The organism is Spiroplasma endosymbiont of Andrena trimmerana (assembly GCF_964019575.1).
GTDB lineage: Bacteria > Bacillota_I > Bacilli_A > Mycoplasmatales > VBWQ01 > Spiroplasma_E.
In genome coordinates this window covers 1,211,101-1,326,443 of record NZ_OZ026455.1, presented here as the reverse complement: position 1 = coordinate 1,326,443, position 115,343 = coordinate 1,211,101, and the positions used below count along the sequence as shown (strand labels likewise).

At 23.3% G+C, this 115,343-nt stretch carries 137 protein-coding genes and 2 pseudogenes (1 of these 139 running past the window's edge); 51 read left to right on the top strand and 88 right to left on the bottom strand.

Annotation, left to right across the window (positions count from 1 at the left end; translation table 4 throughout):
- The 5 genes in view from AACL03_RS07870 to AACL03_RS07850 are tightly spaced (at most 14 nt apart) and all read left to right on the top strand, a layout consistent with a single transcriptional unit that may run on beyond the window.
- Positions 1-517, top strand: partial view of a hypothetical protein gene (locus AACL03_RS07870; protein ID WP_339040001.1) — the final stretch only. It extends 1,343 nt beyond the left edge of the window; only the last 517 of its 1,860 coding nucleotides appear in the window; its start codon lies beyond the left edge, outside the window; its stop codon occupies positions 515-517.
- 4 nt (positions 518-521) lie between these two features.
- Entirely contained in the window at positions 522-644 is a 123-nt protein-coding gene (locus AACL03_RS07865) for a hypothetical protein (RefSeq protein WP_338957828.1), read from the top strand.
- Positions 645-658: 14 nt separating this feature from the next.
- Positions 659-1,249 (top strand): hypothetical protein, encoded by a 591-nt coding sequence (locus AACL03_RS07860; RefSeq protein WP_339040000.1) that lies wholly within the window; start codon positions 659-661, stop codon positions 1,247-1,249.
- 5 nt (positions 1,250-1,254) lie between these two features.
- Complete coding sequence (locus AACL03_RS07855; RefSeq protein WP_339039999.1) at positions 1,255-1,890, top strand: hypothetical protein; 636 nt, start codon at positions 1,255-1,257, stop codon at positions 1,888-1,890.
- A complete protein-coding gene (locus AACL03_RS07850) occupies positions 1,841-3,865 on the top strand; it encodes a hypothetical protein (protein ID WP_339039998.1) in 2,025 nt (674 codons plus the stop codon). The genes AACL03_RS07855 and AACL03_RS07850 overlap by 50 nt, the downstream gene beginning before the upstream one ends.
- 23 nt (positions 3,866-3,888) lie before the next feature.
- On the opposite strand, the gene AACL03_RS07845 is transcribed toward AACL03_RS07850, so the two are convergent.
- From AACL03_RS07845 to AACL03_RS07830, 4 genes are all read right to left on the bottom strand, one after another.
- Positions 3,889-4,128: a hypothetical protein gene (locus AACL03_RS07845; RefSeq protein WP_338980902.1), complete on the bottom strand. Its 240-nt coding sequence runs from the start codon at positions 4,126-4,128 to the stop codon at positions 3,889-3,891.
- A gap of 107 nt (positions 4,129-4,235) precedes the next feature.
- Positions 4,236-4,442 (bottom strand): hypothetical protein, encoded by a 207-nt coding sequence (locus AACL03_RS07840; protein WP_339039622.1) that lies wholly within the window; start codon positions 4,440-4,442, stop codon positions 4,236-4,238.
- Between the two features lie 15 nt (positions 4,443-4,457).
- Positions 4,458-4,805, bottom strand: a complete 348-nt coding sequence (locus AACL03_RS07835; RefSeq protein WP_338980898.1) for a hypothetical protein — start codon at positions 4,803-4,805, stop codon at positions 4,458-4,460.
- Between the two features lie 150 nt (positions 4,806-4,955).
- Positions 4,956-6,662 (bottom strand): hypothetical protein, encoded by a 1,707-nt coding sequence (locus AACL03_RS07830; RefSeq protein WP_339039997.1) that lies wholly within the window; start codon positions 6,660-6,662, stop codon positions 4,956-4,958.
- A 73-nt stretch (positions 6,663-6,735) separates the two neighbouring features.
- On the opposite strand from AACL03_RS07830, the gene AACL03_RS07825 reads away from it, so the two are divergent.
- The 3 genes from AACL03_RS07825 to AACL03_RS07815 all read left to right on the top strand — a co-directional run bounded on the left by AACL03_RS07825 (position 6,736) and on the right by AACL03_RS07815 (position 9,509).
- A complete protein-coding gene (locus AACL03_RS07825) occupies positions 6,736-7,896 on the top strand; it encodes an Mbov_0401 family ICE element transposase-like protein (RefSeq protein WP_339039996.1) in 1,161 nt (386 codons plus the stop codon).
- A gap of 228 nt (positions 7,897-8,124) precedes the next feature.
- Positions 8,125-8,985, top strand: coding sequence for a hypothetical protein (locus AACL03_RS07820; RefSeq protein ID WP_339038780.1), 861 nt, complete (start codon positions 8,125-8,127; stop codon positions 8,983-8,985).
- 32 nt (positions 8,986-9,017) lie between these two features.
- Positions 9,018-9,509 carry a hypothetical protein gene (locus AACL03_RS07815; RefSeq protein ID WP_338980346.1) on the top strand — a complete coding sequence of 164 codons (492 nt, stop codon included), beginning with the start codon at positions 9,018-9,020 and terminating at the stop codon, positions 9,507-9,509.
- Positions 9,510-9,650: 141 nt separating this feature from the next.
- Here the strand turns inward: AACL03_RS07815 and AACL03_RS10040 are convergent.
- From AACL03_RS10040 to AACL03_RS07795, 3 genes and pseudogenes are all read right to left on the bottom strand, one after another.
- A pseudogene (locus AACL03_RS10040) lies at positions 9,651-10,896 on the bottom strand (ISNCY family transposase).
- Between the two features lie 681 nt (positions 10,897-11,577).
- Positions 11,578-11,829 carry a hypothetical protein gene (locus AACL03_RS07800; protein WP_338957180.1) on the bottom strand — a complete coding sequence of 84 codons (252 nt, stop codon included), beginning with the start codon at positions 11,827-11,829 and terminating at the stop codon, positions 11,578-11,580.
- Positions 11,830-12,004: 175 nt separating this feature from the next.
- Complete coding sequence (locus AACL03_RS07795; protein WP_338957182.1) at positions 12,005-12,607, bottom strand: hypothetical protein; 603 nt, start codon at positions 12,605-12,607, stop codon at positions 12,005-12,007.
- Between the two features lie 359 nt (positions 12,608-12,966).
- Here AACL03_RS07795 and AACL03_RS07790 point away from each other — a divergent pair, with 359 nt between their 5' ends.
- From AACL03_RS07790 to AACL03_RS07775, 4 genes are all read left to right on the top strand, one after another.
- A complete protein-coding gene (locus AACL03_RS07790) occupies positions 12,967-14,511 on the top strand; it encodes a hypothetical protein (RefSeq protein ID WP_339039995.1) in 1,545 nt (514 codons plus the stop codon).
- Positions 14,512-14,641: 130 nt separating this feature from the next.
- Positions 14,642-15,592: an IS30 family transposase gene (locus AACL03_RS07785; RefSeq protein WP_339038813.1), complete on the top strand. Its 951-nt coding sequence runs from the start codon at positions 14,642-14,644 to the stop codon at positions 15,590-15,592.
- 282 nt (positions 15,593-15,874) lie between these two features.
- Entirely contained in the window at positions 15,875-16,663 is a 789-nt protein-coding gene (locus tag AACL03_RS07780) for a hypothetical protein (RefSeq protein ID WP_339039994.1), read from the top strand.
- A 26-nt stretch (positions 16,664-16,689) separates the two neighbouring features.
- Positions 16,690-18,051 (top strand): Sapep family Mn(2+)-dependent dipeptidase, encoded by a 1,362-nt coding sequence (locus AACL03_RS07775; RefSeq protein WP_338957188.1) that lies wholly within the window; start codon positions 16,690-16,692, stop codon positions 18,049-18,051.
- A gap of 53 nt (positions 18,052-18,104) precedes the next feature.
- Here AACL03_RS07775 and AACL03_RS07770 read toward each other — a convergent pair whose 3' ends face one another.
- Positions 18,105-18,362: a hypothetical protein gene (locus AACL03_RS07770; protein ID WP_339039993.1), complete on the bottom strand. Its 258-nt coding sequence runs from the start codon at positions 18,360-18,362 to the stop codon at positions 18,105-18,107.
- Positions 18,328-19,128, bottom strand: coding sequence for a hypothetical protein (locus tag AACL03_RS07765; RefSeq protein WP_338957192.1), 801 nt, complete (start codon positions 19,126-19,128; stop codon positions 18,328-18,330). The genes AACL03_RS07770 and AACL03_RS07765 overlap by 35 nt, the downstream gene beginning before the upstream one ends.
- A gap of 238 nt (positions 19,129-19,366) precedes the next feature.
- On the opposite strand from AACL03_RS07765, the gene mnmA reads away from it, so the two are divergent.
- Both mnmA and AACL03_RS07755 read left to right on the top strand, forming a co-directional pair.
- On the top strand, positions 19,367-20,482 hold the full coding sequence (mnmA, locus tag AACL03_RS07760; protein WP_338957195.1) for a tRNA 2-thiouridine(34) synthase MnmA: 1,116 nt from the start codon (positions 19,367-19,369) through the stop codon (positions 20,480-20,482).
- Between the two features lie 298 nt (positions 20,483-20,780).
- Positions 20,781-21,053 carry a hypothetical protein gene (locus AACL03_RS07755; protein ID WP_339039992.1) on the top strand — a complete coding sequence of 91 codons (273 nt, stop codon included), beginning with the start codon at positions 20,781-20,783 and terminating at the stop codon, positions 21,051-21,053.
- 245 nt (positions 21,054-21,298) lie between these two features.
- Here AACL03_RS07755 and AACL03_RS07750 read toward each other — a convergent pair whose 3' ends face one another.
- From AACL03_RS07750 to AACL03_RS07735, 4 genes are all read right to left on the bottom strand, one after another.
- Complete coding sequence (locus tag AACL03_RS07750) at positions 21,299-21,763, bottom strand: hypothetical protein (RefSeq protein ID WP_338979743.1); 465 nt, start codon at positions 21,761-21,763, stop codon at positions 21,299-21,301.
- A 186-nt stretch (positions 21,764-21,949) separates the two neighbouring features.
- Positions 21,950-22,828, bottom strand: coding sequence for a hypothetical protein (locus tag AACL03_RS07745; RefSeq protein ID WP_339039991.1), 879 nt, complete (start codon positions 22,826-22,828; stop codon positions 21,950-21,952).
- Between the two features lie 234 nt (positions 22,829-23,062).
- Positions 23,063-23,896, bottom strand: coding sequence for a hypothetical protein (locus tag AACL03_RS07740; protein ID WP_339039990.1), 834 nt, complete (start codon positions 23,894-23,896; stop codon positions 23,063-23,065).
- Between the two features lie 256 nt (positions 23,897-24,152).
- A complete protein-coding gene (locus AACL03_RS07735) occupies positions 24,153-25,913 on the bottom strand; it encodes an APC family permease (protein WP_339039989.1) in 1,761 nt (586 codons plus the stop codon).
- Between the two features lie 342 nt (positions 25,914-26,255).
- On the opposite strand from AACL03_RS07735, the gene AACL03_RS07730 reads away from it, so the two are divergent.
- Positions 26,256-27,749, top strand: a complete 1,494-nt coding sequence (locus tag AACL03_RS07730; RefSeq protein WP_339039988.1) for a YfcC family protein — start codon at positions 26,256-26,258, stop codon at positions 27,747-27,749.
- 127 nt (positions 27,750-27,876) lie between these two features.
- On the opposite strand, the gene AACL03_RS07725 is transcribed toward AACL03_RS07730, so the two are convergent.
- The gene (locus tag AACL03_RS07725) at positions 27,877-28,287 is read right to left on the bottom strand and encodes a hypothetical protein (protein ID WP_339039987.1); all 411 of its coding nucleotides are present in this window, start codon (positions 28,285-28,287) and stop codon (positions 27,877-27,879) included.
- A gap of 405 nt (positions 28,288-28,692) precedes the next feature.
- On the opposite strand from AACL03_RS07725, the gene AACL03_RS07720 reads away from it, so the two are divergent.
- Complete coding sequence (locus AACL03_RS07720; protein ID WP_338957213.1) at positions 28,693-29,625, top strand: hypothetical protein; 933 nt, start codon at positions 28,693-28,695, stop codon at positions 29,623-29,625.
- Positions 29,626-29,742: 117 nt separating this feature from the next.
- Here AACL03_RS07720 and AACL03_RS07715 read toward each other — a convergent pair whose 3' ends face one another.
- Both AACL03_RS07715 and AACL03_RS07710 read right to left on the bottom strand, forming a co-directional pair.
- Positions 29,743-30,285, bottom strand: a complete 543-nt coding sequence (locus AACL03_RS07715; protein WP_339039986.1) for a hypothetical protein — start codon at positions 30,283-30,285, stop codon at positions 29,743-29,745.
- Positions 30,218-30,547 (bottom strand): hypothetical protein, encoded by a 330-nt coding sequence (locus tag AACL03_RS07710; protein WP_339039985.1) that lies wholly within the window; start codon positions 30,545-30,547, stop codon positions 30,218-30,220. Before AACL03_RS07710 ends, AACL03_RS07715 begins: the two co-directional genes overlap by 68 nt.
- 326 nt (positions 30,548-30,873) lie before the next feature.
- Between AACL03_RS07710 and AACL03_RS07705 the strand changes: the two genes are divergently transcribed.
- Both AACL03_RS07705 and AACL03_RS07700 read left to right on the top strand, forming a co-directional pair.
- Positions 30,874-31,824, top strand: coding sequence for an IS30 family transposase (locus tag AACL03_RS07705; protein ID WP_339038665.1), 951 nt, complete (start codon positions 30,874-30,876; stop codon positions 31,822-31,824).
- Positions 31,825-31,950: 126 nt separating this feature from the next.
- A complete protein-coding gene (locus AACL03_RS07700; RefSeq protein WP_338957219.1) occupies positions 31,951-32,526 on the top strand; it encodes a hypothetical protein in 576 nt (191 codons plus the stop codon).
- Here AACL03_RS07700 and AACL03_RS07695 read toward each other — a convergent pair.
- The 7 genes from AACL03_RS07695 to AACL03_RS07665 all read right to left on the bottom strand — a co-directional run bounded on the left by AACL03_RS07695 (position 32,519) and on the right by AACL03_RS07665 (position 37,530).
- Positions 32,519-33,136, bottom strand: coding sequence for a ribonuclease HII (locus tag AACL03_RS07695; RefSeq protein ID WP_339039984.1), 618 nt, complete (start codon positions 33,134-33,136; stop codon positions 32,519-32,521). The genes AACL03_RS07700 and AACL03_RS07695 overlap by 8 nt on opposite strands.
- Positions 33,126-34,028: a ribosome biogenesis GTPase YlqF gene (ylqF, locus tag AACL03_RS07690; protein WP_252319417.1), complete on the bottom strand. Its 903-nt coding sequence runs from the start codon at positions 34,026-34,028 to the stop codon at positions 33,126-33,128. The genes AACL03_RS07695 and ylqF overlap by 11 nt, the downstream gene beginning before the upstream one ends.
- 85 nt (positions 34,029-34,113) lie before the next feature.
- Complete coding sequence (rplS, locus tag AACL03_RS07685; RefSeq protein ID WP_252319419.1) at positions 34,114-34,479, bottom strand: 50S ribosomal protein L19; 366 nt, start codon at positions 34,477-34,479, stop codon at positions 34,114-34,116.
- Positions 34,480-34,482: 3 nt separating this feature from the next.
- A complete protein-coding gene (gene trmD, locus AACL03_RS07680; RefSeq protein WP_339039983.1) occupies positions 34,483-35,244 on the bottom strand; it encodes a tRNA (guanosine(37)-N1)-methyltransferase TrmD in 762 nt (253 codons plus the stop codon).
- On the bottom strand, positions 35,237-35,752 hold the full coding sequence (gene rimM, locus AACL03_RS07675) for a ribosome maturation factor RimM (RefSeq protein WP_339039982.1): 516 nt from the start codon (positions 35,750-35,752) through the stop codon (positions 35,237-35,239). The genes trmD and rimM overlap by 8 nt, the downstream gene beginning before the upstream one ends.
- Positions 35,753-36,022: 270 nt before the next feature.
- On the bottom strand, positions 36,023-36,397 hold the full coding sequence (gene rpsP, locus AACL03_RS07670) for a 30S ribosomal protein S16 (protein WP_308699597.1): 375 nt from the start codon (positions 36,395-36,397) through the stop codon (positions 36,023-36,025).
- Between the two features lie 260 nt (positions 36,398-36,657).
- Positions 36,658-37,530, bottom strand: coding sequence for a hypothetical protein (locus tag AACL03_RS07665; protein WP_339039981.1), 873 nt, complete (start codon positions 37,528-37,530; stop codon positions 36,658-36,660).
- A gap of 1,102 nt (positions 37,531-38,632) precedes the next feature.
- Between AACL03_RS07665 and AACL03_RS07660 the strand changes: the two genes are divergently transcribed.
- Together AACL03_RS07660 and AACL03_RS07655 are read left to right on the top strand one after the other, a co-directional pair.
- A complete protein-coding gene (locus tag AACL03_RS07660; RefSeq protein WP_252320580.1) occupies positions 38,633-39,610 on the top strand; it encodes a hypothetical protein in 978 nt (325 codons plus the stop codon).
- A 181-nt stretch (positions 39,611-39,791) separates the two neighbouring features.
- A complete protein-coding gene (locus AACL03_RS07655; RefSeq protein WP_252320582.1) occupies positions 39,792-40,136 on the top strand; it encodes a hypothetical protein in 345 nt (114 codons plus the stop codon).
- Between the two features lie 66 nt (positions 40,137-40,202).
- Here the strand turns inward: AACL03_RS07655 and lpdA are convergent, their stop codons facing one another.
- From lpdA to rpsB, 26 genes are all read right to left on the bottom strand, one after another.
- Positions 40,203-41,699: a dihydrolipoyl dehydrogenase gene (gene lpdA / locus AACL03_RS07650; RefSeq protein ID WP_338957249.1), complete on the bottom strand. Its 1,497-nt coding sequence runs from the start codon at positions 41,697-41,699 to the stop codon at positions 40,203-40,205.
- A 16-nt stretch (positions 41,700-41,715) separates the two neighbouring features.
- Positions 41,716-43,017, bottom strand: a complete 1,302-nt coding sequence (locus AACL03_RS07645; protein WP_339039980.1) for a dihydrolipoamide acetyltransferase family protein — start codon at positions 43,015-43,017, stop codon at positions 41,716-41,718.
- A gap of 30 nt (positions 43,018-43,047) precedes the next feature.
- The gene (locus AACL03_RS07640) at positions 43,048-44,088 is read right to left on the bottom strand and encodes an alpha-ketoacid dehydrogenase subunit beta (RefSeq protein ID WP_286642632.1); all 1,041 of its coding nucleotides are present in this window, start codon (positions 44,086-44,088) and stop codon (positions 43,048-43,050) included.
- Positions 44,089-44,090: 2 nt separating this feature from the next.
- Entirely contained in the window at positions 44,091-45,248 is a 1,158-nt protein-coding gene (locus tag AACL03_RS07635; RefSeq protein WP_252320590.1) for a thiamine pyrophosphate-dependent enzyme, read from the bottom strand.
- A 363-nt stretch (positions 45,249-45,611) separates the two neighbouring features.
- On the bottom strand, positions 45,612-46,052 hold the full coding sequence (msrB, locus tag AACL03_RS07630; protein WP_338957257.1) for a peptide-methionine (R)-S-oxide reductase MsrB: 441 nt from the start codon (positions 46,050-46,052) through the stop codon (positions 45,612-45,614).
- A 29-nt stretch (positions 46,053-46,081) separates the two neighbouring features.
- Entirely contained in the window at positions 46,082-47,278 is a 1,197-nt protein-coding gene (locus AACL03_RS07625) for an NADH-dependent flavin oxidoreductase (RefSeq protein ID WP_339039979.1), read from the bottom strand.
- A gap of 1 nt (position 47,279) precedes the next feature.
- Positions 47,280-48,317, bottom strand: coding sequence for a lipoate--protein ligase (locus tag AACL03_RS07620; RefSeq protein ID WP_339039978.1), 1,038 nt, complete (start codon positions 48,315-48,317; stop codon positions 47,280-47,282).
- An 81-nt stretch (positions 48,318-48,398) separates the two neighbouring features.
- Positions 48,399-48,689, bottom strand: coding sequence for a hypothetical protein (locus AACL03_RS07615; RefSeq protein ID WP_339039977.1), 291 nt, complete (start codon positions 48,687-48,689; stop codon positions 48,399-48,401).
- Positions 48,690-48,762: 73 nt separating this feature from the next.
- Complete coding sequence (locus AACL03_RS07610; RefSeq protein WP_339039976.1) at positions 48,763-49,824, bottom strand: alpha/beta hydrolase; 1,062 nt, start codon at positions 49,822-49,824, stop codon at positions 48,763-48,765.
- A gap of 257 nt (positions 49,825-50,081) precedes the next feature.
- Positions 50,082-50,930: a hypothetical protein gene (locus AACL03_RS07605; protein WP_339039975.1), complete on the bottom strand. Its 849-nt coding sequence runs from the start codon at positions 50,928-50,930 to the stop codon at positions 50,082-50,084.
- Between the two features lie 113 nt (positions 50,931-51,043).
- Positions 51,044-52,339 carry a hypothetical protein gene (locus AACL03_RS07600; RefSeq protein WP_339039974.1) on the bottom strand — a complete coding sequence of 432 codons (1,296 nt, stop codon included), beginning with the start codon at positions 52,337-52,339 and terminating at the stop codon, positions 51,044-51,046.
- A 14-nt stretch (positions 52,340-52,353) separates the two neighbouring features.
- Positions 52,354-53,628 carry an endo-beta-N-acetylglucosaminidase gene (locus AACL03_RS07595; RefSeq protein WP_339039973.1) on the bottom strand — a complete coding sequence of 425 codons (1,275 nt, stop codon included), beginning with the start codon at positions 53,626-53,628 and terminating at the stop codon, positions 52,354-52,356.
- Positions 53,629-53,634: 6 nt separating this feature from the next.
- Positions 53,635-54,513 (bottom strand): hypothetical protein, encoded by an 879-nt coding sequence (locus AACL03_RS07590; protein ID WP_339039972.1) that lies wholly within the window; start codon positions 54,511-54,513, stop codon positions 53,635-53,637.
- Positions 54,494-55,198, bottom strand: coding sequence for an ATP-binding cassette domain-containing protein (locus tag AACL03_RS07585; RefSeq protein WP_338974972.1), 705 nt, complete (start codon positions 55,196-55,198; stop codon positions 54,494-54,496). The genes AACL03_RS07590 and AACL03_RS07585 overlap by 20 nt, the downstream gene beginning before the upstream one ends.
- Positions 55,199-55,200: 2 nt before the next feature.
- Positions 55,201-55,929 (bottom strand): hypothetical protein, encoded by a 729-nt coding sequence (locus AACL03_RS07580; RefSeq protein ID WP_338957280.1) that lies wholly within the window; start codon positions 55,927-55,929, stop codon positions 55,201-55,203.
- Between the two features lie 88 nt (positions 55,930-56,017).
- Positions 56,018-57,010 (bottom strand): lipoate--protein ligase, encoded by a 993-nt coding sequence (locus AACL03_RS07575; RefSeq protein WP_339039971.1) that lies wholly within the window; start codon positions 57,008-57,010, stop codon positions 56,018-56,020.
- A 7-nt stretch (positions 57,011-57,017) separates the two neighbouring features.
- The gene (locus tag AACL03_RS07570; RefSeq protein ID WP_338957284.1) at positions 57,018-58,154 is read right to left on the bottom strand and encodes an alpha/beta hydrolase; all 1,137 of its coding nucleotides are present in this window, start codon (positions 58,152-58,154) and stop codon (positions 57,018-57,020) included.
- A 39-nt stretch (positions 58,155-58,193) separates the two neighbouring features.
- The gene (locus AACL03_RS07565; protein WP_339039970.1) at positions 58,194-59,696 is read right to left on the bottom strand and encodes an FAD-dependent oxidoreductase; all 1,503 of its coding nucleotides are present in this window, start codon (positions 59,694-59,696) and stop codon (positions 58,194-58,196) included.
- Positions 59,697-59,832: 136 nt separating this feature from the next.
- Positions 59,833-59,970 carry a hypothetical protein gene (locus tag AACL03_RS07560; RefSeq protein ID WP_252319741.1) on the bottom strand — a complete coding sequence of 46 codons (138 nt, stop codon included), beginning with the start codon at positions 59,968-59,970 and terminating at the stop codon, positions 59,833-59,835.
- A 310-nt stretch (positions 59,971-60,280) separates the two neighbouring features.
- Positions 60,281-61,231 (bottom strand): IS30 family transposase, encoded by a 951-nt coding sequence (locus tag AACL03_RS07555; RefSeq protein ID WP_339038665.1) that lies wholly within the window; start codon positions 61,229-61,231, stop codon positions 60,281-60,283.
- A gap of 109 nt (positions 61,232-61,340) precedes the next feature.
- Positions 61,341-62,594: an acetate kinase gene (locus tag AACL03_RS07550; RefSeq protein WP_252319743.1), complete on the bottom strand. Its 1,254-nt coding sequence runs from the start codon at positions 62,592-62,594 to the stop codon at positions 61,341-61,343.
- Positions 62,595-62,612: 18 nt separating this feature from the next.
- Entirely contained in the window at positions 62,613-63,605 is a 993-nt protein-coding gene (pta, locus tag AACL03_RS07545) for a phosphate acetyltransferase (protein WP_338957344.1), read from the bottom strand.
- Positions 63,606-63,628: 23 nt separating this feature from the next.
- Complete coding sequence (gene pyrH, locus AACL03_RS07540) at positions 63,629-64,357, bottom strand: UMP kinase (RefSeq protein ID WP_338957346.1); 729 nt, start codon at positions 64,355-64,357, stop codon at positions 63,629-63,631.
- Between the two features lie 63 nt (positions 64,358-64,420).
- Positions 64,421-65,002 carry a hypothetical protein gene (locus AACL03_RS07535; RefSeq protein ID WP_252319747.1) on the bottom strand — a complete coding sequence of 194 codons (582 nt, stop codon included), beginning with the start codon at positions 65,000-65,002 and terminating at the stop codon, positions 64,421-64,423.
- 20 nt (positions 65,003-65,022) lie between these two features.
- Positions 65,023-65,901 (bottom strand): translation elongation factor Ts, encoded by an 879-nt coding sequence (tsf, locus tag AACL03_RS07530; protein ID WP_338957349.1) that lies wholly within the window; start codon positions 65,899-65,901, stop codon positions 65,023-65,025.
- A 15-nt stretch (positions 65,902-65,916) separates the two neighbouring features.
- Positions 65,917-66,693: a 30S ribosomal protein S2 gene (gene rpsB / locus AACL03_RS07525; RefSeq protein ID WP_339039969.1), complete on the bottom strand. Its 777-nt coding sequence runs from the start codon at positions 66,691-66,693 to the stop codon at positions 65,917-65,919.
- A 404-nt stretch (positions 66,694-67,097) separates the two neighbouring features.
- On the opposite strand from rpsB, the gene AACL03_RS07520 reads away from it, so the two are divergent.
- A complete protein-coding gene (locus AACL03_RS07520; protein WP_339039968.1) occupies positions 67,098-67,586 on the top strand; it encodes a hypothetical protein in 489 nt (162 codons plus the stop codon).
- Between the two features lie 71 nt (positions 67,587-67,657).
- On the opposite strand, the gene AACL03_RS07515 is transcribed toward AACL03_RS07520, so the two are convergent.
- The 18 genes from AACL03_RS07515 to AACL03_RS07430 all read right to left on the bottom strand — a co-directional run bounded on the left by AACL03_RS07515 (position 67,658) and on the right by AACL03_RS07430 (position 81,563).
- Positions 67,658-68,344, bottom strand: coding sequence for a hypothetical protein (locus AACL03_RS07515; protein WP_339039967.1), 687 nt, complete (start codon positions 68,342-68,344; stop codon positions 67,658-67,660).
- A gap of 260 nt (positions 68,345-68,604) precedes the next feature.
- A complete protein-coding gene (locus AACL03_RS07510; RefSeq protein WP_252319773.1) occupies positions 68,605-69,204 on the bottom strand; it encodes a LemA family protein in 600 nt (199 codons plus the stop codon).
- Positions 69,205-69,347: 143 nt separating this feature from the next.
- Entirely contained in the window at positions 69,348-69,680 is a 333-nt protein-coding gene (locus tag AACL03_RS07505) for a JAB domain-containing protein (protein ID WP_339039966.1), read from the bottom strand.
- Complete coding sequence (locus AACL03_RS07500; protein ID WP_339038665.1) at positions 69,681-70,631, bottom strand: IS30 family transposase; 951 nt, start codon at positions 70,629-70,631, stop codon at positions 69,681-69,683.
- 72 nt (positions 70,632-70,703) lie between these two features.
- Complete coding sequence (locus AACL03_RS07495) at positions 70,704-71,120, bottom strand: UPF0758 domain-containing protein (protein WP_339039965.1); 417 nt, start codon at positions 71,118-71,120, stop codon at positions 70,704-70,706.
- Positions 71,121-71,183: 63 nt separating this feature from the next.
- Positions 71,184-71,390, bottom strand: coding sequence for a hypothetical protein (locus AACL03_RS07490; protein WP_339039964.1), 207 nt, complete (start codon positions 71,388-71,390; stop codon positions 71,184-71,186).
- Between the two features lie 67 nt (positions 71,391-71,457).
- Positions 71,458-72,234, bottom strand: coding sequence for a Nif3-like dinuclear metal center hexameric protein (locus AACL03_RS07485; RefSeq protein ID WP_339039963.1), 777 nt, complete (start codon positions 72,232-72,234; stop codon positions 71,458-71,460).
- Positions 72,235-72,242: 8 nt separating this feature from the next.
- The gene (locus tag AACL03_RS07480; RefSeq protein WP_338957374.1) at positions 72,243-73,595 is read right to left on the bottom strand and encodes a sigma-70 family RNA polymerase sigma factor; all 1,353 of its coding nucleotides are present in this window, start codon (positions 73,593-73,595) and stop codon (positions 72,243-72,245) included.
- 32 nt (positions 73,596-73,627) lie between these two features.
- Positions 73,628-75,403: a DNA primase gene (gene dnaG / locus AACL03_RS07475; protein ID WP_338979798.1), complete on the bottom strand. Its 1,776-nt coding sequence runs from the start codon at positions 75,401-75,403 to the stop codon at positions 73,628-73,630.
- A 16-nt stretch (positions 75,404-75,419) separates the two neighbouring features.
- Positions 75,420-76,835: a glycine--tRNA ligase gene (locus tag AACL03_RS07470; RefSeq protein ID WP_338974931.1), complete on the bottom strand. Its 1,416-nt coding sequence runs from the start codon at positions 76,833-76,835 to the stop codon at positions 75,420-75,422.
- A gap of 164 nt (positions 76,836-76,999) precedes the next feature.
- Entirely contained in the window at positions 77,000-77,341 is a 342-nt protein-coding gene (locus AACL03_RS07465; RefSeq protein ID WP_339039962.1) for a DNA repair protein RecO C-terminal domain-containing protein, read from the bottom strand.
- A gap of 16 nt (positions 77,342-77,357) precedes the next feature.
- Positions 77,358-77,696 (bottom strand): hypothetical protein, encoded by a 339-nt coding sequence (locus AACL03_RS07460; RefSeq protein ID WP_339039961.1) that lies wholly within the window; start codon positions 77,694-77,696, stop codon positions 77,358-77,360.
- 3 nt (positions 77,697-77,699) lie between these two features.
- Positions 77,700-78,596: a GTPase Era gene (gene era, locus AACL03_RS07455; RefSeq protein WP_339039960.1), complete on the bottom strand. Its 897-nt coding sequence runs from the start codon at positions 78,594-78,596 to the stop codon at positions 77,700-77,702.
- 3 nt (positions 78,597-78,599) lie between these two features.
- Complete coding sequence (gene cdd, locus AACL03_RS07450) at positions 78,600-79,034, bottom strand: cytidine deaminase (RefSeq protein ID WP_338957389.1); 435 nt, start codon at positions 79,032-79,034, stop codon at positions 78,600-78,602.
- 11 nt (positions 79,035-79,045) lie between these two features.
- A complete protein-coding gene (gene ybeY, locus AACL03_RS07445; protein ID WP_174480613.1) occupies positions 79,046-79,516 on the bottom strand; it encodes an rRNA maturation RNase YbeY in 471 nt (156 codons plus the stop codon).
- Between the two features lie 46 nt (positions 79,517-79,562).
- Positions 79,563-79,967 carry a hypothetical protein gene (locus AACL03_RS07440; protein WP_338957396.1) on the bottom strand — a complete coding sequence of 135 codons (405 nt, stop codon included), beginning with the start codon at positions 79,965-79,967 and terminating at the stop codon, positions 79,563-79,565.
- The gene (locus AACL03_RS07435) at positions 79,967-80,689 is read right to left on the bottom strand and encodes an ATP-binding cassette domain-containing protein (RefSeq protein WP_339039959.1); all 723 of its coding nucleotides are present in this window, start codon (positions 80,687-80,689) and stop codon (positions 79,967-79,969) included. Before AACL03_RS07435 ends, AACL03_RS07440 begins: the two co-directional genes overlap by 1 nt.
- Positions 80,613-81,563 (bottom strand): hypothetical protein, encoded by a 951-nt coding sequence (locus tag AACL03_RS07430; protein ID WP_339039958.1) that lies wholly within the window; start codon positions 81,561-81,563, stop codon positions 80,613-80,615. The genes AACL03_RS07435 and AACL03_RS07430 overlap by 77 nt, the downstream gene beginning before the upstream one ends.
- 120 nt (positions 81,564-81,683) lie before the next feature.
- On the opposite strand from AACL03_RS07430, the gene AACL03_RS07425 reads away from it, so the two are divergent.
- Positions 81,684-82,634 carry an IS30 family transposase gene (locus AACL03_RS07425; RefSeq protein ID WP_339038665.1) on the top strand — a complete coding sequence of 317 codons (951 nt, stop codon included), beginning with the start codon at positions 81,684-81,686 and terminating at the stop codon, positions 82,632-82,634.
- 12 nt (positions 82,635-82,646) lie between these two features.
- Here AACL03_RS07425 and AACL03_RS07420 read toward each other — a convergent pair whose 3' ends face one another.
- On the bottom strand, positions 82,647-83,090 hold the full coding sequence (locus AACL03_RS07420; RefSeq protein ID WP_339039957.1) for a cysteine peptidase family C39 domain-containing protein: 444 nt from the start codon (positions 83,088-83,090) through the stop codon (positions 82,647-82,649).
- 54 nt (positions 83,091-83,144) lie between these two features.
- Positions 83,145-83,360: a hypothetical protein gene (locus tag AACL03_RS07415; protein WP_174480618.1), complete on the bottom strand. Its 216-nt coding sequence runs from the start codon at positions 83,358-83,360 to the stop codon at positions 83,145-83,147.
- A 330-nt stretch (positions 83,361-83,690) separates the two neighbouring features.
- On the opposite strand from AACL03_RS07415, the gene AACL03_RS07410 reads away from it, so the two are divergent.
- Positions 83,691-84,641, top strand: a complete 951-nt coding sequence (locus tag AACL03_RS07410) for an IS30 family transposase (RefSeq protein WP_339039956.1) — start codon at positions 83,691-83,693, stop codon at positions 84,639-84,641.
- Positions 84,642-84,660: 19 nt separating this feature from the next.
- On the opposite strand, the gene AACL03_RS07405 is transcribed toward AACL03_RS07410, so the two are convergent.
- Positions 84,661-85,713 carry a MupG family TIM beta-alpha barrel fold protein gene (locus AACL03_RS07405; RefSeq protein WP_339039955.1) on the bottom strand — a complete coding sequence of 351 codons (1,053 nt, stop codon included), beginning with the start codon at positions 85,711-85,713 and terminating at the stop codon, positions 84,661-84,663.
- Positions 85,714-86,344: 631 nt separating this feature from the next.
- On the opposite strand from AACL03_RS07405, the gene AACL03_RS07400 reads away from it, so the two are divergent.
- From AACL03_RS07400 to AACL03_RS07285, 24 genes are all read left to right on the top strand, one after another.
- The gene (locus AACL03_RS07400) at positions 86,345-86,476 is read left to right on the top strand and encodes a hypothetical protein (RefSeq protein WP_338956793.1); all 132 of its coding nucleotides are present in this window, start codon (positions 86,345-86,347) and stop codon (positions 86,474-86,476) included.
- 12 nt (positions 86,477-86,488) lie between these two features.
- Positions 86,489-87,007 carry a hypothetical protein gene (locus AACL03_RS07395; RefSeq protein WP_338956794.1) on the top strand — a complete coding sequence of 173 codons (519 nt, stop codon included), beginning with the start codon at positions 86,489-86,491 and terminating at the stop codon, positions 87,005-87,007.
- A 134-nt stretch (positions 87,008-87,141) separates the two neighbouring features.
- Positions 87,142-87,345, top strand: a complete 204-nt coding sequence (locus tag AACL03_RS07390) for a hypothetical protein (protein WP_339039954.1) — start codon at positions 87,142-87,144, stop codon at positions 87,343-87,345.
- Positions 87,346-87,353: 8 nt separating this feature from the next.
- Positions 87,354-87,830: a hypothetical protein gene (locus AACL03_RS07385; RefSeq protein ID WP_339039953.1), complete on the top strand. Its 477-nt coding sequence runs from the start codon at positions 87,354-87,356 to the stop codon at positions 87,828-87,830.
- Positions 87,820-88,113: a hypothetical protein gene (locus tag AACL03_RS07380; protein WP_338956800.1), complete on the top strand. Its 294-nt coding sequence runs from the start codon at positions 87,820-87,822 to the stop codon at positions 88,111-88,113. Before AACL03_RS07385 ends, AACL03_RS07380 begins: the two co-directional genes overlap by 11 nt.
- Positions 88,114-88,116: 3 nt before the next feature.
- Positions 88,117-88,278 carry a hypothetical protein gene (locus tag AACL03_RS07375; RefSeq protein WP_338958885.1) on the top strand — a complete coding sequence of 54 codons (162 nt, stop codon included), beginning with the start codon at positions 88,117-88,119 and terminating at the stop codon, positions 88,276-88,278.
- A complete protein-coding gene (locus AACL03_RS07370; protein WP_338956806.1) occupies positions 88,278-88,433 on the top strand; it encodes a hypothetical protein in 156 nt (51 codons plus the stop codon). Before AACL03_RS07375 ends, AACL03_RS07370 begins: the two co-directional genes overlap by 1 nt.
- Positions 88,434-88,577: 144 nt before the next feature.
- On the top strand, positions 88,578-88,712 hold the full coding sequence (locus AACL03_RS07365) for a hypothetical protein (RefSeq protein WP_338956809.1): 135 nt from the start codon (positions 88,578-88,580) through the stop codon (positions 88,710-88,712).
- The gene (locus tag AACL03_RS07360) at positions 88,712-88,924 is read left to right on the top strand and encodes a hypothetical protein (RefSeq protein WP_339039952.1); all 213 of its coding nucleotides are present in this window, start codon (positions 88,712-88,714) and stop codon (positions 88,922-88,924) included. Before AACL03_RS07365 ends, AACL03_RS07360 begins: the two co-directional genes overlap by 1 nt.
- 34 nt (positions 88,925-88,958) lie before the next feature.
- Positions 88,959-89,786, top strand: a complete 828-nt coding sequence (locus AACL03_RS07355) for a hypothetical protein (protein WP_339039951.1) — start codon at positions 88,959-88,961, stop codon at positions 89,784-89,786.
- 16 nt (positions 89,787-89,802) lie between these two features.
- Positions 89,803-89,961, top strand: coding sequence for a hypothetical protein (locus tag AACL03_RS07350; protein ID WP_338957615.1), 159 nt, complete (start codon positions 89,803-89,805; stop codon positions 89,959-89,961).
- A 40-nt stretch (positions 89,962-90,001) separates the two neighbouring features.
- Positions 90,002-90,190: a hypothetical protein gene (locus tag AACL03_RS07345; RefSeq protein ID WP_174481134.1), complete on the top strand. Its 189-nt coding sequence runs from the start codon at positions 90,002-90,004 to the stop codon at positions 90,188-90,190.
- 1 nt (position 90,191) lies between these two features.
- Complete coding sequence (locus AACL03_RS07340) at positions 90,192-90,377, top strand: hypothetical protein (RefSeq protein ID WP_174480219.1); 186 nt, start codon at positions 90,192-90,194, stop codon at positions 90,375-90,377.
- A 17-nt stretch (positions 90,378-90,394) separates the two neighbouring features.
- Positions 90,395-90,769, top strand: coding sequence for a hypothetical protein (locus AACL03_RS07335; protein WP_338958511.1), 375 nt, complete (start codon positions 90,395-90,397; stop codon positions 90,767-90,769).
- An 18-nt stretch (positions 90,770-90,787) separates the two neighbouring features.
- Positions 90,788-91,972, top strand: coding sequence for a hypothetical protein (locus tag AACL03_RS07330; RefSeq protein WP_339039950.1), 1,185 nt, complete (start codon positions 90,788-90,790; stop codon positions 91,970-91,972).
- Positions 91,973-91,986: 14 nt separating this feature from the next.
- Complete coding sequence (locus AACL03_RS07325; RefSeq protein WP_339039949.1) at positions 91,987-92,112, top strand: hypothetical protein; 126 nt, start codon at positions 91,987-91,989, stop codon at positions 92,110-92,112.
- Between the two features lie 147 nt (positions 92,113-92,259).
- Complete coding sequence (locus AACL03_RS07320; RefSeq protein WP_339039948.1) at positions 92,260-92,436, top strand: hypothetical protein; 177 nt, start codon at positions 92,260-92,262, stop codon at positions 92,434-92,436.
- Between the two features lie 58 nt (positions 92,437-92,494).
- Positions 92,495-93,706, top strand: a complete 1,212-nt coding sequence (locus AACL03_RS07315; protein WP_339039947.1) for a hypothetical protein — start codon at positions 92,495-92,497, stop codon at positions 93,704-93,706.
- Positions 93,707-93,709: 3 nt separating this feature from the next.
- Positions 93,710-95,407: a hypothetical protein gene (locus tag AACL03_RS07310; protein WP_339039946.1), complete on the top strand. Its 1,698-nt coding sequence runs from the start codon at positions 93,710-93,712 to the stop codon at positions 95,405-95,407.
- A 4-nt stretch (positions 95,408-95,411) separates the two neighbouring features.
- Positions 95,412-95,534, top strand: coding sequence for a hypothetical protein (locus AACL03_RS07305; RefSeq protein WP_255495924.1), 123 nt, complete (start codon positions 95,412-95,414; stop codon positions 95,532-95,534).
- Positions 95,535-96,054: 520 nt separating this feature from the next.
- The gene (locus tag AACL03_RS07300) at positions 96,055-96,795 is read left to right on the top strand and encodes a hypothetical protein (protein WP_339039945.1); all 741 of its coding nucleotides are present in this window, start codon (positions 96,055-96,057) and stop codon (positions 96,793-96,795) included.
- Positions 96,746-97,486 carry a hypothetical protein gene (locus tag AACL03_RS07295; protein ID WP_339039944.1) on the top strand — a complete coding sequence of 247 codons (741 nt, stop codon included), beginning with the start codon at positions 96,746-96,748 and terminating at the stop codon, positions 97,484-97,486. The genes AACL03_RS07300 and AACL03_RS07295 overlap by 50 nt, the downstream gene beginning before the upstream one ends.
- Positions 97,487-97,514: 28 nt before the next feature.
- Positions 97,515-97,742, top strand: a complete 228-nt coding sequence (locus AACL03_RS07290) for a hypothetical protein (protein ID WP_339039943.1) — start codon at positions 97,515-97,517, stop codon at positions 97,740-97,742.
- An 11-nt stretch (positions 97,743-97,753) separates the two neighbouring features.
- Positions 97,754-98,779: a hypothetical protein gene (locus AACL03_RS07285; protein WP_339039942.1), complete on the top strand. Its 1,026-nt coding sequence runs from the start codon at positions 97,754-97,756 to the stop codon at positions 98,777-98,779.
- 95 nt (positions 98,780-98,874) lie between these two features.
- Here the strand turns inward: AACL03_RS07285 and AACL03_RS07280 are convergent, their stop codons facing one another.
- From AACL03_RS07280 to AACL03_RS07270, 3 genes are read right to left on the bottom strand one after another with little or no spacing between them, the layout of a single operon-like run.
- The gene (locus AACL03_RS07280) at positions 98,875-99,060 is read right to left on the bottom strand and encodes a hypothetical protein (RefSeq protein WP_338957606.1); all 186 of its coding nucleotides are present in this window, start codon (positions 99,058-99,060) and stop codon (positions 98,875-98,877) included.
- A gap of 1 nt (position 99,061) precedes the next feature.
- On the bottom strand, positions 99,062-99,406 hold the full coding sequence (locus AACL03_RS07275) for a hypothetical protein (protein WP_338957603.1): 345 nt from the start codon (positions 99,404-99,406) through the stop codon (positions 99,062-99,064).
- Positions 99,407-99,412: 6 nt separating this feature from the next.
- Positions 99,413-99,721, bottom strand: a complete 309-nt coding sequence (locus AACL03_RS07270) for a hypothetical protein (RefSeq protein ID WP_338957601.1) — start codon at positions 99,719-99,721, stop codon at positions 99,413-99,415.
- Between the two features lie 158 nt (positions 99,722-99,879).
- Here AACL03_RS07270 and AACL03_RS10035 point away from each other — a divergent pair.
- Positions 99,880-101,125: pseudogene (locus AACL03_RS10035) on the top strand (ISNCY family transposase).
- A 141-nt stretch (positions 101,126-101,266) separates the two neighbouring features.
- Here the strand turns inward: AACL03_RS10035 and AACL03_RS07255 are convergent.
- A complete protein-coding gene (locus tag AACL03_RS07255; RefSeq protein ID WP_338980346.1) occupies positions 101,267-101,758 on the bottom strand; it encodes a hypothetical protein in 492 nt (163 codons plus the stop codon).
- Positions 101,759-101,790: 32 nt separating this feature from the next.
- Positions 101,791-102,651, bottom strand: coding sequence for a hypothetical protein (locus tag AACL03_RS07250; RefSeq protein ID WP_339038780.1), 861 nt, complete (start codon positions 102,649-102,651; stop codon positions 101,791-101,793).
- A gap of 368 nt (positions 102,652-103,019) precedes the next feature.
- On the opposite strand from AACL03_RS07250, the gene AACL03_RS07245 reads away from it, so the two are divergent.
- Positions 103,020-104,147: an Mbov_0401 family ICE element transposase-like protein gene (locus AACL03_RS07245; protein ID WP_339039941.1), complete on the top strand. Its 1,128-nt coding sequence runs from the start codon at positions 103,020-103,022 to the stop codon at positions 104,145-104,147.
- A gap of 185 nt (positions 104,148-104,332) precedes the next feature.
- Here the strand turns inward: AACL03_RS07245 and AACL03_RS07240 are convergent, their stop codons facing one another.
- Positions 104,333-104,500, bottom strand: a complete 168-nt coding sequence (locus AACL03_RS07240) for a hypothetical protein (protein ID WP_339039940.1) — start codon at positions 104,498-104,500, stop codon at positions 104,333-104,335.
- 343 nt (positions 104,501-104,843) lie between these two features.
- On the opposite strand from AACL03_RS07240, the gene AACL03_RS07235 reads away from it, so the two are divergent.
- A complete protein-coding gene (locus tag AACL03_RS07235; protein ID WP_338957406.1) occupies positions 104,844-105,287 on the top strand; it encodes a hypothetical protein in 444 nt (147 codons plus the stop codon).
- Between the two features lie 471 nt (positions 105,288-105,758).
- Here the strand turns inward: AACL03_RS07235 and AACL03_RS07230 are convergent, their stop codons facing one another.
- From AACL03_RS07230 to AACL03_RS07175, 12 genes are all read right to left on the bottom strand, one after another.
- Positions 105,759-106,709 carry an IS30 family transposase gene (locus AACL03_RS07230; protein ID WP_339038665.1) on the bottom strand — a complete coding sequence of 317 codons (951 nt, stop codon included), beginning with the start codon at positions 106,707-106,709 and terminating at the stop codon, positions 105,759-105,761.
- 141 nt (positions 106,710-106,850) lie between these two features.
- A complete protein-coding gene (locus AACL03_RS07225; RefSeq protein ID WP_339039939.1) occupies positions 106,851-107,273 on the bottom strand; it encodes a hypothetical protein in 423 nt (140 codons plus the stop codon).
- 171 nt (positions 107,274-107,444) lie between these two features.
- Positions 107,445-107,753, bottom strand: a complete 309-nt coding sequence (locus AACL03_RS07220) for a hypothetical protein (RefSeq protein ID WP_338979679.1) — start codon at positions 107,751-107,753, stop codon at positions 107,445-107,447.
- 171 nt (positions 107,754-107,924) lie between these two features.
- A complete protein-coding gene (locus AACL03_RS07215; protein WP_338979681.1) occupies positions 107,925-108,587 on the bottom strand; it encodes a thiamine diphosphokinase in 663 nt (220 codons plus the stop codon).
- Entirely contained in the window at positions 108,577-109,263 is a 687-nt protein-coding gene (locus tag AACL03_RS07210; RefSeq protein WP_252319571.1) for a ribulose-phosphate 3-epimerase, read from the bottom strand. The genes AACL03_RS07215 and AACL03_RS07210 overlap by 11 nt, the downstream gene beginning before the upstream one ends.
- 13 nt (positions 109,264-109,276) lie before the next feature.
- Positions 109,277-110,158, bottom strand: a complete 882-nt coding sequence (rsgA, locus tag AACL03_RS07205; RefSeq protein ID WP_338979685.1) for a ribosome small subunit-dependent GTPase A — start codon at positions 110,156-110,158, stop codon at positions 109,277-109,279.
- Between the two features lie 12 nt (positions 110,159-110,170).
- A complete protein-coding gene (locus AACL03_RS07200; RefSeq protein WP_174481523.1) occupies positions 110,171-111,142 on the bottom strand; it encodes a serine/threonine-protein kinase in 972 nt (323 codons plus the stop codon).
- Between the two features lie 84 nt (positions 111,143-111,226).
- Complete coding sequence (locus tag AACL03_RS07195) at positions 111,227-111,976, bottom strand: protein phosphatase 2C domain-containing protein (RefSeq protein WP_252319575.1); 750 nt, start codon at positions 111,974-111,976, stop codon at positions 111,227-111,229.
- Positions 111,977-111,987: 11 nt separating this feature from the next.
- Positions 111,988-112,764 carry an RsmB/NOP family class I SAM-dependent RNA methyltransferase gene (locus AACL03_RS07190; protein WP_339039938.1) on the bottom strand — a complete coding sequence of 259 codons (777 nt, stop codon included), beginning with the start codon at positions 112,762-112,764 and terminating at the stop codon, positions 111,988-111,990.
- Positions 112,765-113,064: 300 nt separating this feature from the next.
- The gene (locus AACL03_RS07185; protein ID WP_339039937.1) at positions 113,065-113,271 is read right to left on the bottom strand and encodes a hypothetical protein; all 207 of its coding nucleotides are present in this window, start codon (positions 113,269-113,271) and stop codon (positions 113,065-113,067) included.
- A 154-nt stretch (positions 113,272-113,425) separates the two neighbouring features.
- Entirely contained in the window at positions 113,426-113,794 is a 369-nt protein-coding gene (locus AACL03_RS07180; RefSeq protein ID WP_174481526.1) for a SemiSWEET family sugar transporter, read from the bottom strand.
- A 5-nt stretch (positions 113,795-113,799) separates the two neighbouring features.
- Complete coding sequence (locus AACL03_RS07175) at positions 113,800-114,147, bottom strand: SemiSWEET family sugar transporter (RefSeq protein WP_174481527.1); 348 nt, start codon at positions 114,145-114,147, stop codon at positions 113,800-113,802.
- 643 nt (positions 114,148-114,790) lie between these two features.
- On the opposite strand from AACL03_RS07175, the gene AACL03_RS07170 reads away from it, so the two are divergent.
- The gene (locus AACL03_RS07170; protein ID WP_338957432.1) at positions 114,791-115,033 is read left to right on the top strand and encodes a hypothetical protein; all 243 of its coding nucleotides are present in this window, start codon (positions 114,791-114,793) and stop codon (positions 115,031-115,033) included.
- Positions 115,034-115,343 lie beyond the last annotated feature (310 nt).

Here is a 115,343-nt window from a genome sequence, read left to right as displayed (position 1 = left end):
TGAAATATTAAAAACATTTGATAAATATTGAACTGGTGAAAAAACAAATCAACAAATTAATGATGTTGAACAAAATTTAACTACTGTATTAACAAAATTAATTAATGATAATAATTTAAAAATTAATGAAAATTTTAAATTATTTAATGAAAGATTAACAATAGATGAAGATAAAATTGCACATTTACCAAGTAATCAACAATGAAAAGATGTAGCAATATCACAAGATAGAGAAACAATTGTTTATGAATTAAAAACAAATACACATTATAGAATATTTTATGATGTTAATAATAAAAGAAGTACTGGATTAATTGGTAAATATCCTTGTTTAATAAGTGAATTTTATTGAATTTATACTGATGGAAGTAGTTTTAATGATTTATGAATTAATTTACCACATTGAAAAGATACTACTCTTTCACATTTAATAATAATAATTAATCAACATAAAATATCATGAAAAAATAATTCAAATGACGGTAATTTTTGGAAATTACAAGAGTTACAGGAATAAAATTATGATTTGAAAAATTATAAAAATTATTTTAAGTTTAATTGGAGTTTTATTATCTTCTGCTGTTGCTGGTTTAATTATATTTATTATTGTAAAAATTGTATTAAAAATTAATCAAATATTTTAGAAAGGAGAAAAAATATGAAACCTTTTTGACCAAGAAAAGATAAAACAAATAATAGTAATAATGAAGAAAAATCTAAATTAATTTTTTTAGAAGATAAAACCACACATTCTTCAATTTTAAGTTATTTTGGTTTTAATGATTTTAATCATGAAACTTATTTTACTGATTTTGTTGCAGAAAATAATGCTAATTTATATAATGCTCCATTAGATATTAATAATGAAACTATTAAACAATATTTAATTCAACAAGAATTTTATAGAAAAAATTGAAATTCTATATTTAAGTTAAGCAAGTTAGGAATCAGTGGTTATTTAATTTTTATTGCTAATGATGATTTATACTTTCAAGTTGTTGATATACAACAAAGAATTTATGATATTACTGGTAAATTAATTCAATGTACTATTTTTTATGATAATTATCAAAAAAATGCACAAACAGTAAGATTATTTGAAATTTATAAATTAAATAATGAACAAGTAACAATTAATCGTGCAATTTATAGTATTAGTGATAATAAAAAACAATTTCCATTACCTTTTAAAGAATATAGTAATAATCCTAATTTAGAACAAGAACAAACATTAATTATATTCCAATAGCAATTATGAGAAATAAAGCAAATGAGTTAGCAGATTGTGATAAAGTAATGGATAAAATTAAAGCATTAGATGTTATTTATGAACAAATTGTTTTAGATAGTATTTTAAACTCACCAAAATTTATTTTTGACCAAACTTATGGTAATGCTAAATCTACAATGGATAATGCTATAAGAACATTAGTTACTAAAAACTATATTTGAAAAACTACTGGTGATAATAATGAAAAAAGCGAAAATATTAATATGACAAGTAGTAATTTTAAAGGTAAAAATTTAACTGATATATACGATTGAAATGTTAATGAAATATTTAAACGTTGTGGAATTCATATACCAAGTCAAAAGAAATCTGCACAACAATCAGTACCTGAAAGCACAGCAGTAAATATTTCAACCATTAATTATATTGAACAAAAATTATGACAATTTAATATTGATATGCTTAAATTTATTCAAATATTAGTAAGTGTAGATAAAGATTTATTAAATAGTAAAACATTTAATATTGATGATGACCAAGAAATTAATAATTTAACTGTTAAATTAAGATTATTTAACCCCGAAAATAACCAATTAATAGGAGATAACAATGGAAAACAACAACAAACCACAAACGAAGTTTCCACAGAAACAAACTAAACTTAATCAAGCAGAAGTAGAAAACGATTATTTAATTGATAATATTCCTTATGATTTTACAAATATGATGGGTGCTACTAGTGACCCAGATATTAATAGAGCATACGATGAATTTAAAAAAAGAACAATTTATATTTATGAAATTGAACGTTTATTTAAAAATAATGAAAATAATAGTTTAAGATTTTCAGCAAATACTATTAAAATAGGTTTTATTGATATTGATAAAGTATTAAAAACTACTGCTGTTGAAACATCAGACTTTACTATGCAGTTAAATCAAAGAGCAAGTACTAATATTAATGATAATACAATCGAATATAGTATGACTGATATTAAAAATTTAATTTTTCAAGAAATAAATTTATTAAATCAATTTAAGTTATATGCAGTATCTATTAATGAACCATTAACTGAAAATAATATTGATAATTTATATATCATTAATAACTATTCACAACCTTATCAAAATCCAAAAACAAGAAGTACTAAAAGTATAACTATTATTAAAATTAAAGATTTTAAAACAAGAGATGGTTATCCAATCATTATTAAATTACAAAAACCATTAGATAAAAATACCAAAGTAATTGGTTTAAAAATTAAAGCACCTAGAAGCATGATTTTTGGCAATATAAAGGTACTTGGTGAAGTTGACAATATGGAAGTATACCCGAATTTATTTGTTAAAGATAAGATAGCATTTCCGCTGTTATCAATGCCTATTGAAACTCAACCAAAAGTTAGAATATTACAACAATGATTTAGTGAACAAATATTACCTTGAAATTTAGCAAAACAATTTATTGGACAAGAAAAATCAGTTTTAGATTTAATTGCTATTGGTGGTGGAACTGAAACAAGAAAAGAAATTATTAATAATGCAAGAGTTACATATACCAAATTAGGTTATAAAGTTAATAATAGTCCACAAGAATGACCCTTAAGTGAAGAAAAAGAATTAAAAGATAATGAAGTATGACATTTACCTTGATTAACTGCTGATTTTGTTTTAAATATTGCTACAACTAATAAATTTCATGATATTGAAATTGAAATAAACGATAAACCACCAATTGATAGTTTACAAAAAGTATTATTAGATATGCTAACTTATACATATACTTACAATAGAAACTTTGATGGTGTATCATTTGACCCAAAAAATGTAGATTGAGATATTGCTAAACTTCGTGCTAAATTTGAAAATCAAAAACCAACTGATGTTATTACTAATTTATTTAAACAATGAGAATTAGATTATCCAAATTATATAAATTTTCCACAAGTTAAGACATTTAAAAAAGTAGTTGTTATGTTATCTAAATATATTTATTCAACGCTATCTATTAATAAAGGTTTAAATGATGATTATAAATTATTATTGCCTTATTATTTTGAATTAAAATCAAATCCTATACATTCTACATCTGATAAAGTTTGAGAATTTAAAAATGTAAAAGTTGTATTAAAATCTGCATATTTTGATTTTATAGATATCAATAATATTAAATTAAAAAATATTGATATTAGTCAAAATCAATTATTTAAACTAGATGACAATCAATTTAACTGATTATCTATTACAAATGAATTAGAAAGTAATAATATACCATCATTAATTCCTGCTGATTGAACATTGGGTAATGGTGAATATGGAAAATACTTTACAAGAGCAATTATTTTTACTAATAAAATTGAAAATGCTTTAAATTTATATGGTTCAAATAAATCACAATTATTTTCAAAATTAGAATTTTATAAAGAAATTTCACAAATTGATAATAATAGTGAATTTGAATTACAAATCGAAAATCCGATTTATAACTTAAACCGGATTGAAATAAGTGGCATATTTGGTTCTGGAAATTATGAATTAACTTTAATAACAAATAAACAAAATATAAAATTAACTAATATAAATTTATTTGATAAATATATCGAAAACACTTCTTATATCAATATTGAAATATAATTTAAATTATATATAAAATATTTCTAATTAATCAAATCATTATTATCAAATTCTTTATTTTTAATTATTTTAATTACATCTTTATAGACAGCAATTGTCACTTCAGCACGTGCCATCATTTGCATTGTATTAAAAATAAAGTTTTCATCAGGATTTTTTTTACATTCTTCTTTTTCAAGTTCTGTTTCTAAAAATTTAAAAAATTTACTATTGTTTCTAATTTTTTCTTGTATTTTTTTAATTAAAAATTTTTCATCAATCATAGTTCAAAATCCTTAAAATTTATTTTACTTATCAAAATATCCATCAGGATAAATACCATTTCATTTTATATCGTCTTGTTTTGATGGTTTAATTCCAAAATACAATTTTATTTTATGATAATTACTAACTTTTTCTGCTCAAATAGGAGCCCCCCCCAGTGAGCTTCATAATCATAATCTAAATAATAAGATAATTCGCTTGTTTTGCTATTAGACTTTGCACCAAGTATTAAACCAGTTGTAGCGATAATTAATGTTAAAGTAACCAATACTAATGTTATTCTACCTAAATTTATTTTTATTCATGTTTTCATTTTTTATTTTCCTTTCTATAATAATATTTCTGGTTTTATTTTTTGACCTTTATTAATATTAGTGAGTTTACTTTTTTCTATTTTTTTATCATAATTATTTATCCCTTTTTTGAAAAAAGGTTTTATATTTTTAGTTTTAAATTTTAATAATAATTCTTTATTTTTTGATATTTTTTCATTAAAATGTTCTATTATATTATTTTGTAATTTTATTTTAGAATTTATTTCTTTATTTCAATCATAAAAATCAATACTTCATATTTTTTTATTTTCTAAAGAAGAAATTTTTACATAACAATTTTCTACATTTTCTTTAAAATCTTTAATAGATTGTTCTACTTTTTGTTTTTCAAATTCACTCATATTAAAATACTCCTTATTTCTTAATTTTACTTTTAAATTGTACTGATTTTTCATTATTTTTACAAGTATACTTTAAAACAAAAAATAACGCCTAAATTAAAGAAGTTTATTTCATGAGACCTAGACTATTAATTATATTGTACTTGTTTGTTATATAGCAAATGTGAAGATACTTTTTTTCACAGTAGCATTATTTTTACCACGAATGACATTTTTATATGGATATAGTGCATAAAATAATGCATCGTAAGGGTCTTGATACATATTTTTGTCAGGAATGTTAGTTTTTGTTTCATCATAACGTAATTCTTCTAAACATTGAGTAGTTTTTGGCAAATCATCTTTATTTGCATAAAAGTTTCCATAACTCATAATATTTCTCATTCATACTACTCTATTAGTTAATCCTGCTTCTTGATTTAAATTTGAAGCATGTTTAATAGCAGTTTGTGTTATTAAAATAGTATTATATTCATCGATTAATTTTTGATTTAATCAATCTATTGCTGTTCGTGCTTTATCATCATAAAAATAAATTGCTTGTTCAAAATTTTCAAAATTATCCATTAATCCTAAAATTTCATTAACATAAGCATTAATTTTTTCATTTTCATTGATAAAATCATTTGCAGTAACTACTAATTCACAAATAATATAAGCATCATAATAACCAGTATTATTATATTCTTTAAAACCAATGACCATAAATACAGTATGGTCTTTATGTCCAGTTGCTCAATCAACACCAACAGAATAAAAATCAAATTTATACATATCTTTTTCTTTATTATAAAATTGTTTTAAATCATATGGTTGTCAATATTTTACTGTTTTTTGAAATGGAAAAATTGTTGCATCACTATCTAAAAATTCAAAACCATAAAAAACAGTATTAAATTCATCAGGATTACTTTTTTTCATTTCTAATAATTTTCTTTTTTGAATATCAATTAACTTATCTCAAAATGGTTGAATAGTAAATCTTAAAACAAATAAACCTAAACCACTAAACATATCTTTATTTTCATAATAAACTTTACCAACTTTTTTAAGATTTCCCATGACTTCATCATTTAATGGTAAAAATGGCGTACAGTATTTTAAATAAAATGGATGATATTTATCATAAGGATTACATGTAAAAGTCATAAAAAAGTATTTATAAAAATAACGAGTAATCTTTTGTCCAAAAGTAGGACTATATATATTTTTATCAATAAATGTTCAACTTCACTCTTTAATTGGTTTTTTTGAAACTTTAATTCTGTTACTTCTAAACATAGATATTTCTAATCTCTCATAGCGATATGTTAATTCTTTATCAGTAAGTGTTTCTTTTTCTTCTGCCATGATTATTTCATCTGTTCTTGAACCTAAAAAACTTGACCCACCTGCTTCTTTTCCAAAAAATTTATTACCATTAGCATAACCAATAAAATCAATTTGTTGATTATTTGGAAATATAATACATCCCCCATCCTTAGTAATTTTTCATTTAATGCCATGTGGATTATTAGGTAATAAATTAATATTATATGTATCTAGTAAAACTTGACAAACATTCATTAAAGCACCAATTGTAGTTTCATTATGAGTATTTTCATAGCGTCTTACTTCTTGGACACTACTATCACTAAAATTACAACATATAAATAAATCAAATGCTAAACAGTTTCAAGTTTTTCTTGTTCCTCGTGCTGTTGGTACAAAACGATAAAAACAATTAGTTGTAAAAAATTCTGCTCATTCATCACCAACAAATTTTTTAAAAATATCTCAACTAAAACCATAATTATTATCACTAAAATTAAGATTATATTTTTTATTTAATTGTGCATAACTACTAATAAAAGCCATATTTACTCCTTATTTTTAAAAAAAATTAAAATTAAATTATTAACAAACAAAAATTTAGAAAGGAACATTAAAAATGTTTATATTACCATTTCCCAATCATTTTGATTGAGACAAACACGATTTTATTCAAGATGAATTAAGTTTAAAACAAACAGAAGAACTATTTGCAAAAATAGATGATTATTTATGAAGTATATGTGATAAATCTGAATATAAATCATATAGATTTAGAAAAAGAAAATTAAAAGCAAAAAAAGGTTTATTAACTTATAAACGACGTATTTGTACACATTATAACAAAAAAACACAAAAAATTGAATACGTATCTTTATTAGAGAATTATCTTGGTGTTAAAAAATATAGCAAACTTGCACCAAATGTTATTAAACAAATTTTAAAATATTTTGCTGATGATAAAAAATATCGTGATGTTTGCGATACTTTTATTGAAGACTTAATAAGTACTAGTACAGTTTGTAGAACATATCAAAAATTTGAATTACCAAAAGTTAATATTCCTAAAATTGTATTACAACCAAATCAAACATTATATATTAATATTGATGATGGACATCGAAAATTTAAATTTAATGAAAAACACAATACTAAAAATTGTAAAAAATGTTCTATGAGATTAATAGTATTTTGTACTGGTAAAAAGAAAAATGGAAAATTAATTAATAAAAGAGCTGCATGTCAAATAAGAGTATCAAAAACAGAAATTGGTGCTGAAAAAACTGCAAAATTAAATGAAAAATATGGTAATTTATTTTTTGAAAACTTTGATCAAGCAAATTTAATAGTTTGTGGTGATAGTGCTAAATGAATTAGAAAAACTGCTACAATTTTAAATGCTAAATTTATTTTAGATAAATTTCATGCTTTTCATGTTTTATTTCTTGGTATAATGGCAGGAAGAAGAAAAAATCAAATTGCTAAATTACACTATCAAAATGCAATAAATTTATTTGAAAAAGGTCAATATTATGAATTAATTGATTTTTTACAATCATTAACTTTACAATATAAAAAATTAAAAGTTGGTTATTTTATTAATGCAAAAGATGGTGTATTAAACCAAGCATTAGTTGAAAATATTGGTTGCTTTACTGAAACTAATATTAAACAAATTTTAAAGAAAATGATTGGTGATAGAACCTATAACATTGATATGTATACAAAAATGGTTAATTTTAAATGCTATCAAATAAATACTGCCATCCAGTTATTATAAATTAAAATTAAAGATTTTAAAAAACCAAAAATAAAATAAAACTTATTAAAAAAATTTTAATAAGAATTTTTGAGTTATAAAAGTAAGTATTATTGTGTCAATATCGAGTGAAAATTTCCCAAAAATATTTATCAAAAAAAATAAAAAAGAAGTAAAATTTAACAAATAAAAGTTGCTTTGTTTTGAAAGTAAATATTTTTATATTTACTTTCAAAGGAGAACAAAATTATGAAATATTTTAGTCCAAGTTATTGATTTAAATTGTGAGTATTAACTGCTCCACTTTTAAATAATAAAATACAAGGTATTAATGGTAAGTCAATTGATAATTCAAATATTAAAAATTGAGTTAGAAAAAATACGACTAGTTTAGATTTAGTAAATCAACAATTAAATTTTGCAAGTAATAATCAAACAGATTTTATTATTAACAACCCAACAACAAATAGCAAAATAAATATGAATAAACATCGTCATGAAAAACACAGAAATCGATTAAAAAGAACATTAAATGGTAAAAACGAAATAAGGGGTAGTTGAGGTAAAGTAACTTGTTCATTTACACCAAAAACTTTTGAAGGAATAATAGCTGATTATCATTATTGAAAAGATAATCCTGCATGAGAACTTGGCGAAAAATTTAAAGAGGATATGATGCAACGATATAATTCTAATGATATTTCAATTACTGCAATTTTTCCATGAACATGAAAAGAAATACAACAAGTAGGTAAAACAATTTGAGATAATTTTTCAAAAATTGAAAAAGTATATACAGATAGTTCTAGAAAAGAACGTATAGAAATTGTACTTTATGAAAAACCATTTAATTGATTTGATTTTGAATCAGTAAGAATAATAACAGAAGATGAGAAATATTATCCAAATAATCGTCTTGATAATTTAGAAAATGATTTTCCAGATTGAAATAAAGATATAAAAATTAATTTAGGAAAAATTAATCATAACGTTGATAACGAAATTAAAAGTGCCATAAAGAAAAAATATCATAATTTTAAATTATCAGAAGTTTATTTATTGGATAAATCTAATTACTCACACTTTATTGGCTATTTTGAAAAAAAATAATTGTTGGTACTTTTAGTCCCTATTCTTATGGTTTGACAAAACCAACTTTTACCTATGTAACACAAGATAAATTTAATGAAATTTCAAATATTATAGCAAATGATTCAAAAGTTAAACAATGATTTGCACATATAAATGAATGAAATTCTACTTTACCACAAGCAATCAATAATTCTAAAACATTTAATCCTCAAGCATTATATAATTGAAAAAGACAAGAAAAAGAAATAATAAAAGGTTATATAAGAGATTGAAGTTATATTTCAACTTTAATTGAACATGAATTAAAGTTAGATGAATTAAACAAAAATATTCAAGGAATCAAAGCAGATTTTGAAACTTTAAAAAAACAAGTTAATGAACTTGACAACAGACTTCTAAATCTAGAAAATAAATCAAATTTAAATTGTGAAAACACATTAACTATTGTTAATGGTGCTTTAAATACTATTCCCATAATTGGTAATGTTGTTGGTGGTATTACAACAATGGCTTCTGGTGCTTGTGCTATTGGTGGTGTATAATTTTATTTTTTTATATCTTTAAAATCAATTTTAAGCCATCAAATTTGCTGCTCGACAAACGATTTAAAATTTTATATAGTTAAGTATTCACAAAAATAATCTTTTATAAAAAGAATTTTATCTAATTTTAATTTGGTATTATTAGTATCCATATCTTCAAGGATGGTTTTTATTTGGTATATAAACCTTTTTAGTTTTTATCAACTCTTCTTTGATAATTGGTTTTGGTGCTATTTCTTTTAATTCATATATTTGATGATTATAACTAAGATATAACTCATTAATAAACGATTTAAGTACAATTACATCAGTTCTAGGTTGTATGTATTGAACTTTGCTATTTTTATAAGGAAAATACTTTTTACCATAATATGTTATAGTTGAACCACTATCCGTTTTTCTTTTAGAAAATCTTGAAAGATAAATATTTATTTCTTCTTGGTTTGGAGCTTTAATCATAGCAGATTTATTATTATCAATAGGTAAGGCAAATTGCTTATTAAAAATACTTATATATATTTTAAGAAATTGATTAGCTTCTTCTAAATTTTTAATTTTATTAAGTCTAAGTTCACTAATTAAGCGACTTTGAAGTGTTCCAAATAAGCGTTCGATTCTACCCTTAGCTTGTGGAATGGAAGTTCTAATAATTTCAACACCTAAATCATTACAAGACTTTTGGAATTGAGTATAAGTATCATTTTCCGTGTTTATTTTGCCAGCATCGATTTGTTTTTTTATATCCAAAAACTGTTCTATTATCAGTATAAAATGTTTTTGGTATGCCATATTTAGTTAAAATTTGATAAAAAACATTATAATAACCATCTAATGTTTCTTGATGATCAAATCATAGTCCGACAATATTTCCTGTAGCATCATCAATTGCAGCATGTAAAAAAGCTTTTGGTTTATCCTTACCAAATCAATGATGATTACTTGCATCCATTTGAATTAATTCACCAAAATTTGTTCTTCGGTTTCTTGTAGGATGCAAGTTATTTTTCTTATTTTTATGTCTTTTTGGTGAAGTAATTTTTTCTTTAATTAATATAGTATAAAGTGTACTATATGAAATTTTAATTTTTTCTTCATTGTTTAATTTCTCATGGAAATGTTGAAAATTAAAATTATAATATTTGGTTTTATATAAATTTATAATCTTAATTTTGATTTCAAAATTTGTTGTTTTATTAGAAATTTTATTTCGGGATTTATGAATAAAACCAACTTTACCTTCTCTATTGAAAATTTGAATTAATTGGTTAATTCTTCTAATAGTTAGGTTAAGTTTATTCTTAGCTTGATGTTTAGATAATTTATTAATAATAATGTCATTTATAATATTAAACTTATATTTTTCTTTCATAGTCATGCTTCTTTCCATATTTATCACCAAGTATATTTAACTTTACTTTTGGGAAATTTTTGCTCGATAACTAATAGGAAATTATCACTAAATAATGACACAAAGTAAGTATTATTGTTGACTAATATTTTTCAAGTGTTAAGATTAACATACAATTGCATATTGAAGTCAAAATTATTCTCGTCTAACTTTATAATTTTCAGACAAATTTAAATCTTATTGACATCTTCGGTACGCTCCCTAATTTTTTAGCACATTCACATAAAATTTTGTAACAAATACCAGCAACAATACCAGCAATAGTAAAAGTTAATCAACCCATAATAGCACTTGACACAACAAATGTACTAATTATCGGTGTGATAATTATTTTAGCAATAGGAGATGTAGCACCCCACGCAATAAAAAATATTAAACCATGAAAAATCTTTCATATAAACCTTTTAAAAATTCAATATTTATCTTGTACTTCTTCTATAATATTTTCTTGTTTTTGATTTGTAATAGTTCTTACAAATTCTAAAAATGGTGTTCTAATGATAGTTGTATGTTTAGATTCTTTTTTTATAAGCTCTTCATTATTTTTAATTTCATTTAAAAATTGCTTATAACGTAAATGTCTAATTTGTTGAACAATTTCATTATTTTCAAAATAAATTAATAATTCTCAAACTTTTTTTCTTTTATCATCATGTAATCTTAATAAAAAAAGGTTTTATCTTTTATTTTTACTATTTCATCATAAATAAAATAGTTTTCATTATTTGGTTTTTCGATAATTGTTCTAAATTGAAAACATTTTTTATCTTTTTCATCAAAATGATTTTCAAATTTACATGTTTCACCATGATGTCAATTTTTATGACACCTAATAAAATTTTTAGTAAATCATGTTAAATCTTCTACATTTCTTAATTCTTCTTCAATAATAGTTTTTGTTTGTAAACTCATTTTGATTCCCCCTTATTTAAATAAAAACCCATTATTTTAAAAATAAAAAACAATAGGTTTATTTAGTTTACACTTATTTTTGCTAAAGTTTTAAAATTATGCAATAAACTTTTTAATATTTTACAAATATAGAAAAAAAGATTTCAATTGAAATCTTTTTTCCATATAATATTTTTTACAAGTTTGGTAAGTTTAATTTAGATTTAACTGTTGATGATTGAGTTTGTAAATCAATTGCACTAATTTCTTTTTTTTCGATGTCATCAAAATCACTATCACATTCTAAATTACTTTCTAATTCATTAATTTTGTATTTTAATCTTTCTGCCAAATTCATATTGGAACTTTCAATATCATTTATTTTAAATCATTTTCCATCAAATAATAATTCATATACTATTGTTTCTTCAGATTTATCATTTGTATTTAATAAACCAGAATAATTAGATTCCTCTTTATTTGGATTTTTCAAAGTAACACTTAATTTATACATACCAAATGATAAACATAGTTCATCAAGGGGTAAAGAAATATTTTTAGTTCAAATTATTTGCTTAGAATCTTTATTAATACAGTTCAATACTACTGATTGTAAACATTCTTTTTCTAATCCTAATAATTGCTTTGAAATAGTTATTTCTGTTGTTAATTCTTTACGAAATACTTGTGTTGCTGCTACTCAAAGTATTTTTAACGCAGCCGCTTTTTTATTAGGTGATGTTTTTAACTTTAATCTATCTAAATGACTAATCTTTGTTTGACTTTTTTCTTTATTCATAAATTTTCTCCATTCAAATTAATAATCTTATTTAATTTTATTATATGACCAAGTTCTCCATTAATACCTAATATTTTAACTATTAATAAATTCATTATTTAAATAACATAGTTATTCGAAAATTATTATTTTTATTTATTTTACTGTTTTATTTAACATATCTTTTTATCTTCCTTTTCTCTAAAACTTTAATTTAATAAAAAGACTTTCATTTTATTTAAAAACTAATATTAATAGTCAATAATATATTAATATTATTCATTTTTCCAGTCCAATTAATTACACGACACTATCTTAATTTTTAATTTGATATAATTATAAAAAGAGTAAGTATATTAAAAATAGATTGGGGTATTTTTATGATAGAGGAAATAAATTCTAGTTCAATGAAAGAACCAAAAATTTATCGTATTGGTCTATATAGCAAATTAACAATTCTTATTAATGGCCTTCTAATTACTACGAGTTTAATGATAGGTTGGGCTTTATGAGCAACTATTGGTCGAGATGCAATTGATAACTATATTAAATGATTCAATAATCCACAACAACCTAATTCTAATTTACAAATTAGTTTCAATATAATAAGTATTATTGTTTTCATAGTCTCTGGTTTATCTTTAGCATTAGTAGTCGTACCTTTTATTTTTTTAAAAACTAAAAATAGTGTATCAGCACTTTTTTGTTTAATAAGTTTTATTTTTTCAGCAATATTTGTTATCTTTCTTATTGTATTTTTTATTTTTAGATTTAAAACTTTTACTTTCTTAGCTAATAAAAAAGACGGCGAAATAATAAATACAACTGGTAACTTTCTAATAGCTTTTTTACCATGAATGTTGGCTGAACTATTTGCAATACTTTTATTAATCCACAGTCTCTGATTAATTATTAATATTACCTCTAAATACAAATCAAATACACTATTAATGCCTATTGCTAAACCAAAAGCAAAACAAGAAACAGTAATAGCAAAACAAGAAGTTGATGATACGATAACGCTTCCTAACGTCGTACCAATACCAGTACCTCAAAATAATGAAGAACAACAAGTAGCAAACCAAGAAACTAACAATACTGTTCTTAAGCAAGATCTAACACAAGAAAAAATAATCACTAACCCTTCAACAGCAACTGTCCATTATACTAATCATGAACTATCACAAACACCAACGCAAGGTGCTTATCATGCCGAAACTGTTTCACCAACACCAGGTACTCTTACTAATCTTAAATCCGAATCTATTACAAATGAAGAAGAAATTAATGATAATATCGAAAATGCAACAATATATTCAGAACCAACAGTTGAAAAAACAAGTGTAGAAGATACAACAATATATTCAAAATCACCAACAACAGAAAGTAATATTAATAGCGAAACTAATTACCAACCAAAAAATCAAGGTGGTTTTGATGTTAAAGACAATAGTTATTCTGAATCTGAAACATCTAATTTTAATGAACAAGCAACAACAATAACTGTTGAAGAAACACAACCAATAATAGAGAAAACAAATACAAAAAAAGAAACAATCGAAGTGCAAAAAGTTACTACTCACCATTGAACATTAGAACAAATTGAAGCTGTTTGAGAAAAAGCGGAAATAATTGATGGTGTTAGTGATAAATTATATCGTAAAGATTATGGTGGTGCTTGAATGTTTCGTGATTCATTTACCACTGATTATAGCGCAGCAGATAACTTAGAAACTTACTCTTGAACTATTGTTCTACATCGTCCTACTAGTCAACAAGGAACAACTGAATTATATAATCTAGATCCAATGAATATTGTTAATGCAAAAAGTAAAGGTGAAAATTACCCTTCTTGAAAAACTAAAATTTCTTCAAAAGGAAATAAAAATATTGCAAAAGAACAACATTGAAAAGCACGAACATAAATATAATAAAAAAGATTTATTTTAAAGCTGAGTTATACTTGTAAGTGCAAGTAAATAAAATTGCAAAAAATTCTCATATAAAAATTTCATAATGCTAAATTTAGTTTAGAAAAAAGTAAGGAGTTTTTATATGAGTTATAAACATCTTGGCATAGATGAAAGAATTTATATTGAGAATCAATTGAAATTTAAATTTAAAATTATTGAAATAGCTAAAAATCTTAATCGAAGTATTAGTACTATTATTCGAGAAATTAATAGAAATAAAGATAATAATCATTATTTTTCATTAATTGCACAAAATAAAGCTGAAAATCGAAAACAATCACATATTAGTTTTCATAAGTTTAAAAATAAGAATTTAGTAAAATATGTACAACAAAAATTACTATTAGGTTGATCACCTGAACAAATTTATGGCAGAATTAAAAATTTTCATAAAGAATGAGTTATTAGTTTTAAAACAATTTATACTTGAATTTATTTTGGAATGCTTGATAAAGTTACTAGTAAAAATTTAAGAAGAAAAGGTAAAAAACGAAAATCTAAAGAAAATCGTGGCAAGTTTAATGGTAAATCAATTAAAGAACGAGATATAAATGTTAATGATCGTATAACACTTGGTCATTGAGAAGGAGATACTATAGTATCATCACGAGGTAAAAGCAAATCATGTTTAATAACTTTAGTTGAAAGAGTATCACGATTTACTTTAGCAATATTAGTTAAAAACAGAACTACTAAAGTTATTAATAAAAATGTCAGTTATTATTTATCAATTCTTCCTAAAAACATTGTTAAAACTATTACTTTTGATCGTGGCAAAGAATTTTCAAATTGACAACAACTTGAAAAAAATTTAGATGTAAAAATTTATTTTGCCAATCCATATTCACCTTGACAAAGAGGTACTAATGAAAATACTAATGGTTTAATTAGAGAAAAATTTCCTAAAAAATTTATTTTTTCAAAAACTAATAAAAATGAAGTTCATAAATTTATATTGTCTTTAAATCAAAAACCGAGAAAAATACTAAATTATCTTTCACCAATCGAATATTTGGATAGAAAAATAATTTAGTTGCACTTACCTTTACAATTTAGCTAAAATAAATCTTTTTTATTATATTTAATATTTAATAGTAATTTAAAATAAATATAGTATCATTTATATATAGAAATACCTAATTTTAAACATGAAGTAAATACTAACTATTCTTATTTTATAGAAAGTATTAAAAAAGAATTAACAAAAATAATAAATAAATACCAATTAAACTTAAAAACAATTTATCTTGCTAACAAAAATAAGTCAGTTTTACCAATTAATTTTTTAGAGCAATTATTAATAATACTTAAACCATTGACAACCACTATCAAAGAATACAACTTTGAATGTACTATTAATAATACCAATTTCACAACTCTACAATTATTTTCCAAATTTCAAATTAATCGTTTAATTTGAAAAATAATTAGTTTTCAAAATCAATTAAATAACAAATTTAATTATCAACAAAGTATAAAAATTATTAATGATGCTATTAACTTAAAAATTAATAATTTCTCAATTGATTTAAAATATAATCTTCCTCATCAAACAGTAATTGATGTTAATAATGATTTACAAATATGTATGCAATTAAAAACACCTCACATTAGCTATGATAGTTATAATCACAAACAAAATCTTACTATTAAAAGATATATTAATAATTTCTTAAAAAAGCACAAATATGATAACTATGAATACTATAGTTATAGTAAAAATACTAATAATCAATCAAAATATATTATTGCATATTGTTTATTAGAAAACTATTATGGAATTGGTCCAAATGCTGTTTCATATATTAAAACAGAAGATAAAGCAATAATAATTACTAATAGCAATAACATTAATAATAACAATCAAAAAAATAGTATTTTATCAACAAATGAAATTTTAATCCAAAAATTAATACAAGGTTTATTACTAAAAAAGGGAATAAAATTTAACAAAAATGATAATATTCTAGAGCAGCCACTGATTAGTAAATTAATCAAAAATAAACAAATAAAAATAAAAAATAATCATTTATCTTGCACAAATAGTTCCTGATTATTGTTAAATGATTTAATAGTTGATATTATAACTAATACTACTATTTAAATTTATATATCAAGGAGTGAATAAATATGGAATTCAATGAAAAATTGCTAAAAGAAAAATATTTTCCACAAGCACTAACAAAAATAAAAGAAATTGTTAAAATTCAATCATATGCTCAACCACCCACAACAGCAGCACCTTATGGGCCTGGTGTTAAGGAAGTATTAGATTATGCTATTAATTTAGGACAAGAATTAGGTTTTAAAACTTATCGTGATAAAAACAATAAGTATGGATATTTAGAATATGGTGATGGTAAAGAAATATTTGCCATGTTAGGTCATCTTGATGTTGTACCACCAGGTAATTTAGAAGAATGAAAAATTCCACCTTTTTCGCCAGAAATTATTAATGATATTTTATATGGACGAGGTGTATTAGATGATAAAGGTCCAACAATTATTATTCTATACTGTTTAAAATATTTAAAAGATCATGGCTATCAACCAAATCGTCGAATTAGAGTTATCTTTGGTTTAACTGAAGAAACAACATGAGATTCAATTAACACATATATGAAGCAAGAAGGTACTCCAACTTTTGGTTTTACTCCTGATGGTATGTTTCCGCTAGTATATGCTGAAAAAGGAATTATTAACTTAGATATTATTGGTACAGGTCATAAATCCATTGTTATTAATGCAGGTGATGCTTACAATGTCACTTGTTCTACTAGTAATATTAATGGTGTTGATATTGAATCATTTGTTAAAATTGGGAAAAATAAGAAATATCGAATTGAAAATAATAATCAACAAATTACCATTCATGGTAAACCAGCACATGGGTCACGACCAGATGAAGGAATTAATGCAGGATTAAGAAGTTTATTAATTTTAAATGAACTTAAAGTTGAACATAATCTAATTAAATTTGTTGGTGATATTTTACAAGAAGATACTGCTTTAACAAAATATTTTGGTGATTTAGATGATGAATCTGGAAGTTTTACTATTAATGTTGGCATTGTTGAAATTAATAGCAAAAGTTCAAAATTAGGATGTAATATCCGTATTCCAGTTAAAACTGATTTACAAGAAATTTTAAATAGATTAACAAAAATATTAAAACCTTATAATTTAACAATAAAACAACAACATTATGATAAACCATTATATATGCCACAAGAATCAACAATTGTTATTAAATTAATGGAAATTTATCAAGAAGTTACTGGTGATAAAAAAGCAAAACCAATTGCAATTGGTGGTGGAACTTATGCTAGAGCAATGCCAAATTGTGTAGCATTTGGTGCGATATTTGATCATACTAACTCAACTGAACATCAATATAATGAATGTATTAAAGTTGACGAATTATGAAAATCAATTTTAATTTATGTACGTGCTATTAGTACACTGGGAAGTTTAGAAATTGGTAAATTATAAAAAAAAGTTAGAATAGTTTATTCTAACTTTTTATATTTTCATTCAAATAAATTTTATGCAATTGAAAGAGTTCTAGGACAACCAACAAAAGCAGGACCATTAATACTATTAATAACACTTACCAATTCATCATTAAAGTTATTACTTAATTGTCGTTCATCACTACTATTAATACTCATATAATTACTATTAGTTACTATTTCCTCTAATTCATTATTTGGAGTAGACGTAAAAAATTTCTGTCATTGTTTTTTAGCATATTTATTTAATACTTTATTACCAATAGTATCATTGATAATTAAACCAAACATAATTTAAAAGACTCATACATTTTGATTGTTGAGAAAGTAATGATTCTAACTCATCATTTTCATTATTATTATTTAAACAATTAAAATATCTTTTGAAAGCAAACCACATATGTGTTTTTGTTAAATATTCTATACCCTTATCTATTAAGATAGAAGTATAACATAAAACTTCTGCTCGTATAATTGTTGATAAAATATTTGGGCCATAAATAATTTTACTTCAATATTCAGCTAAACTAGTTAAAGAACCAACTGAATACATACTAGAAGCCGTAATCATAAAATGATTCGAAATTCAATATCCAGCTTTTGCTATTAGCATTTTTCCAAAGATAGCTGTTTTTGAAAGACATGAATAACCTTCTTCAACACCAATTTCGGGATATAAAGATAAAAGCGGACTCATTTCTTGATCAGCAGTTCTATTAAATATTGTTCTTCCCTCTTGTCAAATTTTTTCTGCGCCCCATTTTCATAAATTCATTGCTTGTGTACTAATTACCAATTGTACTGGAGTTACTCCAAAATCAACTAAATTATTTAAAGGATTTACTTTATTTCAATCAAATGATCCAATACTAGTAACTGCTACCTGAAATACTCGTTGTACAGTTTTCAAACCAACTGCTGCTGTTAATAAACTAGCTGTTCCAATTATTTTTTTAGTATCTGATCATATTAAACTACTTCAACTATTATTAATAGTATTTGCTTCTATATTGCTATCTATATCATTATTTATTAATAACTCTTCTTCTTGTGGCATTTTTTCTCTTCTCTCTATTTCTTTATTAAAACATAAAAAACACATTAGTAACAAACTTTACAAAAGTGGTTATAAACCATATTTTGTTAAATTGCTTTTATGTGTTTTAACATTAGTATAAAGGATTATCACTTAATAATCAATATATAAATTCAATAATTTAAAAATATTTATTTGGGTATTTATTATATATTTGTTACAATTATTAAGCATTTATGAAAAGTATTAAGGAGTAAAAATGACAGAAAAAAAACGCATTGTTGTTGGTATGAGTGGTGGTGTTGATTCATCAGTAACAGCAGCACTTTTACAAGCAGAAGGCCATGAAGTTATTGGTCTTTTTATGCGTAATTGAGATTCACTTTTAAATAATGATTTACAAGGTAACAATAATCAAGATATTTGTCCACAAGAACAAGATTATCTTGATGCTTTAGCTGTTTGCCAAAAATTAAATATTAAATTAGAAAGAATTGATTTTGTTAAGGAATATTGAGATAATGTTTTTACTTATTTTCTTGAAGAATTTAAAAAAAGTCGTACTCCTAATCCCGATATTCTATGTAACAAATATATTAAATTTGATGCTTTTTTAAAATATGCACAAAAAAATTTACAAGCAGATTATATTGCAATGGGGCACTATGCACGAATTAACTACAATCCAATTACTAAACAATATCAGTTATTAAAAGGAATTGATGATAATAAAGATCAAAGTTATTTTTTATGTCAATTAACACAAAAACAATTAAAATATAGTTTATTTCCTTTAGGTAATAAAACTAAAACTGAAGTTAGGGAATTAGCAAAAAAATATAATTTACCAACAGCAACAAAAAAAGATTCTACTGGCATATGTTTTATTGGTAATCGTAATTTTCAGACATTTTTAACAAATTATTTACCAGCTAATCCTGGCAAAATTGTTGATATTAATACCAAAACTACTATTGGTAATCACAATGGTGTTTACTACTATACACTTGGTCAAAGAAAAGGTATTAATCTTTCAGGAATGAAAGTTCCGTATTTTGTTGTTGAAAAAGATGTTACTAATAATATCCTTTATGTTGCTAATGATAATGAAAATAAATGACTAATGAATAGCGGTTGTACTGTTAAATCATTGAATTGAATTAATAATAGTACATTAAAAAACTCTTTAAAATGTAATGCAAAATTTCGCTATCGTCAATCTGATATTGCTGTTATTATTAATTTTATTAATAACGATGAAATTAAGGTTGAATTTTCAGAAAAGATACGCGCTATTACGCCCGGTCAAACCGCTGTTTTTTATGATGGTGATATTTGTCTTGGTGGTGGAGTTATTGATCAAATATTTCGCTAATCAATTATTAAAAAACTAATATAAATGATAAAATTTTTAATTGCATATTTTTTTATAATTTTCAAGATTCAAAAATTACTATTAAACTATTTTTTTAGTTTTTAGATACTTTTATTGCATTTTCTTTTTTACGTTTTTAAAATATAAAATAACCTATTATTATAAAAGTTATAGAAAAAAACAAAAAGAGATTTTAATGAAAAAAAATATTAACAATATTAACTACCTTAGCATTTACAATAACTATTGAAAATTGTATTAGTAATTTTAACTTAAGCACAATCACATTACAAAATGATTGTTTAAAAAAAATAATGTTCATCAAAGCAATAATGATTTTATTTTTTCTGATTTATATAAAAATAATAAAGGCAAAATATATGTAATAACTAATTATGGTATTTATAAATATACTAATGATAAAAATACATTCATAAAAATGAAAGGCATAAATGGATTAATAATAAGTTTAAAATTTGATGCAAAAGATAAGATTAATGCTTTAAAAACTAATGACATTTATAAATGTCTAGTCAATAAAAATGATAATATGGGAATATTTAATCAGTAAAACCTAATTATAATTAAGCAATATTTAGTTTTTATTTTGATATTTTTTTCTAAAATTAAATTTGCTGAGTTATACTTGTAAGTGCAAGTATAACTCAGCACTAATAAAAATGAAGTTCATAAATTTATATTGTCTTTAAATCAAAAACCGAGAAAAATACTAAATTATCTTTCACCAATCGAATATTTGGATAGAAAAATAATTTAGTTGCACTTACCTTTACAATTTAGCATTTTAAAAAAATATTAATTTAAAATTCGTGGTTTAGATTGAAAAGTATTACTAATACCATTATTACTACTATTACTATCAACAGTATTATTTATAATTGGCTTAATACGCATATCAAATATAGTAATAGCAACATTTTTAATACTAATAAAAAATTGCTTTAAAAAATCTAATTGTTCAAATGTAAAATTTAGTTCTTGATTAGTAATCAAATCATTAATTTTTTTAATATCATAATTATTTTCATAATACACAGCAAAATTATCACATTGATTTTGTTTGATCAACATAAAAAAAGAATTAATAGTATTATTATCCAACTCTTCAATTGGTAATGCTTTTAAAATTTTAGGTTCAGTATCATTATAAGTTGTTGTTACTTTATATAAAATTTTTAAATCATTATCAATTTTATATTTTTCTAATTTATAATTTTTTAATTGATTGTTATCATTAACATAATATGATTTGTTTGCCATTTGATTACCACCTTTAAATAAAATAAATCCTTTTTCAATTTAAATAAATGAAAAGAGATTTAAAAAATCAAGTATTAGTTCTTATTTAATTTTACAACTAAATTATTTAGAAATAAAGTAAATCTATAATAAAATATATTATTTTATTATAGATTTAAATTTAATTTATATTAATTAGAAAATTTATTATTTACCTGGAGTTCCAACAGCCATTTTTTGTGCAAGAATAACACTATCAAAATGTAACTGTAAAAATGCGGGTTCACCATCATTAAAAGTTTTTATTTCTTCTGTGCCGGTAGGTGAACTAAAAAAATGAGTTGTAAAAGATGTATTTAATACTTTAAGTAAAGACTCAAACTTTGTTTTGTTTAATTCATCAGTAAACTCTAATTTAAAACCAGAAGTTGGCTGATCGGCCTTGAATCCTTGATCAGCAGTTAGTTTTAAATCAGTTAAAGGTTCTTTTATAATATTACTTGTTATTACCTTTGAAACATTTAAATTTGCTGCCTTTATATTAATATTATAAGATTTAACAAGCTTAGCAGCAGTTTTGCTACTCATAATATCAATTTGACAAATACCATCTGCTACTTTAAAGTCAGTTGTGTCAGCAACTGATATTTCACCTGGAGCAGCAGTTTTAATTGTTACAATTAAATTGGTAATAGCATCAACATCGGATTCTGAATAATCATTATCTTGATTACCAGATGTAAATCCCAATTCCCTTAAAAAGGTTGCAGCATCAACATCTTTTGCTTTCCATTTACCAGCAGCAGAACCTTCAACTAATAACTTTTCTTTAAACAAATTATCTTTAATAAGATTAGTAGAGTCAGCAGTGATAATACAAGTTCCAAGATTATCAAAATTTATTACTTCATCAATTATACTTGTATTTTCATCACTATATCATCCTAATAATTCTGCATATTTCCCATTTAATTGCGGATTATTAGGAATATTTGAACCATTATTACCGCACGCAACAACTGAAGGAGTTGCTCCTACTGTTAATGCAAGGGCACCCATTAATCTTAACATATTTTTCATATTCACATATACCTCCAATAATATTCTTTAAACTTATTATAATAACTATAAATCAATAACTTAGTTACTTTTTTTAATATAACATCGTATAATAAGTTCTCCAATATTTATTATATACTATATGTTTAAAAATATGAAAAATAAACATTTTTTAAAAATAATATTATTACTCCTTTTAAATTAAAAGGAGTAATAATATTATTTTTATTTTATAAAATTATGCAACCGTTAATGTAGTTTTTACAGTAGTAGATCAAAATTAACATCACCTGTTTTATAACTTATTTCTAATTTTTTACCTTCTGCTCATGTTCCTTCAGCATCAGTCGATTCCATTTGCGCAGAAATTTTTAAGCCAGTTAACGTATTTAAAGCCATAAATTGTTTTCCATTATCTGTTTTATCAACAATACTTATTGCTGCTCCTTGTTTAGCACCTTCGGGAATAGTTCCATCTTTTACAAATAAAATATTTGAATTTGTAACAACATCAGTATCTGCTATTGTAATTTTACCAGCTATTGCAGCAAGACCAGCAGCAATAACACCTTTTGTTTTATCAGCTTTTAACTTAATGCCATAAACATCACCAAGTGCCTCTTCACCTTTTTTAAATTGGAAGTTAAAAGTACCACCAGTAATAGCATAATCTTTACTATCATCCATTTTAGCTAATTCTGGTTTAATATTAGTAACTTCAGCAGTTATTGCGTCTAATACAGCTTTTTCAAAAACTCCATCAGCAAAAGTAGTTCCCTCTTTTGGTTTAACTTTTAATACATTAGTAATAAAATCAAAACATGCTTGATTTGCCGCTTTATCTCCTTCTCCTAATAATTTACCAGCTTTAATTGCTGATGCTTCAGCAACAGCTCAACTAACATTATCCTTGACAGTTGTATCAAGTGAAGCTGTTTGTACATCTTCTCCTTTTTCATCTGTTAACCCTAATTGTTTTGATACTTCTACGTTCATGGCTACACCAGCTTTATCACCACAAGCAACAACCGAAGTAGTAGCTGCTGTTGTTAATGTTAATGCACCCATTAATCTTAATATATTTTTCATATTCATATATAGTACCTCCAATAATATGACTTTTGAACTACAAATACAATAACCACAATTTAGAATTACTTCTAAACATAATATTGAAATGAATCCAATTAACATTATACATCATATTTTACTTTCTACCATCAATATACTTTATAATAATATAAAAAAATATTCATTATTAACACCTTTAATATTACTATAAAAATTTGTCAAAAATAATAAATACTAAAAATGTATTGGTTATAATAACCAATACATTTTTAAACTTTTTTTATTCTTCGTCTTCACGCCATTCGCCTTCTGACATCAATAATTCTTTACGTACATTTTTAGCAATCGTATAATTAGGGTTTTTATCATCACCATTAATTAAAACATTACGTACTAAATAATTTTCAATTTCATTTTGTAGATTTTTTGCAACAAAAGGTCAATCATCTTTCACTCTAAATTCGCTATCCAATTCTTCTTGTAATTTAGGATTTGTAAGCATTCTTTTTCTTTGCATTGGTTTATAATAAGCAAAGTATCAAATTAGAGCAAACGCAATGCTAGCAATTAAATAAACTAATTGTAAAACATTAGAAGTTATATCAGATATTCCTTTTGTAGTATCAGTTCCACCTTTACCAATAAGACTTGCACCCGAAATTAAACCATTGATTAAAGATCTTAATCATTCTTCAAATTGTCAAACTAAGAAAAGTGTTGCTGCAAGTCAAATAATAATTTCAAAAATATTTTTTTTCAATTTCTTTTCTATAGATAGTTTAATTGCAATGGAAAGTACAAAAACATAAATAATAACCATAATAATACCGGCTTCAGCAGTTAATGTTCCATAATTAACAATCGAACTTAAAACTAATTGTCCATCCTTATAAACAGGATGTAACGTATCAACTATTACTCCAATAATATCAGGTAAAATTAATCATACAAAAGCTGAAGAAAAAGTAATAATTAAATTTAATCTAGAAGCTTTAAATGGAATGTTATCTTTTGATAATTCTTTATATTTAGGTGAAATATATCCCTCAACAGATAATGGTTCTAAAATAGCACCACTATATAAAGCATTTTGCATTCCAGCATTAGACTTTAATGAAATAGTACAAATTAACATTACAAGGATACCAATTATTCCTAATCATTGTGCATGAGCTTTATCACCTAAAATTTTAAAAATACTTAAGTTGGGATTATCTGAAAAATTACCAGCAACAGCACCAATCATAAGGATTGTTACTGCCATATAAAAAATAGTAGATAAAATCATAACAATAACTAATGAACGACTAATATTTTTTTCAGGATTTCTAACATTTTTACCAATTGTTGAATAGGTTTCAAATCCTAAAAAGAAAAAGAAACACATGGCAAAAGCTTGTGAAAAGTTATTGGCAGTTAATTGTTGATGAGAAGTAGTCATATCTCAATTTGAAGTTCCTGCCATCACAAATAATATAATAGTTGCTATGATTAATAAAAAAGTTGTTCCTCATTTTAAATAACTAGAAATATTCACAAATTTTTTAAATGCAGCCATTCCTAAAAATAATACACAAGAAGCTAAACCATAAATTAGAATTCCAATCAAATCTAATCCTAAATGTTGTCATACTCCTCAATTAGCATATAAAAAAGAAGATGGATCAGTAAAGTTAATTCTAATCATTGATACAATTTGTGAACTAACTATAACAGGTAAAGTAGCATACTGTAAAAAAGAAATTAATCAACCTCAGAAGCGACCATAACTACTTCTAACATAAATATAAGCAGCACCATTATTACCCGGATGTACTCTTGAAAGTCTTGAGAAAGCTCAAGCACAAGTTCCTGCAATTAATCCTTCTACTAAAAAAATTCAAATCATATGAGAACCTAAATTTAAACTATCTTTATTAATTAAAATTGCAAAGTTAGCAGTAAAAGTAATTCCAACAGTATAATTAAAACCAAACCAGACTAATTCTGATAAAGTTAATTTATGATTTGTCCTTTCTTTTTTCTTAAAAAGTTTTAACATAATATTCTCCTTTCAATTATAATAATTATATACCTTTAAAGTGATTTCATTAATTAATGAAATAGTCAATAAAATCAAAAAAATAAAAAAATATATGTAATTTATAATAACTAATTTTATTTTAAAATACTACTAATATTTAATTAAATTTTCAAATAATACTAATAAAAAAATAACATTTTTTTAAAAACTATTATTATAATAATGTTACTTAAATAAAAATACTACTTTTTTAATAAGTTATTTTAAAAAATAAGCTTAAACATCTTTTATTCTACATGATAAATAGTGTATTATATAATAATACTTTTAAAAAAATAAAGAAGGAGGTATTAATCATATATGGGAATTACCAAAAAGAAAAAATTTCGTTTATTTCCATTTAAAATGCCAACAGCAATTACAGTCTTATTCTTTATTATTGCTCTAATTATTATTATTTCTTGGATTCCAGGAACAACAGGTAAATGATTAGAAGATGAATCAAAACCTGTAAGCACTGATAACCCCTGACAAGAAGGTGGGCCATTAGGTATCATGGACTTATTTTTGGCTCCAATTAAAGGTTTCATTGGTAGCAGTGATATTATTGTTTTTGTTTTAGTAATTGGTGGATATATTGGCATAGTTATGAAATCAGGTGCACTAGATGCAGGAATTGGTCGTTTAGTTAAACGTCTAAACGGAAAAGAAATTTGAATTATTCCTTCAATTATGACTATCCTATCGATTGGTGGAACAGTTGAAGGAATGTGTGAAGAAACTATTCCTTACTATTTAATTATTATTCCAGCAATGTTAGCTGCTGGTTTTGATGTTGTTACAGCTGTATTAATGATTTTATTGGGTGCTGGTGTTGGTGTTATGTTTTCAACACTTAATCCCTTTGCTATTGCCACAGCTTCACAAGCTAGTGGTTTAAATCCGGGTGATGGAATCATCTGACGTTTAATTTGTTGATTTTTAGCAACTATCGGTACTATTGCTTTTGTTATGTGATATGCAATCCGTGTTAAACGTAATCCCGAAAAATCAGTTGTTTTTCACTTACATAGTGAGCATCATGAAGAATTTATTAATAAAGAAGAAATACCTGAATTTACTAAACGTCGTAAAATTATTTTAGCACTATTTGGATTAACATTTTTAATTATGGTGCTTTGTATTATTCCATGAGGTAAAATTACAGGAACAACTATTTTTGATGATTTTCACAATACATTAATTAAATATTTTCCATATTTCACAAGTCAAATTAATGCATTTGGTGACTGAAATATTGAAATGTTAGCTTTCTTATTTTTCTTTGTTTCAATTATCATTGCAGCAATTGATTGAAAAGGCGAAGAACAATATGTTCGTAATTTTATTAGTGGTTCTTCAGAATTATTAGGTGTTGCTTTAATAATTGCTGTTGCTGGTGGAATTGGCTGATCATTACAACATTCAGGAATGCAACATGTTGTTGTTGGTCAATTGCAAAGTATTGATAAATTGCCAAGATTTGCTATTGTTATTATTGGTTTTTTTGCTTTTCTTTTGATTGCCTTTGTTATTCCTTCAACATCAGGATTTGCAAAAGCTGTTTTCCCTATTGTTTCAAAAATAGTAATTCCTTTAGGATTAGGTTCAGGAATGATTACTACTTTTGTTATGGCTAGTGGTTGAATTAATTTATTTGCACCAAGTGCAGGTGTAATGATGGCAGGACTTGCCATTGCTAAAGTTCCCCTAACAAGTTTTTATCGATCAATCTGACCATATACTATTGGTATTACTGTCTTTGCCTTAATAATGTTAAGTATTGGAACTTTATTACCTCAATCAATATTTTAGTAGAATTTAAAGCACTATGTTAATTAAAACTTTTCTCTAATTAGAGAAAAGTTTTTTAATTTTTATTTCATTTTTATAAAATTAAACATCGTTTGGGAAAACATTCACTTTCACGATCTGTTTGCGTTTATTCATTATTTAGTAGACTTAATTGATCATCTGCTAATTCTGAAATTTCTACAACTTCATCTTCTGGTAAAAAAATTTGTTCTAATATTTTATTAAAATTATTTCAATCATTTACAAAATTTTCACTCATTTTACTGTCTCTAATTATTTTTCCAGTAGCAGGATCATATTCTGTTGATTGACAAGAATTTAACAACATTTCTTCAACAAAAGCAGAAACTTTATAAATAATTAATAATTTTTGGTTAATATTATCATCACTTTTTTCTTTCTGTAATTGCTGTTTATACTTACTTAATTCATCTCATAATGATTTAATATTTTCCTTTTTTGCTTCTATTTTTCTAAAAATTTCTATAATTTCTTTATAATCAACTTTTATTTCAGATAGTAAAGATTTTAAATTCATATTTTTCCCCTTTCAAAATAAAAAACCTACTTGCTTAAAACTTAAACAATAGGTCAAAAACTTATATTTTTTTATTTATAGAAATATTATACTTTATTATTTTTATTTTTTTCAGATATTACTTTATAACAATAAATACTAATATGATTTTAATTTTTAATTAAAATCTTAAATATTTTTAATATATTTTGATTATATTAAAAAATAAAATTATAAGTGTTTTTTATTTAATTTTACTATTAATAATTTATAAATACACTCTTAAAGGTGTAAAAAAACCATAAAATTTTTTTTATGTATTATAATAGTATTAGTGAGTTATTTAAAATAATATGTTTTACATAAGATTATTGAAGATAATTTCTCACATCTATTCTAGATTTAACTGAGGAGGTTAAGAAAAAAATGAGGAATATGAGAACATTATTAAAGTTATTAGGTGCTAGTGTCATAACAACAGTGCCAGTAACTACTGTTATAGCTTGTGGTAACAACAAAGAAGATCAAGTAAAAATATTACTAGATCAAGTATCAATAAATTTAGATTTAACAAATGATGAAGGAAACGGTTTAAAAACTATTAGACTTGATTGAGAAAAAGATACATCCTTTTTCTGAATTGATAATTCCGATATTTTAGTTACTAAATTATTAGAAAATGAGGCAACTACTGGTCAAGTCAAAGCTAAAGATAAAGACAGTTTCTATTTTTTAAAATCTGTTTTACAACAGAAATTAACATCAGGAACAACACCTGAAGATGGTACTTTTGATGCAGCGGAAGTTGCTAAAATTAAAAATAAAATATCTAATATAAAAGTTTCTACTAGTAAATTTGTAGAACCAAATGATGATGAAAAACTTGTAGTTGGTGATGGGACATATAATTTACAATTCTTTAAAGAAGATGGTAAAACAAATTTAGGGGATAAATATACAGTAAAAGTAATGACTGGAACTGATGCTTTATTTAATATTTTTGCAAGTGATAGTCCTGCTAAGTTAAGTTATAATGAATTTGTTTATGAAGGAAGTTCTATTGAGCATTTCCAAGCGGGTTATAAATTAGAAGAAACTGTTAATAAATGATTAAAAGATAAAACAGAAGTACCATTAATAAGCAAAAGCAGAACTGAAAAAGCTATTAAATTTAATAACTTTGAACAATTAGTTGGTTGAAAAGCAAAATTTAATGTTATAAGTTTTGAAAGAAGAGGAGCATTCCCTCGTCCAAATAATTTAACAGACGGAGATGAACTAACACTTTCTATTGCTTTAGTAAAAAACCAAGAAACTATTTCTTTAAAGTCAACAATAATAATAAGAATAAACAATTAATAGTAAAATAATAATGATATGATTAGCATAAAATCATTATTCAATTTTTCTAAAATATATTAATTAAGGTAATACTAGTCTAGTATTACCTTATTTTTTACTTCAAAATAATATATATTATTTTAATTCTTCGCTATTAACTTTCATTGCTGAAATTTGTTTTAATTGAAATTGTTCATGCACTACTGCTTCAAATTCTAAAACAACACCTACTTTAAACTTAAGAAAAGCATCATTAACATATTTTTTATTATTAAAAATTAAAACTGCCAATTGTTCAAAAGCATAATTTAAAATTTTATCAAAATTTGGTTCTAAAGAAAGATAACAAAATATTTGTTCATTCCTTAAATATTGCGATATCCCAAAACTATTATTTAATTTATCTAATTGTTTTCATAAACATGGTGTTAAAATAATTTTAGCAATACCATTAGCACTATACTTAATACCATCTCTTTCGTAAGAAAAACCATTATTTTTAATAATGGTGTTCATTCCTAATTCTTTATAATTAATAGTATATTCGGTTATTAACTCTGCAAAAATATTCTCGTTACCTACTCAATCAGCGCTAAATTCTAGATTTTTATTAACAATAATAATAAGAGCATTTGTTATTTTTTTTACTTCATTGTAAAAATAGTTCTCATTGTTCAAGAATAACAAAAACTATTTCATCAATCAAAGTATATGGCATTGAAGATTCTTCTGCTAAAGCTGAAATTTTAGAAACAATATTACTACTTAACAAATTAGATAATAATCTTACCTTATCACTTATTTGTAAATTTTTATTTTTCTTGTAAATTTTAATAATACGTTTACATGTACTTTTTTTCAAAACTAATTTAGCAGTACCGCGACGTTGATTTGAAAAATATACAAATGCTAATAAATTATAACCGAATCTCTTTGTCATTATAATTCCCCTGACTATCTTAAATTATAAATTAAAAACTATTTTACTTTAAATTAATATACTTTAATTATAACAGAACTAGAAAATTTAATAAACATATAAGTTTATTTCAAAAAAATTAAATTAAAAATCTCAATAAGATTTGTCCATAATCATTAAGAAAAGCAATAATAAAAAATAAATAGTAAAAATAAATAGTATTATTTCATATTTTTAGATATAGCTGAGTTATACTTGTAAGTGCAAGTAAATAAAATTGCAAAAAATTCTCATATAAAAATTTCATAATGCTAAATTTAGTTTAGAAAAAAGTAAGGAGTTTTTATATGAGTTATAAACATCTTGGCATAGATGAAAGAATTTATATTGAGAATCAATTGAAATTTAAATTTAAAATTAGTGAAATAGCTAAAAATCTTAATCGAAGTATTAGTACTATTATTCGAGAAATTAATAGAAATAAAGATAATAATCATTATTTTTCATTAATTGCACAAAATAAAGCTGAAAATCGAAAACAATCACATATTAGTTTTCATAAGTTTAAAAATAAGAATTTAGTAAAATATGTACAACAAAAATTACTATTAGGTTGATCACCTGAACAAATTTATGGCAGAATTAAAAATTTTCATAAAGAATGAGTTATTAGTTTTAAAACAATTTATACTTGAATTTATTTTGGAATGCTTGATAAAGTTACTAGTAAAAATTTAAGAAGAAAAGGTAAAAAACGAAAATCTAAAGAAAATCGTGGCAAGTTTAATGGTAAATCAATTAAAGAACGAGATATAAATGTTAATGATCGTATAACACTTGGTCATTGAGAAGGAGATACTATAGTATCATCACGAGGTAAAAGCAAATCATGTTTAATAACTTTAGTTGAAAGAGTATCACGATTTACTTTAGCAATATTAGTTAAAAACAGAACTACTAAAGTTATTAATAAAAATGTCAGTTATTATTTATCAATTCTTCCTAAAAACATTGTTAAAACTATTACTTTTGATCGTGGCAAAGAATTTTCAAATTGACAACAACTTGAAAAAAATTTAGATGTAAAAATTTATTTTGCCAATCCATATTCACCTTGACAAAGAGGTACTAATGAAAATACTAATGGTTTAATTAGAGAAAAATTTCCTAAAAAATTTATTTTTTCAAAAACTAATAAAAATGAAGTTCATAAATTTATATTGTCTTTAAATCAAAAACCGAGAAAAATACTAAATTATCTTTCACCAATCGAATATTTGGATAGAAAAATAATTTAGTTGCACTTACCTTTACAATTTAGCTATAATTATTCTAATTTAATAAATGTATATACCTAATATAGCTATTTTTCTATATTAGGATTTTTATTAAATTAAATATCCAAATAAAAAAGGAAAAATAAAATGTTAAAAAAAATATATAAAGAAATATTTTCAACTATGTTAGTAATTGATAATAAAGATAATAAATTTTGTTTTAAAATAAATATAATTAAAACTTCTAATAAAATTAGACAAAAATACAATATTAAAAAAGAAATAATCAATGACTTATTATTACCATATAAAAATGTTACTAGTTATTCTACTGAATTATTTCCACTACACTATTTATTAGAAAATATTAGCAAAGACATTATTAACAATAATGCCTTTCAAAAAATATTAAATAAAAATATAATAAATAAAATAGAAAAAATCTATAAAAAATATCAAGATTTTGACCATGACTTTCAAAAAAGATTCTTTTATTTAGAAGTTGCCTATAATATTAAAACACCTACAAGCCAATTAGAAAAGAATTTACAAAAAATTGGACTTCAATCATTTAAAAATATTTTAATAAATCAAGGAACTAAACCAATTAAAGAAATTTTTAATATTCAAAATAATAAATTATTAGCAACAGATATAAATAAATTAGATAATAACTTATTACCAGTAAATAATTGTAATAATAAAAGTTTCTCTATTATATAATTCCGCTATATTTTTTAACGGGCGCACAACTAATACGATGAATATCACAAATACCATAATTTTGTAATGCTATCTGATGATTTTTTGTATAATACCCTTTATGATTTTTAAACCCATAATTAGGATATTGAGTATCATAATCAATCATAATTTTATCTCTTACTACTTTAGCAATAATCGAAGCGCTAGCAATATTAAGTGATTTTTGATCACCTTTAACTATTGCTTCAACTTTTCCTAGAAAATTAGGAAATTGCGGTTTTTCAAAATCAACTAAACACACATCAGGTACTATTTTTAATTTATTAAATGCTTCTATCATTGCTAAAATACTAGTCTGCTTAGGATTATGAATATTAACAAATTGATGACTTTTAATACTAACAACAACTGTTAGTGCATTATCAATTATAATTTGATACATTGCTATTCGTTGTTTTGCTGATAATTGTTTTGAATCTTTAATTAAAGGATGATTAAAGTTTGGTTTAAGAATAACGCTTGCAACAACAATTGGTCCTGCAATAGCTCCCCTTCCCACTTCATCAAAACCAGCAATTAATGTTCCTGATGAATAATTATCAATTTCGTATCGTAAACTACTTTTCATGTTTTAAAATCTTAGGTGGTATTTCAAATGAAATTAATCCTAGTTTCCCTACTTGTAAATCATTAATAAATAAATTCATGGCACGATGAGTATTATCTTCATCATTAGCCAATTTTAAATGATATTTTTGTGCTAATTTCTTAAAATAAAGAAATAATGTTTCATCATTAATATTTTTAATTTCAAAATTAATATTATAATATTTTACTAATCTTTCATAATAATTCTCAAGTAAAAAGGTTAAAGCAAAATTAGCCATTTCTTCTAAAAATAAATGTTTAACAGGAATTGCTTTAATTAAAGCTAAAATCATTACTACTTTTTGATCATTCATTTTTGGTGGTAAAATACCAGGACTATCTAACAAATCAATCGTTGGATTTAATTTAATTCATTGTTGACCTCTAGTAACACCAGGTATATTAGCAGTTTGTGTTACTTTACGTTGCAATAAATTATTGATAAATGTTGATTTACCCGTATTTGGTAATCCCATAATTAATACCTTAATTTTTGGATTAACAATACCTTTTGCCAATTCTTTTTCCATTTGCGGTTCCATTAATTTAGTAATTAAATTTAACAACTGTGGTTTCATTTTTGTAGTTAATGATTTTGCCAATAAAACAGAAAAACCTTGACTTTCAAAAAAAGTAACTCATTCTTTAGTAAAATTATCATCTGCTAAATCAACTTTGTTAAGAACAATAATTCTTATTTTTTTCTCTAATAAACGATCTAATAAAGTACTTTTTGTTGCTAATGGTGCTCGTGCATCTAAAACTTCAATTGCAACATCAATAATTGGTAACTTAGTTTCAATTGCTTTAATGGCTTTCATCATATGACCAGGGAATCAATGAATTTGATTATGGGTACTTTCATTAGGCATTTTTTTAACTCCTTTAATACATTTTATTATTATTTTATATCAATTTAGAAAACCACCATTGATTTTAATAACGGTGGTTTAATTATTATTTAACGGGTTTTACTGTTTTAATTTCTTTAATTCTAGCAGCTTTACCGCTTAATTTACGTAAGTAGAAAATACGTGCTCTTCTTACTTTACCCTTACGAATAACATTAATTTTATCAATTAATGGTGAATGTAAAGCAAATGTTTTTTCGACACCTTTACCACCAACAGTTTTACGAACAATAACATTTTGCGTAATTCCTGAACCTTTGCGAGCAATAACTACTCCTTCAAACATTTGAATACGTTCTTTTTTTTCTTCTTTAATTTTAGAAAAAACTTGGATTGTATCTCCAGATTTAAAATTAGGAAGATTATGATTTAGTTGACTTTCGCTAACTAATTTAATAATTGCATTTTGCATGTTTTATTTCTCCTTTCATTTATTTTTTTTAAGTGAAGATTTATATTCTTCAATTATTATTTTATCTTTTGCAGATAATTGATATTTTTTAAATAAATCAATTCTTTTTTTATAAGTATTAATTAATGCTTGTTGATGACGATATTCTGCTATCTTTTCATGGTGACCACCAATTAAAACTTCTGGAACTTTCATACCTAGTACTTCTTCTGGTCTTGTATATGTTGGATAATCCAATAATGAGTTATTAAAAGAATCATTAAGATGAGATTGATGTTGAATAACATTAGGAATTAACCTAGTAATACAATTAATAATAACCATTGCTGGTAATTCACCACCAGTTAATACATAATCACCAATTGAAATCTCTTCATCAATATAAGACATAATGCGTTCATCAATACCTTCGTAATGACCACAAACTAAAATATAATTAATATTTTTTTGACTATATTTATAAGCTAATTGTTGATTTCATTGTTGACCTTGTGGACTAAGTAAAATTGTTTTAGCCTTAGGATATTTAAGTTTTACGCTATTAATAGCATTAATTACTGGCATTGCTTGTAAAACCATACCATTGCCACCACCATAAGGAGCATCATCAACTTGTTGGTGTTTATTATTAGCAAAACTTCTAATATCAATAATATCAATGCTAATTTGTTTTTTAGTAATAGCTCGTTTGATGATTGATGTTTGCATAAAATCATTAAAAGCATTGGGAAATAAAGTTATAATTGTGAATTGGTTTTTAGTCATTATTAATTAATCCTTCAATAATATTAAAATAAACTTTTTGTTCTTCTTTATTAATTTTATTAATAAATACTTTATTATTAAGAATAAAAAAGGTTTTTTTATTAGTCATTTTTATTTCTCATAAACCTTGATGATTATTATCTAAGAAAGCAATAACTTTTCCTAAAAAAGCATTATTATTAGCATCAAATGCTTCATAATTTAGAATATCTTCATAAAATCAAGGTAAGTTGTCATTAATTATTTCTTCAGTATTAATAACTAAATTTTTATTTTTCATACCTTTTACTAACTCAATAGTATTATAATTTTCAAATGTTAATAATAAAAACTGCTTATGATTTCTTACTCTTGAAATAATTAAAGGTGTTAGTTGTTTAGTTTCTTCTAAATAAACTGTTGTTTTTTCTTTTCATGAAAATTTATTACCATAATAATTACATAAAACCTTAACTTCACCAATAAGACCATGAGTATTAACAATAGTACCTAATTCTAAATATTTCATCTTAAAACTCATTAATTACTAATTTAATAGTATTGTTTTCTAAATATGCTTTGCTTTCAATAATTGTTGATAATGCACGAATAGTATTTCCTTTTTTACCAATCAATACTGATATTAATGATTGGTACCATTAATATTAAATCATAGTGATTTTTTTCTACTAATTCGCGAATCTCAACTTCACAAATTTTATCAAGTAAAATTGGTTCAATTAAACCTTCTAACAATGTTACATACATATTAATTAATCACTTGTAGCATATTTTAATATTAAGTAGCGGGTGCTTCTTCTTTTTTAATAGAATCAGTAGTAGCAGTTTTTTTATTTTTTACAGTAACTTTTTTTGTTATTTTTTTAGGTTTGCTACTTTTTCTCTCTTGTCTTAAATTATGAAATTTAGTCATAATTCCTTCTGCTGATAATAAACTACGAACAGTTTCTGTTGGTTGAGCACCATTTGATAAAAATTTTAATGCTTTTACTTCATCGATAGTTACTTGTTTTTCTTTGCTTGTTGGATTATAAGTACCTAATTTATCAATATATCTACCATTTAGTTTTGTTCTTGCATCAATCGCAACAATTCTGTAACTAGGTTGCACTGATTTACTTTTTCCTGTTGGTATTAAGCGTAATTTAACCATAAATTACCTCCTTCTATTAATTTGTGGCAAATAAACCTTTTTAATAATATCTTATTCACATAATGATGTCAAGTTAAAATACTTAACAGATAAAAAGATTTTAAAATAATAATTTCTTTATTTTTACTAAGTTACATATTTTTTCTAAATAAATAAGTTTTTCTATTAAAAACACTTACTGATGTAAGTATTTAAATAATTTATTTATTAATATTTAATTATTAAAATTAACAATTATTTTAATAACTATATTTATCTATTTACATTTTTGGCAAAATTGGTTTACTAAAAATACTGGTTGATTGAGAACTTACGTCATCATCATTAATAAATGGATTTAATTTTTCTGGATAAGAAGATTCTTCACTATCGCTACTTGCATTTGAATCAAAACCACTATCTTGTGAACAAAATGAACTTCTTTTTTTACTTAGTACTTCAATTGCTTCCTCTGCAATTTCACATTCAGGTTCATTATTAGTTTTTTCACTGAGCATTTTTTTAAATTCTTCTTCTAAAATGTCAACTTCTGCAAGAACACTAGTTATTTCAAACATATTTTTCTTTAGTTTTTCAATCAAAATAGTAGTTTTTTCTTGTTTTAGTTTTTCATTTTCTAATTCTTTCCCTTTTATCAATTCTTCATTATTAATTTTATAATTTTCTAATTCTTCTTGTTGAATTGTTATTTTTTTATTTCAATCTCAAAAACCAAAAGTAATAATTTTTAAAAAATTATTTTTTCATTTAGTAATTTTTTTATTATTTAAACTTGCAATAATAATACTATATTTATTATTGACTACTAAATAATTATCAATAGTCTGTTGATTTTGATCTAAAATTTTGGCAATTTGTTCTATTTCATATTTATAATTTTCCTGATATTTTTTCTTAGTTTTTATTATTTCTTCTTTTAAAAAAATAAAAAAATTGTTATATTTTTGTTCTTGTTCTATAGTTATATTAAATAATGAAAAAATATTGTCTAATTTTTCAATTAATTCATTATATATTTCTATATTTTCTCTTATTTCATGATAATAATATTGTTGCATCAAATCTATACTATTAATATTATTTGTATTTAAACTTTTTATAAACTTATTTATATTAACTAAATCATTTACCATTCTTCTTTACCTCTTATTTTTTTTATTAATAAACCCATTTACTTAAAAAAAGCAATGGGTTAAAAACTTATATTAAACTTAATAATTATATTGTACATATTATTTTTTGTTTTACAAAATTTATTTATTTTTCATAAAATTAGTTTTTTTTACTCTTATTAAAGTCAAAATACTATAATTTTAATAATCTATTTTATAATTAATTTATAGTAAAAAATGCTTTTAATTAATAATTATCGCTAATACTAAAGTTTTTTATTACAATTAATAATAATTTCCAAAAAGAAGAAGTTTCAAATATTATGTGTTAGAATAAGAATACAAGATTCACACTATCACATCTTGTCCCATAAGTGTTTAACTAAGTTTTTGATTATAAAATTAATATTTAAAAAATTAGAAAAAATATAAAAGTTTATAAAAAACTTGCATAACAAATTATACTTATTTAAAAATTATTAGACTCCCTTGTATAAAGAATTTGAGATAAAATATGAGCATTACTTCAATTTTAAAGTATATGTTGATGTTATATAAATATAATAATAGTAACCTACTTTAAAATCATTAAATAATTTTAAAAATAACATTTTAGAATTTAAAGTTAATAATATTTTTTAACTTGTTTAAAAAATTATTAAAATTGGTAATTTTTACTAAAATTTAAAAAAGTCATTTATAATGATAGGAGATTAAAAGAGATAACTGACTTTTAAAATATATTTTAATTAAAAGTTATCAAATTATAAAAGAAAGTTAGGTGCCAAATAATGTTAATTAATATAACAACTAATAATTACATCATTAAAATAGAGATTTTTTATTTCAATGTTTCATTGATGCAAACTTAACTATTGAACAAAAAAATACATCTGATTATCTAATGATTTAAAAAATTTTTAAATATTTTTTCAAGTGATTTAAAAATCTAAAGTTAATAGTCATTTTTTAACTTGTTTAAAAAAATTATTAAAATTGGTAATTTTTACTAAAATTTAAAAAAGTCATTTATAATGATAGAATATTAAAGAAGATAGTTGACCTTAAAACACTTTTTAATTAAATTATTAAAACTACAAAAAAGAAAGTTAGGTGCCAAATAATGTTAATTAACAAAACAGCTGATGAGTGTATCATTGAAACTGGCGGTGCTTTATTCCAATGTTTCGTTGATACAAATTTAACTGTTGATCAAAAAAAAATGTGTATAAATTGAATTGTTTTATTTTTAAACTATCAAGATGCAGTTATTCTTTGTGATGAAGAAAAAATTAATAGTTTACAAAAAGAACTTTCAGAAACATTCACAACAGATTATTATAAAAATGCTTTAAAAGAATTTAATAATGCAAATCTTATATATAAAAAAACTATACTTACCAATTTTAAAAACGTATGTTTGGAAAATACTTCACAAGATATTATTAATATTATCACTCAATTCCATCAGTCATTTATTAAAACAATAGATGAACATAAAAAATCACTTACCTTTTTGAATTTAAATAAAATATATGAAAATCTTTTATTATTATTTTTTATAATTCACTACCATTTAGGCTATCAATTTAAACAAGAATTAATTCCAATCATTAGAAGTTTCACTAATATGATTAAAATTCCTATTTATATTGAACAAAATGATAGTCATGTTAAAATGTTATTAATGAAAAAAATTTTGCAAGATAATGAACAATTATTTGAAGATCTCGAATTAATTCAATTGAGAAACTTTATTCATAGTTTAGATGATATATTTGCTAATGGTCTTAATATTAGTAGTGCTATTGAAAAATTAATATTAACTAGACCACATAAAATAAAACATTCAATGAATATGTTATTTAAAAAACACGGTATTAAACTACAAGAAATACTTTGAAAAAATAATAAAGAAAGTAATCCTACCATTGGTAATATGATTATGCACTTATTTGCTTATGAAACATATTATGTGCAAAGAAATCACAACTATGAAACATATGAACAACTAGTATTAAATAATGTTTTAACAGATCCTCTTTTTCAAAAAATATTTATTGAATATAAAACAAAAAATCAAATCAATAAGGTTATTTAAAAATAATGATTACTTTAATTTTTTACTTAGAAAATTAAAGTAATTTTTTTACACTTTTTTTATTTATAGATCATATATAAATATTTTTAAATATCATTATAAAATTAACTTGTCACTACTATTGGTTTTTTATCCAAAGTGACATAATTAACATTTTTATCTCGAAAGGAACAATAATAAAATGTCAACAAATAAATATGATTTTGATATTGAAAAAGATAAAAATTGAGAACAAGCAGTGAAATGTAAAGAAAATATTTTTATTAAATGCCGAACAGAAAAAAATACTATTATATGCAAATTATTAGAAGATAAAGATAAAACAGAAATGCAACAAAATGAAGTAAAAACATTTCAAACACTATTTAAAAAAAGAACGTCAGAAAATAATAATTTATGTAATGAAAATTTAGAAAATATACAATTTGAACAAATAACTACATGAAATAAATATTTACAAAAAGAAATTAACAGTAATACCACTAATTATTTTTTTGATAAAAAAAGAAGAAGCAATACTTTTTAATCAATATTATATTAATTTTACAATAAAAATGTACCTTTAAATTTTTAGGTACATTTTTATTATTTTCTATTTTTTATTAACTTTGTATCATTCTAATTCTAAATCTTGTGCAACATCCATAACTACTTCTGACATTGTTGGATGTGGATGACAAGAAGAGGCTAATTCAACAATAGTACCTTCCGTTTGCATAATATTAACAATTTCAGCAATTATATCAGTAGCCGTTGAACATAAAATATGAGCACCTAGGATTTCTCCATATTTTTTATCAATAATTATTTTAACAAAACCATCAGTCTCACCATCAGCCAATGCCTTACCATTAATAGTAAATGGTATTTTCTTCATCAAATATTCTTTACCTAAAGATTTACATTCAGTTTCAGTTAAACCAACACTTGCCACTTCAGGGAATGAATAAATACAACTAGGCATTTTATTATAATCTACTTCTTGCTCTTTCAATGGCTGATTATCAGCATCCGTTCTACCTTCTTTAACTAAAATATTATTAAGTGCTGCTAATCCTTGTGTTGACGCAACGTGAGCAAGCATTCTTTGACCATTAGCATCTCCAATTACATATATATTATCAATAACATTATTGTTAGCATCTAAAGCTTCCAATTTATTATTTACGGCAAATGCTTGATTGGGTTTAATTTGAATTCCCAAATTAGTAAAACCTTCAGTAATTGGCGTTCTTCCAGTACTTAATAAACAATAGTCGCTAGTTACTGTTAATGGTTTTTTATGTTCTTTATCGGTTGCAGCATAATAAGTTAAAGTTTTATCCTTTAATTCATTAACACTATGACCAGTAATAATATTAACACCATTTTTTTCAAGAATTTTAGTTAAAGTTGTACTAATATCTTCATCTAGTAATGCTAAAATACGATCTAAATATTCAATAATAGTAACTTTAGTACCAAGTGTACTAAATAAACAAGCAAACTCAATTCCAATAACACCACCACCAATAATAGTTAGTGTTTTTGGAACTTCTTTTAAAGAAAGAATTTCAGTCGAAGTTAATAATGTTTGGTTTGTTTTTAAATCTTTTTCACTTAAACCTTGTGGACCATTAGGATTATCAAACATTTTTACTTTTGAACCAGTAGCAATTATCATATATTTAGTAGTATATTTCTTTTCTTTACCGTCTTTAGCTTTCATTAAAATCGTATTTTTATCAATAGCACTTCCAGTCCCTAATAATTGTTCAACTTTATTAGATTTCATTAAAAAGCCAACACCACCAGTTAAACCTTTAACAACACCAGCTTTACGATCTTGCATTACTTTTCAATTAATTTCAATATTTTTTTTATCTTTAATAGCAACACCATATTTATCAGCATTTTCAATATAATGAAAAACTTTTGCGCCCTTTAGTAACGTCTTAGTAGGAATACATCCAACATTTAAACAGACTCCACCTCAGTTATCTTTTTCAACAATTGCAGTTTTTAAACCCATCTTTGCTGCTCGAGCCGCTGTTACATAACCACCAGGACCTGCCCCGATAATTATTAAATCAAAATCATAGTTAGACATCTTTTACATTTTCTCCTTAAGCTAAAATTAATGTTGGATTTTCTAATAACTCTTTAAGTCGAGAAAGGAAATAACCAGCAGGTGCACCATCAATAACACGATGATCAATTGAAAGTGATAATGGAAAGAACTTATGTTCAACAATTTTACCATCAGCAATAATTAGTTTTTTTTGCATCATTCCTAGACCCAAAATTGCTACTTCTGGATAATTAATAACTGGTGTTCCCATTTCAATTCCTGCTGAACCAAAATTAGTAATAGTAAATGATCCACCTTGCATTTCATCACCTTTTAATAGCCCCTTACGAGCTTTATCACCCAATGAATTAACTTGTCTTGCTATTTCAAATAATGAAAGTTGATCAGCATTTTTAATAACAGGAACTACTAAACCCTTTTCAGTATCAGCTGCCATACCAATGTTATAATATTTTTTAACAAGAATTTCATTATTAGCCATGTTCAAAGTTGAATTAAGTAATTTAAATCGTTCTTCTTTTAACGCTTTAGCAACAGCCTTTACAAAGAATGGCATAAATGTTAATTTAGCACTACCATCTGGATCTTTTTCCGCTGGTTCTTTTAAAGTTGCACGTAATTGTACTAAGTTTTCAGCATCAACATTAATCATTAAACTAACATGTGGTGCTGTATAAACTGATAATGACATTTGATTAGCAACAGCCTTACGAATTCCTGATAATGGTAAATGTTCAACATTACCAAAACTTTCGATTTTAGTAACATTAATACCTTGTGAACTAATAGTTGTAGCAGAAACTGAAGATATTGAATTAATAGGTGTTGTTGATGCAGTAGCACTAGTTGTTGTACCACCATTCTTGGCATTTAATAAATCATCTTTTAAAATTCTACCACGAGGACCAGTTCCTTTAATTGTTCCCATATCAACACCTAAGTCACAAGCCATTCTACGTGCTAATGGTGTTGCTAATACTTTACCCGTTTGTTGAATAGGTTGCACATTTTGTTTTGGTAATTCAACTGGTGATACTGTAGATGTACTAGCAACTGATTCAGATTTTGGTGAAGAATTTGTTGATGAAGGACTTTTATTATCACTAATCGTCCCACCAAACTCAACAATAACAGCACCTGACTTAATACTATCTCCTTCTTTAACAAGAATCTTAGAAACTTTACCATCTGCTTCGGCTTTAATACTATCTGAAGCTTTATCTGCTTCGATATCAACAACATTATCACCTTTTTTTACATTATCTCCAACTTTAACATGAATTTGAGTTACAGTAACTTCATCTATTCCATCCATATCTTTAAACTTCAATTCCATCTTTTCACTTTCCTTTCTTTAAACAACTAACTAAACTGGATAATTCATCATTAGTTTAACTTTTTCCATAATTTTATCTGGACTAATTATAAATCATTTTTCACCTTTAGACAGTGGAACAGTAATATCATAACCCGTTAATCTTGTTGGAGGACATTCTAAATATTCAAAACACTTTTCATTAACAACGGTAATAATTTCTGAGGCAACTGAAAATGAACGAACCGCTTCTGAAACAACTAATAATCTTCCTGTTTTTTTAACAGAATTAACAACTGTTTCTTCATCTCATGGTTGTAATGTTTGTAAATCAATTAATTCAATTTTAAAATTTTCTTTTTCTTCTAAAATTTTAACAGCAGCTTCACAATCATAAACTTTTGAACCATAAGTTACAATCGTTAAATCAGGTTTTTCTTCAGCCTTATATTCTTTAAGAACTTTAGCTTTACCAAGAACAGCCACTTCATAAGCATCACTAACTTCTTCTCTAACATCATATGTATAATTATTGCTAGTATAACTATTGAAATAAGTTCCTAAACATTCTAAAACAATAACAGGATCTGGACTTTCAATTGCTGCCAATAATAATTTTTTAGTATCATTAGGTTTTGAAGTCATAACTACTTTTAAACCTGGAATATGACAAAATAAAGCTTCAATTGCTTCTGAATGATGCTCCAAAGCACCATTATTACCATTATTTCAATCATATGAAGGCATACGTACTACCATTGGACAAGTGAATCTACCACGAGAACGATTTCTCATTCGTGCAGCATGACATAACAATTGTTGAAAAGCAGGGAAAGCAAATCCTGAAAATTGCATTTCAATAATTGGATTTAAACCATTAATTGCCATTCCAACGGCACTACCAGCAATAACTGCTTCAGCAATTGGTGCATCAAAACAACGATTAACGCCAAATTTTGCTTGTAAACCTTTAGTTGCTCGAAAAACACCACCAACATTACCGGCATCTTCACCATAAACAACAACATTAGGATTTTTTTTCATTGCTAATTCTAAGGCTAAAGTAATAGCTTGCACATTATTTCTTTTCATAATTATTTTTTCTCTCCTTCATTGAAGAAAGCTTTTGCTTCTGCTTTTTGTTCTATTAATTGTGGTGTTAATTTTTCATATGTATAATCAAATATTTCATCAATTGAAACACTTTCATTTTTTAATGCTCAAGTAATTGCATCATTAACCTTTTTAGTAATTTGTTTATCTAATTCTGCTTGTTTGTTGTCATCTCAAAGTTTAATTGATTTTAAATATTCTCTAATACGATCGATTGGATCTTTTTTTAATCATTCTTGTTCAATTTTATAATCTTCAGCAGAAAAATAATCTTTTTTAATATCAAAAGCAGAATGCGCATTTTGACGATAAGTAACAGCTTCAATTAATGAAGGACCATTACCTTTTTTTGCTCTTTCAATTGCTTCTTGTGTAGCATAATAAACAGCAAAAAAATCATTACCATCAACACGAATATTAGGTACACCAAATGCTGTTCCTTTTTGTGCAAAAGTTGGACTCATTGTTGCTTTAGCAGTTGGTGTATCTAATGATCACTGATTATTTTCAACAAAGAAAACAACAGCTAATTTATGGATAGCAGCAAAATTAATTGCTTCAGAAAACTCACCTTCAGAAGTACCACCATCACCAATCGTAGTAATAACAATTCCTTTATCTTTTTTATATTTTTCAGCAAAAGCAATACCTGTTGCATGTGAATATTGAGTAGCAATTGGAATATTAACTGGTAAAATATTAACACCTTTCGGCATTTGACTTCCCATTTCATTTCCTAATCAATATTGAATTACTTTTTCAACTGGATATCCAGCAGTAATTCATGCTGCATTATTACGATAAGCCGGTACTAATCAATCAATACCTGGTCGTAAGCAACTAGCATAAGCAACTTCAACACCTTCTTGACCTTTTGAAGATAAAAAGTTAATAACTTTTCCGATTACTTTTGGAATTCCATTTACTAATTTAACTTGTCCTTTTTCATCTTTTTCATAGTTTAATTCCATTTGCATTTGTTCTTGTATTCGTGAAAAACACATGTTTTCATATGCTTTTAATAAAACCTTACTATCAAATTTTTTTAAATAATCAACAAAATTAGGATTAATTACTCCTTTTTCATTTAATATTTGAAAAATTTCTTTTTGGGGATTATCAAATTTCTCAACTCACATTTAAATTTTCCTCCTAAATATTTTAGTTAATTGCAGTTACACTTTTAATTATACTAATTTTTAAAATAATGAATGAACATACCTTTTCATTATACTACTAATAATTGTTGGTTCAAGATAATTTGTACTAAAATATTAATTTATCTCCGGTTTTATTAATATACTATTTTTTTTATTTCCTATTATCATGTAAAAATGAAAAATATATTCTAACAATAAACAAAACAGAAAAAATAATTTAAATCATAATATCATTGTTTATTTATTTTTTACAACATAAAGTCCTAATAAAATTAGGACTTTATAATAAAATTTATAATCATAAAACATTATCAAGATAATAAATATACAATAAAAATATTTTTATTTAATGTAAGATAAATATTCTTCATATCCTTCTGTAATCATTTCTGATAACGGAATAAAACGTAAAGCTGCTGAATTAATACAATAGCGTAAACCGCCTTCTTTTTGTGGACCATCCTTAAAAACATGTCCTAAATGAATATCAGTTTTTTTAGAACGTACTTCAGTACGCTGCAACATTAGGTTAGTATTATCTTCCTTTTTAAGGATAACTATTTCACTAATTGGTCTTGTAAAACTTGGTCAGCCATGACCAAAATTACATTTATCTGATGATGCAAATAATGGTTCACCTGATAAAATATCGACATAAATTCCCTTTTCCTTATTATCTCAATATTTATTTTTAAAAGGAAGTTCCGTTACTGAATTTATAATGACCTCATATTGTAAAGTAGTTAACTCATTAATAGTTTTAATTTTTCATTTTTGTTTCATATTTTTATTACCTTTTTCTAAACAAAATATTAATTTTTAATTGAATAATTATTTTCTAACTTTCTTAACTCATCCCTAGTATCCTTAGGTAAACTTTCACCATAATCCATAAGTTTAACCATTTCCTTAAAAGCAGCTTTAGGAATAGCTAATTTTTCAATATCTTTTTCAGTAATATGTAAATTAATTTTATCAATTTGCATAGTTTTTATTTTTCTAACAAAATCAGGTTCGGCTACAAAAACAGAAGATAATCCTATCATATCTCCATATTCTAAGGCTTCTAAACATTTATCAGGACTATTTATACCACCACTCACAATAACAGAAATACGTTGATTAATGTGTTGATAAACAACTTTATTCACTAATTGATTAAAATATTCCCCCTGAGATTGAACTTTATATTTATATATATTTCTTCCCCAACTAGCTAGTGCTAAATAATCAATTTTAATGTTTATTAATACTTGATCCATGAATTGTAAAAAATCTTCAATTGGATAACCTATTTCTTGACCTCTAGTTTCTTCAGCTGTAGCTCGATATCCTAAAATAAAATTTTCACTAGCATGCTTATCAATTGTTTCTCTTACTGCTTGTAAAATTTCTAATCCCAAACGTGAACGATTTTCTAAATTTTGATTACCATAAATGTCATTTCTTTGATTACTAATTACTGAAAAAAAAGCTTGAATTAAAAGTTTTTGTGCTGAAGAAATTTCGACACCATCAAAACCAGCTTCAATAGCCCTTAAGGTAGCTTTTTGATAATCTTTAATTAATTCTTTGATTTGCTTAATACTCAGTTCTTGAACTTCATGTGGAAAAGGATACATAAAAGATTGCTTAGAAGGTCCAACTACATAACCTAAACGATTTAAACTAATTATAGAAAAACGACCTGAATGTGCTAACTGTAAAATAGCTTTTGCACCTTTTGATTTCATAGCATTAGCAACTTGTTTTAATGAATCAATATGTTCATCATTAGCAGCAGAAAAACCAAATTCAAAAATTTGTCCCTCTAAATTAATATAAGCAGCACTAGATATCGCTAAGTATGCACTATGAGCTCTTTTAAGAGCATAATCAATATCTTCTTTACTAGCAAAACCATCATAACTAGAAACATTTAAGGTAATTGGTGAAAGCACAAACCGATTATCAAAAACAAAATTTTTAATTTTGATTGGTGAAAATAACTTAGAATATTTTTTATTCATGTTAACTCAAAATTAATTCTAAAAATTGGTCATTATCTATTTTCTTTAAAAAATATGAAGAAATATCCAATTCTTGTAATTTTATTTTTAAATCTTGTTTAATCATTTTAGTACCTTCAAGACCTTTCTCAAAAATAGTTAAATCTTTTGTAGCAAAAAAATCACCACTAATTTTGCAACTTTTAATTTTACCATTATCAATTATTAATGAAATATTCATTGTTCCAATTTCTAAACGTGCTTCACGATTATATTGATAGCGAGGACTTAAACCATAAACCCATTCTCAATTCTTATACTTTTGATCAACTAACTTGTCAATTTCTAGTCATTGCTCATTTGATAAAACGTATCGTTCAACATCTGCTATTTTTTCTACATTCATCAATCGTTTAATAATTTCATCTTTAAACTCAAAAATAGTTAATTTTTTGAATTGTTCATTAAGGTGATTTTTTAATTTATCTACTCTTTGATTAATTGATTTAATTCCTTTTGATTCAATTTTTTTACGACTTGGTTTAAGTGCCAAGATCATAGCATCCAAATCAATATCATAAAGTAATGAATAACCACCATAAATAATATTATCTTCTTTTAACATAGCTGCTCCAGAAACTTTTTTACCATTAATTGTCAAATCATTTTTTCCACTTTGCATGATATTTTTAATCCCCATATCTTTAAGCACTTTTATAATTGGCTTATAGAATTCTTGGTAATTAGCATAAATCGAATTAGTATTAGAATTTAATGGAATTAAAAAACAAAAATTTACTGAATTTGAATCAATAAAAATAGCTCCTCCTCCAGTATCACGACGCACAACTGGAATATTATTTTTATCCAAATATTCTTTATTAACTTCAACCTCTGGATTTTGAAAATATCCCAATTGAATATGAGGATCACAAATAAAAGGAAATATTATCGTTTTGTTTTTTACTTTTAAATTATGTAGTGCTCATACTTGAATCGCTAAAGCATAAGCTCCATCTTTGATATATTTACCATTTCTTATAGGTTCAATTAAAATCATAATATTCCTCCAATTTTATTAAATTTGTAAATCAATTTTAATTATCTTCAAGTTCTAAAAATTCTTTTTCAACTACATCTGTTAATTTCAAAATTCAATTATCTTTAGACTTTTTGAATTGAAAAGAGTTGGATTTTCAATTGCTCTTTGATTATATTCCAAAACCTTTCCTGTTAGTGGACTGCGCGCATGCAAAATAGCTTTTGAAGCCTCTACTGTTAATACTAAATCATTTTTATTAACTACATCATTTTCTGTATTATATTTAACATAACACGCCATACCCATATCATCTTGTAATTTGGGTGTAGGACTAATTATGTATATATTATCTCTTTTTTCTATTATTAAACAATTTGCATTTTTTTTCATTTTTACCCCCTAAAATAAAATAAGAAATGTTCAATGAATAAATTAAGACTATAGTAATTTTTCTTAACTCTATCTAATTATTATTCATTTCATATTTATTGATAAAATTTTTTATCTCATTAATATAAGTTTGATGAGCATTTGGCAAAGTTTCAACATGACCAATATTTTCTAAAAATAAATAATTATAATTTTTATTATTACCTTTAATTTGAAAATTATGAATAACATTAGCCATGAAAAATGGGACAAAATCATCTTTTTTACCATGAATTAATAAGGTAGGAACTTTAAATCCTGTTTTTAGTTTTTTTAATAAATCATATTCTAAAATATTTGTATTTGTAAATTTTTGATATCTTTTAGATATACCATTACTAATTAATCATCAAGGTTTTTTATAACGATATTGCATGACGTAACGAAATTGAACAAGTAGATTAGAGAATCCACAATCAGTAATTGCTCAATTAATTGAACTGATTGGTGCATAATTCAACAAATAATAATTAATTGTTGATGCACCCATACTATTACCAATTAAACCAATTGTTTCAACTTGATAATTAGTCTTTAATCAATTAATTAAACAATTAACATCTTGCGCACAAGTAAGACCAGTATCACTATATTGACCATAAGTTTTACCATGAGCAACACTATCAAATGTTAAAATATTATATCCTTCTTGATAAAATCAAGACACTAACCTTAAAGCTAAATATTTATTTTCAGTTCAACCATGAAAACCAATAACTCAGTTGTTGCTTTTATTTTTTTGAATAACAGCTAAACAACTAATATCTTCATTATTATTTTTAATAACAAATTCTTGATAATTTTCTTTTTTTCAATCAATTGGATAACCATATTTATTAAGTTCTTTAATCTTACAATCATAATAATGATAATCAAAACTATTAATATCAACTAATTGATCATCATTAATTTTAACATTTCCTTCTTTTTGATAAGTAAAACAAAATTTAAAAAATTGTTTTTGATATTTTTTTGAATAAAAATAAACAAAAGGAAATAATAAAATAACTAATAAAATGTTGCTAAAAGAATAACAAAATTTTTGATAACCATTCATTAAAATTTCGTCACTAACAGAATCATTTATTACCTTCATTTCCCAGTCTCTCCTATCTAACAAATTTGTATCAAATCCATATTTGATTAAAAAAATAACTAGTTTTATTTCTTATATACCATGTCCTTTTTTTGTTACAATCTAATTTTCCTTAAAAAATATTTTTTTTCAAGATCTATTTTTAAATTTCATAATTTTTCTTTTTTTAATTATAAAAATAATATATTATTCAATATTTAAATACACTTATTGAATATTTAAAAATTAAAAAATAAGAATATATTTTGTTTAATTGCTTATTTTCTAGTACCATGTAAAAAAGAAAAATATGATCCAACAGCAAACAAACCAATAAATGTTAGGCAAGAAAATACTGGTTGATAAATATTGGTGAATGATAGTTTATAATCAACTGAAGGAACAATCTGAAAAAAATTATAATAATTTTTATCACTTTGACTATAAAAAATAAAATTAATTCAAGTTATATATTTTTGTGGTACAAAATATCCAATAATAATGGTTGGTGTTGAAATTGTATATGTCATATCAATAAAAAAATCACCAAATAAAATAGAAGTTAAAAAAATAATTATATTAATTGTTTGAATTATATAAGGATTTTTTATAGAACCAGAAATTAATAAAGCCAAGAAAAAAATAACAATAATATTTAGACTAATACTAAATATAAGACCAAATCATTGTGAAAAAGTTTTCATTGCTAATATTCATACTGTCATGATATTAGTTCCTTGTAACTGATCAAGAAAAAATAAATATCCAAGTAATATAAATACTGTACAAAAAGAAATAACAAAAATAACAATTAATAAACTTAAAATAAATGCAATCTTATTGATACCAAAATTGTGTAATTGTTTTAAAAAAACTGATTCGCGTCATTGACAAATAAGATGTCCAATTAAAAAAATATTAAATAATATTGGTAATAAAATATAACTAGAAACTATAATATAACGATTATATTTAATAATTGACTGTGATGTTAAAAAATAAACTAAACTAAGTAAAATAACAGGCATTATTAAAAAGTAAATATAAGTTCTAAATGTTTTTAAAATCGTTTTAAACATATAACTTATACAATGACTAAAAATTACTATACTATTTTTATTTTTCATATTTCACCTTTAAATTTCTATATTAAACACAAATGATTGTTGAGAAATAACATTATTGTTATAAACTGGTTTAATCATTAATTTTAACTGATTATGAATAGATTTTAAATTTTTTAAAAATAATAGTTTTGACTAGTTTCGCCAATACGATATCATTTTTTTTCATCAAAATAATAAATAGCATAATAACTTAAATTTTCAATATTAACAGCATCTCATTGAAAACGAGCATTGTATAATATTTGATTATTAACTGTTCGATTAATTACATATTCTGATTTTGGATTTGAAATTACTGTATTTTCTTTGATTTGATTATTAGTTGTTGGACTATTTATTTCAAATTCACCAACATTAAACTTAAAATTATTATTAGTTGCTTTAATTTGTAATCCTAATTTAGAAATACGATTAAAAGTATTAATACCACCAATTTTCTTTAAATCTAAAGTAATTTTAACTCAACCACCTTGTAACTTTTCTTCATTATTTGGTGAAAAAGTTTGACGGTTTGCTATTAACGATTTTTGATCAGTAGTAGTAACTAAAAAATTAACTTTAGCATTATTATCACTATTAGTATTATAAATAAAACTAATTTGATGGTCATTTTTAATTAAATTAGTTCCCATAATATCTCAATCATAAACTTTATTTGTATTTCAATCGCCATTAACTATACTACCTTCTTCATTAAAACCCGAACCAATAGCAATTGAATTTCCTTTTTCATACACTTGATCATAATCATAAAAACCAGAAATTTTAGAGATATCTAATGGTTGTTCTGGATGAGCATCATCATAAATTTTTCATTGATAAGTTGGTAAAATATCAGTTAATCTACGATTTGTTCATGGATAATCATTAGCAACAATACTATTACCATTTTGATCATGATTAACAAATTTAATACCACTACCCATTGAAAAATTAGTTTTCTTATTTAAAATTTGATTATCATCAAATAAAGTAGTTCGTTCTTTAACTAAATCACCAATGCCATAACTTGATGAGTTATAACCATTATTAGTTAAATAATTATAAATAGTATCTTTTACAAATGGATTTGGCTTTCCTTTAGTAACTGCAGTTTTTATTCTAGGATCCGATATAAATGCTGCCTCTTGATAATTATCACTTGCATTTCAACCTTGATAATCATTTGCATTATTATTTGCTTGCATACCAATATTATTATTTCTAATAAAAGTATTTGTTCCTGAAAATTGAATATTATTAAATAAATTTGTTGTTTGTGTCGCAAATAAATAAGCTCTAGTATCATTAACATTATGATTTTTAGCTCAATTATAAGCATACGATCCAAATGTTCCAGCACCATTATCTAAAAAATCAGAAATTCCAGTATACACATTTTTATTATATTGAGGTTTACCAGCAATCATTGTTTCTGCATAACCTAATTGTCGAAAATCATAACTTCCAAAAATTGGGCATTAGCTCCAGCATCAAGAATAGTATTTAAATTTTTACCACTATAATTTGGATAATCTGTTAAAAATGATGTTGTTTTATCTGGTGTTTCACCAAAAGTTAATTGAATATCAGTTGGTGTAACTTCACCATTAGTTTTACGATAACCACTATCTGCCATTTTTAATGTTTCTATATCATTATATCCACTAACACTTTTTGAAACTGTAGCACCATTACGATAAAAAATTATTTTTAATGATTGAATATTTGGATCACTAGCAGTAGCTACTTTATAATTAAACTCTTTAATAATTTCGGCCATAACATTATAATCTAAAACTGTACCATTGGGAGCAGCACCGTTTGGTTCATTATTAATAAATCAACCATCAAAGCCATTATAATTAGCAATATTAATTAAAATATCAACTATTTTATAAGTACCATCACTATTTTTACTAAGAAAATCTTTTAACATTTCTTTTGTTAAACCATGATATCCATCAAGAAAAAGATTACCAAATATTGGTGTTCCATTAATGTGTGCACTATCAATAACATCAGCTGGTGGTGGAACAATTGGTCCTTCAAATCAAGAACCTGACCAATTAATAAAATAATTAGTATATTGTCAATTTAATGGTGTATTTTCAAATGGATTTTTTGTCCCCACTATTGTATTATCAAAAGTACGATGTTTTCGTGTTGAAAATCCTAGTTGATTATAATTAATATTTTCATCTTGGTTACTTGAGTTGTATGTTGCTACAAATTGACGTTTCTGTAAAGGTACTGTTGCTCGATTATACTTTGCATCATAGTCTTTTTGTGGATTCCAATCTAAAATTGAATTCATTCTTAAATATTTTCGAGTTGAAGAAGTTATTCCAAAATCAGAAGCATAATTACCATTAGGCATAAAACCTTTATTTAAAGGAATGCCAGTCACTGCTTGTTTTTTAATGTTTTGTGTTCATTGAAAACCAGTATTAAATTTTGAATAATTTAAATAATGACCAGTATTGCTTGGTTTAACATTTCCCAAATCATTAATATTACCAATATTATTAATAACATTTTGCGAGTTAGTATTATCAAAATTAATACCATCTCCATAATCTGAATTTGTTCAGTCAAAATTTGGTAAACCATTTAAATAATCACTACCATCTAAACTACCAATATTACAAGCAACTACTAAACTAGCAGGAGCAGAAATTAAACTAAAAACACTAAAAAGTAATAATATTTTTTTCATCAATTTTTATCCTTTCATTCCTCAATTAAAAAATCTTTTTGATAAATAAGAAAACAACATAGTAAATATCAAGATTCCAATTAATGTTTGCCAAATACTAGTAAAAACAACAAATGATATTTCATTATAATTTTGAATAATTTGACTTATTCCTAGTGAATCTAAAAATTGATATGAAGTAATCAACATATTAAACCAAATAAAATATTTAGTTGGACACAAATAACCAATAACAATAAATATTAAATTATTGTTAGTTACTGTTGGTTGAATTAAAACATCCGAAAAAATAATGAAAAATATGGTAAAAATAGCAAGCATTACAAATGATAAATTAAACTTAGGAAAAAATGTTGTAATAAATATGTTAGCAACTGTTAAAAAAAATGTTAATAATATCATAGCAAATATATAGAAAATTCAAATAAATCATCTAATATTAGAAAGTAAATTTAAATGAAAATTAAATATTGAAATTAAAGAATAAATATTATAACAAATAATATTAATACTTACTGATAATGATACCATTATTAAATTTGATAAAAAAATTGTTAAAATAATATAATATTTATTAATACCAATTATTTTTATTCTTTTTAAAAAGTTTTTCTTTCGCCATTCAATCATAAATATTCCTAAATAAAAAGATGAAATAAAAACTGATATTGATAAAAAATTTAACAAAATGGGGGGTAAAATTTGATAATAACTATAATTATTTCATAATCACGATGATAATGCAGAAATTAAAAAACCTAATAAAAATACAAAAATATAAGTTCTAGGATTTCCAAAAATTACTTTTGAAATTAAAGAAAAAAGTCTTGAAAATTTAGAAACAGTACTTTGTTTGAATAATTCTTTAGTTACCATTAACTTCATTTTGATAATACTCCACCATCATTTTACGTAAACTACCATATTTTTTTATAATTGCATCAATACTTTGGTCTTGATAAATTTCACCATTTTTTAAAATTACTACCCGATCACAAAGTAATTCAACTTCTTCTGGTGTGTGTGAAACAATTAATAAATTAATTTTTTTAATTTCTTTTCATGACTTAATAAAATTAACAAGTTTAATTTGCATTTTTAAATCTAAACCAGTAACTAACTCATCTAAAATTAAAATTTCAGGATCATTTAAAATTGATAAAAAACAATTAAATCTTTGTCTTTGACCACCCGAAAGTAAAGAAATTTCTTTTTTCAAAATATCATTTAACTCAAAAACATCAATTAATCCTTTGCCTTCTTCACTTTTAATATATTTTTTATTTTTATAAAATTTAATTAAATCAATAATTCGTGTACCAACTGGTCAATAACCTTCTTGAAATTGAACACCAATTTTCCGACTAACCTTTTTACCAACATCATCAAGAAATAATACTTTACCTGATGTTGGTTTTAAAACTTGTGAAATAATTTCAACCAAAGTAGTTTTACCAGAACCATTAGCACCTAAAATAGCAAGCGATTGTGAAGCAGGTATCTCTAAATTAATATTTTTTAAAACCTGATTTTTACCATAATTTTTACTTATATTTTCTAGAATAATCATTTTTATTTTCCTTGTAAATTATTATTTAAAATTTCTTCATATAATTGATTAAACATTTTTTTCATATCAGAATCCAAAATTAATAGTGGCTTTACTGTATTGTCACTGGGTGGTTTATTTCACATATATTCACCTTTGTTATTTCGTTCCACATATTTATCAAAAGTATAAAAATCAATATCAATTGATTTTTCAATTGTTCTACCTAAATCTTGAATTCAAATTTTTACTCATTGAAAATAAAAACCAGCTTCAAAATACTTCATAACTCATAAGTTTAAATATTCATTTGCATTAATATAATTACTACTTGGATCATTAATTTTATTAATAGTAAACTCAATAAAATATGTTCGCAATGTTAAGGCCATGTATATTTGCATTGATTGTGAATGAATAATTTTATTATTAATATAATCATTAATATCTGCTGTTGGTATACCAATTTCATCATAGCCAGGTTTACCAGCATTTTTACTTGCTGAATCACGGTATTTATCAAATTCAGCAAGATAAAAATTATTAAAACCATTAACAATATTATCATTAGTTTTACCTACTTTATCAATAGCATCTTGATATAAAAATTGTCAAACATTTAATTGATTTCTATCTTTTTTTGGTCAACCACGTGTTGGATAAAGAATATCATTTATACTATTTGTTTGATCAAAACTATTATTTACTAAAAATGTAATAACATTGCTAATTGGTGTTATAAAAATAAACATTATAAATAAAATCCATAAATATTTCTTCATATTTCCTCTTTAATATTAGTTATAAAAGTAAGGATATCATAAATAAGAATTTTATTCATTATTTTATGATACTTTTTATGATTTCTTCAGCAAGAAAATTTTCACCAAAAATTTCGTTAATATTAGCATTTTCAATGATATTAGTAATAGTTGCTACATTATATTTTTGTTTTTCTAGTTTTTTTTCTAAACTAGTAGTACCTGCTGAGCCTAGGAAATCACCATATATTTTAATATTTTCAATAATTCCTGCCTTAACATTCATTCAAACGTGAATAGTTCCTTTACTAGGAAAAAGTGTTTTATGTTTTAAATCAAAATCTGGAGATTTACCATAAACTCAATCTCAAGTTCGATATTTAGTATTTGCTAATGATTCAATATCAGCAATCATTTTTTCAGAAAATTCCATAATCTTTGTATTTTTTGTACTTTTTAATTGTTCAATAATTAAATTTTGAAATTCTTCAATTGTTATTGGTGGATTTAATAATGATAAAATATTTGTTACTCGTGCTTGTACTGATTTAATACCTTTTGATTTTAATTTATCCAAATCAGGTTTTAATACTTTTGGTAACATTTGCATATCAACATTAAAAAGAATAGTACCATGATGTAAAATTCGATTTTTATATGTATATTGGGCATTACCCGATATTTTTTTATCATCAACTAAAATATCATTTTTACCACTAAATTGAGCATTTAAACCTAGATTTTGTAAAACATTAACTATTGGTTTTGTAAAAAGAGCATAATTACGAGCATTATCTTTATTTTTATCAAGAATAAAAGTAAAATTTAAATTTCCTAAATCTTGATAAACAGCTCCACCACCAGATAATCTTCGTACAACATTAACTTTTTTTGTTCTTACATATTCATTATTAATTTCTTCAATTGTATTTTGGTTTCTACCAACAACAATAGTATTATTATTTTGTCATAATAATAAGATTTCATCAGTTATATAAGGATTAGTAATCAAATATTCTTCGGCTGCTAAATTAAAATATGGGTCTTTGCTATTATTAATATAATAAATCATTATTAATTTAATCTCCTTTATCTTCGGTTTTAAAATTTGTTCATTTATTAACAAATTTTAAAGTAGTTTTGCAATATGTATCATAATCGGTAGTGACGGCTCTTATATGTTTAGCAGATGGCATAATTAATAATTCACTTATTGTTTCTTCTTCATAATTTATTTTCTCTTCATACATTTTTTGTGCCATTGTTGCTGGTACAGTTTCATCATCATTACCATGAATAAATAATACAGGAATTGAAGAACAATATTTTAATTTATTAATAGGATCAATACTATTAATATTAAATTTATCTTTTAACCTAAAGAAAAATTTAACACCATAATAAAATCAAAATCAATGAAGGTTAAAGTATTGTTTACCCATAATTTTAATAATATGACTAAAACTATCAAATCCACAATCAGAAATTGCACATTTAACACCAAATTTACCAGTATCAAATCGAGATATTGTTTCCAAAACAGTACTGGCACCCATACTATTACCAATTAAAGTAATATTAGGAGGTTGTTTAAAATCTGTTTCTGCTAAATAATTATTAAGACTTAAAATAACAGCATATAAATCATCTGCTTCTTTATTACCAAAAGTAATTGCATCATGGATATTATTACTACCATGACCTCTTGTATCATAAGTAACAATACTATATCCCTGTTCATAAAAATGTTTAACTAAATATAAAATGCTATAGCGATTTTGTTGTCAACCATGAGTTGCAATTATTCATTTATGATTTTTATTAGATTGATGATTATTAATGAAAAAAGCTGATAACAAGCGATTATCATAAGTAGTTATCGTCATATCTTGTGCTTCCATCATATCCCAATTACTATCATCAATCATTAGTTGTAGAGCATTTTGTAATTCCATATCTCGATTATAAAAACTCAAAGTATTGAGATCAATTTTAGCAAAATTTGGATTAGTACTTCGTCCAATTCGTTGAAAATTTTCCATAACATTTCGCATCATCAAACCAATAAAAAAATTAGTAATTAAAAAAGGAATAATCCATAATGGAAAAGTAAATATCAAAATAATTTTTAATCATCAAGCAATTTTATATTTACTTTCTTTAACTGGTAAAGTCATTCTTGCTCTAAGTTTTAAATATTTTTCATTACTAACCATTATATTTTATTCCTCTCAAAATTAATTTGATAAGGCAATCTATTTTTTCTTACCTTTTAAATATGGATCTGGATATGTAACATCTTCTTTTGTTAAAATTCCTGTTGCTAAAAGTGCTGCCGCAGTAACAAAGTTATAAGGCTTATTAAAGTGTGGTAAGAAATACATATCAATTAATGGAATTTCATCAATAGTAACCTTTTTCAATATTGCTAATGAAAACATTGCAATTGTTTCTGTATGATCATGAGTTGAACCAATTTCAGCTCCAACAATACGACGAGAACTCTTTTCTCATATAATTTTAATTTTTACTTCATGATTTTCACTCATAAAAGGTGGAAACACTGTATCTTGATAAAAATATGCTTCTACATTATTAGATCCTAAAATTGCTTTTGCAGAAACTTCTGATAAACCAGTAGCACATAGTTTTCAACCAAAAACAGCAATTGCATTTGTTCCTTGAACACCAGGAAAGGCGATTCTTGTTTTAGGATCTGTTTTTGCAACATTTAATCCAGCAATTAAACCACTACGTACAGCATTAGTTGCTAAGGCAATATTAACATTTTTATTTCAAGCATTTGAACGAATATTAATACAATCACCAATTGCATAAACATTAGGATCTGAAGTTTGAAAATATTCATTAACTTCAATTGCACCACGGGGATCTAAGCTAAGTTGAACTTTACCATTCTCATCTTTCAAGATAGCAGTATTTGGTAAGAAACCAACAGCCATAATTACTAAATCAGCTTTATATGTTCCTTTATTAGTTTTTACTTCACTCACTTTATCATCTTTAATAATAAATTCTTGTAAAGTTTCTCCTAATTGTAATTTTACTCCTACTTTTTTCATATCTGCTTCAACATCATTTGTAAATTCTTCATCATAATAACGAGGCATAATACGATTTTCAAAATCAATTAAAGTAACTTCTTTTTTATCTTTATAAAAAGCTTCTACTAATTCAATACCAATATAACCTGCACCAATTACTACTACTTTTTTTACTTCTGGTTTACTCAAATCAGAAATAATTTCTTGAGCATGTTGGTATAGTTTTGATAAATGAATGCCATTTGTTAATTTAACACCATTTAAAGTATCCTTAACAACTACGCCATCTTTATGAGCAATTAAACCGGGAATTTCTTTACCACCTGGATTTAAGATTGGTCATGAACCAATCCCTAATACTAACTTATCATAACTTTCAGTAAATACTTCATTAGTATCTAAATTTTTAATAGTAACAATTTTAGCTTTACTATCATATTTAATCATTTCATGTTTTTCTTTAATTTTAACACCTAATGCTCTTAACTTTTCAATTGTGGCATAAAATAATCCTTTTGGATCAGTAAATTCTTTACCAACTCAAAGCGCAATTCCACATCCTAAAAATGAAATATTATCATTACGATCATATGCTACTACTTCACTATTTGGATTAGACCTCATAATTGCCTTTAGTGCTGTTGTTCCGGCATGATTAACACCTATAACAACTATCTTTTGTTTTCTTTCCATGCTAAAATCCTCTCTTACTTATTACTTTTTTTCAATTTCTTTTATTGTGTAATCACAAATACAAATATATATTATTTTATCACTTTTTATTTAATAGTTACAACTCTTTCTTTCGGTAGACAATATACCATTCATTTTAAAAACCTAAAATTGCAATTGGTCAATTTCCATCATGATAATTATCTTTATTACTTTCTTCTTTTCAATCACGACAAGTAACCCTACTACGACTTGATGATGACTTCTTAGTTAATTTATTAATTTCATTTATCATATTTTTATCAAAATTTTTAGGACGGTTGTCAAATTTACGAAATAATTAATTATTACATTAGTAACTTATTTCCAAAAATGAATTATTTGAAAAATAATGAAAATTAGACAAAATTACTCTCTTTAACCCTTAAATTTTTAAATTTATATTCGACGTATTTTAAAAAATATACATTTAAAAAAAATAAAAATTATTATCAAAGTTATTAAGGAAAAAGACAAGAAATAATCTTGTCTTTTTTTGTAATTGTAAAATTTTAAAATTTTTAATAATTTTCTTTAATACTGCTAAATTGTAAAGGTAAGTGCAACTAAATTATTTTTCTATCCAAATATTCGATTGGTGAAAGATAATTTAGTATTTTTCTCGGTTTTTGATTTAAAGACAATATAAATTTATGAACTTCATTTTTATTAGTTTTTGAAAAAATAAATTTTTTAGGAAATTTTTCTCTAATTAAACCATTAGTATTTTCATTAGTACCTCTTTGTCAAGGTGAATATGGATTGGCAAAATAAATTTTTACATCTAAATTTTTTTCAAGTTGTTGTCAATTTGAAAATTCTTTGCCACGATCAAAAGTAATAGTTTTAACAATGTTTTTAGGAAGAATTGATAAATAATAACTGACATTTTTATTAATAACTTTAGTAGTTCTGTTTTTAACTAATATTGCTAAAGTAAATCGTGATACTCTTTCAACTAAAGTTATTAAACATGATTTGCTTTTACCTCGTGATGATACTATAGTATCTCCTTCTCAATGACCAAGTGTTATACGATCATTAACATTTATATCTCGTTCTTTAATTGATTTACCATTAAACTTGCCACGATTTTCTTTAGATTTTCGTTTTTTACCTTTTCTTCTTAAATTTTTACTAGTAACTTTATCAAGCATTCCAAAATAAATTCAAGTATAAATTGTTTTAAAACTAATAACTCATTCTTTATGAAAATTTTTAATTCTGCCATAAATTTGTTCAGGTGATCAACCTAATAGTAATTTTTGTTGTACATATTTTACTAAATTCTTATTTTTAAACTTATGAAAACTAATATGTGATTGTTTTCGATTTTCAGCTTTATTTTGTGCAATTAATGAAAAATAATGATTATTATCTTTATTTCTATTAATTTCTCGAATAATAGTACTAATACTTCGATTAAGATTTTTAGCTATTTCACTAATTTTAAATTTAAATTTCAATTGATTCTCAATATAAATTCTTTCATCTATGCCAAGATGTTTATAACTCATATAAAAACTCCTTACTTTTTTCTAAACTAAATTTAGCATTATGAAATTTTTATATGAGAATTTTTTGCAATTTTATTTACTTGCACTTACAAGTATAACTCAGCATTTTTTAAATATTTTTTAATAAATTATATGTATCTTGACAAATCATTAATTCTTCATTTGTTCTAATTTTAAAAATAGGAACTTCTGATTGTTTATCACTAATTTCTAAGTAATCATTATACTTATCATTATTTTTATTAGTTACTAATTTTAAAGTAAACACTTTAATTTCCTCAATAACTAATTGACGAATAATTGCAGAATTTTCACCAATACCTGCAGTAAATACTAATGCATCAATATTACTATCTAAATCATTACCATATTGAACAATATAATTAGCAATTCTTTGCACAAACATTTTTATTGCTAATTGTGATTGTAAATGATACTTATGGTTTTTATCATTACTACTTGCAAGAACATCACGTAAATCAGAAGAATGTCCACTAATTCCTAATAAACCCGAACTTTTATTTAAATCATTAGTAACAGTTTCAATAGTTGCTTCTGCTTTAACATTACACATATAACCATGAATAGAAGGGTCAATGATACCACTTCTAGAACCCATAATTAAACCATCTAACGGTGTTAATCCCATGCTAGTATTAAAACTTTTACCATTTTTAATAGCACAAATACTAGCACCATTACCTAAATGACAAATAATAGCATTAATCTTATCTTTTGGTTTATTTAAAATATTAGTTAATTTATCTAAAATATAACGATAACTAGTACCATGAAATCCATATCTTCTTACCTCATATGTTTTATATCAATCATATGGAACTGAGTAAAGATATTTTTCTTCAGGAATAGTACTATGAAATGAAGTATCAAATACTGCCACATGTTTAGCATGTGGAACTAATTTTTGGAAAGATGATAATCCTTTTAAAGCTGGTGGATTATGTAATGGTGCTAAAGGAATACATGCTTTGATACCAGCAATGACTTTCTCATCAATAACAATTGAGTTATTAAATTTTTGACCACCGTGAACCATACGATGACCAATTCGTTTAATATCATCAAAATTATTAATGACCTTATACTCAATTAATGCATCAATTACTGTTTGCGCTCCTATAACATGATCAGCAATATCTTTTGTTACTTCATGTTTAATAAAGTTATCACCATTAGCAATTTCAATAATAAAATTACTATTTTTAATAGCTATCCTTTCAACTAAACCTTTACAAAGAATAGTAAAATGAGGTTGTTTATCATTATTAATAGCATTAAAAAGTTGAAATTTAATAGAACTACTTCCGGCATTAATAACTAAAATTTTATTTTGTTCTGACATATTTGTTTTATCTCCTTATTAATTCTTAATTAATGTTTGAATAGCAGTGATCAATGCTGTGTAATAAATGTCATCAATAGTAGCACCACGAGAAAGATCATTAACTGGCTGATTTAAACCCAAAACAATAGGACCAATAGCTTTATAATCACCTAATCTTTGGGCAATTTTATAACCAATATTAGCAGCATCTAAAGTTGGGAAAATAAATGCATTACAATGATTTTTAATTGTTAATTCTGGGAATTTTTTATTTCGCACTTCTTGATCTCAAGCAGCATCAAATTGAATTGGTCCTGCTACTTGCACGTTTTTTAATTTTAATTGTTGAACAAAGTTAGTAGCATTACGTACTTTATCAACACTTTCACCACTACCACTAGTATTAGTAGAATAAGATAACATTGCTAATTTAATTGGATTAAATTCTAAAAGTTCACCAAAGTGAATTGTAGATTTTGCAATATCTGCTAATTGTTCAGCTGTTGGATTTAAATTAATTGAACCATCACTAAATAAAAATATTTCTTCATTTTTATTCATAATAAATGTACTTGAAACAGTTTTAGTACCTGCTTTTGGTCCAATAATTTGCAAAGCTGGACGTAAAATATCAGCAGTAGTAAAAGTAATACCACCAACAAAACCATTAACCTCTTTATTATTTAATAACATCATTCCATAGTAATTACGACTTAATACCAATTTATTAGCTGCTTCTAAAGTTAAACCCTTTGCTTTTCTTAATTCATATAATTGATTAGTAAAATTTGTTACTTGATTTTCTTCAATAGATAATGTTTTAATATTAGAATTTTTAATATTACTAGGAATTTCTTTATCATTATTAAATAATAAAACCGGTGTAATAAAATTTTTAACAGGTGAATTATCATTAATAATTTTTAAAGCTACTGCCTGTACTTTTTCATTATCTCCTTCTGGAAATAAAATTCTGATTGGTGTTTTGCTTTTTTGTAAAATAGATAAAATAAAATCTAATAGTTTCATATTATCTTCTCTCCTTTAATTTGTTAATTTTGATTGCTAATAATAGTTGCAATTGCTTTATTTTGTACTGCTTTAATGATATTGTTTTCAACCTTAATATCAAATACCATAATTTTCAAGTTAGCTTCCATGCACATTGTTGAAGCAGTTAAATCCATTACTTTTAATTGTTTATTAGTAATATCTTGATATGATAAATGTGAATAACGAATAGCATTTTTGTTAATGTTTGGATCTTTATCATAAACACCATCAACGCCATTTTTTGCCATTAATAATATATCCGCATTAATTTCAGTAGCACGAAGTGCTGCTGCAGTATCCGTTGTAAAGTATGGTGAACCAGTACCACCAGCAAAAATACAAACATAGCCTTTTTCAAAACTACTAATAGCTTTTTTGTAATAAAAAGGTTCAGCAACTTGATTAATCTCTAATGATGTTTGCACAATAACTTTTACGTTAAGCGCTTTTAACTTTGATTCAATTACCAAAGCATTCATAATAGTCGCTAACATTCCCATATAATCAGCATTAATTCTTTTTAAACCAATCTTTTCTCCTTGTTTAGCACCACGTCAAATATTACCACCGCCAACTACTAAACCAACTTCTACTTTTGCCTTAACTAGGGTTTGAATTTGTTGACAAACATTATCAATACTTTCATTATTATATAATTCATTACTACCATCACCTAAAGCTTCACCACTAATTTTTAATAATATTCGTTTATATTTAAATTGTTCCATTTTTGATCATCCTCCTTAAATTTAATATTATAAAAAGCCACAGATTGCTTTGTGGCTTCTTATTTATTTACTGTTATCACTAGATAATGAATCATTATTTGCGCTTTCAGCGACAGTTTCTAATTCAACGTTAGCAATAACTTTTTGTGCTAAATGATCTTTAACAAAAAGTTGTGCTTGTGGAGTAATAATTGTTAAACGTTTTTTAATTTTTTTAATACCCTGTTCATAAACAATTTTTAAAACATTTTTCTTTTGTTCCAATGCAACAATTTTACTAGTATTAACGCTTTGTCCAAAGAAATAAATATTATGTTCATCAACTGCGATACCAAAATCAAAACTAAAAATATATGCTAATCCTAACATGATAACTAAAAATATATACTCTACTATTAATAAAGTTAAAAAAGCAGGATCAGATTTAATATATTCTGGTTCAAATGTTCAAACTTGCATTCCAATTGGAACAATCGAGATAACTAAACCAATTACACCAACTATTAATGTTGCTACTAATAATTTTAAATTCAAAAATTTAATAGTTGTTTTTGGTTTATTAAAACTATATCATCCTCAACCAAGAATAACTAATAATAATATAAACATTACTAATGCAATATAATATATAATTTGAAAATTCACTTTATTTACCTCCTAAATGTTTATTTGGCAGAACTATCAATTTTTTCACCTAATTGATAACGTATCATAGCTATAATTGTAGCATGATTTTTAGTTAAATACTCTTTAACCTTAATTGTATTATCTTTAATATAAAGTTGATCAACAATAGTTAATTCAGATAATACTTTTTCAAAACGACCTCTTATAATATTTTCAAGAATATTATCACGACGTTTTTTTGCTTTCAATTTTTCTTCTTCTTTTGTTTTTTCACTAATAATTGATAATTCTTTATCACGAACTGTTGCAGGTATGTGATCAATATCAATGTATTTAGCATCTGCTGATACTAATTGCATAGCAACATTATTTGGAATATCACTTTCCTTATCAACACCTTTGATAATAACTAAACCACTATATTTACCACCACCATGGACATATGAACCAAAAACTTCATCACTATTTTTACTTAAATATTGAAAACGATTTAAAACAATATTTTCACCTAATTTAGCGATAGCAAATCTTATCTCATCATTTAAACTTTCACTACTTCCATCAGCTTTTAACATTAAAGCTTCTTCAATAGTTTTAGGTTGATGTTTTAAAATTGTTTCTAAAATCTTAGTAAATAAATCATTAAAATCTTCTAAATCAGCAACTTGTTCAGTTTGACAATTTAATTCACCAATAATTGCATTATTACCACTAATAACAACTTTAGTAACCCCTTCAGTAGCTTTATTAATACTTTTTTTCTCTGCTTTTGCTAAACCTTTAATTTTTAATAGGGAAAGTGCTGCTTCAAAAATATTATTTTTTTCCATCAAAGCTTCTTTACAATCAGTAATTGGTAAATCGGTTGTATCTCTTAATCTTTTCAATAATTTAACATCTACTTTAACTTCTGACATATAAACTATTCTCCTTTATTCTTTATTTTTTTCAATTACATTTTCAGTTTTATTTTCATCAAGACTAATAGTTTCTTCTACTACTATTTCTTTTTTATCAATAACTGGTTTTACACTTTGTCCTTCATTAATAGCTTCAGCAATTTTCTTTGTAATTAAAGTAATTGATTTTGTAGCATCATCATTACCAGGAATAATATAATCAATATTATCTGGATTTGAATTACTATCACAAATCGCAATAATTTTGATACCAAGTTTAACTGCTTCTTCGACAGCAATTTTATTAGTAATAGTATCAGTAACAAAAATAGCTTCTGGTAATTTATACATATTTCTAATACCACCAAGATTACGTTCTAAACGTGCTTTTTCTTTAATTACTAGCATTTGCTCTTTTTTTGTTAAAAGTTTAATTTCTCCACTTTTTTCTTTATTTTCAATATCAATTAACTTTTTAATACTTGATTTAATAGTTTTAAAATTAGTTAAATTACCACCTAATCAACGTTCTGTTACATAAGGTGAATTACAACTAATTGCAAGTTCTTGCACAGCTTCTTTGGCTTGTTTTTTTGTACCTACAAATAAAACTTTTCCACCATTTTCACTAGTTTCTTTAACAAAGTGACAAGCTTCATCTAATTTACACATTGATTTTTGTAAATCAATAATATGAATACCATTTCTTTGACCAAAAATATATTTACGCATCTTTGGATCTCATCTTTTAGTTTGGTGACCAAACTGAACTCCCGCTTCAAGGAGTTGTTCACGTGTTACAACTGACATATTGTCTCCTTCTAATTTGTTTTTCTTCCATTTATTTCTAACATTGGCCACTTTTTAATTAAAAAGCACTAGGCAATGAATTCACAAATGTGTTGCTTATTTTCATTAAATTAAGCCTGTATATTGTAGCATATTTTTTATATTTTAAACAAATTATTTTTAAACATAAAAATAGAATTGTATTTTAATAAACTATATTATAAAAATATTTTTTAGTTTTCTTAAAAAAATAATACCAATAAAAACACACAATATATTATAAAAATAAAAAGTAAATTACACATATAAAATATTCATTTATGATATAAAATACTAAAAACTTAATATTAAGTTTTTTTAAACTAATTACTTTAATTTTAAAAGTAAATAGTTTTTTTATATTTAAAAGGGAAGATGAAAGAAAAATGTTTAAATCTAAAACTCAAGAAAGACAACAACTTAAATATCATTTGCAAAATCAACAAAATAGATTAAAAGAAACTGTACTAGAAGAACAAACAATATGTGGAGTTACAGAATCATTTGTGAAACTTACTGAACAACAATTAAAAAAGCACAACTATGCTAATAGAAATGAGATAACTAATTTAGAAATAGATCAAAGATTAAGAAATAGATTTGCCATAGAAACAAAGACTAAAGGAACAACAAATGCTGGCATTTGTTCTAGTGATGTTTTATATGATAAAGAAATAAAAGCAAGTAAAAGTAAAATAGCACAAAACATAAGAACTGTTTATTATGCTCCACCTTCTACACATTCAATGTGAAGCCCTAAAAAACAAGTTAGACAATGAAATGAAGAAATGAAAAATAAAAGTAATCAAGATGCTGGAAGTTCTCATTGAGATAGAAAACAAAATAGTAATCCTTTTAGTTCTCCATTTAAATAAAATTAAATATAACTATATAAAAAGAAGAGTGAAATTTCACTCTTCTTTGTTATATTTATTAATTTTAATAATTAAGATATAAATAAAGTCTCTTCAGTAGCAAATTGAATATCACCAATTGATATTTTTACTTTTATGGTATTTCCTTTAACAAAATTTCCTGTACCTTCTGCAGCTTCACTAACTTTAATTTTTAAAGCACCTTGTTTAATAAGGTCAGCAATACTTTTTACTGTTTTACCTTCAAGTTCAGTAGTTTTAAAATATTGTGTTAAATCTGTACCAACTGGAAATTTTGATTTTGGTTCCCCAGCTACAAATCCAGGAATAGATTCAAAATTAGCATTTGATATTGTAGTTGGTAAAATTGATGTAACTAATCCTTGATCTGATTGACCCAAAATATCTAATGAGAAATTATCACCTAATGATTTATCATTTTTTTGAAAATTAAAAATTAGTGTTCCACCAGTAACTACATAATCAGCATTACCTGCCTTCTTAGAAATTGCAGGTGAATATGATTGAACATTGATACTAATTTCATTTGTTTTTTTAACCTCAAATATTCTGTTTTCACCTTCACCTTCACCGGTTTTTGCTTCAATTTTTAAAACATTAACTAAAAAATTCGCAGCATCATTTGACTTAGCTTTTTGCTCACCAGTATTACCTTTTAATAAAGCTGTCGCAGTAATTGCTAATTGTTCAGATTTTCATGATGCTAATTTACTAGTTGCATTAATATCAATACTCAATTTAACTAGTGAATTAGCATTTGTATTTATTAAGAACTTACTTAATGAGTTAGATTATACCAAAATATAATTTTTCTTAAATAAAAAATGAAATAAATAATAAAAGAATAAAAGAATTAAATCTAATTAATATAAATTTTAATTTTAAATAAAATACCCTTTCTTTAAACAAATCATAAATGTTTATTCAAAACAATTTATTTGTCTAAAGAAAGGGGTAAATAACTAATTTAAATATATTTTCAAAAATAAATTTAATTTTATAAATCAATTTTAATATCTTGACGATCGCTATCTGATGCAAGAAAGTAATCTTTTGAAACTAAATTTAATGTTGATGCTACAACATTACTTGGAAAGGTTTTAATTTTACTATTGAACACCTTAACATTAGCATTATAAAATCTTCTAGCAGCAGCAATATTATCTTCACAATCTTTGGCACCTGATTGTAATTGTAAAACAGTAGTATTTGCTTTTAAATCAGGATAATTTTCTAATAAAGCATTAAATTTTCCAAAAGCTGCATTAAGTCCACTATCTGCTTTTGAAAGATCACTCATTGTTTCCATTTTTCCACTTCGTAAAGATACAACATCTGTTAATGTACTTTTTTCAAATTTCATATAACCTTTAGTAGCATCTACTAATTTTGTTAATAAATCAAAACGACGCTTTAATTGCACATCAATATCAGAAGCAGTTTCTTCAATTGATTGTTGTAATCTTAGAAAATTATTACGAGAAACAATAAATAAAATTATTGGAAATATTAAAACAAAAGATAAATAAACCATAATTTTTCCAAATAGTGACGGTTGGGCAGTAAATGATTCATTGCTTGGTTTAATTGTTGACATAATTTTCTCCTTTCTTATCAATATCTAATAACAAACTATGTTTAATAACTAGTCCATTCTTGGTAAGTTAAATATTATTTACACACTAAACCATAATAATTTTACTATATTTTTAAATTTAAGTAATGTATTTTTTTAAGTTTTTATTTAAACTTATAATATTTTTTATTTAAATTTATACTAAAATAATTACCTTTGCCAATAATAATATGATCAACTAAGGTAATATTAAAAACCTGAAAATTTTTTTTAATTTCTTCGGTGATATATAAATCAGATAGTGAGGGTTCACTATTACCACTAGGATGATTATGAATACAAATTACTTTACTTGATTTATGAATAAGTGCCAGATGCAACATATCTTTAACATCAATTTTCATAGTATCATTAGTACCCTTATATAATAAATTTTGATGAATTAATTTATTTTGATTATTTAATAATAATAAGCTAAATTGTAAAGGTAAGTGCAACTAAATTATTTTTCTATCCAAATATTCGATTGGTGAAAGATAATTTAGTATTTTTCTCGGTTTTTGATTTAAAGACAATATAAATTTATGAACTTCATTTTTATTAGTTTTTGAAAAAATAAATTTTTTAGGAAATTTTTCTCTAATTAAACCATTAGTATTTTCATTAGTACCTCTTTGTCAAGGTGAATATGGATTGGCAAAATAAATTTTTACATCTAAATTTTTTTCAAGTTGTTGTCAATTTGAAAATTCTTTGCCACGATCAAAAGTAATAGTTTTAACAATGTTTTTAGGAAGAATTGATAAATAATAACTGACATTTTTATTAATAACTTTAGTAGTTCTGTTTTTAACTAATATTGCTAAAGTAAATCGTGATACTCTTTCAACTAAAGTTATTAAACATGATTTGCTTTTACCTCGTGATGATACTATAGTATCTCCTTCTCAATGACCAAGTGTTATACGATCATTAACATTTATATCTCGTTCTTTAATTGATTTACCATTAAACTTGCCACGATTTTCTTTAGATTTTCGTTTTTTACCTTTTCTTCTTAAATTTTTACTAGTAACTTTATCAAGCATTCCAAAATAAATTCAAGTATAAATTGTTTTAAAACTAATAACTCATTCTTTATGAAAATTTTTAATTCTGCCATAAATTTGTTCAGGTGATCAACCTAATAGTAATTTTTGTTGTACATATTTTACTAAATTCTTATTTTTAAACTTATGAAAACTAATATGTGATTGTTTTCGATTTTCAGCTTTATTTTGTGCAATTAATGAAAAATAATGATTATTATCTTTATTTCTATTAATTTCTCGAATAATAGTACTAATACTTCGATTAAGATTTTTAGCTATTTCACTAATTTTAAATTTAAATTTCAATTGATTCTCAATATAAATTCTTTCATCTATGCCAAGATGTTTATAACTCATATAAAAACTCCTTACTTTTTTCTAAACTAAATTTAGCATTATGAAATTTTTATATGAGAATTTTTTGCAATTTTATTTACTTGCACTTACAAGTATAACTCAGCATAAATAAAAATGTTCTTGCGTTAAATTTTGATAATATGCATTAACTAAATTAAAAACATCTTCAGGAATAATAATTTTAAAATATTTTTTTTGACTTTCAATAGTTCTTATTCTTTTTACTATTTCTAAACAACTTAAAATTTCTAAAGCCTTACTAACACCAATACCTTTAATACTCATCAAAGATTTAATAGTTACTTTATTTAAATTTTCAAGACCATTAAAATTAGTAATTATTTCTTGCGCTAAAAATAATACATTTTTTTCTTTAGTTCCTGTTCGCAAAATAATTGCTAATAATTCATTATCACTAAGAGCGTCAAAGCCATATTTAATGGCTTTTTCTCTTGGTTTTTTTGTATTATTAAGTTCTTTAAAATTCATAAAAAGGCGGTATTAAATGTGTTAATTTTTCTTGAAATTTATTAAATTCATCTTTAATTTTTGTTAAATCTTTACTTTCATCTTTAGAACTATCTCATTTACTTTCAATACCACCTGTAACTTAATACTTCCTGAAACACTATTTCATAAATTTTTAATAACAGGAATTGCTATCCCTGCTAACATGGCACCCATTAAAAATTGAGCAAAACCACCACTAACTGCCTGACACTCTTGATCAGTCATTGGTTCTAAATCTTCTAAAATCATATTTATCAACCCCCTAAAACTTATTTTTATTTAAAAAATAGTTTTTTCCTTTTTAAATTTTATAAGTTTAAAAAAAAGTAATAGGATTTTCTAGATTATATTTAAAAACTTTAACTTTTGTTGATAATTTTTCAATAAGTAATTGAAAAAGAAAATCAACAAATTTTTGCTCCATATAATGACCAACCAAAATAACATTAATTTTTCTATCTTTAGCTTCCATAATATAGTTTCATTTCATTTCTCCAGTAATTAATAAATCAATATTGTTAGATAAATTACTAATAATATCACCACCAGCACCAGCAGATAAAGCAACAGTCACTATATTGTTATCACTCAATTTATTATTAACCAATTGTATATTTGCAACATTAAAATATTTTTTTAAGTTATTAATCAATTCTTTTAATGGCATTTGTCTATCAAATTTACCAACTATTGCCAACTTTTCTTCATTAATAAAATGAATATTTTTAATTTTTAATTTTTTAGCCATCAACATATTCATACCTACTAATGATATATCAAAATTAGTATGTAATGAATATACATTAATATCTGCTATTAGTATTTTACTATATAATTCTTTTTTTCAATTTGAAATATTAGATTGATTAATATCTTTGGCAAAAACTAATGGATGATGAGAAATTATTAAATCAATATTATTATTAATGGCCTCAGTTAAAACTTCATTAGTAACATCCAAACAAACTAAAATTTTATTAATATTGGTCTTTGTTTTTGATTTAATTTGTATTCCTGAAAAATCTCATTCACAAACATCTTTTAAAGGAAAATATGTTTCTAAAACATTAATTATATTATTGATAGTTAACATTTTAACTATTATCCTTTATAAAATTCTTTAATATGTTTAGATTTAGACGGATGTTTTAATTTTCTAATTGCCTTTGCTTCTATTTGTCTAATTCTTTCTCTTGTAACAATAAATTCTTTACCAACTTCTTCTAGAGTTTTTGGAGAATCGTACTTAGTAATATGACGATGAACAACCTTATCACTTAACAATTCTGTTTTATCTAAACTAGTATCATAGTGTAACTGTAAATTATTAACTACTGTTTTTAATTCAGTAATTTCTTTTTCATCTTCACAAAGTTCTAATAATCTTCTTAATTTTGTTGGTAAAATTCCAAAACGCATTCTAATAACTTTTTCTTCTCGTTTTGTTAATACTTCAGCAAAAACACGATCCAATTGTTCTCTTAATCAATGTCTTTCAGCATATTCATCGGGAGATAGCATATTTTTATCTTTAATAAAATCACCAAAATGTGTATCATCTTCTTCACCAATTGGTTTTTCTAAAGATACTGGTTCAATAGCAAGTTTTTTAATTTCACGAACACGATCGGCTGTCATGTTTTGTCCCATTTTATTGGCAATTTCCTCATGAGTAGGATCACGACCTAATTCTTGTGTTAAGTTTCTTTCAATTCTTGTTAACTTATTAATTCTTTCAACCATATGAACAGGTACACGAACCATTTTACCTTGATCAGCTAAACTTCGTGTAATTGATTGTCTAATTCATCAAGTAGCATAAGTTGAAAATTTAAAACCACGGCGATAATCAAATTTATCAACTGCTTTAATAAGACCAATATTACCTTCTTCAATTAAATCAGCAAAATCTAAACCACGATTTAAATGTTTTCTAGCAACAGAAACTACTAATTTTAAATTTGATTTAATTAATTGCTCACGACCATATGTTCTTTCCTCAACATCTTTTGATTCTAACATTTTAGCATATTTAATTTCCTCACCTTGACTCAATATTTGACTCGTTCCCAAAATATTAAAATAAGACTTAATTCCATCTTTTCTTCTTGTATCATTAGAGATCCCCATTGTATTTTTAAAACTCAAATCACTAACTAAAATATCAATATCTAAATCATCAGGTAATTGTTCATCATCAATATCGGTAAAATTAGCATCATCTTCAACTTCATCCATCAAAATATCAGTAAAGACTACTCCTTCTTTTTCTAACCGATCAAAAATTTCCTCAATCGTATCATCATCTAATTTTAAATGTGCAAACTCTTTAATGACATCTTCTTGTTTTAATTCTTTTGTTTGACTCTTTTCTAATTTTTTAATTAAATTACTTTCTACTTCCTCTAAAGTTAAAAGTTTTTTCAATTTCGTTTTTTGTTGTATAACAGCCATATTTTCACCTTATCCTTAATTTATCATCATACTTATTTTTTCTTTATTTTATTTTTTAATACTGATATTTCTTTTAATAACAATATTTGTTTTTCAATATTTTTTTCAGATTTCAATTTATCATTGATCATTTTTATTTCATAATCAATTAGTTGATTATTAATAATTTTTAAGTAATCATTAATAATTTGAGGTTTTAAATCAAACTTTTTATTTTTATACTTATCAAGAAGTTTTTCTAAAATATTTAAAAGTGAATTACCTTTAAGTTCTTCTAAAATTAAATCAAAATTAATTGCTTCTATTTGATTATTTTGATATTTTTGACTAATTAAAAAGTATAAATTCATAAAATCTTGATTTGGAAAAATAAATTTTTCTTTTTCTAAAATTAAATAAACATTTTTTGATAACATTACTAAAAAAATAAGTTGTTCTTGTGCTTCAAAAAAAATATTTTTTACTTCTATTTTAGATTTATTTTTGATACTAAAAGTTGTAGTTACTAAATTATTATCAATATTTAAAATTTGTATTAAGTCTTCAGTGGATAAATTAGTTATTTTTGCTAACATATTTAAGTAAAACTTTTTAGTAATAACATCATTGATTTTTGTTCAAATTGGAACTAATGATTTTAAAAATTCATTAAGTTCATAACTATCTTTTTTAATGTTATATTTAGTTAATGATAAATTAATTGCAAATTCAAAAGGATGAATGGTTTTTTTTATTATTTCATAAAATTTTTGAGGAAATTTATTTATTAATTCATCAGGATCAAATTTAGTATCATTATTGATAATTTGTACTTTAAAATTATTTGATAATAAAACACTAGCTATTTTTAAAGATGCTATTTTTCCTGGTAAATCACCATCTAAAAAAATAATAATATTAATAGTAATTTTTTTTAAAAGTAAAATATGTTCTTTTGTTAAATTTGTTCCCATTAAAGCAACAACATTTTTAATATTTTGATTATTTAGAGCAATAACATCCATAAAACCTTCAGTCAAATAAATAACTTCATTTTTTTTAATATAATTTTTAACATTATTAAAGTTATATAAAATTTTACTTTTCTTAAAAAAATCTGTTTCTGGACTATTAATATATTTATAACTTTTATCTTCTCTATTATAATTTCTTGCAGAAAAACCAACACAATCTCCATCTTCATCTTTAATAGCAAACATAATTCGATTTGAAAAGGTAGGAAGAAGTTGATCCTTATTATTAATTTTCATAAGTCCTAATTTTACAAATTCAATATTATCTTTATAACCTTGTGCATTAAGATAATCTATTAATTCATTATTAATAGGTGCATAACCAATATTAAAATATTTAATATTTTCAGTAGTAATATTACGATTTTGTAAATATTTCATTGCTTCTTGACCAATATCAGTTAGTAACTGATAACTAAAAAAATTCATTGTAATATTATTTAAAATTTTTAGTGGATTTTTTTTAGTTTCAACATTAAATTCAGATAAATTAATATCAAACTCTTTTAAATTTAAATTAACATTATCTGCTGCTTCTTTAAGAGCATTAATAAAATTAATATTTTTATATTTTTGTAAAAAAATAAAAACGTTTCCTTGTTCACCACAAGAAAAACATTTATAAATTTGTTTTTCTTGTGAAATTGATAATGAAGGAGTAGAGTCTTCGTGAAAAGGACAGATAGCTCAAAAATTATTGCCTTTACGGATCAAATTTAAATATTTACCCATAACTTCAACAATATTAATTTTTGCTTTAACTTCATTAATTTTTTTATTAAACTCGATATCCATATTTTTTCACACAATTCTAACAAATAATGTCTAATTTGTCATATAAATATTCTTTAAGTTGATCAACTTTAACTATAACTTGATTTGTAGTATCACGATCTCTAATTGTAACAGTACCTTTAGTTTTTGTGTCATAATCAATTGTTACACAATACATAGTACCAATACCATCTTGATAACGATAAGATTTACCAACACTTGATGATGCTTCATAAATTACTCTTAATTGTGTTTTATTTAACATTTCAAAAATTTCATATGCCTCTTTACCCAATTTTGTTTTATTTAAAGACATAACAGCTACTTGATAAGGGCAAATACTCTTATTTAATTTTAACACTAACCGTTCTTTATCGTCTTTTAAAACTTCTTTTGTAAATGCTTCACAAACTAAAGCTAATAAAAGCCTTTCAACACCAATTGAAGGTTCAATAACTGAAGGAATAACCATTCTTTTTACTGTAACATTAGGATCTTGAATTTCAAAATTTACACCAGAATTCTCACTATGTTTTGTTAAATCATAATTCCCACGATTAGCTATACCACATAATTCACTCATACCAAAAGGAAAATTATATTCAATATCAGTAGTTGCTAATGCATAATGTGCTAGTTGATTTTGTTCATGATTTTTAAATTTTATATTTTTTGAATTCAATAAACCTACTAGAGAGAGAAATTCTTTACATTGATCAACTCAATAATTAAATCAAGTGTTATCATTTTTATCCTTTGGAATAAAGAAAAATTCTAATTCCATTTGTTCAAATTCTCTAGTACGAAAAATAAAATTACCAGGAGTTATCTCATTTCTAAAACTTTTACCAATTTGACCAATACCAAATGGTACTTTTTTATTACAACTATTTCTTACATTATTAAAATTTATAAATATTCCTTGTGCAGTTTCAGGTCTTAAATAAATTTTATTTTTATCTTCTTTTAAAACACCTTGATATGTTTCAAACATTAATTGAAATTGTCTAACTTTAGTTCAATCTTCATTATTGCATTTAATACATTTAATATGATTTTGATTAATATATGTTTCTAATTTTTCATTACTTCAATTATCACAATTAATACTAGGAAAATAATGATTAATTAAATTATCAACTCGAAATCGAGACTTACATTTTTTACAATCAATTAATGGATCACTAAAATTACTCAAATGCCCTGAAGCTTCTCAAACTTTAGATTTCATAATAATTGAACTATCTAACCCAACATTGTATGGATTTTTTTCGACAAAAAAAACTCATCAACTTTTCTTAATATTATTTTTAAGTGCTACACCAAGCGGACCATAATCTCAACTATTAGCAAGACCTGAATAAATTTCTGATCCTTGAAAAATAAAACCATTTTCTTTTAAATGAGTAATTATTTCCTTCATTGACTTATCATTGATAATTTTATTAATCATTGCCCCTCCATTAATCATAAAAATTTTCTTAAATATCTTAAATAATACATAAAATCTCTAAAAAGAATAATCTTGTTAATAATATGTTCATAGATAGGTTTTGTCAACCTATTATAAGTGTTATATATTATTAAAAACAATATAACAACTAATTATTAAAATATTTATGTAATTATTAATTTATTATTATATTTTTGACAGTGGTTTTCTAAAATATTAAGAATTTTATTAAGTTCTTCTTTTTCAACTTTTCATTTATTAATATCTTGATAATTTAATAAATAAAGTTGATATATTTTTTTAAACAAAACAATGTCAAAATTAATTATAGCTAATTCTAAAGAACAATTTTTACAAAAAATACCACCCAAATCATAATTAATTAAATACAAATTAGTTATTTGATTACAATTAATACAATTAGTAAAGTTAAACTGAATTCCTTGAAATATTAAACTATGAAATAAGAAAAAAACATAAACTTTCTTAAAGTTACTATTTATCATTAACTGTTCATATAAATTAAATAAAAAAGTAAAAGATATTTTTATTATTAATACTAATTTTTTCTAAATAATTAATAATTATCTTGTTAAAACTTTTAATCAATTGATAACTTTTTTCATTTATAAAACTATTAAAACTTTTTATTTTTTTATATGTTATACATAAGTTTGAACAATCATAATTTTGATTAAAAATAAAAATTCAACAATCTAAAAGACTATATTTATTTAAATTGATTTTTATTTCTGGTAAAGAAACTATTTTAACACCATAATTTGATGTTAAAATGGTAACATTATTTATTGATTTAATGTAGTTAATGTTTAAAATCAAACCAGTATCAATATTAAACATATTTTAACTATAACCTAACTCTTTTAATTTTCTAGGATTATTTCTTCAATCAGGTATTACTTTTACAAAAGTTTTTAATATAATATGAGAATCAAAAATACTTTCTAAATCTGTTCTAGCTCTTATTCCAATTTCTTTAATCATACTACCTCCTTTACCAATAATAATTCCTTTTTGTGAGTCGCGTTCAACAACAATAACAGCATTAATATCAGTAATATTAGTATTTGGATTATAATTAATACTTTCAATTAATACTGCTACACTATAAGGAATTTCTTCTTCTGTTAAATTTAAAATTTTTTCACGAATAATTTCCTTAATTAAAGTATTATCTGAAACATCATCGTTATTTTCAATTAAATAAATCTTTTCACCAATTGGTAAATACTCATATAGTTTTTTCAATAATATATCTAAGTTCATTTCTTTTATAGCAGAAATTGGAATTATTTCTTTAAATGGTAATAAATCTTTTCACTCATTAATTTTATCCATTACTTTTTCTTTTGTTACTAAATCAACCTTAGTTAATAAAAGTAGAATAGTTGTATTTACCCTTTCTGATAATAATTTAATAATATGTTTATCGCTATTTCCAATGTATTCATTACATGGCGCTAATAAACAAATAATGTTAGTTTCTTTAGTGGCACGGTTAGCATCGCGATTCATCATTCGTCCAAGTTGGTTATTATGTTTATGAATGCCGGGAGTATCAAAAAATATGATTTGCATATCATCACTATTATAAATACCTTGAATTTGATTTCTGGTTGTTTGTGGTTTATTAGACACAATTGCCTTTTTTTCTTGAAGAATGGTATTTAATAAAGTTGATTTTCCAACATTACTTCTACCAATAAAACTAACAAAACCTGATTTAAAATTATTAGTCATAAATTAATTCCCTTTCAATGAACTTGGTTTAAACGCTAAAGGTAATAAGTCTTTTACTAATATTTTACAAATTGTTTTAGTATCATTATTTTCATTTTTATTACTAATATAAACAGGGCATGTTTCTGGCATAATTTCAATCATAAATTGACGACACATACCACAAGGAGAACCAACCGTTTCACTATCAGTAATTAAAAATAGACTAATAATATCTTCTTTTTTATAACCTTGAGCAATAACTTGTGACAAAGCTGCTCTTTCAGCACAAATACCTACTGAGTATGCAGCATTTTCAACATTTACTCCTAACACTTCTTTACTATTTTTCAAAATTACTATTGCAGCAACTCTAAATAAAGAATAAGGCGCATAAGCATTTTTTTGTATTACTTTTGCTTTTTTCAATAATACTAATAAATCTATATCTTGTTCCATTATACCACTCCTTATTTTCTAGTAATACCAAGAATATTTAAAATTTCATCTTGTAAATCAAACATAACCTTTTCTTCTACGCTATTTTGATGATCATATCCTAATGTATGAAGTAATCCATGAATAAAAAGAAATGATAATTCTCTAATTAAACTATGACCATATTCTTGTGCTTGCGCTACTGCCTTTGAATAACAAATATAAACATCGCCTAAATCTCTAATATCAATATTAATATTTGGAAAATCATCATCATTATTTCCAAATGATAAAACATCAGGAACATAATCTTTATGACGATACATTTTATTTAATTCAATACTAGTCTGTTCGTCATTAAAAATAACAGCAATACACCATGTAATTTTCTGTTTTAACTTAATAGCTACTGCATTTAAAATATTTTCTGATAAAATATTAAAATTTTTAATGTCATAGTTATGATCATTGTAAATATTTACAATATTAATTTTTGCTGGCATTTATCTACCTAACTTCTTTTTGATTAAATTATATCAATATTTACATTTATGTTGTAATATTATTTCAAATAAATGTTAACAAACTTTCTTTACCAATAATTATTAATACCATTTGATTTAAATATGTATTAGAATTAATGTTTTCTTCAATTAAAAGTTGATTATTATCATTTCATTTTGGAAAAAAAATTGTTAAATAACATTTATTAATAGAGAAAAAAATAGTAATTTGATTAAAACTATTAAACTTTAAACATTCTTCTCTTTTAAAATCTAATAAATAAGCAAAGTGTCCCTTATTTTCATATCTTGTCTCACTTATAAAAATAGTTTGACCATTAACAGCATAAACATGAGGAATATTAATAATTTTTAAACCTAATAAGAGTCCTAAAAAAAGAAAAATTGAACTACTTCCTAATAAATAAGTACTTTTTCTAAAAAAAATCATTATTCATTACCATCTATACTTTTATAATTATTTAAATCAATTACATTTTTAAATAATTTTACTAGTGTTAAATCATGACCTGCATAAATAATAATTATTTTTTTATAATGATTCAATAATAAAGTTAATAACTTTATTTTTAAATCATTATTGATGTTACTCAAAATTTCATCTAATAAAATTACTTTTCAATCATAAAAAAATAAACTTAAGAAAATAATTATTTGTTTTTGACCTTGACTAAGATTAGCCCCATATTCTTGACAATAATAAAATGTTGTTAAACCTAAACTGCCCAAGAGATCATTAAATCCTAATTTTTGAAAATTTATTAATTTTTCTTTTGTAATATTAAATGATAAAATATTTTCTAAAACTGTACCGTTATGAATAATAGAATTTGAATGTAAATAAATACATTTTTTTTGTCAAAATTCATATGAAATATTATCTAATCCAATTTCATTATTAATTAAAATTTTACCTTTAAAAGGCACATATTTCTGAATTAATAATGATAGTAAGATTGTTTTACCAATGCCAGAAGGACCAATAATAATATTACTTTGTTTTAATATTAAATTTAAATTACTAAAAACTACTTTATTTCTTAAATTAAAATAACAATCTTTTAATACTATTTTATTAATTGAAATTTTTGTTATTCTTATATTGTAATCTACAATTAATAAAAACCGGAAAGAAAATAAGACTATTACCAATATTTTGAAAAAAAGAATTAATATAAATACTAATACTAGTAATAAATATTAATTGAGATAGATTAATTTTACCATCAAAAATTAATATTAATGATAAATATATAGTAATAAAACTAATAATATTTTTAATAAAACTTGTTAACGAACTATTATTAATAACTAAATTATTTAATTGTCAATAATTATTAATATGTGTATTATACTTTTTAACTAATATACTTTTAATATGCAGTTGCAAATTACGAAAATAGGCATCTTCAAAACTTTTTTGACTTAAAATTATTTGTTGCTGCAAATCTAATTTGGTAACTAGTTCTTTTTTTACTAATGGTTTTTTTCATAACATTATTATAAAATTAATTAATACTGTTATAAAACCATTTAATAAATTTACTAATCAAATCATAAAATGAATCTTAATCAAAACTATGCTAACAATAACACTAGTAATAAAATTAATAATTATCTCTAAACTATTATGACAAAACATAGTTGATATGTTATTAATATCTTGATATATTTGTAAAAAATCACTACCATTATATTTTTGTATTTCTATTGGTTTATTTTTAAATCATTTATTATGAAATAAATCTACTAAAAAGTTATTGAAATAAAAATAAAATTTTTGACATATTTTATTTAAAATATATTCAATTAAAATTTTCATTAAATTAATAAAAAAGAAACTTAATAATAAAATCATTGCTAACTGTAAACTATTATTTAAAATAATTTGATTAATAAAATGCTTATAAAATACTTGTGCTATAAAAAAGGTAGTAACTAAAAATAAATTATTAATTATAATAATTAATGAATAATATAAATAATTTGGAATCAAAAATGGTGAAAAATTTTTAATTTTATTCATCTTTTTTTTATTACTAGCTGAGTTATACTTGTAAGTGCAAGTAAATAAAATTGCAAAAAATTCTCATATAAAAATTTCATAATGCTAAATTTAGTTTAGAAAAAAGTAAGGAGTTTTTATATGAGTTATAAACATCTTGGCATAGATGAAAGAATTTATATTGAGAATCAATTGAAATTTAAATTTAAAATTAGTGAAATAGCTAAAAATCTTAATCGAAGTATTAGTACTATTATTCGAGAAATTAATAGAAATAAAGATAATAATCATTATTTTTCATTAATTGCACAAAATAAAGCTGAAAATCGAAAACAATCACATATTAGTTTTCATAAGTTTAAAAATAAGAATTTAGTAAAATATGTACAACAAAAATTACTATTAGGTTGATCACCTGAACAAATTTATGGCAGAATTAAAAATTTTCATAAAGAATGAGTTATTAGTTTTAAAACAATTTATACTTGAATTTATTTTGGAATGCTTGATAAAGTTACTAGTAAAAATTTAAGAAGAAAAGGTAAAAAACGAAAATCTAAAGAAAATCGTGGCAAGTTTAATGGTAAATCAATTAAAGAACGAGATATAAATGTTAATGATCGTATAACACTTGGTCATTGAGAAGGAGATACTATAGTATCATCACGAGGTAAAAGCAAATCATGTTTAATAACTTTAGTTGAAAGAGTATCACGATTTACTTTAGCAATATTAGTTAAAAACAGAACTACTAAAGTTATTAATAAAAATGTCAGTTATTATTTATCAATTCTTCCTAAAAACATTGTTAAAACTATTACTTTTGATCGTGGCAAAGAATTTTCAAATTGACAACAACTTGAAAAAAATTTAGATGTAAAAATTTATTTTGCCAATCCATATTCACCTTGACAAAGAGGTACTAATGAAAATACTAATGGTTTAATTAGAGAAAAATTTCCTAAAAAATTTATTTTTTCAAAAACTAATAAAAATGAAGTTCATAAATTTATATTGTCTTTAAATCAAAAACCGAGAAAAATACTAAATTATCTTTCACCAATCGAATATTTGGATAGAAAAATAATTTAGTTGCACTTACCTTTACAATTTAGCACTAATAAAAAAATTATTTATTATATTAGTTGAAATAACAACATTCGTAAAAATTTTTGTAAAATCTTCAATATTTTTTCAACTAAGTTCAATATCTTCTGGATTTGCCACCAGTCATTTATTTTTTTTCTTTTTGTAAATAACTACAAAATGAAATCCGACATTAGCATTATATATTTGAATAATTAATGGTTTAACAATTATTAGTGATTTTAATTTATCAAAATTAATATTATAAGCTTTTAATAATAAATTATAATTACTAGCCAATTGTTTTAATTCTAAAAGATTAATTCCCAATTTTGTTAAAAATATATCTTTTTTTATGTCATTAATTAATAACTTCTTCTTAAAATAAAACCTATATATCATAGCAAGACATGCCAAACCACAATCATTTTCTGTTTCTTGTTGAACAAAAGGATATTTCATATAAAAAATCACCGCCAATAATAATTAACAGTGATTACCATTTTTTCCTTTTTATTACTTACGATGTTTTTTCTTTTTAGCAGCAGCGCTTTGTTTTTCGCGTTTTTCATCACGCGCAGAAAGAAAATGTTTATGTCTTTTTTCTGCTCTTTTAGTTTCTTGGGCCTTTTTACTAAATCCTTTTAAAAGACGTTGAAACTCTTGTTCACTACTTGTTCGTTCTTCGTTTTCTTTGTTGTCTGATGATGGTGATTTTTTCACTGAATGCATTCATGTCAGCTCCTATTTTTTATTTTACTTTAACAATTATATTAGTAAATTAAAAAATTATCAATATTTTTATACAATATTAAACTTTTTATTTTAAAAAAAATTAAAAGTAAGATTATCTTTTAAAATTTCACACTTACTAACTATTATTTAATAATACTTAATGATTTTATCATATTTTAAATGTTTATGTTTTTAATAAATAAAACAAAAAATTTATTTATAAGCTGAGTTATACTTGTAAGTGCAAGTAAATAAAATTGCAAAAAATTCTCATATAAAAATTTCATAATGCTAAATTTAGTTTAGAAAAAAGTAAGGAGTTTTTATATGAGTTATAAACATCTTGGCATAGATGAAAGAATTTATATTGAGAATCAATTGAAATTTAAATTTAAAATTAGTGAAATAGCTAAAAATCTTAATCGAAGTATTAGTACTATTATTCGAGAAATTAATAGAAATAAAGATAATAATCATTATTTTTCATTAATTGCACAAAATAAAGCTGAAAATCGAAAACAATCACATATTAGTTTTCATAAGTTTAAAAATAAGAATTTAGTAAAATATGTACAACAAAAATTACTATTAGGTTGATCACCTGAACAAATTTATGGCAGAATTAAAAATTTTCATAAAGAATGAGTTATTAGTTTTAAAACAATTTATACTTGAATTTATTTTGGAATGCTTGATAAAGTTACTAGTAAAAATTTAAGAAGAAAAGGTAAAAAACGAAAATCTAAAGAAAATCGTGGCAAGTTTAATGGTAAATCAATTAAAGAACGAGATATAAATGTTAATGATCGTATAACACTTGGTCATTGAGAAGGAGATACTATAGTATCATCACGAGGTAAAAGCAAATCATGTTTAATAACTTTAGTTGAAAGAGTATCACGATTTACTTTAGCAATATTAGTTAAAAACAGAACTACTAAAGTTATTAATAAAAATGTCAGTTATTATTTATCAATTCTTCCTAAAAACATTGTTAAAACTATTACTTTTGATCGTGGCAAAGAATTTTCAAATTGACAACAACATGAAAAAAATTTAGATGTAAAAATTTATTTTGCCAATCCATATTCACCTTGACAAAGAGGTACTAATGAAAATACTAATGGTTTAATTAGAGAAAAATTTCCTAAAAAATTTATTTTTTCAAAAACTAATAAAAATGAAGTTCATAAATTTATATTGTCTTTAAATCAAAAACCGAGAAAAATACTAAATTATCTTTCACCAATCGAATATTTGGATAGAAAAATAATTTAGTTGCACTTACCTTTACAATTTAGCATAAAATAAATCTAAATGAACGATTTGATACTAAAAATGGAATAAAATTTAAATCTTCTTTAGAAAGTTTGCCAACAACGTTACGAATACCATCATTTTTAATTTTATTTGTAATAATATGTAATTCACCACGATAATTTTGTGCTTTATTATTAAGAATAACAACATCACCTTTTTCTAATCATTGATTAGTATTGTTAGCAGGGATATCTAATTCTTGATATATAACTCGAGAAATAACACTACGAATTATATCACGTGCTAAATCAGATCTAACTTTATGAATATTTTTATCAAAAAGAATCTGTTGTTCACTATCAGTAATATTAGAATTTAACTCAATTTTTAACGATAAATTTTTATAATCAATTTCATTTATCATTTTCAAATCATATTCTGTTAAAAACTGGTTAGCAATAATTATCATATCAATGCATAAAGCAATATAATGACGAATTTGTGTTACCAATGGTCAATCACGATGCAGTTCTAATGTTGGTAAATTATCATTATATTTTCAAGGTCCAATTTTATCTTTTCCTAATAATGTAACAAAGCTGGCAAATGGAATTTTATTAACAACGCTTTCAGATTGATTTAAACAAAAAAAGTCAATATCAGCACCGGTATATCTTTGTGGATAAAAATTATAACAACTAATAAGGTTATTAACATTAGCTTTATAAAATAATATTAAGTAGTTGATATCATTAATAACATATGAACCATTAATAAATATTTTAAAATTTAAACGATTTTGACTTAATTTTGCTTGATGCTTAATATCAATTCCTTCGTTGCAACGAATACCCGATAAACCATACATTTTAAAAAACTTTATGAAATCAAGTCGTTTATTAAGATTCAGATTAAATTCATTAATAAATTCAATATTAATATCTGCAAAAACATGCATATTATACTTTTTAGCAATTTGTGTTAATACTACTAATTTTTTTAAATTTTCATAATCTGTTTTTTTACAACTAATTAAAGTTGTAAAAATAGTTTGGGCGGTTGTCAAAGTTACGAAATAATTTATTATCATATTAGTAACTTATTTCCAAAAATGAATTATTTGAAAAATAATGAAAATTAGACAAAATTACTCTCTTTTCTTAAAACATTAAATTTATATTTTATATTCGACGTATTTAAAAAAAATAAAATATACATTTTGTAAGTTAAATTAAAATTATCAACAAGGAAAAAGACAAGAAATAATCTTGTCTTTTTTTGTAATTGTAAAATTTTAAAATTTTTAATAACAATCTTTAGCACTATTATCAACACGTGTTAGGGAACTAAAAAAGTGAACTACAACACAGTTGTTAAAAATAGTAGCTAAAACATGTGGACTTGCATGGATAAATAAAAAGTGGAGTGATACCTAATAAAATATACTAACCATTAATGGTAATTCTTGGGGTGGGAGCGAATTGGAAACTAGTATATATAGACCTGTTGTAGGGACCCATTGTATTAATTCTATTCTTTATTTAACCAACCTTGCCACTCCCCAGTGAGCAAGTGTTGGTTTTATTTTTTATTTTTTTTGAAAAATTTTTTTGGGCGAGAAAATAAATTTCAAACTTGTAAAAAAAATTGAGCGGGGCCGGTTCAATTAAAATATTAATTTGCTAAACGCAAATTAAATAAATATTGAATCGAATGCCTCAATGTTTTTTAAAATTTCACAATTTATTTTTGAGCCCAGTTTTCATGGAATGAATAAAACGAATAGTAGTAGTATTAATAATCTAAACATCAAAATATATGTTCTTTATGCTAGAAGCAACAGAACATATTAGGAAAGGATTATTATGCAAATAGAATTTAAAAAAGAACAAATTGTTAAAGATAAACCACAATCTATTCTTATTGATTATGTTGAATATAAATTATCACTTCCAAAATGAATGATTAAAAATAATTCTTTTATTGTTGATAACAGTTACACATATTGAGTTTTTAATTTAGAAAATATTAAAAGAGAATTAAGTGGTAATGAATTAATAAAATTATTAGAACCATATATTAAAGACCAAAAAATAACTGTTAATAAACCAATTACTCCAAAAGAATATTATCTTAATGATATAAAACTTGAACCATTAACATTTTATGAACAGCATAATAGTTGATTTATGGGTGAAATAACTGATAACAAAACTAAAATTACTAATCCTTGTTTTAAATATAACATTACGTGAGAAGAAAACAGAAAAGGTTTTAAAATAAATAATCCATATAAGCATAATGATTTAGCAATTAATTATATAGTTACTTCTTATAAGGAAATTTCAAATCATAATGAAAAAGTATTTTTGTTGAACATGTAAACAAAATAAATTAGATTATTTATTTTTTAATACTAATGATATAAAAACAAGAAAATATTTTTTAAGAGATAAAAATAGTAAAGCAATTTGTTATGACTGTATTTTAAATATTAAGTTAATTAGGAGGTATAAATATGAATAAAGAATATTTAACTAAAAGAGAAACGATTTGCATACCAGACAGTGATGATATTGAATTTAAAATAGGGCTAATTAAACTGATTGATGATTTAAAAAAAGATAATTTAGTTTGTGGTCATAAAGAATTTATTGAAGAATGTAAATATTGTTGATGTAATTGTGATTTAGAAATTATTAAAACGGTTATTAGAGGTTAACTTAATTAATGCAATATGACTTAATTATTGGAATTGACCCTGCTGGAATTGGTAATAATGGAATGGTTATATATTCAAGTGAAACTAATAATATTGTTTTTAATGAAACATTTAATACATTAACTGTTTTATGAACTAAAAATATGTATAAAGAAAAATTGCAATTAATTAAAGAAAAATTTATTGATAAAAAAATATTAGTTATTGTAGAAAATTTCTTTTTAAGTTCAAAACAATTATTAACTAATCCATTATCAACACCTAAAATTATTGGTGCATTAATGGTATTAGTTCAAGATGTTTTTAACTGAGATTATTTCGAAAATCACCCAAAAAATAAAAATAAAATAACAGATTATAAAGGAAATATAAAATTAACAAAACATGAACAAGATGCTTATAAGCATATTCAATATTATTTAAAAAAACATAAGAAAATATTGATTTTTGATAATTATTTAAGGAATTCTAAAAATGAAAGATAAAGAAAATTATGTCAAATTAAAAGTAAAACTGAGTAACACTATTGAAGCAAAATATTACGAAAAAGGTAATAAAGAATTATATTATAGTGTTCGTGGTCAATGAAATGGATTAAATTATGTTACTTTAATTTTTAATAACCCAAAACTTTATAGACGCTGTATTTTATTAAACAAAAATGATGAAATTTTAGTAACTGGTCAAATCTTTAACACTTTAAACATTCCTAAAAATCGTGCATTTTGTTCAATCAATGTTAAATGATTTAAAAAATGAAAAGAGTAAAAAATGATATTATGAAAAATTTTATTGATAATACCAATATTAATAACATCTATAACACTAATAATAATTTTAATATTTATTATTAAAGAATTAAAAAATGAATATAAAGTATTAAAAATATTAAGTGAAATTGCTAATCAAATTAAAAATAAGGAGAAAAAATAATGATTAAACAAAAATTAATTGATTATATTGAAGAGGAATGAAATATTAATGTACATCATTGTGATTGTTGTGATTATTCTTATGAAAATGATAAACCAGAAAGAATTATGAAATTACTTGAATTAATAAGAAATGGAGAATTTGATAATGAGTAATAATAAAAATGAATTAAAAATTCCTAATTTTATTAAAAGTAATAAAGAATAATAAATGTGGTTATGGTAGATTTTATGCACATAAATGTAATAACTTTTGTAAACAAAAACAAAATAAAAGAGTTAGAAAAGAAAAGTTAAATTATGAATAAAGAAAAATTAATTATTTCTATGAAAGAAAGAATAGATTTATTAAATAATTCATTAATAGAATATTCATCCAAACTTTATGAGTTAGAAAACTGAATTATAAGACTTGAAAGAGGTGAATTTGACTAATGATAATATTACCTACTTTGTTTGAAAATAAAGATGAAATTGAAATATTATCACCATTTCCAAAAGCAATTCATACAAGTAATGATATTAGAGCAATTATTTTAAGACAATACCCAAATGTTAAATCCAAACACATAATTGTTTCTGACCCAGAAAGTAATGTTGCATTAATAGTTGGGATAATGATTTTTATCAAGGTTGAATTAAAGTAACAATTAAAAAATTAGAAAATTAAAGGAGAATAAAATGCCAAGTATAGAAAATCAATCAAATTATACTTTAACTAAATTAATTAGAATTGGAATAAGTCCAATTTGTGCAATGATTGGTACAAGTGCTTATTATGGTCAAGTGATTGCAAATCCAGTATTAGGTTCAATTAATAGTTTATTATTTGGTAAAAAATTAGGTTTAGATATTTGAAATTTAAATCAAAGACCAAATACTAAAACTAAATTAATTAATAGTAGTAAAAAAATATTATTAGGTTTAGGAACAATTGGATTAGCAAATTATAGTAAATGAACAAAGAATAATATTACTCCAATTATTCCAACAACACCAATGCCAATAACTACTACAACTACAACTGAGGGTCCTCCATGATTATTATTAAATAAACAAGAACATCAGTCATTAATGGATTGAGATACTTATATTTCATTAAATGCTTATGGTATTTCAAATCTTATTAGTGGATTAACTGAGTTAATACCTAATAAATTTGAAACAATAAGAAAGATTTGTAATATGGCAACTGGTGGATGTTTAATATCAAGTGGTGTAGCAATGGGAATTAATAATGATTTTAATAATGCTTATGCAGTACCTACTATTATTGCTGGTGCAAGTGAAATAATCCATAATTTACTACCTATGGAAACTACAAATCATATTCAAGAAATGCAAGAAACATCATTTAATTATGAAACTACAAGATTAATTAATGACAATAGATTTACTATTAATAGTGAAACTGCAAGTCAATATTATGGTAGTGATAATATGAGCGAAGTACCATTAAATCACGATAATGCTTCATTAAATTGAGATTATAATCACATGAATTTATAAAGGAGGTGAATAATTTATGAATAAAGAAAAATTAATTGAATATTATAATCATCAAATAAAAACATATAAAGAAAGAATAGAAGAATTCAATAAAGAAATATCTGTATTAGTAGAAATTATAAGTAATTCACAATCAATGATTGAAAGAATTAATGGTGGTCAATTTGATGAATAATTAAAAATTAAAAATAAATAGTTGAAAGGAAAATATTCAAATGAAAGAATTTTTACATGAATTAATAATTATTGGAACAAGTGTTGGAACATTAATTTGCAGAGAAATTATTGTTTTATTAAAAAGATTTATCACAACTCCAAAACATGTTAGAGCAAATAACAAAATTATAAAACATCAAAAAAAATTAGCAAAATTAAACGAAAAAATTAATAAAGGAGAAAAATAATATGACAAAAATTGAATTTAATGAAAAATATAGAAAACAAGATATCAGTATTGATAGAGATTTTGATTTACATATTGATAATTGTTTTAAATTTTCTGATATCAATACATTAGAAAATGCTGTTAATGATTATAAAAAACTAATAAGTGAAATGCCACAATTAGTTAAAGATTGATTATTGGGATAAGATTAGGAGAATGTTAAATGTTAGAAAATGAAAATAATGTTCAACAAACAACTGAACCTTTAACTGAAAATAATGCTCAACAAGAAATAGAAAATAAAGTTAATGAAGCAGAAAATAAGTTAAATAAACTTAATCAAGAAATTAAAGAAAAAGAAATGATTAATATATTTAAAAAATATCAAGTTAAAACTGAATTTTATGATTATTTAAAATTTAAAACAAGTAATATAGAAAATTCAAAAATTGAAGAAACTATTAAAAAAATGATTAAAGAACAACCGGTATTTAAACAAACAATTAATACAGGTGGCAATAAACAAATAATTATTAATAATAAAACAAATGACAAAGAAAATTTTTTAATTAATTATAAAAAGAAAAATTATTTATAAACGAAAGGAAGAAATAAAATGTCAGTACCATTTAATCAAAATTTAGACAATACAGAGAGATTAGTAGAAGCACCAGAATTTATAGAGTTTTTTAAAATTTCAAATAGTCCATGGGCAAACTTTTTCCCTACTGAAATTGTTGACTCAGTAAATATTGAGTTTATTGTTAAAAAACCAAAAAAACCGGAAGTAAAAATTATTGCTTGGGATGATAAAAGTAAAAGATATGAATTACCATATGTTGATACAGATAAAATTAGTAAAAAAATAACTAAAAAATATCTTGCAGGAGAAATTATTGCAGATGTAGATTTAAAAGCAAATAATGGACAAAATTTATTAGATAGTATGCAATATGAAGTTGCAAATGATTTAGCAGATAAATTGGCAATTGATGATACACAAGCAATTGCAAAATTTGCTACTAAAATCGATATTGAAGATACAACACCAGTAGGCTATTTAAAATCAATGTTATCTGCTTGAAATACTTTGTTTCAATTTAGAAACATTGCAAATAGTAAATTTTTTATTACTAATGGTCTTTATGATAGTTTAGTTTATTTAGCAGATAATAAAGGTTTAATTACCGATAATCAGTTGGCACAACAATTACGTTTAAATGGAAATAATTTATATGTAAAAGGCGTATTATGTGAAATCGTTCTTGATGACTATATGATTTTTACTAATGATAAAAATGAACAACAATTAATGACCTTTATTTTAGCAACACCAAGAGCAATGAAAAGATACATGATAGAAAATACAGTTATTTATGTAGATTTTATTAAAGATGATAAAACAGGAAGAGCATATAAAGTTGCTGGTGAAGTTGTTGGAGAAGCAATACCATATATTTCTAATAATGAAACAACATCACGTTGAATGTTATGTGGAGTTATTAAAACAGAAAAACCTGATTTAAAAACTAAAATCACAAGTTTAACAACCGATATTACTGCAAATGTTAATAACAATAATAATGAATTAAACACACAAATAAAAAGTACTAATGAACTTAAATCATTAAATCCAAATTTAACAAATCCAACTATTAAATATTTTAGTGATGCACAAGGAAAAACTAATGTAAGTAATCAAAAACAAAAAGCAGGTGACTTATATATAACTATTACTGCAAATGTTAATGACTTAAATTATAAAGGAACAACAAATCCAATTAAAATAACTCTTAAATAAAGGAAATTAATATCATGCCAATTGGTACAACTAGTACAGCAATACTTTTAAACATAAATAAACCAAAACATACTAGAACAAGTAACCAACAAGAAAATAAAAGTTTTTGATGAGAAATTTTAGAAATGATTGGTGTATAAGTTATAGCAGTAGCACTTGCTCCTTTTACTGGTGGATTAAGTGAAAGTTTTGCACTTGGATTAGGTGCAAGTGATTTAGTTGCTAGTATTAGTGCTGTTGGTGTAGAATTTTTAACTGATTTTACTATTAATCAAGTTTATGATTATTTGAAAGGAAATGTAACAAAATTAAATACTTTCTTTAATATACTACCTGCATTTGCTGGACTGAATAAAATTAGTCGTGGTTATCGTACAACTAAATTTATTAAATTAGCACAAGAAACTAAAACATTAGAACAAGTTGGTATTAAAGAAGTAAAAAAACTTACAAGAAATTATTAGTCAAGTAGGTGGAAAAGAAATTTTAACAGATAAAATTATTGGTAATAAACGTTATTTAATGAATTATAGTTTTACTCCTAATCGTGAAACAGTATTACGAGATTTAGGTTATGTTGCTGAAAGACAATATAAAAATAATTTTCAAAAATTAGAAGCACAGGAGTTAAAAGATTACTTATTATTACAAAATACATTAATAAAATTAAGTCCACAATTAACTCCTAAATTTAAAATCAAAGATATTGAAAAAGCAAATAATTTTTTAAAAAAATATAATACTGATTTAAAAAAAGTATTATCTATGAACCAACATGATTGATTAAATTTAGTTCATACAATACACACAGAAAATAGATATGGAAAAACTTTAATTTTGGATTTACAAAAAATTCGTGCTAATGCTATTAAATTTGATTTTAAAAAAAGTTCAATTCATAAGATTGTTTTAAATGCAAATAAATTGTTTAAATATTTGGATATTAGATTTTATTTAAAAAAAGGTTTAAATAAATTTTGAAAAAATACACCATATTTTGAAAAATTACGAGAAAGTATATATAAATTACAAGAAAAATTTGAAAAGTTGGAAAAACAAGCATTTGAAAAAATTAATAAATTAAAAGAAAAAACAACTGATTTATTTACTAGTGCAGAAAAAAGAGCAATTAAACATGCACAATTAATTCCATTAAATTCACCAGTATTTATGGGTTGTAAAATTCAACCTTTATCATTAGATAAATGTGCAATTACTATTTATCATCGCAATACTAAATATAAACCAATTACAGTTGTTGATAGTATTCTTAAAGCAGAAACTTTTGTTACTCAAATACATCCATTCCATTGATATCGTTGATATAGTGGTTGATACATTGGTTATGGTGTTAATCATAATAAATGATTAAAAGCAATAGCATTTGCTCCACCAGTGGTTCAACAAGTAATTAGAGATAGTTTTAAAGTATATAGAGAAATATTTAGAATAGTAAGAACTTATCATAAAGTAGTAAATGTTATTAATAATCCTATTGAAAATGTAAATAAATCATTTAAAAGTGTTGGTTTAAAATTTTCAGTTAATACTTTATTTGGTACAGGATTATTACATCATTTAGAAAAATTTGCATATAGTCAAGTTATAGCAAAAAGTAAGAAAAAATTAAGAAAAAACAAAAATAAAATACAAAAAGAAATTGAACATATAACACATAGAAAAACAAAAAAACATACTCATCATTATAAACAAGCATTTTTTAAGGAATGATAAATTATGATTAATAAACTTTGAACTGGTGTCAGTCTTGAAAATTATAATAACTGATATCCATTAACTGGAAAAATTACAGAAACTCCACAGCAATACATACAAACATGACCTAATGTTAATGATTGATTTAAAACTTTTGCTATTCGTGCTCAAAATGATATTAATGCTTATCTTGATTTTATTTTATCTAAATTTCCCTTTGATAGTTTTAAAGATGAATTAATTAAAGAAACATTAAGAGATATGGTTTATGTTATGGTTGAACATTGAGTATTTAATCGTACACCAATTGAATTTAATGTTGATGCTACTATTCAATTTAATAATGGTAGTCAATTTAGTGCAAATAGTACTCCTACGATTAATGTTTGAGATTTAGCACCTAGTAGAATGAAAATATGAGCAAGATTAACTGAATTAAAACAAATATTTTCAAGTTATAATGATGATGAAATAGATGTTGAAAAAATTGACTTAAAAGCATTTTATACTAGAAATCAAGTTGATGAATTAATTGAACAACAAAAAGAATTTACATTATTAAAACAAATTAAATTATATGATGATTTAGTTGATGATAATGATAATGAAATATATAGAGGTCCTGTTAGTAAATTTATTAATAAAGGTTATGTTGCAACAGATTACGATAAAGAAACTGAAACAATGATTTTAGATTGACCTGATGAAATTGGAACATTACCACCAGAAGCATTACAAAATAATCCACAAATTGGTGATTATACACATGCTCCAACTTGTGATTTTTCTGCTAAACAACAAAAAAATATTACAGCTTTAACTAATACTAAACAAAATAAATTAAGTACTGATCATGGCATTAATATTACAGAAGATAATGTAATATCTGTAAGTTCTTATTTAGTAACACCACAAGATTTTTTAAATAATCCACAATGAGAAGAACAAAAATCAATGATTTTAACAAGAAATACATATTATCAAATTTTTTGGTCACCTAATATGTCAAACAGTCAAGGACATAAAGGAGTATTTTTCTTTTATGGTGCAGTACCAACAGCCCATAATGTAGCTATTGATTCAGCAGGTTATTATTCAAATTCTACTAATGAAATTAAAGCTCATTTAAGTGTCCAACCCGAAAATGATGAATTAATACTATCATATTTTGATGGTAATTCTTGAATAGTAACTAATCTAGATGGAAATAAACTAGGAACTAAAATATATAAGCCTAAGACAAATAATAAAATTTATAGAATTAAAAGTAATACATTAGATATTACTTCACCAAGTGTAATTAATATAAATAAACCTATAAAAATTAATTCAAAAAGTTTAGAAACTAATGAAATAGAAGAAAATAATTGAGATATTGAATTAAAAGATATTCCTCCAACACCAAGTCCAAGTAGTTCAAATTGAAAAGATGTAGGAACAAGAGAGAAAAATAAATGAGATAATTGACAAATTACTTATGATTTTCAAGAAAATAAACATTATAGAGTTTATTATTCTTGAAGTATATATAATCCAGTTTATACTATTCAAGAATTTATTATAACTGATAAAAAAATTGCTGGTGTACAAATACAAACCTTTAATGATAGTACTAATATAGTAATTTTATCAGTTCAACATGCAAAATGGATTACTATTTATACTGGAAAAGGTAATTTAAAAGGTAATGTATGAAAATTAGAAGAATTACAGGAATAATATTATGTTTTTTAAAATTATAAAAATTATTTTAGGTTTAATAGGAGTAATTTTATCATCAGCAACAGCAGGTTTAATTATATTTATCATTGTAAAAATCATATTAAAAATTAATCAAATATTTTAAGAAAGGTGGTGAATATTATGTTAGGTAAATTTTTTAGAAAAGATAAAAGTAATATTAGTGATAATCAAAATGAAAAAGTAAAATTATTTAACCAATAAAAATAAAAGTACTCATGCTTCAATTTTAAATTATTTTGGTTTTAATGATTTTAATCATGAAACTTATTTCACTGATTTTGTAGCTGAAAATAATGCTAATTTATATAATGCTCCATTAGATATTAATAATGAAACTATTAAAAAATACTTAATTCAACAAGAATTTTATAGAAAAAATTGAAATTCTATTTTTAAATTAAGCAAATTAGGAATTAGTGGTTATTTAATTTATATTGCTAATGATGATTTATATTTTCAAGTAGTAGATATACAACAAAGAGTTTATGATATTGGTGGTAAATTAACTCAATGTACTATTTTTTATGATAGTTATCAACAAAATGCACAAACTGTAAGATTATTTGAAATTTATACATTAAATAATGAACAAGTAACAATTAATCGCTCAATTTATAGTATTAGTGATAATAAAAAAACAATTTCCATTAGATTTTAAATCATTTATTAATAATCCTAATCTATTACAAGAACAAACATTAAATATTAATTATATACCAATATCAATTATGCGAAATAAAGCAAATGAGTTAGCAGATTGTGATAAAGTAATGAATAAAATTAAAGCATTAGATGTTATTTATGAACAAATTGTTTTAGATACCATTTTAAATTCACCTAAATTTATATTTAGTCAAACTTATGGTAATGTTCAATCAACATTAGAAGAAGCAGTAAGAACATTAGTTACTAAAAACTATATATTTAAAAGTGGTGGAGATAATAATGAACAAAACGAAAATATCAATATGACAAATAGTAATTTTAAAGGTAAAAATTTAACTGATATATACGATTGAAATGTTAATGAAATATTTAAACGTTGTGGTATTCATATACCAAGTCAAAAGAAATCTGCACAACAATCAGTTCCCGAAAGTACAGCTGTAAATATTTCAACTATTAATTATATTGAACAAAAATTATGACAATTTAATATTGATATTCTTAAATTTATTCAAATATTAGTAAGTGTTGATAAAGACTTATTAAATAGTAAAACCTTTAATATTAATGATGAACAAGAAATTAATAATTTAACTGTTAAATTAAAATTATTTAACCCCGAAAATAACCAATTAATAGGAGAGAACAATGGAAAACAACAACAAACCACAAACGAAGTTTCCACAGAAACAAACTAAACTTAATCAAGCAGAAGTAGAAAATGATTATTTAATTGATAATATTCCTTATGATTTTACTAATATGATGAGTGCTACTAGTGACCCAGATATTAATAGAGCATACGATGAATTTAAAAAAAGAATAATTTATATTTATGAAATTGAACGTTTATTTAAAAATAATGAAAATAATAGTTTAAAATTTTCAGCAAATACTATTAAAATTGGTTTTATTGATATTGATAAAGTATTAAAAACTATTGCTGTTGAAACATCAGACTTTACTATGCAATTAAATCAAAGAGCAAGTACAAACATTAATGATAATACTATTGAATATAGTATGACTGATATTAAAAATTTAATTTTTCAAGAAATAAATTTATTAAATCAATTTAAATTATATGCAGTGAGTATAAATGAACCATTAACTGAAAATAATATTGATAATTTATACATTATTAATAATTATTCACAACCTTATCAAAATCCAAAAACTAGAAGTACTAAAAGTATTACTATTATTAAAATTAAAGATTTTAAAACAAGAGATGGTTATCCAATCATTATTAAATTACAAAAACCATTAGACAAAGATACCAAAGTAATTGGTTTAAAAATTAAAGCACCTAGAAGCATGATTTTTGGAAATATAAAGGTACTTGGTGAAGTTGACAATATGGAATGTATACCCAAAGTTATTTGTTAAAGATAAGATAGCATTTCCGCTATTATCAATGCCTATTGAAACTCAACCAAAAGTTAGAATATTACAACAATGATTTAGTGAACAAATATTACCTTGAAACTTAGCAAAACAATTTATAGGACAAGAAAAATCAGTTTTAGATTTAATTGCTATTGGTGGTGGAACTGAAACAAGAAAAGAAATTATTAATAATGCAAAAATAACATATGCAAAAATTGGTAAATATGATGGACCAGCACCAGTACCTAAAAATTAGCTGATTTTGAAATGAAAAAGAATGAACAATATATATTATATAGTCATAGAGAACCAACCCCACCATATCCTAGTAAATATATTGCTATTGAATTATCACAGAACTTTAATGATATTGAAATTGAAATAAATGATAAACCACCAATTGATAGTTTACAAAAAGTATTATTAGATATGCTAACTTATACATATAATTATAATCGTAATTTTGATGGTTTTAAACCAGATAATTTAGGCAATAAAATAGCAGAATTACGTGCAAAATTTGAGGGACAAAAACCTGATGAAGTAATTACTAATTTATTTAAACAATGGAAATTAGATTATCCTAATTATATTGATTTAGAGCAAGTAAAAATATTTAAGCAAATAGTTATTATGTTATCAAATAATATTTATTCAAGTATGTCAATTAATAAAGGTTTAAATGATGATAATAAGATTTTATTACCATATTACTTTGAGTTGAAATCAAATCCAATACATCCTAATAAAGACGAAATTTGACAATTCAAAAATGCAAAAGTAATATTAAAATCTAATTATTTTGATTTTACAAATATAAATAATATTAAATTAAAGAATAACGATATTAGTCAAAATGAATTATTTAAACTGGATGATAACCAATTTAACTGATTATCTATTACCAATGAATTAGAAAGTAATAATATTCCATCATTAATTCCTGCTGATTGAACATTAGCAAATGGTGAATATGGAAAATACTTTACAAAAACAATTATTGAAAAAACAAAAATTAAAAATGCTTTGAATTTATATGGTTCAAATAAATCTCAATTATTTTCTAAATTAGAATTTTATAAAGAAATTGCACAAATTGATAATAATAGTGAATTTGAATTACAAATCGAAAATCCGATTAATAATCTAAATCGGATTGAAATTAGTGGAATATTTGGTGCTGAAAATTATGATTTTATTTTAATAACAGATAAACAAGAAATACAATTAAATAATATTAACTTATTTGATAAATATAATGAAAATATTTCATATATTAATTTGGAAATTTAGATTATTTATTAAAATATCCATCAGGATATATACCATCCCATTTGGTATCACCTTCATTTTTTGGTTTAATGCCAAAATATAAATCTATTTTATGACTATCATCTCTTGGATGTTCTCATATAGTTGCCCCCCCAAGTCACTGTATAATCTCAATTTAAAAATGACTTATAATTATTAGTTTGATTATATGCTATTGCACCTAAAGTTAAACCAATACCACCAGTAATTACAGCAAATGATAACGCTATTTTTTGAAAATTTGTTTTTATTCATGTTTTCATATTAAATTACTCCTTTTTTTAAGTATATTAAATTATTTGTATATCAGCCAGTAGTTCATGCTTTATTTTGATTAATATTAATATATGTTCAATATTGTGTTCCTTGGCCATAAATTGTTGTTTTTAAAGGAATATCGCTTATAAAAATATTTGATTCATGTATATGACTATCTATTGTAAATCCTATTATGTATGATTGTTTTTCTTGAAAATTATATATTATTTCTCCTTGTTCGTTTATTTTATATTTTTCTTTATCTAAATTAGGTTTTTCACATGCAATAACATTTGAAGTTATAATACAACCTAAAGTTATTACTCCCAAAATAGTTAATATATTTTTCATTTTAAATTACTCCCTATATTTTTTGCTTGCTTCAATTATTTTTATTGCTTGTTCTTTTGGTAAATTATCTATAATACTTGGTAACTCTTCTTCATATTCATTTGCATGTTTATGACAGAAAAAAAATTTACCAAATTCATCTATATCTATAACATTAGTTCATTCTTTAAAACATCCTTCTTTTTGACAAAAAATAAGTTTAGTATTTTCAACTTCATATTTATTTACAAGTATTTCATGATTTTGATTTTTAAATTTATTTTGTTTTTTTGGTTTTTTAATTTTTATTTTTGTCTTACATCTTTTTTTACTCATAAATTCTCCTTTTTTCATTGATTTTACTTACAAATTGTACTATTTTTGATTATTTTTACAGTATGCTTTTAAACTCTGTCATTATTTAGTGATAATTTCCTATTAGTTATCGAGTGAAAATTTCCCAAAAGTAAAGTTAAATATACTTGGTGATAAATATGGAAAGAAGCATGACTATGAAAGAAAAATATAAGTTTAATATTATAAATGACATTATTATTAATAAATTATCTAAACATCAAGCTAAGAATAAACTTAACCTAACTATTAGAAGAATTAACCAATTAATTCAAATTTTCAATAGAGAAGGTAAAGTTGGTTTTATTCATAAATCCCGAAATAAAATTTCTAATAAAACAACAAATTTTGAAATCAAAATTAAGATTATAAATTTATATAAAACCAAATATTATAATTTTAATTTTCAACATTTCCATGAGAAATTAAACAATGAAGAAAAAATTAAAATTTCATATAGTACACTTTATACTATATTAATTAAAGAAAAAATTACTTCACCAAAAAGACATAAAAATAAGAAAAATAACTTGCATCCTACAAGAAACCGAAGAACAAATTTTGGTGAATTAATTCAAATGGATGCAAGTAATCATCATTGATTTGGTAAGGATAAACCAAAAGCTTTTTTACATGCTGCAATTGATGATGCTACAGGAAATATTGTCGGACTATGATTTGATCATCAAGAAACATTAGATGGTTATTATAATGTTTTTTATCAAATTTTAACTAAATATGGCATACCAAAAACATTTTATACTGATAATAGAACAGTTTTTGGATATAAAAAAACAAATCGATGCTGGCAAAATAAACACGGAAAATGATACTTATACTCAATTCCAAAAGTCTTGTAATGATTTAGGTGTTGAAATTATTAGAACTTCCATTCCACAAGCTAAGGGTAGAATCGAACGCTTATTTGGAACACTTCAAAGTCGCTTAATTAGTGAACTTAGACTTAATAAAATTAAAAATTTAGAAGAAGCTAATCAATTTCTTAAAATATATATAAGTATTTTTAATAAGCAATTTGCCTTACCTATTGATAATAATAAATCTGCTATGATTAAAGCTTCAAACCAAGAAGAAATAAATATTTATCTTTCAAGATTTTCTAAAAGAAAAACGGATAGTGGTTCAACTATAACATATTATGGTAAAAAGTATTTTCCTTATAAAAATAGCAAAGTTCAATACATACAACCTAGAACTGATGTAATTGTACTTAAATCGTTTATTAATGAGTTATATCTTAGTTATAATCATCAAATATATGAATTAAAAGAAATAGCACCAAAACCAATTATCAAAGAAGAGTTGATAAAAACTAAAAAGGTTTATATACCAAATAAAAACCATCCTTGAAGATATGGATACTAATAATACCAAATTAAAATTAGATAAAATTCTTTTTATAAAAGATTATTTTTGTGAATACTTAACTATATAAAATTTTAAATCGTTTGTCGAGCAGCAAATTTGATGGCTTAAAATTGATTTTAAAGATATAAAAAAATAAAATTATACACCACCAATAGCACAAGCACCAGAAGCCATTGTTGTAATACCACCAACAACATTACCAATTATGGGAATAGTATTTAAAGCACCATTAACAATAGTTAATGTGTTTTCACAATTTAAATTTGATTTATTTTCTAGATTTAGAAGTCTGTTGTCAAGTTCATTAACTTGTTTTTTTAAAGTTTCAAAATCTGCTTTGATTCCTTGAATATTTTTGTTTAATTCATCTAACTTTAATTCATGTTCAATTAAAGTTGAAATATAACTTCAATCTCTTATATAACCTTTTATTATTTCTTTTTCTTGTCTTTTTCAATTATATAATGCTTGAGGATTAAATGTTTTAGAATTATTGATTGCTTGTGGTAAAGTAGAATTTCATTCATTTATATGTGCAAATCATTGTTTAACTTTTGAATCATTTGCTATAATATTTGAAATTTCATTAAATTTATCTTGTGTTACATAGGTAAAAGTTGGTTTTGTCAAACCATAAGAATAGGGACTAAAAGTACCAACAATTATTTTTTTTCAAAATAGCCAATAAAGTGTGAGTAATTAGATTTATCCAATAAATAAACTTCTGATAATTTAAAATTATGATATTTTTTCTTTATGGCACTTTTAATTTCGTTATCAACGTTATGATTAATTTTTCCTAAATTAATTTTTATATCTTTATTTCAATCTGGAAAATCATTTTCTAAATTATCAAGACGATTATTTGGATAATATTTCTCATCTTCTGTTATTATTCTTACTGATTCAAAATCAAATCAATTAAATGGTTTTTCATAAAGTACAATTTCTATACGTTCTTTTCTAGAACTATCTGTATATACTTTTTCAATTTTTGAAAAATTATCTCAAATTGTTTTACCTACTTGTTGTATTTCTTTTCATGTTCATGGAAAAATTGCAGTAATTGAAATATCATTAGAATTATATCGTTGCATCATATCCTCTTTAAATTTTTCGCCAAGTTCTCATGCAGGATTATCTTTTCAATAATGATAATCAGCTATTATTCCTTCAAAAGTTTTTGGTGTAAATGAACAAGTTACTTTACCTCAACTACCCCTTATTTCGTTTTTACCATTTAATGTTCTTTTTAATCGATTTCTGTGTTTTTCATGACGATGTTTATTCATATTTATTTTGCTATTTGTTGTTGGGTTGTTAATAATAAAGTCTGTTTGATTATTACTTGCAAAATTTAATTGTTGATTTACTAAATCTAAACTAGTCGTATTTTTTCTAACTCAATTTTTAATATTTGAATTATCAATTGACTTACCATTAATACCTTGTATTTTATTATTTAAAAGTGGAGCAGTTAATACTCACAATTTAAATCAATAACTTGGACTAAAATATTTCATAATTTTGTTCTCCTTTGAAAGTAAATATAAAAATATTTACTTTCAAAACAAAGCAACTTTTATTTGTTAAATTTTACTTCTTTTTTATTTTTTTTGATAAATATTTTTGGGAAATTTTCACTCGATATTGACAGTATGCTTTTAAACTCAAAATAATGCCTAAATTAAAGGTGTTTATTTTGTGATACCTATACTATTAATTATATTGAAATTGTTTGTTATATTTTAAATATGAAAGTGGTTTTTTAAATAATTTTTATTTTATTTAAAATTACACTTATATATTTATATAATAATTAAGTAAATTAATTTTTTAAATATATTTACAATAAATTTAGATTTTTTTAAAATAGTTAGGAGAAGTAAATGTGAATTTTAATTATAAATGAAATTTTAGAGAACAAAGTGCAAAAATTGATAAATTAGTTTTAGAACATATAACAAAAAAATGAGAAAAATGAGATTGAAGAATAAAAAATACAAGAGATAAAAAGAAATATAAAATTGTTGATTATCAATATCGAACAAGAAAAATAATGTATGGATTAGTAACTTATAAAAGAAGAATTTATGAATATTTTGATGAAAAATTACAAAAATGAGTTCGTGTTTGTTTAGTTGATGAATGACTAGAATTACCTAAATATAAAAGAATTGGTGAAGATGTTGAACAAACTATTATTGAATATTTTGCTGATGGAAAAAGATATCATGATATTTGTGCTATTTGTAAAAAAGCAGGTATTAGTGTTAGTACTGTTCATAGAGTTTTTAAAAATTTAGAAGTAATTGAAGCAAATCCAGTAAAAGTAAAATTAGAAAAAAATCAACCTATTTTTGTAGCAATTGATGATGGACATCGAAAGTTTTGAGATTTTAAACGTAAAGGTATAAAACACTCTATGAGATTAATAATAACATATACAGATAATATTAATCATAAAGTACAAAATAAAAGAGTAAAAGCAATTATTATTATTAGACCAACAAGAACAGCAATTGGAGTTAAAAAAACTGCTGAATTTGTTAAAGAACATTGTCAAAAATTTTATGAAAATGTTGAACAAGCAAAAATAATTATTTGTGGAGATAGTGCTGGATGAATTAAAGATGTAGCAGATTATCTTGGTGCTGAGTTTGTTTTAGATAAATTCCATTTAATTAGAACATTATATCTTGGTATAATGGCGGGAAATAAAGGAAAATATTGAAGTGAATATAATAATTGTAAAGATTTCATTAATAATGGTCAATATGAACAATTAATTGATTATTTATATAAAGAATTAGATAATCATAAAAAGTTAAAAAAACAATATTTTAAAAATAATAAAAAAGGTATTGTTAATCAAGGTGCAAAATGAAATATTGGTTGTTTTACTGAAACAAATATTTGACATGTTTTAAAAGAAATGATTGTTAATAGAACATATAGTATTTTTATTTATATAAAAATGGTTATTTTTAAATGTAATCAAATAAATTTAAAAACATAATTTTACTTATTTTAAAATAAAAAATTAAAAAAACTTATTAAATTAAAAGTTAATAAGAATTTTTGTTATATATTTATGTTAATTAAATTATTAAAATGTTTTTATAATTTATAAAATTGAGTATTTTAATTGTAATATTTTTAAATTAGTAGTAAGATAAATTTACAATTTCATAAAAATCCAAATTATTTCTTGTCTAAATTTATAATAAGACTACAACGATTTAATTTATTCCGGATTTTTGACAATCTCCCAAAAGTTTTAATATTATTCTTGGCTAATAATTCGGTATAATTTTTAATTTCTTCTAAATTTGCTAAATGTAAATAAACTGCAGCACCAATTTTTTCCATTTACTTCCTCCTTTACTTTTTATATATTAATTTTATCATTTTGTAACTTAATAATTTTTAATTTTTACAATAAATAATGTAAAGGATTCCTAGTTTGATAAAATAACTACTTCTACATAAAATAAGAAAATTGACTACGCTAATCTTAATTTTAATACAACTTATACATTAATAAATCTACTACTTATATTTATTCGTGTTAAATATTAACTTTATAAATATAATTATTTTTTATGCTAATATTTATTTATAATTTAATAAAAGTTGATTCCTAATATAGAAATTTATCTATATTAGGTTTTTTATTAAATTAAAATTAAAGAAAGGAAAAAGATTAAAAGATATGCCTTTAACTTATATAGAAAAAGAAAAACTATTTCAAAAGGAATGAGAAAAAAGAAAAAAAGAAGCATTAAAAAATATTAACAAAAAAATACCAGATGAATATTTATTAAAAATATTTGAAACTATAATCTTAGATAATGATACAAAAGTTAATGAGGAAAATCCTCAACAATCTCAAGAATTCGAAACGTTGGAAGAAAAACCATTACAAGATAATGATAATAAACAAGAATCAAAAAACTGAACACAATTTAAAACAGAGTATCCAAATATTGCACAAATAATAAAAAATAGCAAAAATACTGGCATTAAGGTATTAATATCTTTAATTAAATTTTTTGAAATTAATAATGACCCACTTGGAATTACAGAATACATACTAATTTTAAATGAAGAACGTAAAAAAGAAAAAATGAACATTAAAGAAATTGAAAAAAAATAAAAAATATTTGAAAAGAAATCCAAAAATTAAAAAAAGAACTATTTGTAGATGAACCATCATCATTATGATCTTGTTCTTCTGAATCAAAAGAAGAAAAAAATACTAGAGACATTGAACTTGAACTAATTAAAAAAACTTAAATTTTATTTTATAATTAAATTATTAACAATAATATTTGCATTTTTATTGGCAGTAGTTTTATATTTAGGTTTTTTATTAACAAATAAATTAGACTTAGATACATTATTAGAGTTTGAATGACCTTTATTACTACTGATGGGAATTACAACCACAACATTACTTCCAAGTAAAATATCTAAAACTACTAAAATTTAAAATAATTTTATAATTATTATTTCTTATTGCTTAAATTATATCCTTTTAACAAAAAATATTATTAATCTCTTTAAAAATAAAATTTTAAAGAGATTAATTTTTATTTTAAATGCTAAATTGTAAAGGTAAGTGCAACTAAATTATTTTTCTATCCAAATATTCGATTGGTGAAAGATAATTTAGTATTTTTCTCGGTTTTTGATTTAAAGACAATATAAATTTATGAACTTCATTTTTATTAGTTTTTGAAAAAATAAATTTTTTAGGAAATTTTTCTCTAATTAAACCATTAGTATTTTCATTAGTACCTCTTTGTCAAGGTGAATATGGATTGGCAAAATAAATTTTTACATCTAAATTTTTTTCAAGTTGTTGTCAATTTGAAAATTCTTTGCCACGATCAAAAGTAATAGTTTTAACAATGTTTTTAGGAAGAATTGATAAATAATAACTGACATTTTTATTAATAACTTTAGTAGTTCTGTTTTTAACTAATATTGCTAAAGTAAATCGTGATACTCTTTCAACTAAAGTTATTAAACATGATTTGCTTTTACCTCGTGATGATACTATAGTATCTCCTTCTCAATGACCAAGTGTTATACGATCATTAACATTTATATCTCGTTCTTTAATTGATTTACCATTAAACTTGCCACGATTTTCTTTAGATTTTCGTTTTTTACCTTTTCTTCTTAAATTTTTACTAGTAACTTTATCAAGCATTCCAAAATAAATTCAAGTATAAATTGTTTTAAAACTAATAACTCATTCTTTATGAAAATTTTTAATTCTGCCATAAATTTGTTCAGGTGATCAACCTAATAGTAATTTTTGTTGTACATATTTTACTAAATTCTTATTTTTAAACTTATGAAAACTAATATGTGATTGTTTTCGATTTTCAGCTTTATTTTGTGCAATTAATGAAAAATAATGATTATTATCTTTATTTCTATTAATTTCTCGAATAATAGTACTAATACTTCGATTAAGATTTTTAGCTATTTCACTAATTTTAAATTTAAATTTCAATTGATTCTCAATATAAATTCTTTCATCTATGCCAAGATGTTTATAACTCATATAAAAACTCCTTACTTTTTTCTAAACTAAATTTAGCATTATGAAATTTTTATATGAGAATTTTTTGCAATTTTATTTACTTGCACTTACAAGTATAACTCAGCAAATTAAAAAAATAAATTATCACCAAATAATAACGTCTTATAACAAATTTTGATATGAAAAACTCTTTTCTACAATATTATGCTCATCTAAATCATTTATTGATTTTCATTTTTTACCATAATTTAAACTACTACTTCCTAATATTTTAGTTTTCTTTTCTGATTTATTAACTTTAGTTTTTAAAATTTTAATATCACTTTCTAACTCATTAATTTTAGTATTTAATCCATTATGTTCGCGAATTAATTTATCAAAACTATCCTTACTATATTTATTATTAATTGCTTTAATTTTATTACTTTCTCACATTCCACAAGTCAAAAATTTAAGTGGTCAATGTCACCATCTTCTTGCTAATTGTTTTTCATTTTTGAAATTCAAATTAAAATTATTAATTTGTCCACATATTTTATTTTTAGCTTCTTTTAGTATTTTTAAATCATGTATTTTTTCTTGCATTTCTTTAAAAATTTCATTAATGTCTGAACTATCATATAGTGTTAAATCATCTAAACTTTTAGAACTATCTCTATACTTTATTTTAACTTCTAAATCAGTTTGTGAACCTAATACAAATAACTTATCTTCTGAAGTAGTTAAAACATTACTTAAATCATATTTATATATATTTTAATCTATTGCTAATGCTCCCTTATTTACTTGTGCTTCTAAAAAACTAATAGTTACAGTAAACAAAGATAAAATTGGCATTATTGCTTTATCAGAATATTTTTTAGTACTTTTTCCGCAATTATCTTGAAGATAATTAAGATTTTTAATAACATTAGGAATATCTGCAACCAAAGATATACCTTTTAATTCTTCAATAATTCTTTTAAAATAAGGAATTTGAGTATTATGTTGTTTTTGATATCTTAACTTTATACTTTCAAGTTTTTTTATTAACTCTGTTGCAGATGACATTTTTTCTTTTACCATTTTTTAATTTCTCCTCTTTTAAAAAATAAAAAAACCCATTTATTTTTAATAAAAATAAGGGTTAGAAAACTTATATTAAGTTTATGATTTTTATCATACTATCTTTTTTTTAAGATTTTATTAATATACTTTTGTCATAAAATAATAATTAGTTTTTCTAAATTTTAAAAATTATTTATGTAAAAAAACTAAACATTTTCCTTTTTTAATAATTAGTTTTGGTCTTTCTTCTTTGTTAAATTCATTACTAATAGTTTGCGTACTATTATTAGTAACAGTAATATCTTGATTTGGATAAAACTTACAACCACTAAAATTATAAATTACTTCTTCATTGTCTAAACTAAAAAAAGAAATATATTTATATGTTAATTGTCAATTGTAAAAAATATATTCTGATTTTGCTTTTAGTAAAAAACAATAATTATTTTCACCTAATAAAATTGGGTTAAAACATTCATATTTTTTTAATATATTAATACTAGCAAGTAACATATCCCAACGTATTCCATCACTTACTATCACTATTTGTTGAAAATCAATTTTTTTGGAAATTGCAGTAACTATCGCAAGTTCACTATCAATAAAATCTTTTTCTTTATTAAAAGTAATAATTTCAAAATTATGTATTTTACTTTGATCATTTAAAATCTTTAACTGTTGTTTATTAATGGTATCATTATCACCACAAATAAACTTAATTGGTTTGTTATATTTTAATAATGATAAAACACCAGTTTCAACACCAATAAAAATTGGATTAATAAATTGTTCTCAATTTAAATTATAATCACGACAAACAATTACTAATTGTTTAATATCACTATTTTTCATAATTTGTTAACATCGCAACTTGTTTTTTTACTGAATTATCACTATTTAATAAATAACTACCCGCTACTAGGTAATTAGCACCAGCAGCAATACAATCATTTGCTGTTAAATTATTAATGCCACCATCAACAGCAATTGTAATATTTGGAAAATTATTATCGATATGTTTTACTAACATTTTAATTTTATTAATAGTTAAATCTAAAAAACGTTGTCCACCCGCACCTGGTTGCACACTCATAATTAAAATTGTATCAAGATCTTTCAAATAATCATAAATTTTTGAAATTGGTGTATCAGGATTAATGGCAATTCCTTTTTTAAAACCAGGGTTTTTTCACTGCAGAAATTCTTTTAATTGTTCTTCTGTTAATGCTTCATAATGCAAAGTAATATTTTTAACTTGCGGTAAAATTATAAATGGTTTTAAATAATCACATACTTTTGATGTTGTTATCTTTACCATCATATGACAATCAATATTGATATTAGAACTAAATTTACATACATCACTTAATATTTTTGCACCAAAACTTAAATTTTCAACAAAATGATGATCCATAACATCAAAATGAATTCAATTAATTCCTGCATTTTGTAAATTTAATAAATCATCTTTTAAAGATAGAAAGTTAGCAGTTAAAATGCTAGCGGCAATTGTTACTTCTTTTTTCATATATTACCATCCTTTATTTTAAATTATTAATTTTATTGAATTCTATTAAAATTTTACAATAATCTTCATAAAAAAAACTAGAAATTATTTTATTTGCAACTGCTTTTTTAATTGCACATTCTGGTTCTTGCTGATGTAAGCAAGTACGAAACTTACAATTTTGTCAAATATTAGTAAAACTAGGAAAATTAGTAGCAATATCAATACTACTTAGACCTTGTAACTGAAAGACCGAAAAACCAGGTGTATCTGCAATAATACCATCATGTAAAAAATAAAGGCGAGTTTTAGTTGTGGTATGTTTACCACGATTTAAACTTGTAGAAATATCCTGTGTTCATAATTTTAAATTATTATCCAAACTATTTAAAGTTGAACTCTTTCCCACTCCTGAAGTACCTGTTAATATTGATAACTTGTTTGTAAAAACTTTTTTTAAATCTTCAATACCATTTTTTTTAACATTTGAAATAAAAATTGTTGGTAAATTTAAATTCTGATATGCTTTAACTTTTGTTCAAACTTCATTATCTTTAGTTACCAAATCAATTTTTGTAAATATTAAAATTATTTTTAAATGATAATAATTAAAAATAGTTAATAATTTATTTAATAGAAAACTACTAAGAAAAGGATTAACAAGAGAACTAACAATTAATACTTGATCAACATTAGCAATGCTTGGTCGATATAGTTCATTAAATCGAGGTAAAATTGATTCAACCAAAGGATTTTTATCATCTTTAAAATTAACTTTAACATAATCACCAACTAAAATTTTTGCTGTTTGAAATTTTAAATTTCCTTTGATTAAACAAGAAAAAATTTGATTATCAATTCTTACTTCAACAAAGTTATTTGCAACTCCAATAACTATTCCTTGTTTAAAATTCATAGTGTCCTCCAATTAATATAAAATTAATATGCTTATAATAACACCAATAAGTAATAATATAATTAAAATTAAAGATAATAAAAATTCTTTTTTTAAATAAAATGGTTTTTTTAATTTTTGTGAATTTAAGTAATTTTTCTTAAATAACATATTATTTTTATTTTCCGTTTTTAAACAACAATCTAAATCATTACTCAATTCACTAATTGTCCGATAGCGATCATTAATATTCTTAGCAGTTGCCTTCAAAATAATATTTTCTAAACTTTGTGGAATATTCTTATTAATTTCATGAATTAATGGCATTGGTTCTTTAATATGTTTAGCGGCTAATATTTGTGGATTTTTATGAAAAAAAGGTGGTTTACCAACTAATAATTCATATAATATAATACCCAAAGCATAAATATCACTTTGAATTGTTGGTTTTTGAAATTTTACTACTTCTGGAGCAATATATTTCATTGTTCCTACAACTTGATTAGCGTGTTTTTTAACTTCATAATCATCAATAACAGCAATACCAAAGTCTAAAACTTTAATTGCTCCACTACTAGTTAAAATAATATTTTCAGGTTTTAAATCACGATGAATAATATTGACTGAATGACACGCATTAACCCCTTTTAAAATTTCTTTCATAATAACTATAACTTCATTAACTGATAAAACTGAATAATTACTTAAATATTCTTTTAATGTTTTACCTTCTAATAATTCAAAAACTAAGCATCAATCTTTCTTATCAATAAAAACATCATATACCAAAATAACATTGGGATGTCTAACTCTAGATACTGCTCTAATTTCTTGCAAAAATCGTTCTTTTATTAAGTCATCTAGTGGTGAAATTGGATTAATTACTTTTAAAGCAACTTGCCGATTTAAATATTTATCTTGTGCTTCATAAACTTTAGCCATACCACCCGAACCAATAATTTTTAAAATATGATAACGATTATTCAATAATTTATTTATTTCCATTAGTTTCACCATTACTTTTAAATTTATTTTTTAAAAATTACTAACTTATTTATAATTTATATTTTACACAAAAATATCAAAAGACTAAAATTTTATTTCCATTAATAATGCAGTAACATTATCAGTTGAAACATTAAGTAATGCTTGCTTAATTAATAATTTAACTTTATTATTAATATTTCCATTTTTTTCTAAAATATTAACTATTTCATATTCTTCTAAAAAATCATGAACACCATCACTAGTTAAAAGAAAATATGATGGAATTATTAATGGTAAATGAAAAATATCAGTTTTTAATGGCTTACGTGGACCAAGAGCACTAGTCAATGCCTTTCAATAAGTGTGATTTAAATCAACACTTGATTCTTTAGTTGTATTTTTTTGTAAATATAAATTTAAAATATTATGATCAACTGTTAACTGTTTTAATCCTTGTTCACTATATTGATAAATACGTGAATCACCAATATTTACTAAATAAGCTTTGTTATTAGTAATTAAAATTATTACCATAGTTGTTCCCATATCAAGCGCTTGTTCATTACTTAAACTAAAATTATTCATTTCAATTTGAATAATTTCTATCTTTTCTTGTAATCATGCATGAATTTGTTTATCATGTTTTAATTTAGTAAAATCTGTTGTTTCAAAAAATTTTTTTAACATACTAACAGCCATATTACTCGCCACTTCACCACATTTATGACCACCCAATCCATCACAAACAACACCAATAACCTGTCCAGTGTTATTTGTTAAATATAAAACGGCATCTTGATTATTTGTACGATAATTACCAACATCTGTTTTATAACTAGCATTTATTTTCATAAACTGTCCCCCTATATTCCTTTTTTTAATTTACAAATATAAAATCCATCAGTATTGTTATTAAAACCAAAAAATTGTTTTTCTGCAATGATTGTCATATCTGGGTGATTTTTAACAAAATTCTCAATTTGATTTTGATTTTCTTTAATATTGAAAGTACAAGTAACATACACAACTATTGCTTCAGGTTTTAAAAGTTGATAAGCCTTATTTAATAATTTTGCTTGAACAGTAATTAACTGATTAATTTCTTCTTTACTTCAATTGATAAGTTTAACTTCTGGTTTTCTTTTAATTAAACCTCAAGCAGTACTAGGAGCATCAATTAAAATTTTGTCAAATTTATTATTAAAATCTAATATTGTAGAATCACCATATTTAAGTTTAGTATTTGTTACCCCTAATTTTTTTAAATAAGTAGCACCAATTTTTAATCGTTCTTCATTTATATCACAAGCAACTATCTTACCGTGATTAGACATTAAAGCTGCCATATGGGCTGTTTTACTAGCAATTCCTGCACACATATCTAATACTTCATCATATGGTTGTGGATCTAAAATATGACTAACTAACATACTTGCTTGATCTTGTTTAATAATTTCACCATTTTCATATAATTTTGTGTTAAAAATTGACTTTGAACTAATAATACCATCAGATACTATCTCGCTTAAACAAAAGTTAAAAGATTTATAATTTTCATTGTTTAACACTTTATTAACAGTAGTTTTTAATGTATTAACTCTAAAACTAATTAATGGCATTCTTAAGTTATCTTTTATCAATTGATTTGCAATATTAATACTAAATTGTGATTTTATTAAAGAGTATAATCAACTAGGATAACTATATTTAATTAATTTAATATTTTGTTTACTTTCTTTTTGTAAATTAAATTCTGATCTAAATTCAGTAAAACATAAATCTAATACTTTAGAAATAATAAATGTTAGTTTATTATCAATGGTGCTTACTTTTTTTAAAGTATTTTCAATGAAAATTTCTTTATTAGTAATTTCTAAAAAATAGATTTCATATAAAACTATTCATAATAAAATAGTTATGTGAAAAGGAATAGTAATTACTTATTTCAAAACATTTCATATTTGATTTAATATATAATCTAAATAAATTTGATTTTTTAAGGTTCCTAGTACTATCTTTTCAATTGCTTCTTTTTCTGATAATGTTAGATTTTTATCTCGCATCATTTGTGCTAATAAAACATTACAATGACCTTTTTCTAGGATTACTTGTACTAGAATTTTATAAACATCATTTTGAATTATCATTATTTAACCCCACAGAATTTTTAATTATACATATATTATAACTTAAATTATATTTTTAATTTTGATAAGTATTTTACTACTATAACTATTAAAAAATGCATCATTACAATGCATTTTTAGTAATAAATTATTATTTTTTTAAAAAAATAAACTATTAAAAGTTACTCTTTATATTTACTTTACCTTTTCATTTTTTACAATCTTCACCATATTTATACATATTATTAATTTTAATACCAAGAATAATTCCTGATCATATTGCACAAGGTGTATTAGCACAAATTATAACTAAATCTTTCATTAAAATTGTTGATTCAGATCCACCATGATATGATAAATGAATAATGCCCCATAATACTCATAAACTGTTAGCTGTTGTATAAAGAATAAATGTAAGTAAAGAAATACCATCTGTTTTTTTAGTTTTTATTGTTTTTAAAGACTGTGGACAAAATGCTATAACAGCAATAAGTGCTCCAATAATCCCTATTATAGTAATAATTCATCATTCAGTATTTGCCATTATTTTTATTCCTCCAAAGTTTTAGCATTTTCGCCCAACGTTTTCATATTTTTTACTTTAACATAAATAATACAATTAGTTGCAGTCATTGTTACTGTATACGGTATTATTAAGGTAGAACCTCAAATTGCAATTTCAAGAGTATCAGCACCTTCTGGTCACATTACTGGTAATGTTACTGAAAGTATTCCAAATATCAAGAAAAAAAGATTAGCAATATTATAAATAATATAAGTTGATAAGATTATATGTTTAGTTTCCTTAGTTTTTATTGTTTTTATTGCTTGTGGAATAAATGTTATAATAGACAATATTCCGGCTAAATAACCTATAATTCCAATAAAAGTTTGCATTTTCATCCTCCATTAAATTTTAAAAATATTTTAGTAGTTTTTTTAAAACTATTAATATACTTATTTCTTGTTTTATTAACAATAACATTATTTTAATTTTAATCATTTAAAATAGAAAGTGTTTAGTTAATTTTTTTTCAAATAAATCTAAAAAAATGAAAAATAATTTATAATAAAAAAATAAAAAACCACTAAAATAGTAAAAATTTATTTAAAATAAAATAATAAATTTAAAAAATATTAGTTAAAAATTAAATAAAATTTTAATTTTACAATAAATATAAAATTATGAAATAAATTCGCCTTTTTATAAAAAAGTGAATTTTTTATTGTATATTCATTTTTTCAATTATAGACTTAAATTAAGATTTACTTAGAATTCAAAAATAAACAATAAATAATAATTTTTCAATTAAAACTATATTCTATAAAAAAATAATTTGTTATCAATTTATGTTATTAACAATATTTTTAATATTGTCATAAATTTAACTTATCATTTTATTTTTTATAAATTTACAAACTAATTTAATGTTCTTACACCATTTCATATTTTTTTAAAATCCTAAATATTATAAATATAATCTATGTTCTAAGTAAATCTTAAATTATGGGAATATATAAAAAAGTATTGGAGTTAAAAATGAAAAAAAATAATTTTATTTATGCGAGATATGATAAAGAAGATAACTGTTTAGGTGTTTATGACACTATGGAAGAAGCAATATTAAAAGTTTACCACATTGATAAAACTAATAAAAAACGCTATTATCAAGCCTATAATAATATTTGTCGTTCTTATCAAAAATATAAAAATAATTTTGGAAATGTTGTTTGTTATGAAGGTTTTTGATTTAAAATACCACTAAATGAAAATGGCTATTAAAATTAAAAAAATAAAATAGTTATACTATGAAATGGTTAAGGATACTTAATAAAAATATTTTTTAATTTTATAGTTAAAACTCAATAAATTAAAAAACCATTACTTTGATTTATAAATATTTATTTTATTAAATTTTTTCAATTATTTCTTTAGTTTAAAACTTTAATTATTAATAAGAATTTAAATCATAATATTTAATATTTTATTATTTATAAGTTGAAAAAATCTGAATGTTAGTAAACTAAATTAACCTTTACTAACATTCTTTTTTAGATTTAAAGTTTTTTATATATTTTCTAAAAAACAGAAT